This window comes from Acinetobacter sp. SW-226, from assembly GCF_055632855.1.
In genome coordinates, this window is sequence record NZ_CM145752.1 from 1264888 (window position 1) to 1380230 (window position 115343).

The 115343-nt window shown below is 40.0% G+C and carries 102 protein-coding genes and 6 pseudogenes (2 of these 108 only partly in view); 47 read left to right on the forward strand and 61 right to left on the reverse strand.

Features of this window, described 5'->3' with window-relative positions; genetic code table 11:
- From ACZ8ZH_RS06030 to ACZ8ZH_RS06055, 6 genes and pseudogenes are all read left to right on the forward strand, one after another.
- Positions 1-149 carry the final stretch of an MBL fold metallo-hydrolase gene (locus ACZ8ZH_RS06030; RefSeq protein WP_119062949.1) on the forward strand. Its footprint begins 724 nt before the window's first position, so 149 of the gene's 873 nt are visible here — the last part of the coding sequence; its start codon lies off the left edge, out of view; its stop codon occupies positions 147-149.
- Between the two features lie 65 nt (positions 150-214).
- Positions 215-997 (forward strand): sulfite exporter TauE/SafE family protein, encoded by a 783-nt coding sequence (locus ACZ8ZH_RS06035; RefSeq protein ID WP_086209450.1) that lies wholly within the window; start codon positions 215-217, stop codon positions 995-997.
- Positions 998-1097: 100 nt separating this feature from the next.
- Positions 1098-1493: a rhodanese-like domain-containing protein gene (locus ACZ8ZH_RS06040; RefSeq protein ID WP_086209449.1), complete on the forward strand. Its 396-nt coding sequence runs from the start codon at positions 1098-1100 to the stop codon at positions 1491-1493.
- Positions 1494-1548: 55 nt separating this feature from the next.
- Positions 1549-1884 carry a carboxymuconolactone decarboxylase family protein gene (locus ACZ8ZH_RS06045; RefSeq protein WP_004988488.1) on the forward strand — a complete coding sequence of 112 codons (336 nt, stop codon included), beginning with the start codon at positions 1549-1551 and terminating at the stop codon, positions 1882-1884.
- Between the two features lie 24 nt (positions 1885-1908).
- Positions 1909-2529, forward strand: coding sequence for a methyltransferase domain-containing protein (locus ACZ8ZH_RS06050; RefSeq protein ID WP_119062948.1), 621 nt, complete (start codon positions 1909-1911; stop codon positions 2527-2529).
- A gap of 61 nt (positions 2530-2590) precedes the next feature.
- A pseudogene (locus ACZ8ZH_RS06055) lies at positions 2591-3136 on the forward strand (SDR family NAD(P)-dependent oxidoreductase).
- Positions 3137-3324: 188 nt separating this feature from the next.
- Here ACZ8ZH_RS06055 and ACZ8ZH_RS06060 read toward each other — a convergent pair.
- The 3 genes from ACZ8ZH_RS06060 to ACZ8ZH_RS06070 all read right to left on the reverse strand — a co-directional run bounded on the left by ACZ8ZH_RS06060 (position 3325) and on the right by ACZ8ZH_RS06070 (position 4702).
- A complete protein-coding gene (locus ACZ8ZH_RS06060; protein ID WP_119062947.1) occupies positions 3325-3633 on the reverse strand; it encodes a NifB/NifX family molybdenum-iron cluster-binding protein in 309 nt (102 codons plus the stop codon).
- Positions 3634-3727: 94 nt separating this feature from the next.
- Positions 3728-3988, reverse strand: coding sequence for a helix-turn-helix domain-containing protein (locus tag ACZ8ZH_RS06065; RefSeq protein ID WP_228199395.1), 261 nt, complete (start codon positions 3986-3988; stop codon positions 3728-3730).
- A gap of 231 nt (positions 3989-4219) precedes the next feature.
- Positions 4220-4702 (reverse strand): DUF2946 domain-containing protein, encoded by a 483-nt coding sequence (locus ACZ8ZH_RS06070; protein WP_119062945.1) that lies wholly within the window; start codon positions 4700-4702, stop codon positions 4220-4222.
- A 345-nt stretch (positions 4703-5047) separates the two neighbouring features.
- On the opposite strand from ACZ8ZH_RS06070, the gene ACZ8ZH_RS06075 reads away from it, so the two are divergent.
- From ACZ8ZH_RS06075 to ACZ8ZH_RS06110, 8 genes are all read left to right on the forward strand, one after another.
- Entirely contained in the window at positions 5048-5395 is a 348-nt protein-coding gene (locus ACZ8ZH_RS06075) for a rhodanese-like domain-containing protein (protein ID WP_119062944.1), read from the forward strand.
- Positions 5396-5444: 49 nt separating this feature from the next.
- Positions 5445-6317 (forward strand): MBL fold metallo-hydrolase, encoded by an 873-nt coding sequence (locus tag ACZ8ZH_RS06080; RefSeq protein ID WP_119062943.1) that lies wholly within the window; start codon positions 5445-5447, stop codon positions 6315-6317.
- A gap of 251 nt (positions 6318-6568) precedes the next feature.
- A complete protein-coding gene (locus ACZ8ZH_RS06085) occupies positions 6569-6979 on the forward strand; it encodes a DUF2946 domain-containing protein (protein WP_119062942.1) in 411 nt (136 codons plus the stop codon).
- Positions 6980-7252: 273 nt separating this feature from the next.
- A complete protein-coding gene (locus tag ACZ8ZH_RS06090; RefSeq protein ID WP_119062941.1) occupies positions 7253-8698 on the forward strand; it encodes a cytochrome ubiquinol oxidase subunit I in 1446 nt (481 codons plus the stop codon).
- Positions 8695-9699 carry a cytochrome d ubiquinol oxidase subunit II gene (cydB, locus tag ACZ8ZH_RS06095; protein WP_119062940.1) on the forward strand — a complete coding sequence of 335 codons (1005 nt, stop codon included), beginning with the start codon at positions 8695-8697 and terminating at the stop codon, positions 9697-9699. Before ACZ8ZH_RS06090 ends, cydB begins: the two co-directional genes overlap by 4 nt.
- Before the next feature lie 9 nt (positions 9700-9708).
- A complete protein-coding gene (locus tag ACZ8ZH_RS06100; protein ID WP_119062939.1) occupies positions 9709-9816 on the forward strand; it encodes a DUF2474 domain-containing protein in 108 nt (35 codons plus the stop codon).
- Positions 9817-10698: 882 nt separating this feature from the next.
- Positions 10699-11001, forward strand: a complete 303-nt coding sequence (locus ACZ8ZH_RS06105; RefSeq protein ID WP_470247880.1) for a hypothetical protein — start codon at positions 10699-10701, stop codon at positions 10999-11001.
- A 4-nt stretch (positions 11002-11005) separates the two neighbouring features.
- Positions 11006-11995 carry an NAD(P)/FAD-dependent oxidoreductase gene (locus ACZ8ZH_RS06110; RefSeq protein ID WP_470247881.1) on the forward strand — a complete coding sequence of 330 codons (990 nt, stop codon included), beginning with the start codon at positions 11006-11008 and terminating at the stop codon, positions 11993-11995.
- 450 nt (positions 11996-12445) lie between these two features.
- On the opposite strand, the gene tatC is transcribed toward ACZ8ZH_RS06110, so the two are convergent.
- Genes tatC through tatA form a run of 3 tightly spaced genes read right to left on the reverse strand, consistent with a single transcriptional unit; the run spans position 12446 to position 13889 of the window.
- Positions 12446-13198 (reverse strand): twin-arginine translocase subunit TatC, encoded by a 753-nt coding sequence (tatC, locus tag ACZ8ZH_RS06115; protein WP_416332340.1) that lies wholly within the window; start codon positions 13196-13198, stop codon positions 12446-12448.
- Positions 13199-13218: 20 nt separating this feature from the next.
- A complete protein-coding gene (gene tatB / locus ACZ8ZH_RS06120) occupies positions 13219-13650 on the reverse strand; it encodes a Sec-independent protein translocase protein TatB (RefSeq protein ID WP_119062935.1) in 432 nt (143 codons plus the stop codon).
- Between the two features lie 17 nt (positions 13651-13667).
- Entirely contained in the window at positions 13668-13889 is a 222-nt protein-coding gene (gene tatA, locus ACZ8ZH_RS06125) for a twin-arginine translocase TatA/TatE family subunit (protein WP_119062934.1), read from the reverse strand.
- 427 nt (positions 13890-14316) lie between these two features.
- Between tatA and ACZ8ZH_RS06130 the strand changes: the two genes are divergently transcribed.
- Positions 14317-14814 (forward strand): Dps family protein, encoded by a 498-nt coding sequence (locus ACZ8ZH_RS06130; protein ID WP_119062933.1) that lies wholly within the window; start codon positions 14317-14319, stop codon positions 14812-14814.
- 80 nt (positions 14815-14894) lie between these two features.
- Here ACZ8ZH_RS06130 and ACZ8ZH_RS06135 read toward each other — a convergent pair whose 3' ends face one another.
- From ACZ8ZH_RS06135 to ACZ8ZH_RS06145, 3 genes are all read right to left on the reverse strand, one after another.
- Positions 14895-15542, reverse strand: a complete 648-nt coding sequence (locus tag ACZ8ZH_RS06135) for a peroxiredoxin (protein WP_119062932.1) — start codon at positions 15540-15542, stop codon at positions 14895-14897.
- 559 nt (positions 15543-16101) lie between these two features.
- Positions 16102-17472, reverse strand: a complete 1371-nt coding sequence (locus ACZ8ZH_RS06140; RefSeq protein WP_119062931.1) for a sensor histidine kinase — start codon at positions 17470-17472, stop codon at positions 16102-16104.
- On the reverse strand, positions 17469-18140 hold the full coding sequence (locus ACZ8ZH_RS06145) for a response regulator (RefSeq protein ID WP_119062930.1): 672 nt from the start codon (positions 18138-18140) through the stop codon (positions 17469-17471). Before ACZ8ZH_RS06145 ends, ACZ8ZH_RS06140 begins: the two co-directional genes overlap by 4 nt.
- 109 nt (positions 18141-18249) lie before the next feature.
- Between ACZ8ZH_RS06145 and dsbD the strand changes: the two genes are divergently transcribed.
- Genes dsbD through dsbG form a run of 3 tightly spaced genes read left to right on the forward strand, consistent with a single transcriptional unit; the run spans position 18250 to position 21728 of the window.
- On the forward strand, positions 18250-20136 hold the full coding sequence (dsbD, locus tag ACZ8ZH_RS06150) for a protein-disulfide reductase DsbD (protein WP_119062929.1): 1887 nt from the start codon (positions 18250-18252) through the stop codon (positions 20134-20136).
- Positions 20133-20969, forward strand: coding sequence for a TlpA disulfide reductase family protein (locus ACZ8ZH_RS06155; protein ID WP_119062928.1), 837 nt, complete (start codon positions 20133-20135; stop codon positions 20967-20969). Before dsbD ends, ACZ8ZH_RS06155 begins: the two co-directional genes overlap by 4 nt.
- Positions 20970-20981: 12 nt before the next feature.
- Positions 20982-21728: a thiol:disulfide interchange protein DsbG gene (gene dsbG / locus ACZ8ZH_RS06160; protein ID WP_119062927.1), complete on the forward strand. Its 747-nt coding sequence runs from the start codon at positions 20982-20984 to the stop codon at positions 21726-21728.
- Between the two features lie 119 nt (positions 21729-21847).
- Here dsbG and ACZ8ZH_RS06165 read toward each other — a convergent pair whose 3' ends face one another.
- The 5 genes from ACZ8ZH_RS06165 to ACZ8ZH_RS06185 form a co-directional block, all read right to left on the reverse strand.
- A complete protein-coding gene (locus tag ACZ8ZH_RS06165; RefSeq protein ID WP_119063205.1) occupies positions 21848-22780 on the reverse strand; it encodes an IS5 family transposase in 933 nt (310 codons plus the stop codon).
- 229 nt (positions 22781-23009) lie between these two features.
- A complete protein-coding gene (gene hemG / locus ACZ8ZH_RS06170) occupies positions 23010-23540 on the reverse strand; it encodes a menaquinone-dependent protoporphyrinogen IX dehydrogenase (protein WP_119062926.1) in 531 nt (176 codons plus the stop codon).
- A 685-nt stretch (positions 23541-24225) separates the two neighbouring features.
- On the reverse strand, positions 24226-25158 hold the full coding sequence (locus tag ACZ8ZH_RS06175) for an IS5 family transposase (protein ID WP_086207772.1): 933 nt from the start codon (positions 25156-25158) through the stop codon (positions 24226-24228).
- Positions 25159-25347: 189 nt separating this feature from the next.
- Positions 25348-26712 (reverse strand): amidohydrolase, encoded by a 1365-nt coding sequence (locus tag ACZ8ZH_RS06180; RefSeq protein ID WP_213069981.1) that lies wholly within the window; start codon positions 26710-26712, stop codon positions 25348-25350.
- A gap of 587 nt (positions 26713-27299) precedes the next feature.
- A complete protein-coding gene (locus ACZ8ZH_RS06185; protein ID WP_119062924.1) occupies positions 27300-28529 on the reverse strand; it encodes a GGDEF domain-containing protein in 1230 nt (409 codons plus the stop codon).
- Positions 28530-28819: 290 nt separating this feature from the next.
- Between ACZ8ZH_RS06185 and ACZ8ZH_RS06190 the strand changes: the two are divergent.
- From ACZ8ZH_RS06190 to ACZ8ZH_RS06215, 6 genes and pseudogenes are all read left to right on the forward strand, one after another.
- Positions 28820-29340: pseudogene (locus tag ACZ8ZH_RS06190) on the forward strand (hypothetical protein).
- 144 nt (positions 29341-29484) lie between these two features.
- Entirely contained in the window at positions 29485-31182 is a 1698-nt protein-coding gene (kdpA, locus tag ACZ8ZH_RS06195; protein ID WP_119062923.1) for a potassium-transporting ATPase subunit KdpA, read from the forward strand.
- Between the two features lie 16 nt (positions 31183-31198).
- The gene (gene kdpB, locus ACZ8ZH_RS06200) at positions 31199-33211 is read left to right on the forward strand and encodes a potassium-transporting ATPase subunit KdpB (RefSeq protein WP_119062922.1); all 2013 of its coding nucleotides are present in this window, start codon (positions 31199-31201) and stop codon (positions 33209-33211) included.
- 9 nt (positions 33212-33220) lie between these two features.
- The gene (gene kdpC / locus ACZ8ZH_RS06205; RefSeq protein WP_119062921.1) at positions 33221-33856 is read left to right on the forward strand and encodes a potassium-transporting ATPase subunit KdpC; all 636 of its coding nucleotides are present in this window, start codon (positions 33221-33223) and stop codon (positions 33854-33856) included.
- 12 nt (positions 33857-33868) lie between these two features.
- Positions 33869-36517: a sensor histidine kinase gene (locus ACZ8ZH_RS06210; RefSeq protein WP_119062920.1), complete on the forward strand. Its 2649-nt coding sequence runs from the start codon at positions 33869-33871 to the stop codon at positions 36515-36517.
- Positions 36518-36527: 10 nt separating this feature from the next.
- Positions 36528-37229 (forward strand): response regulator, encoded by a 702-nt coding sequence (locus ACZ8ZH_RS06215; RefSeq protein ID WP_119062919.1) that lies wholly within the window; start codon positions 36528-36530, stop codon positions 37227-37229.
- Between the two features lie 58 nt (positions 37230-37287).
- On the opposite strand, the gene ACZ8ZH_RS06220 is transcribed toward ACZ8ZH_RS06215, so the two are convergent.
- The gene (locus ACZ8ZH_RS06220; protein WP_086207764.1) at positions 37288-38184 is read right to left on the reverse strand and encodes a LysR family transcriptional regulator; all 897 of its coding nucleotides are present in this window, start codon (positions 38182-38184) and stop codon (positions 37288-37290) included.
- A 125-nt stretch (positions 38185-38309) separates the two neighbouring features.
- Here ACZ8ZH_RS06220 and ACZ8ZH_RS06225 point away from each other — a divergent pair, with 125 nt between their 5' ends.
- Positions 38310-39062, forward strand: coding sequence for an SDR family oxidoreductase (locus tag ACZ8ZH_RS06225; RefSeq protein WP_110975249.1), 753 nt, complete (start codon positions 38310-38312; stop codon positions 39060-39062).
- Between the two features lie 131 nt (positions 39063-39193).
- Here ACZ8ZH_RS06225 and ACZ8ZH_RS06230 read toward each other — a convergent pair whose 3' ends face one another.
- The 11 genes and pseudogenes from ACZ8ZH_RS06230 to ACZ8ZH_RS06280 form a co-directional block, all read right to left on the reverse strand.
- Positions 39194-41200: an esterase/lipase family protein gene (locus tag ACZ8ZH_RS06230; RefSeq protein WP_086207762.1), complete on the reverse strand. Its 2007-nt coding sequence runs from the start codon at positions 41198-41200 to the stop codon at positions 39194-39196.
- Positions 41201-41331: 131 nt separating this feature from the next.
- Positions 41332-42234, reverse strand: coding sequence for an ABUW_2363 family tetratricopeptide repeat lipoprotein (locus ACZ8ZH_RS06235; protein WP_119062918.1), 903 nt, complete (start codon positions 42232-42234; stop codon positions 41332-41334).
- Positions 42235-42357: 123 nt separating this feature from the next.
- Positions 42358-43168, reverse strand: a pseudogene (gene cysE / locus ACZ8ZH_RS06240) (serine O-acetyltransferase).
- The gene (locus tag ACZ8ZH_RS06245) at positions 43161-44009 is read right to left on the reverse strand and encodes an RNA methyltransferase (RefSeq protein WP_119062916.1); all 849 of its coding nucleotides are present in this window, start codon (positions 44007-44009) and stop codon (positions 43161-43163) included. Before ACZ8ZH_RS06245 ends, cysE begins: the two are co-directional and overlap by 8 nt.
- Positions 44010-44043: 34 nt before the next feature.
- Positions 44044-47613 carry a DNA polymerase III subunit alpha gene (gene dnaE, locus ACZ8ZH_RS06250; protein WP_119062915.1) on the reverse strand — a complete coding sequence of 1190 codons (3570 nt, stop codon included), beginning with the start codon at positions 47611-47613 and terminating at the stop codon, positions 44044-44046.
- 182 nt (positions 47614-47795) lie between these two features.
- On the reverse strand, positions 47796-48425 hold the full coding sequence (locus ACZ8ZH_RS06255) for a hypothetical protein (protein ID WP_119063204.1): 630 nt from the start codon (positions 48423-48425) through the stop codon (positions 47796-47798).
- 98 nt (positions 48426-48523) lie between these two features.
- A complete protein-coding gene (locus ACZ8ZH_RS06260) occupies positions 48524-49219 on the reverse strand; it encodes a methionine ABC transporter permease (RefSeq protein ID WP_086207757.1) in 696 nt (231 codons plus the stop codon).
- Positions 49216-50241 carry a methionine ABC transporter ATP-binding protein gene (locus tag ACZ8ZH_RS06265; RefSeq protein WP_086207756.1) on the reverse strand — a complete coding sequence of 342 codons (1026 nt, stop codon included), beginning with the start codon at positions 50239-50241 and terminating at the stop codon, positions 49216-49218. The genes ACZ8ZH_RS06260 and ACZ8ZH_RS06265 overlap by 4 nt, the downstream gene beginning before the upstream one ends.
- Before the next feature lie 73 nt (positions 50242-50314).
- Positions 50315-51190, reverse strand: a complete 876-nt coding sequence (locus ACZ8ZH_RS06270; RefSeq protein WP_086207755.1) for a MetQ/NlpA family ABC transporter substrate-binding protein — start codon at positions 51188-51190, stop codon at positions 50315-50317.
- A gap of 366 nt (positions 51191-51556) precedes the next feature.
- Positions 51557-52647, reverse strand: a protein-coding gene (locus ACZ8ZH_RS06275) for an IS4 family transposase (protein WP_470247926.1) whose coding sequence is annotated in 2 segments (ribosomal slippage) — positions 51557-52107 and positions 52107-52647 — 1092 coding nt in all. Because the reading frame shifts where the segments join, the coding sequence is not laid out codon by codon here.
- Between the two features lie 406 nt (positions 52648-53053).
- Complete coding sequence (locus tag ACZ8ZH_RS06280; RefSeq protein WP_119062914.1) at positions 53054-53944, reverse strand: 3-hydroxyacyl-CoA dehydrogenase; 891 nt, start codon at positions 53942-53944, stop codon at positions 53054-53056.
- A gap of 200 nt (positions 53945-54144) precedes the next feature.
- On the opposite strand from ACZ8ZH_RS06280, the gene ACZ8ZH_RS06285 reads away from it, so the two are divergent.
- The gene (locus ACZ8ZH_RS06285) at positions 54145-55233 is read left to right on the forward strand and encodes an AraC family transcriptional regulator (RefSeq protein ID WP_119062913.1); all 1089 of its coding nucleotides are present in this window, start codon (positions 54145-54147) and stop codon (positions 55231-55233) included.
- A 50-nt stretch (positions 55234-55283) separates the two neighbouring features.
- Here the strand turns inward: ACZ8ZH_RS06285 and purD are convergent, their stop codons facing one another.
- From purD to ACZ8ZH_RS06325, 8 genes are all read right to left on the reverse strand, one after another.
- On the reverse strand, positions 55284-56567 hold the full coding sequence (gene purD, locus ACZ8ZH_RS06290) for a phosphoribosylamine--glycine ligase (RefSeq protein ID WP_119062912.1): 1284 nt from the start codon (positions 56565-56567) through the stop codon (positions 55284-55286).
- Positions 56568-56716: 149 nt separating this feature from the next.
- Positions 56717-58291, reverse strand: a complete 1575-nt coding sequence (gene purH, locus ACZ8ZH_RS06295) for a bifunctional phosphoribosylaminoimidazolecarboxamide formyltransferase/IMP cyclohydrolase (protein WP_119062911.1) — start codon at positions 58289-58291, stop codon at positions 56717-56719.
- Positions 58292-58383: 92 nt separating this feature from the next.
- The gene (gene fis / locus ACZ8ZH_RS06300) at positions 58384-58653 is read right to left on the reverse strand and encodes a DNA-binding transcriptional regulator Fis (RefSeq protein ID WP_001086304.1); all 270 of its coding nucleotides are present in this window, start codon (positions 58651-58653) and stop codon (positions 58384-58386) included.
- 380 nt (positions 58654-59033) lie between these two features.
- Positions 59034-59933, reverse strand: a complete 900-nt coding sequence (locus ACZ8ZH_RS06305; protein WP_119062910.1) for a DUF3426 domain-containing protein — start codon at positions 59931-59933, stop codon at positions 59034-59036.
- Positions 59934-59951: 18 nt separating this feature from the next.
- Positions 59952-60854 carry a 50S ribosomal protein L11 methyltransferase gene (prmA, locus tag ACZ8ZH_RS06310; RefSeq protein ID WP_086207749.1) on the reverse strand — a complete coding sequence of 301 codons (903 nt, stop codon included), beginning with the start codon at positions 60852-60854 and terminating at the stop codon, positions 59952-59954.
- A 109-nt stretch (positions 60855-60963) separates the two neighbouring features.
- On the reverse strand, positions 60964-61851 hold the full coding sequence (locus ACZ8ZH_RS06315; RefSeq protein WP_086207748.1) for a bile acid:sodium symporter family protein: 888 nt from the start codon (positions 61849-61851) through the stop codon (positions 60964-60966).
- 53 nt (positions 61852-61904) lie between these two features.
- On the reverse strand, positions 61905-62783 hold the full coding sequence (locus ACZ8ZH_RS06320) for a bile acid:sodium symporter family protein (protein WP_119062909.1): 879 nt from the start codon (positions 62781-62783) through the stop codon (positions 61905-61907).
- Positions 62784-62921: 138 nt separating this feature from the next.
- Positions 62922-63272, reverse strand: coding sequence for a hypothetical protein (locus ACZ8ZH_RS06325; protein ID WP_086207746.1), 351 nt, complete (start codon positions 63270-63272; stop codon positions 62922-62924).
- A 253-nt stretch (positions 63273-63525) separates the two neighbouring features.
- Here ACZ8ZH_RS06325 and mnmG point away from each other — a divergent pair.
- The 4 genes and pseudogenes from mnmG to mhpT all read left to right on the forward strand — a co-directional run bounded on the left by mnmG (position 63526) and on the right by mhpT (position 67928).
- Positions 63526-65405: pseudogene (mnmG, locus tag ACZ8ZH_RS06330) on the forward strand (tRNA uridine-5-carboxymethylaminomethyl(34) synthesis enzyme MnmG).
- 209 nt (positions 65406-65614) lie between these two features.
- Positions 65615-66022, forward strand: a complete 408-nt coding sequence (locus ACZ8ZH_RS06335) for a tetratricopeptide repeat protein (protein WP_228199373.1) — start codon at positions 65615-65617, stop codon at positions 66020-66022.
- Between the two features lie 74 nt (positions 66023-66096).
- Positions 66097-66444, forward strand: a complete 348-nt coding sequence (locus tag ACZ8ZH_RS06340; RefSeq protein WP_228199372.1) for an SEL1-like repeat protein — start codon at positions 66097-66099, stop codon at positions 66442-66444.
- A gap of 281 nt (positions 66445-66725) precedes the next feature.
- Complete coding sequence (gene mhpT, locus ACZ8ZH_RS06345; RefSeq protein ID WP_119062908.1) at positions 66726-67928, forward strand: 3-(3-hydroxy-phenyl)propionate transporter MhpT; 1203 nt, start codon at positions 66726-66728, stop codon at positions 67926-67928.
- Positions 67929-68315: 387 nt separating this feature from the next.
- On the opposite strand, the gene ACZ8ZH_RS06350 is transcribed toward mhpT, so the two are convergent.
- Positions 68316-69317 carry a helix-turn-helix transcriptional regulator gene (locus ACZ8ZH_RS06350; protein ID WP_086207743.1) on the reverse strand — a complete coding sequence of 334 codons (1002 nt, stop codon included), beginning with the start codon at positions 69315-69317 and terminating at the stop codon, positions 68316-68318.
- Between the two features lie 239 nt (positions 69318-69556).
- Between ACZ8ZH_RS06350 and ACZ8ZH_RS06355 the strand changes: the two genes are divergently transcribed.
- Genes ACZ8ZH_RS06355 through ACZ8ZH_RS06370 form a run of 4 tightly spaced genes read left to right on the forward strand, consistent with a single transcriptional unit; the run spans position 69557 to position 73268 of the window.
- On the forward strand, positions 69557-71107 hold the full coding sequence (locus ACZ8ZH_RS06355) for a circularly permuted type 2 ATP-grasp protein (RefSeq protein ID WP_086207742.1): 1551 nt from the start codon (positions 69557-69559) through the stop codon (positions 71105-71107).
- A gap of 24 nt (positions 71108-71131) precedes the next feature.
- Positions 71132-71734 carry an alpha-E domain-containing protein gene (locus ACZ8ZH_RS06360; protein ID WP_119062907.1) on the forward strand — a complete coding sequence of 201 codons (603 nt, stop codon included), beginning with the start codon at positions 71132-71134 and terminating at the stop codon, positions 71732-71734.
- Positions 71731-72510 (forward strand): transglutaminase family protein, encoded by a 780-nt coding sequence (locus tag ACZ8ZH_RS06365; protein WP_119062906.1) that lies wholly within the window; start codon positions 71731-71733, stop codon positions 72508-72510. Before ACZ8ZH_RS06360 ends, ACZ8ZH_RS06365 begins: the two co-directional genes overlap by 4 nt.
- Before the next feature lie 23 nt (positions 72511-72533).
- Positions 72534-73268: a proteasome-type protease gene (locus ACZ8ZH_RS06370; protein ID WP_086207739.1), complete on the forward strand. Its 735-nt coding sequence runs from the start codon at positions 72534-72536 to the stop codon at positions 73266-73268.
- A gap of 498 nt (positions 73269-73766) precedes the next feature.
- On the opposite strand, the gene alr is transcribed toward ACZ8ZH_RS06370, so the two are convergent.
- From alr to ppsA, 14 genes and pseudogenes are all read right to left on the reverse strand, one after another.
- Positions 73767-74840, reverse strand: a complete 1074-nt coding sequence (gene alr / locus ACZ8ZH_RS06375; RefSeq protein WP_119062905.1) for an alanine racemase — start codon at positions 74838-74840, stop codon at positions 73767-73769.
- Positions 74841-74887: 47 nt separating this feature from the next.
- Entirely contained in the window at positions 74888-76333 is a 1446-nt protein-coding gene (gene dnaB / locus ACZ8ZH_RS06380; RefSeq protein WP_086207737.1) for a replicative DNA helicase, read from the reverse strand.
- A 263-nt stretch (positions 76334-76596) separates the two neighbouring features.
- Positions 76597-77043, reverse strand: coding sequence for a 50S ribosomal protein L9 (gene rplI / locus ACZ8ZH_RS06385; RefSeq protein WP_086207736.1), 447 nt, complete (start codon positions 77041-77043; stop codon positions 76597-76599).
- Between the two features lie 9 nt (positions 77044-77052).
- Positions 77053-77280, reverse strand: a complete 228-nt coding sequence (gene rpsR, locus ACZ8ZH_RS06390) for a 30S ribosomal protein S18 (RefSeq protein WP_004278792.1) — start codon at positions 77278-77280, stop codon at positions 77053-77055.
- An 11-nt stretch (positions 77281-77291) separates the two neighbouring features.
- Positions 77292-77678 (reverse strand): 30S ribosomal protein S6, encoded by a 387-nt coding sequence (rpsF, locus tag ACZ8ZH_RS06395; protein ID WP_004696436.1) that lies wholly within the window; start codon positions 77676-77678, stop codon positions 77292-77294.
- 141 nt (positions 77679-77819) lie between these two features.
- Entirely contained in the window at positions 77820-78581 is a 762-nt protein-coding gene (locus tag ACZ8ZH_RS06400) for a DUF3142 domain-containing protein (RefSeq protein WP_119062904.1), read from the reverse strand.
- Positions 78582-78586: 5 nt separating this feature from the next.
- Entirely contained in the window at positions 78587-80695 is a 2109-nt protein-coding gene (locus tag ACZ8ZH_RS06405; RefSeq protein WP_119062903.1) for a PA5441 family protein, read from the reverse strand.
- A 111-nt stretch (positions 80696-80806) separates the two neighbouring features.
- Entirely contained in the window at positions 80807-81685 is an 879-nt protein-coding gene (gene cyoE, locus ACZ8ZH_RS06410; RefSeq protein ID WP_086207734.1) for a heme o synthase, read from the reverse strand.
- Between the two features lie 10 nt (positions 81686-81695).
- Positions 81696-82025 (reverse strand): cytochrome o ubiquinol oxidase subunit IV, encoded by a 330-nt coding sequence (locus ACZ8ZH_RS06415; RefSeq protein ID WP_171264398.1) that lies wholly within the window; start codon positions 82023-82025, stop codon positions 81696-81698.
- Positions 82022-82642 carry a cytochrome o ubiquinol oxidase subunit III gene (gene cyoC / locus ACZ8ZH_RS06420; protein ID WP_086207732.1) on the reverse strand — a complete coding sequence of 207 codons (621 nt, stop codon included), beginning with the start codon at positions 82640-82642 and terminating at the stop codon, positions 82022-82024. The genes ACZ8ZH_RS06415 and cyoC overlap by 4 nt, the downstream gene beginning before the upstream one ends.
- Before the next feature lie 4 nt (positions 82643-82646).
- Positions 82647-84636, reverse strand: a pseudogene (gene cyoB, locus ACZ8ZH_RS06425) (cytochrome o ubiquinol oxidase subunit I).
- 3 nt (positions 84637-84639) lie between these two features.
- Positions 84640-85713, reverse strand: a complete 1074-nt coding sequence (cyoA, locus tag ACZ8ZH_RS06430) for a ubiquinol oxidase subunit II (RefSeq protein ID WP_086207730.1) — start codon at positions 85711-85713, stop codon at positions 84640-84642.
- Between the two features lie 302 nt (positions 85714-86015).
- Positions 86016-86783: an RDD family protein gene (locus tag ACZ8ZH_RS06435; RefSeq protein WP_086207729.1), complete on the reverse strand. Its 768-nt coding sequence runs from the start codon at positions 86781-86783 to the stop codon at positions 86016-86018.
- A 345-nt stretch (positions 86784-87128) separates the two neighbouring features.
- On the reverse strand, positions 87129-89507 hold the full coding sequence (gene ppsA, locus ACZ8ZH_RS06440) for a phosphoenolpyruvate synthase (RefSeq protein ID WP_119062902.1): 2379 nt from the start codon (positions 89505-89507) through the stop codon (positions 87129-87131).
- Positions 89508-89663: 156 nt separating this feature from the next.
- Between ppsA and ppsR the strand changes: the two genes are divergently transcribed.
- Both ppsR and ACZ8ZH_RS06450 read left to right on the forward strand, forming a co-directional pair.
- Positions 89664-90500, forward strand: coding sequence for a posphoenolpyruvate synthetase regulatory kinase/phosphorylase PpsR (ppsR, locus tag ACZ8ZH_RS06445; RefSeq protein WP_086207727.1), 837 nt, complete (start codon positions 89664-89666; stop codon positions 90498-90500).
- Between the two features lie 144 nt (positions 90501-90644).
- Positions 90645-91322: a hypothetical protein gene (locus tag ACZ8ZH_RS06450; RefSeq protein ID WP_228199370.1), complete on the forward strand. Its 678-nt coding sequence runs from the start codon at positions 90645-90647 to the stop codon at positions 91320-91322.
- A gap of 34 nt (positions 91323-91356) precedes the next feature.
- Here ACZ8ZH_RS06450 and ACZ8ZH_RS06455 read toward each other — a convergent pair whose 3' ends face one another.
- The 3 genes from ACZ8ZH_RS06455 to ACZ8ZH_RS06465 all read right to left on the reverse strand — a co-directional run bounded on the left by ACZ8ZH_RS06455 (position 91357) and on the right by ACZ8ZH_RS06465 (position 93960).
- Positions 91357-91920, reverse strand: a complete 564-nt coding sequence (locus ACZ8ZH_RS06455; RefSeq protein WP_086207725.1) for an NAD(P)/FAD-dependent oxidoreductase — start codon at positions 91918-91920, stop codon at positions 91357-91359.
- Between the two features lie 230 nt (positions 91921-92150).
- Positions 92151-93152, reverse strand: a complete 1002-nt coding sequence (locus ACZ8ZH_RS06460) for an LLM class flavin-dependent oxidoreductase (protein ID WP_086207724.1) — start codon at positions 93150-93152, stop codon at positions 92151-92153.
- A gap of 280 nt (positions 93153-93432) precedes the next feature.
- On the reverse strand, positions 93433-93960 hold the full coding sequence (locus tag ACZ8ZH_RS06465) for a hypothetical protein (RefSeq protein WP_086207723.1): 528 nt from the start codon (positions 93958-93960) through the stop codon (positions 93433-93435).
- 290 nt (positions 93961-94250) lie between these two features.
- On the opposite strand from ACZ8ZH_RS06465, the gene ACZ8ZH_RS06470 reads away from it, so the two are divergent.
- Positions 94251-95402, forward strand: a complete 1152-nt coding sequence (locus ACZ8ZH_RS06470; protein ID WP_058971770.1) for an IS4-like element ISAbe18 family transposase — start codon at positions 94251-94253, stop codon at positions 95400-95402.
- A 61-nt stretch (positions 95403-95463) separates the two neighbouring features.
- Here ACZ8ZH_RS06470 and ACZ8ZH_RS06475 read toward each other — a convergent pair whose 3' ends face one another.
- Positions 95464-95892 carry a glycine zipper domain-containing protein gene (locus ACZ8ZH_RS06475; RefSeq protein ID WP_086207722.1) on the reverse strand — a complete coding sequence of 143 codons (429 nt, stop codon included), beginning with the start codon at positions 95890-95892 and terminating at the stop codon, positions 95464-95466.
- A 463-nt stretch (positions 95893-96355) separates the two neighbouring features.
- On the opposite strand from ACZ8ZH_RS06475, the gene prfA reads away from it, so the two are divergent.
- Together prfA and prmC are read left to right on the forward strand one after the other, a co-directional pair.
- Entirely contained in the window at positions 96356-97444 is a 1089-nt protein-coding gene (gene prfA, locus ACZ8ZH_RS06480) for a peptide chain release factor 1 (RefSeq protein ID WP_086207721.1), read from the forward strand.
- Positions 97444-98262 (forward strand): peptide chain release factor N(5)-glutamine methyltransferase, encoded by an 819-nt coding sequence (prmC, locus tag ACZ8ZH_RS06485; protein ID WP_086207720.1) that lies wholly within the window; start codon positions 97444-97446, stop codon positions 98260-98262. Before prfA ends, prmC begins: the two co-directional genes overlap by 1 nt.
- Before the next feature lie 55 nt (positions 98263-98317).
- Here the strand turns inward: prmC and ACZ8ZH_RS06490 are convergent, their stop codons facing one another.
- The 6 genes from ACZ8ZH_RS06490 to ACZ8ZH_RS06515 all read right to left on the reverse strand — a co-directional run bounded on the left by ACZ8ZH_RS06490 (position 98318) and on the right by ACZ8ZH_RS06515 (position 104869).
- Positions 98318-99139 carry an ABC transporter permease gene (locus ACZ8ZH_RS06490; RefSeq protein ID WP_119062900.1) on the reverse strand — a complete coding sequence of 274 codons (822 nt, stop codon included), beginning with the start codon at positions 99137-99139 and terminating at the stop codon, positions 98318-98320.
- Positions 99139-100098 carry an aliphatic sulfonate ABC transporter substrate-binding protein gene (locus tag ACZ8ZH_RS06495; protein ID WP_119062899.1) on the reverse strand — a complete coding sequence of 320 codons (960 nt, stop codon included), beginning with the start codon at positions 100096-100098 and terminating at the stop codon, positions 99139-99141. The genes ACZ8ZH_RS06490 and ACZ8ZH_RS06495 overlap by 1 nt, the downstream gene beginning before the upstream one ends.
- A gap of 290 nt (positions 100099-100388) precedes the next feature.
- A complete protein-coding gene (locus ACZ8ZH_RS06500) occupies positions 100389-100742 on the reverse strand; it encodes a hypothetical protein (protein WP_110974163.1) in 354 nt (117 codons plus the stop codon).
- Positions 100743-101221: 479 nt separating this feature from the next.
- Positions 101222-102181, reverse strand: coding sequence for a hypothetical protein (locus ACZ8ZH_RS06505; RefSeq protein ID WP_119062898.1), 960 nt, complete (start codon positions 102179-102181; stop codon positions 101222-101224).
- 9 nt (positions 102182-102190) lie between these two features.
- Positions 102191-103513: a sphingomyelin phosphodiesterase gene (locus ACZ8ZH_RS06510; RefSeq protein ID WP_228199393.1), complete on the reverse strand. Its 1323-nt coding sequence runs from the start codon at positions 103511-103513 to the stop codon at positions 102191-102193.
- A 330-nt stretch (positions 103514-103843) separates the two neighbouring features.
- Entirely contained in the window at positions 103844-104869 is a 1026-nt protein-coding gene (locus tag ACZ8ZH_RS06515) for an AraC family transcriptional regulator (RefSeq protein ID WP_119063201.1), read from the reverse strand.
- A gap of 143 nt (positions 104870-105012) precedes the next feature.
- On the opposite strand from ACZ8ZH_RS06515, the gene ACZ8ZH_RS06520 reads away from it, so the two are divergent.
- From ACZ8ZH_RS06520 to ACZ8ZH_RS06555, 8 genes are all read left to right on the forward strand, one after another.
- On the forward strand, positions 105013-105783 hold the full coding sequence (locus ACZ8ZH_RS06520) for a 3-hydroxyacyl-CoA dehydrogenase (RefSeq protein ID WP_119062896.1): 771 nt from the start codon (positions 105013-105015) through the stop codon (positions 105781-105783).
- Positions 105784-106044: 261 nt separating this feature from the next.
- A complete protein-coding gene (locus ACZ8ZH_RS06525) occupies positions 106045-107181 on the forward strand; it encodes an acyl-CoA dehydrogenase family protein (RefSeq protein WP_119062895.1) in 1137 nt (378 codons plus the stop codon).
- 259 nt (positions 107182-107440) lie between these two features.
- Positions 107441-109087, forward strand: coding sequence for an AMP-binding protein (locus tag ACZ8ZH_RS06530; protein ID WP_119062894.1), 1647 nt, complete (start codon positions 107441-107443; stop codon positions 109085-109087).
- Positions 109088-109652: 565 nt separating this feature from the next.
- Positions 109653-110423: a HesA/MoeB/ThiF family protein gene (locus tag ACZ8ZH_RS06535; RefSeq protein WP_119062893.1), complete on the forward strand. Its 771-nt coding sequence runs from the start codon at positions 109653-109655 to the stop codon at positions 110421-110423.
- 57 nt (positions 110424-110480) lie between these two features.
- A complete protein-coding gene (locus ACZ8ZH_RS06540; protein WP_086207713.1) occupies positions 110481-111779 on the forward strand; it encodes an ABC1 kinase family protein in 1299 nt (432 codons plus the stop codon).
- 144 nt (positions 111780-111923) lie between these two features.
- Positions 111924-112304 (forward strand): dihydroneopterin aldolase, encoded by a 381-nt coding sequence (gene folB, locus ACZ8ZH_RS06545; protein WP_086207712.1) that lies wholly within the window; start codon positions 111924-111926, stop codon positions 112302-112304.
- Positions 112261-112704, forward strand: coding sequence for a 2-amino-4-hydroxy-6-hydroxymethyldihydropteridine diphosphokinase (locus ACZ8ZH_RS06550; protein WP_086207711.1), 444 nt, complete (start codon positions 112261-112263; stop codon positions 112702-112704). Before folB ends, ACZ8ZH_RS06550 begins: the two co-directional genes overlap by 44 nt.
- A 73-nt stretch (positions 112705-112777) precedes the next feature.
- Positions 112778-113335, forward strand: a complete 558-nt coding sequence (locus ACZ8ZH_RS06555; protein ID WP_228199368.1) for a hypothetical protein — start codon at positions 112778-112780, stop codon at positions 113333-113335.
- A 65-nt stretch (positions 113336-113400) separates the two neighbouring features.
- Here ACZ8ZH_RS06555 and coq7 read toward each other — a convergent pair whose 3' ends face one another.
- The gene (coq7, locus tag ACZ8ZH_RS06560) at positions 113401-114036 is read right to left on the reverse strand and encodes a 2-polyprenyl-3-methyl-6-methoxy-1,4-benzoquinone monooxygenase (protein WP_004696505.1); all 636 of its coding nucleotides are present in this window, start codon (positions 114034-114036) and stop codon (positions 113401-113403) included.
- Positions 114037-114040: 4 nt separating this feature from the next.
- Positions 114041-115343, reverse strand: a pseudogene (locus ACZ8ZH_RS06565) (MFS transporter); it runs 18 nt beyond the window's last position.

The window sequence follows — 115343 nt, forward strand, 5'->3', positions numbered from 1 at the left end:
TCGAAATGCGAAATAAGCGTGATGCAGGTTTAAGTATGCCCAAACTGATTCTGCCTTCGATACAGATCAACATGAAAGCAGGACAATTCCCTGAACCAGAAGAGAATGGTGTTCCTTATTTAAAGCTTCCGCTTAATTACTTCAAATAGGCAAATTTTAAGATTAAACAATAAGTTTTGTTTAATTGGTTTGGTAAGAGAGGGTGACAGTAGCGATGTGGATGCTAATACTTGAAGGCTTAGTCATCGGTGGTTTGCTAGGGTTAACAGGTGCCGGTGGTGGCATTCTGGCCGTACCCGCACTGATGGCAAGTCAAGGATGGACGGTCGCACAAGCTGCACCTGTGGGCTTGCTTGCAGTCACTTTATCTGCCTTGGTTGGAACATTTGAAGGCTTATTTAAGAAGATAGTACGTTATCGGGCTGCGCTTTGGATTGCACTGATCAGCATTCCTTCAGCACGTTATGGTGTGCATCTGGGAGGAATCATTTCTCCTGTATGGCTTACCTTGGCATTCAGTTTAGTCATGCTCGTTGTTGCTTACCGGATATTCTTTAATAAAGTCCATGATCATGAAAATGCGCTGTGCAAGGTTAATCAAACTACAGGTCGCCTGATCTGGAATATGAAGACTGCTTTGTCTCTCGGTATTATTGGTATGGTGGCAGGTTTGTTAACTGGCTTGCTTGGAGTGGGTGGTGGTTTCGTGATTGTTCCAGCACTGAGTAAAGTAACTGATCTTGATATGCGAAGTATTGTTGCGACCTCCTTGATGATTATTTTCCTGATAGGTGGTGTCAGTATTTCAGCTCATATTTTAGATGGTTTTCAATACCCCGTTTCGGTCACGCTGACTTTCGTTTTAGCTTGCATGGCCGGCATGTTGCTTGGTCGAAGTTTGATGCCTCTAGTTAAGAATAGTCAAATCCAAAAGATTTTTGCCATAACTGTCATAAGCGTAGCATTTTATTTAATTTCTACAGTCATCATAACTTAATACAAGCAAGAGATTAGAGCCAAATTTAAAAACTGCATTTTAAAGACATGAACGTTTAATCAGAGACCAGATTTCTATAGATCGGAAGAGGTGAAAAGTAATGAAAACAGCAGATCAATTAATTTCAATGGCAAAAAGCCGAATTCAAGAAGTCAGTGTACATGACTTATTTGATGCAATCAAAAACCATAAAACGATCCTGATAGATGTTCGAGAGCCTGAAGAGTTTCAAACAGCATCTATTGATCGCGCTGTGAACTATCCTCGTGGTGTTTTAGAAATGAGAATTCACCAGCATCCTGTGGCGAGCCATCATTGCGATACCTTGCAAGCACTAGAACATCTTAAAGATCAGCCGATTTATTTGATTTGTGGGACGGGTGGACGATCAGCTCTGGCTACAGATACTTTACAGAATATGGGGTTTACTCAGGTGAAATCTGTTCAGGGGGGATTTCAAGCATGGCTAGATCAGGGTTATCCAGTAGAGAAATAACTAGATTCCTATTTTAAGTCTAATCTAAGTTTATAGATATTCAAGTGAGAAAATCATGAAGTACAAAGAATTAACTCAAAATATTTCAGGCAGTTTAAAGACATTAGCGCAGGATTCTCCTGATTTAATGAAAAGTTTTAATCAATTGTCACAAGTTGCAATGCGAGATGGTGTTATTGATCCTAAAACCAAAGAACTGATTGCCTTAGCGATTGGTGTTGCAGCACGATGTGATGGCTGTATCGGTTTTCATGTCAGAACTCTAGTCAAAATGGGGATGACATTACAAGAGTTGGAAGAAGTGCTTGGGGTTGCAGTGTATATGGGAGGCGGGCCTTCATTGATGTATGCCGCTAATGCATTGGAAGCATTTAAAGAGTTTACAGCTTAATTTTTTCAATCATTGGGAAACGATATGAATCAGCACTGGAATAATCTTTATTCGCAAACACAGGATCTGTATGGCATTTCGCCCAATCATTTTATTCAACAGATAGCAGATCAGGTTCCAATTGTGGGAAAAACTCTTGCTATAGCAGAGGGTGAGGGGAGAAATATCCTTTATTTGGCTGATAAAGCGAAACAGCAAAATGATTCATTTTCGGCAGAAATATGGGATTACTCAAAAGTTGCTTTGCAACACTTATCTGCAAAAGCCCAGCAAGCTGGTTTTGACTTCACACTTAGAAATATTGATCTCAATGATGTCGAATGGCCAAGAGAGTGTTATCAAAATGTGATGTGTGTGTATGGTCATTTTGACGAAAATACTCAATTCAATGTTCTCACTGGGATACGTCAAGCATTGACAAACAATGGCTGGTTTATTGGAGAGCTTTATTCTAAAGAGCAGATTGATTATCAAACCGGTGGCCCGAAAGATATTAACTATTTGTACGATCCAATGTCGTTTCTTTCAGTATTTAAAAATGATCATCTTTATCATTTTTATGTGGGAGAACAAGAACGTCATGAAGGCAAGTTACATAACGGAAAATGTCATGTAGTTCAATTTGCAATTCAAGTGCAGAAATAGGGGCTAAAACAGTTCAAGCACGAGTATGGCTCACATGCTCATTTTATAAAAAGAGAAGTTTATGATATCCGCACGTTTTAATAATAAAGTGGCTTTAGTTACAGGTTCGGGTATTGGGCGAAGCACAGCATTGCTTCTTGCTAAGCAAGTGGCAAAAGTTGTTGTTTCAGATATTAATCTTAATGCAGCTGAGCAAGTTGCAGCTGAAATTATAGCTGCTGGCGGTCATGCTGTTGCGAATAAAACAGATACATCTCATCCAGAGTAAATTAAACACGCTGTTAACTTTGCCGTGTACAGCTTTGGGGCTTTATATTTAGCATTTAATGATGCGGGTATCTTAGGTGAAGTCAATCCGATTGCTGAGTTTGGCATAGAGGCTTGGTGCAGAGTCATCGATATTAATTTGAATGCTGTTTTCTATGGGCTGCATTATCAGATTCCATCAATACTTAAGTCAGGTGGTGGAGCGATTGTTAATACCGCATCATTGGAGTACGCTGATCAAAGTATACGCATTAATTCAGTTCATCCTGGTTATATTCAAACCCCATTAATTGGAGAATTTGAGGAATTAGAATTAGTGAAACTTCATTCAGTTGGCTGATTGGGTAAACCAGAAGAAGTTGCTCAAGTGGTGCTTTTCTATTATCTGATGAAGCTTCATTTGTGACTAGTGGTCAATATACTGTTGATGGTTCTTATACTTCACAATAATAAATGAAATAAGAAAACCCTGCAGATGCAGGGTTTTCTTATTTTGTTGATGATAAATTACAGCTTCCATCCAGAATTTTATTTGGCTGAAATTAAACTACCGATAAATTGTTCTGGTTCAATTTCTGCTGTTACCATGACATGAACACCAATATTTCTGAGTTTTTCTCGTAATTGATCGCCCATTCCCGTAGTTACGAATATATCCATAGGCAGCAGTTTTTCGAGCACTTCTCCAGACTGGGAAAAGGATTGCTCCTTTTCAACTTCGATAAGTTGTTTGTCAGTCACTTCTCCATCTTTTAATTCATATTTCCAGAATTTCCGACATTTTCCCGCATGGGGCGTAATATGACGCCGGTTCTGAGATGTGATCACAATAAACATGAAAATTTCTCCAAACCGATACGAACCTCTTTATGGGTATGTATCGATTCATAAGTTAATAATAAAAGCTATTTACAAACATATCTGATTGTCTTCAAGCAAGATTTTCCAAAACAAACTGAGGTGACTTGATAAAGAGTTTTAACAAGGCTTTGGCTGAGCTCGAGGGATGACGGACTCCACGTTCCCAACTTTCTAGGGTGCGGGCAGAAATACACAGTTTCGAGGCTAGTTCTGTCTGTGAAATATTGAGAGCTTGCCGGATCCTTACAATTTGTTGTGCTAAATCCAAACAACAGTTGCTATTAAAATCACTTTTTGGTAAATGTTCCTGATTGTGCTGAAGTAGATTTATCATTGTCTCTTCCTTATCAATATACTAGAAAGTTGTAATAACACTTTGAAAAATCCAAAGGTCATTGAGACTGTTACAGCCGATTTCAAATAAATTTGAATACAAATAATTTAAAAGCCATATTCATTATTACGGATAGCACCACTGCGACTGAAGATGCTAATTGTGAGCTGCTCACATGTTCTGGATAGATGAATATTTTCAGCTATATCGGAAACTGCGACAGACTGCTCAGCAATACCATATCTGCTGATTTAGTGGAGGAGGAGCACGACCCTGAGGAATCAGAAACCATGGAGCAGGTGTGGACAGGGTATATGGGACAACTGTACTGAATAACTGTAGTAAGGTCTGAGTTCTGATCAGTACTAGTCTGAGTTTGGTATCGAGTAGCGGTAGGGTATAGTTGTGCACCAGGCAAAACTGGCAGTCATGACCAGTATGTGCATCATCCCGCTCTTGATGATCATGTCGATCCTGCACATGTATGAAGATACGTGCATTATTTTGGTCTGCTCCGCTGGCTTGATTGTTATGCGGATGGGATGGTGTGAAGCTGTGGTATGGGTGAACGTTAGTAACTTCTAGATGTAATGCTGCGGCAACAGTTTTACATACCGAAAAAACACTGTGTTTTTCTGGTAATAAAGGCTGCAGGAACACAGCGATCTGTAACAAGATTGCTGATAACCCCAGCAATCTTCCCAACATCATGAGCACTTCACTACACTTCTACGGACATTACATAAGTTATAATATAACAAAATATAAAATTTATAATTGAAAAATAGACGATAAAATCGATTTTAATCTGCTACTAAACATAATTTTATTTTTTCTTTATAGAATAGGAAGCGTAAGATCATTCTGAAGCGAATGAGGTCTTTTTAAAGTTGGACTGCATTGTAGGTTTGGTTATTAAAAAGTCATTGTATTTTCTATGCGGATAGATTTGAAGTTTAAGCCAAGATTGGCTTATATTTATTTTACTACTTATTTTTATTTTAAATCCTTATAAATATAAGTCGCGGATAACAACTGTTCTAATAGAGGAAAATCATGTTTAACATTCTGATGTATCTACCTTGGGGCAAGGTGCCTGAAACTACCTGTCAGGAATTATGGCAGAAATGGGAAATTGTACAGATTGTTGATGTCCGAAGTGCTCAAGAGTTTAAACATAGTCATATAGAAGGTGCTGTCAATTTACCTATTACACAGTTGAACGAATCTACAATACAGTCATTAGGGCTTGATCCGGATCAGCCCGTGGTGACCATTTGTCTATCGGCACACCGGAGTATTCCTGCAACACGCAGATTGGCCAAGATGGGTTATTCAGTTACACAGTTAAAAGGTGGCATGAAATCCTGGTGGAAAAACAACCTACCTTGCATCAAAAACTAAGCTTTAAATGTGCTCTGTGAGCTTCTAAATTTTAAAAAGGAGTAAGACTATGTCGACTCAACCAAATGTAAAAGATTTTTTTGATCCTAAAACAAATACATTTAGTTATGTAGTTTCAGATCCGGCCACAAAACAATGTGCGATTATTGACAGTGTTCTCGATTATGACTCTGCTTCAGCAGTGACATCTACCACGCATGCCGATCAAATCATCGCGTATGTCAAAGAGCAGGGCTTACAGGTTGAGTGGATTTTGGAAACGCATGTACATGCAGATCATTTAACAGCAGCACAGTATTTGAAACAGCAGCTCGGTGGCAAAACAGCGATGAGCGAACGGATTTCACTGGTACAGGAAACCTTTAGCTCAATATATAACATTGATATCAAACAGTTTAATGCTTATCAGACATTTGATCATGTGTTTCAGGATCATGAAGAATTTCATATTGGCAACCTGCAAGCCTATAACATTCCTACCCCTGGCCATACACCGGCATGCTTGAGTTATGTGATTGGGGATGCTGCTTTTGTGGGCGATACCTTATTTATGCCGGATTATGGAACCGCACGATGTGATTTTCCTAAGGGTAGTGCTGCGACTTTATTTGACTCTGTACAAACCCTCTATCAGTTGCCTGAAGACACGCGTGTTTTTCTGTGTCATGACTATTTACCGGAATCACGTCATGACTACGTATGTGAAACCAATATCAAAACCCAGAAACAGTCTAATATTCATATTCATACTGGCACAGAAAAATCGCAGTTTGTGGCAATGCGCCAAAAACGTGACGCAACCTTGAGAATGCCTGAACTAATTCTGCCATCCATTCAGATTAATATGAATGCTGGACGCTTTCCCCAGCCAGAACAAAATGGCGTATCTTACTTAAAATTGCCTCTCAATTATTTCAAGTAGGCAAAATCTTCTTCTGAACACTCTTTGTATAATAAACAACCTTTTCCTGCATCAACTGCAGGAGAAGGTTGTTTATTATTTTAAGCATTTAATTTAATTAACTTTTTATTTATTTTTTTTTGCTTTTCAAAACCGAGTATATATTATATATTTGTAGAATGAAAAGTTGAGTAAATACGTAGGAATTTATCCTTAAATTTCATGTTTTTATTTAGCGTATCCCTCTTATTCGATGCCAGTCGAGAGAAAACTTGCTGAAGCAAAGTGGAATCTTTATTGCATTTGCAGCAATACTTTTGCAAATCGCAGTATATTTACAACCTCTGCTGCCGGAAAAATTTCATATTTCTCCGGTCTGTATGTCGATCACCCACAATCTTCTTTCGCCTGCTGATCATCATCATGTCCACTCGGTTCATCATGAGCTGTTACAGGATTTGATGCTTCAACATTCCCACGATCACAATGAACATAACCATCAATGCCAATATTGTAAGGTCTATGGTGATTTGGTGCTGCCATTTAAGTTGGGGATTTATGAAGTTCTGGACCGGATTCAAGTCAGATTAAATTTCTATCAGACTGTTTTCCGGCATGTCTATTTCAGCTTACAGAAGCTGTATTTGCTGCCGCAGGGCAGAGCGCCTCCTTTGGCTTTTTAAAACACGATTTGTCACGTCAAACAGTTGATCTGTTTGTACCACACAACATCTTAAAGAGTTTTAATCATGAAAATTAATACTTTGTTGCTTGTTAGCAGCATTATGAGTTCTCTCAGCCTTAAAAAAGTAATGTGGGCATGTAAACGTAAGGGCTTACGTATTTACAATACTGTAAATACGTGGACACACTTAAATTTAAATATACATAAAACGATATTTCAGAGTGTTTTGCTGAAATCTTTTCACCCATTAATAGAAGGATAAGGTGACAACATGGACTTAGGGTTAACCGCGCTAGAACTGGCGCGTATCCAGTTTGCATTTACCGTATCGTTTCATATTATTTTTCCTGCTATTTCTATTGGTTTGGCCAGTTTTTTGGCTGTTCTGGAGTGGCGTTGGCTTAAAACCAATGATCCAGTATACCGAGACTTATTTAAGTTCTGGATCAAAGTCTTTGCCCTGTCCTTTGGTATGGGCGTGGTCTCCGGCGTAGTGATGAGCTATCAGTTTGGTACCAACTGGAGTGAGTTTTCACGGATTTCCGGCAGTGTGACAGGACCATTATTAGCTTATGAGGTCTTAAGTGCTTTCTTCCTTGAAGCTGGTTTTCTGGGGATTATGCTATTTGGTTGGGGCAGAGTGGGACCCAAAACCCATTTTTTCGCAACGCTGATGGTGGCAGTAGGCACCTGTATTTCAATGTTCTGGATTTTATCTTCAAACAGCTGGATGCAGACGCCACAAGGCTTCACCATTGAAAATGGGATCATCATCCCGCAAGACTGGTTTGCGATTGTCTTTAATCCATCTTTCCCTTATCGATTAGCACATATGGCAATGGCCTCCTTCCTGGTCTCTGCTTTATTAGTAGCTGCCACAGCCGCATTTCATTTATTAAAAGGCCGTCGTGATGCCTTGGTGAAAAAATCATTTTCTATGGCCATGTGGATGATTCTGGCATTGGCACCATTGCAAATGTTTGTCGGAGATCTACATGGCTTGAATACCCTGGAACACCAACCGGCCAAACTGGCAGCTATGGAAGGACACTGGGAAACCAATAAAGATCATGGCATGCCACTGTATTTATTTGGTATTCCAGATATGGAAGCAGAAGAAACCAAGTATGCGATCGGAATTCCGAATCTAGGTAGTCTGATCATGACACATACCTTAGATGGTGAAGTCAAAGGCTTAAAGGAATTTGCACCTGAAGACCGTCCAAACTCGCTGGTCGTGTTCTGGAGTTTCCGGATTATGGTCGGACTTGGTGTACTGATGATTTTAATGGCGGTTCTAGGTGCGTGGTTAAGAAAAACTGACAAGTTCTATGACTCGGTATGGTTGCATAGATTTGCGCTATACATGGGTCCTTCAGGATTTATCGCTTTACTTGCAGGCTGGTTTACAACTGAAGTTGGTCGTCAACCGTGGGTTGTTTATGGTGTATTGCGTACCAAAGATACACTTTCTCCAGTTTCAGCGGAACAGGTGGGTTTAACCCTTATTATTTTTGTAATAGTCTACTTTATTGTGTTTGGAGTCGGCATTTTCTACATGCTAAAACTGATGCGCAAAGGTCCGGAATTTATACATTCGGCACCACATAGTGAGCAGGCAGTTATACAGGCATCAAAACGTCCATTAAGTACGATTGATGATGAGAACGACCTAAATAAAGAAAATCCTAAACAGGATCAGGAGAATCAAAAATGATCGATTTATCATTGATTTGGATTCTAATTATTGGATTAGGTGTGCTGATCTATGTCGTACTAGATGGTTTTGACCTAGGCATCGGTATTCTATTTCCCTTTATTTCTGATCGTCAGGAACGAGATGTCATGATGAATACAGTCGCACCGGTATGGGATGGTAATGAAACCTGGATGGTACTAGGTGGTGCGGGATTATTTGCAGCATTTCCCTTAGTGTATTCCACTGTACTGTCCGCCCTGTATATGCCGATTATTCTGATGGTGATCGCGCTGATCTTCCGTGGTGTTGCGTTCGAATTCCGATTTAAGGCTAATAGAACTAAACATCTATGGGATCAAGCTTTTATATGGGGTTCCATTCTGAGTTCATTTTTACAAGGCGTAATTTTGGGTGCCTATATTCAGGGAATTGAAACCACCAATGGGATATATACTGGCGGTGGTCTTGACTGGTTAACACCTTTTTCCCTGTTTACTGGTGTGAGTGTTGTTGTCCTATACGCAACTCTAGGATGTGGCTGGTTGATCTTTAAAACCGAAAAAATGCTGCAGAATCGCATGTTTGAATTGATGCCGAAACTGCTGATTTCATTACTGATGATTTTTGTTTGTGTCAGCATCTATACGCCTTTGGTCCATCCTCAAATTGCAGAGCGCTGGTTCAGTCAACCGCAACTCTTTTATTTTAGCCCGGTCCCCGTACTGGTTCTGCTGTTTACTTTCCTGGCAATCAAAGCCTGTAAGCAGCGCAAAGAGTTCCTGCCATTCATTTATACTTTAGCTTTGGTAATTCTAGCTTATAGCGGTTTTCTGATTAGTTTATGGCCTTATGTCATTCCACCATCAGTCACCATTTGGGAGGCTGCAGCACCTGCCAGTAGTCAATTGTTCGCCCTCATTGGGGCATTGATCTTAATTCCGATCATTCTTATTTATACAGGATTATCCTATTGGATTTTCCGAGATAAAGTGCGTGTGGGTGATGAGGGTTATCATTAAGGAGACAGAATGAAAATTTCTGAATTGAAATGGTTTATTGGCTTATGGCTGGCTGGTTTTATAAGTTTGGCCTTGGTCGCAGGACTGTTTAGATTTCTGTTAAAATTGGCTTATTAAGTTTTAAATACAGGTCAGTGAGGTTTTCCTTACTGACCTATTTTCTATAGAGGTTCAGTTTTTTAGATGTTAAAAGTTGCTCGATCTGAATAAGTTTGATGAGAGATTTGGACTAAAAATAAATGAGGAGTAAATGATGAAAAACTATCTTTTTGTGTAGTGATTGAATTTAAAAAAGCATCCGATCCATCGGAATCCTATGCGTATGTGACAGCTTATTTAGGCGCAAAAAAAGATTGATGAAGCAATTTAACGGGTGGAAAAAAAGCTGGAGCGAGGAGGAAATGAAATACTGTTTGTCCGCAGTTGTTGGGTCGTCGATTCAGAGTGTGATGATAGTTTCTGCCCAACAGATGAGAGTAGGATGCTAGCAGACAATGATTTGCTTTTTAATAACTAAATCATGTTTGTAAAATTACAAGAATAGTCAATCAGTTATAACTACGAATACTAATTTAGTAAGTGATGCAGCAGTTTGTTTTTTCTTTCTGATGCTGTTGTACTGTTTTCAATTTAATATATTGATCTAAGCTATTAGCACATGGTAACCAAGCATCATAAAAGTGATTTAATGAGATAAATTTGTATATAATTTAATCTTCTTGTAAATAAAAGCATAACACGCTAAAGAATCTATACAAAAAAAAGCAGTATCAGGATTGATCACTTATAGTGCTTTAGTCGGCTATGAAAAATTTTGTTTTTTAAGCAAAATTAACTAGATAATATGATCTCATCTATCCTAATTTTATTAGGATAGATGGCTAAAATAGATTGATGTGAGTGATCTACATATAAACTAATATCAGAAATGAAATAGAAATTCTCAAGCCGGCCATTAAATAACACTTTAACGATAAAAAAGATTCTAAAGGAGAATACATGAGTATTCGTAATAATCGACGGGATTTTCTAAAAATAGCAGCCGGTGTCGGACTCATCACCACAACAGGTCTTCATTTAAGGCATACCACTCAGGCTTCAGCAGAAACAAACGCTGTGACAGTGGTCGTAGTCGGAGCAGGATTGGCTGGGCTGGCAGCAATTAACCGTTTAAACAAACAGTTACCAAATGCCCGACTGATTTTAGTCGACTCCAATACCACGCATCGCTATCAACCTGGTTATACGTTATTGGCTACTGGAGTATGGCCTTCCGCTGATAAAGTACTGGATGGTGCCTAAAAATGTGAACTGGATTCAATCTCAGGTACAAACATTTGAGCCTGATCAAAATCAGCTGATGACCGAGGCTGGTGAAACCATTAAGTATGATTTTCTGGTGGTTGCTACAGGATTACGTTTAGCCTATGAGCAAATACAGGGGCTGTCTGTCAGGGATTTAGGCACAAAGGGTATCGGTAGTGTTTATGCCAGTCCTGAAATCGCCCTGGCCACCTGGCAACAAATGGATCAATTTCGTCAACGTGGCGGACGGGCAGTTATGACTTTGGCGCATACAGATATGAAATGTGCGGGGGCACCTTTAAAAATGACTTTTATGCTGCATGACCGCTTACAGCAAGCCAAAACACTGAGCAATAGCCAAGTTGATTTTTTTAGCCCGAGCCAACGGATTTTTAGTGTACCTAAGGTCAATGAAAATGTCCTCAATCGCTGGAAAGCACTGGAAAATCCTATTGCAGTACATTTTGAACGGAAATTAACGGGAATTGATGTCGCCAAGAAAACGGCTACTTTTACTGATACGCAGGGTAATAATCACACAGAAAACTATGATTTTATTCATGTGGTTCCGCCAATGGAGGCAGTAGAAAGTGTAAAAAACAGCCCGTTAGCGAATGCCGTAGGTTGGCTGGATGTTGATCAATATACCTTGCAACATATCCGTTATCCAAATGTGTTTGGACTTGGTGATATCAATGGGACACCTAAAGGAAAAACGGCAGCTACTGTAAAGTTGTCTGCACCTGTTGTGGTACAAAATTTAATTGATGTAATGAAAGGGAAGCTACCCAGTCAGAAGTTCAATGGCTATACCTCATGCCCACTCTTAGTCGAAGAAGGTAAAGCTATGCTGGTAGAGTTTGATTATGAAAACAATCTAACCCCAACCGTACCATTTGTTGATCCTTTGAAAGAAAGCTATTTTGCCTGGTTTCTAGAGGAAATGATGCTGAAGCCCGCTTATATGGCCGTGGCGAAAGGGCGTGTTTAATTTAGTAATGAGGAAAAGGATACTATAATGATCATTTATCAAATGCTGATGATGTTATGGGAGGCCATACTGGAAAATGGTCTTCTTGTTGCAATACTGCTCACCCTGCTGATCGTGCCATGGTTATACTGGCTGATCAAAAATAGGCAAAAAAATTCAATCATCGACGTAGCACATGGATTGCTTTTAGCATTGCGATACTCGGATTCTTTTTCCTGCCTTTATACTTTTCTGCTACCTTGTTTGATCTCAGCTATTGGGTCGATTGGGCATTTCATCTGGCCATGGTCATCGCATTACTCTTTTATAGCTATTTAGTGTGCCTACCGTTCACCGTTAAAAACAAGACCATCTAAAAGCGAAAGAAGACTCCACCCGACAGACAGGGTAGAGGTGGATTTCGCAAGATTTTTTTTAATTTTATGAAGATATGCTGAATAAAGCGCAAGTTTAGGGCTTAAACTGTGCTTTTTTCTCAATGAACTTACCAAAGAGCAAGCCTGTTTCAAACAGCAACCACATCGGGATAGCCAGCATAATCATGGAGAGTGGATCTGGTGGCGTGACAAACATGGCGATAAAAAAGCAGCCGACAATAATAAATTTACGCTTATCGACCAGTTGATCTGTGCTGACCACTCCAATCAAGATGAGAATCAAGGTTAGAATCGGAATTTCAAAGGTCATCCCAAATACCAAAAACAGCTTTAAACAAAAGCTTAGATAACTGTTGATGTCAGTCATCGGTGCAACCGTGTCCGGGGAAACACTGATAAAAAAGTGCAAAACGGAGGGCAGGGCGATGAAATAGGCGAAAGCAATCCCGGCATAAAACATTCCGATACTGCCGAGCAATAGTGGTAAAGCCAAGTTTTTTTCCCTTTGATACAAGGCAGGTTTTACAAAGGCCCACAATTGATACAGGATGAACGGCATGGCAATCATCAAGGCCATAAAAAAATTCAGTTTAAACGGTGCCATGAAGGTTGCCGTGACATCGGTGGCAATCATCGAGGAACTTACTGGCAACTGGGCGCGTAGCGGTTCAGACAGCCACTGATAACTTTGATTAGCAAAGGGTAACAGGCAGAAAAAAAGGATGATCAGTAAGCCTATGATTTTAATCAGATGCTGGCGCAGGATAATCAAATGCTGGGTGATGGGCATATCCTGTAGCAGCATCTGCTGCTCCGAATCTACCATAGTGGGCGTAGCTTTAGGTTTCATACCATCTCCCTGATCTGTTTTTGAAGCCGAGTAAGTTGTTGAACTTGAGAACCAGTTTGGCTAAGCAAATTTTGTGGCTTGGTTTCAACAAATTGATAGATGGGAAACTTATTTTTTTGATTATTATCGATTTTGATGTGCGTCCGTTGGTCATAATCCATGATTTTATCATGCTGTAACTGCTGCATCTGGCTCTGCATTTGCCGCTCCAGCTCATGCAGACGCCGCATTTCATTCTGCATGTCCTCACGTAGTTCTGACAGTCGAAGTTCACGGTCAATATCCTGCTGGACATTATTGATCAGGCGTTTGATGTGCCCGTACCATTTTCCGGCAAAACGTGCGGCCTCGGGCAGTTTCTCAGGACCTAATACCAATAAGGTAATCACACCGAAGACCAGCAATTCCGTCATGCCTACATTCAGCATTTGATCCCTCCATCCACTTAGTTTTTGCTGGTGGTATTATCGTTATTGTTCTGGTGCTGCTGTTCTACGCTACGTGGTTCATTCAGTTTTGTAGCCGGCTCTTCATCCTGTACCGACTTTTTAAAATCCTTGATGGCGCCACCAACATCTTTACCCAGATTTTTAAGTTTTGATGTGCCAAATAAAAGAATCACGACAATTGCAAAAATGAGTACGTGCCAAATAGATAACCCTGCCATCCCTATTTCTCCTATAATTTTATTTTCTATTGCAATTACTTATCATAATTATATGCCATTCGGCACGGGCTTGAAAGGCAAGCTGAACCTTGGTCGTAGCTTAAACTTGTTTAAGGCTTCCTACTTATTAAGCATAATAATCCTCAACAAGCACTATTCAGGATAATTGAATATTTGAACACATGAGCTTTACATCAAATAATCAGCATCTAGACTTCATTTAACTTGATAATGGCACTGTATTTGAATCAGCAATATTCTAGGGGGTTCATTTTCAATATTGATACTCTTATAAATAGGAGAACTGATCTTGATTGCCTGAAAATGTGAGAGTAAGTACAGATAATTTGCTCTTTTACTATTAATTGTATATCTAACAATGCTATGGTCGTCTAATTACATTTCAAAACATCAGGATGTTAATATTATGGGTAGTTCAAAAAAGCAAGCTAAAATGGTAGAAATTGATATTGGTATCTCTCAAGATAACCGTGAAAAAATTGTCAAAGGTTTATCACGATTACTCGCTGACAGTTACACTTTATATTTGATGACTCATAATTTTCACTGGAATGTCACTGGTCCACAGTTTAACAGCCTGCATAACATGTTCATGGGTCAATATACTGAGCAGTGGAATGCTCTAGATGTGATCGCAGAACGTATTCGTGCGTTAGGTTTTCCTGCTCCGGGCACTTACAAGCAATTTGTAGAATTAGCATCAATCAAAGAAGTAGAAGGTGTTCCAAAAGCGAATGAGATGATTCAATTGCTGGTCAATGCACACGAAGCTGTTGCAAGAACTGCAAGAAGTATATTTGATGTTGTGGATGCAGCGAATGATCAACCTACTGCAGATGTACTCACACAACGATTAGATATTCATGAGAAAACCGCATGGATGTTAAGAAGTATTTTAGAATAAAAATTCATTTCATTATAAAAAAACATGAGGCTAATAGCCTCATGTTTTTTATATTTTAAAGTAAATAATCACTTTAAAAATTATAGCGATTTAGTACTGTAGTACCAATCTACATAATTATATCCTTCAGATTTACGTGTATCTGCAGCTTCCATTGTTGCTGGTGGTGGTACAATTACTTCTTGGCCAGGTTGCCAATTTTCTGGTGTAGCCACTTTGTATTCATCAGAGGTTTGTAACGCTTTAAGTACGCGAAGAAACTCATCAATACTACGTCCATTACTCATTGGGTAATAAACCATTGCACGTAAGATACCTTCAGGATCGATAATAAAAGTGGCACGAACAGCGGCTGTATCACTAGCACCTGGTTGGATCATGCCATAAGCTTTAGCAACTTCCATTGAAAGATCGGCAATAATCGGGAATGGAATTTTAATACCAAAGTTTTCTTCAATACTACGTGCCCAAGCAATATGTGAATGTACACTATCAATTGATAAACCTAATAACTCACAGTTCAATTCCGCGAATTGTTCAGCACGTGTTGCAAAACCCATAAATTCAGTAGTACAAACAGGGGTAAAATCAGCTGGATGTGAAAACAGAACTAACCATTTACCTTTGTAGTCTTCTAAACTTTTCATGCCATGGGTGGTTTTGGCATTAAAATTTGGTGCTGGTTTATTTAATTGAGGGAATGTTACAACTTCATCTAGGTTAGACATATAAAGTCTCCTTAGTGGGGGTATTTCGAATAAAAAAACCTTTGGATAACCTGAATCAATCCAAGATTGCATACTACTTTGAAGAGAAAATAGTTTTGTAAACCCCATATTTTATAGAATTAGATTTGCTAATGATGAGCATCAATCAGCTCGACAAATAATGTAGATATCTTTTTGAGGAGGTTTCTTTAGGACAATCTCTGAATCGAAACTCTGATTAACTATTAAATGATATTGTGCAATTTTCATTTTAAGTATACCTCTTGAAAAATTAATACACTTATCTATTGATGCTTCTTGAGATTCTTCTCGCTCACGATTACCTATAAGAATTAAGTCTTGATCAAAATTTTATAAGAAAACCTGTATGTCGATTTCCTTAATTTTAGTTTTGCTTCTTTGATTAGATTTTTGAAGATCTTCATTTTTGACCTATATTATTTAAATTACACTTTTATAATATATTGTTTTGTGAATTAATCCACTTAACTTTAATTGTTATTTTATTAAATTTTTATTGTTAAAACCGATTATTAATTTTGGATTTACACCTATTAGACTACACTTTTGAAGCTTCTCGAATTAGGGCAACTAATCCTGTGGGTATGTTATGCTTAAAAATTATCGTAAATTCTTGTCTTTGAAGAAGTAGTTTTATTAATGGTAACCCTAAACCATGCCCAGCATTTTGCGAAGATTTACGCCAGAAGCGTTGTGTTAGTAAACCAAGTTCATCATCACTCAAACCATGACCAGTATCCGCAACCACTAAATCCTCTTTGTCCATATACACTTGAATCGGGCTTTTAGATTGTGCATGTAAATAAGCATTTTCAATGAGGTTTTTAAGTACAATCCCCAAAGTAGCGTAAGATAGATTGATTAAAGATAGACTTTTCCAGTCAATATTGAGATTTTTTGAAAGATTAGGATATTTCTGCTCAAGTTCAGAAATGACGTGTCGCAGGGCTTGGGCAACGTCTGTGGATTCCATTGAGATATGTTTAGGTTGTATTTCAGTTTTGCTCAGTAATAGTAGTTGTTCAAGTAACTGCTCATAACGCTGAATACTTGTTTCTGCCTGTTTGAGATTGAAGTCAATTTTGCCTTCTGTTTGTCCTGTCTGGCTCAGTATAAGCTGACTAAGTTGAACATGTGTCTTAATTGCGGTGAGTGGACTACGTAATTCATGAGCGGCAAAGGCACTAAAGCTTTTTTCATTTTCAAGACTTTGATGCAGGTCATATATCAGTTGTAGTAAACCATCGACAAAGGGTTGAATCTCTTTAGGAATATTCTGAGTTTTTAATTCTAGTAAATAGGTCGCTGCATCAGATAAATGCTGTTTCTTGTGGCTCAGGTGTCGTGCAATCTGGTCTAAAGGTTGAAACTCAACCCGAATAATCCATAAAATTAAAAAAATACATAAAATCAAGGTAATGATTAGAGGGATCAATACTGATTGTAAAATTTGTTTGAGCAAGGAGTAGCGTAACTGCAACCTTTCCGCAGCAACCACCTGTATCTGTCCTTTTTGTAAGACATAACTACGCCATTCAACATCATTTTCTGACCATGTACTCAGCCCTATTTTTCGTGTACTTAGACTTTCAGGTGAACCTTGTGTTTTAGCAATCACCTGATGATTGGAGGAAACATTGGAACTGAATAATGAGACCTGACAAGCAATCAAATTTTGAGTGCCATAGTCTTGCTGTATTGCATTTGCTGTATTGGCAATTTCATCAACAGGGAGTTGCTGAATTAAACGGGCAACCATATGGGCAGAAGCGGACAGGCGTTCATCCAATGTATTTTGTAGTTGTTTTTCCAGTTCAAAATAAAGCCAGCAAAATACCAGTGACCACAAGATAATAAAGACCACTAGAATGATGGAAACCAGTCGCCATTTTAAACTATAGCTTCTCATGTACTTTGCTCTGGTACTTTAAGCATATAACCTACACCCCGAATGGTCTGAATTATATCAGGATGAATCTTTTGTCTAAGGTGATGGATATGCACATTCAATGCGTTGCTTTCAATACTGTCCTGATAACCATAAATTTTATCAATCAATTGCTCTGTTTTTAACACTTGATTGGGATAAAGCATAAAGGCTTCCAGCAAACTATATTCCCGTCTGGATAATGTGAGGAGTTGTCCTTGATAATGCGCCTGTTGCGTGTCCTGATGAATCTCTAATTCACCAATATGCAGCACATTTGAGGAGTAACCACGATTTCGTCTTGCCAAAGCATGGACTCTGGCAATCAGTTCCTTTAAGTCAAAGGGCTTGGTCAGATAATCATCTGCCCCGATATTTAAGGCCTCGACACATTGCTGGGTTTGATTACGTGCTGTAAGCACCAGAACAGGTACTTGAATTTGATCTTTACGCCATGTATTTAACAAATCAAGACCATCCTGATCAGGCAAACCCAAATCCAGTAAACATAAATCAACCGCACTGTTGCGAATAAAATAATCCGCAGCTTTAGCAGTATCGACATGCTCAACTGAAACATTCAGGTAATCCAGTGCAGCAAGAATACTCTGGGCAATATAGGGATCATCTTCAACAAGTACGACAAACATGGTATTTCCTCATCTAGCCCACTTATTTTACAAACAAAAACAGCCCTTAATGTTCTGTTAATTTAGCGTCCCTGATAATGCTCTGAATGTTAAGTTTAGATAAGCTCGTATGTTGATTAAACCATTTATAGCGATTGTATTGGGCATAGCCACAACATCGATATATGCAAATCAGGATTTTTTGCCACCAGAACAGGCATTTAAATTTCAGGCAAGTTCTCTATCTGAAAAAACAGCCGAGTTAAAATGGGATATTGCCCCTCATTATTATTTATATCATGACCAATTTAAGGTGAGTCTAGATCAGCAGAATCTGTCTTTAAACTTACCCAAAGGGCAGGAAAAGGATGATCCAACTTTTGGTGTAACCAATGTGCACTACAAACAGGTGCTGACCCAACTGGATGTAAAACCAAACAGCCGATATACAGTCAGTTGGCAGGGTTGTTCGGAAGATGGCCTATGTTATCCCGTACAACGTACCACAATCACGACTGATGCTGCTGGACTGCTTCCACAACAAAATTCAGAAACAAAGTTCTCTAATCTTGCAGCTTTAGTCACTCAGGAAAATACATCAGAAGTAGCGCCAGAATCTGAAGAGCAAACTGTTCAGGAGAAATCGAATCCTGAAACTTCTTCGACCTTACAGGAGGCTGAATCAGCCGTACTTCTTCATGATAAGGTACAAGAGCAGGCGGAAACTCAGCCACAAACAGCATCATTGAGTGATGACTGGAATAATGATCAATTCTTTTTAAACCTTTTGTCCAATCAAGGTATCGTTTTTAACATTATCCTATTTTTAGGACTGGGTATTCTACTTGCCTTTTTACCTTGCTCATTACCTTTGATTCCTATTCTTTCAGGCATTTTGGTGCAGCGCAATAAAGGCTATAAAGCTGCCATCATCGCATTGACCTTTGTACTCAGTATGGCATTGGTCTATGGACTTATGGGTATTGTGGTTTCACAAATTGGTTATGGTATTCAACGCTGGTTTCAAAATCCTGTATTCATTGGCTTATTTGCCCTGATGTTTATTGTATTTGCGTTGAACTTATTTGGTTTATATCAACTGTCCTTACCACAGGGTTTATTACAACGTTTAGACCAGATACAGCAACGCCAAAAAGGTGGAACACTGCTGGGTGCTGGAATTATGGGGGCAGTTTCAGCCCTGATTGTTGGTCCCTGTATGAGTGCACCATTGGCAGGGGCTTTGCTCTATGTCTCTTATCTTGAACATAGTTTACTTGGTGGATTCTACCTATTCTTACTGGGTCTTGGGATTGGGATACCTTTATTTATCGCCAGTGTCTTTGGAGCTAAGTATCTACCCAAACCTGGTTTATGGATGGATCGATTAAAATTTAGTTTTGGCTTTATCATGCTGGCAATGGCGATATATTTTGCTCGTCCTTTATTGCCTTTAACTTTCTACTATGCAGGACTTGCCTTAATTCTGATTACAATGGCGGGATATTTACTGGGTATTTTACGCCATATTGTCCATATCCCTTATAAAGCTGCCATTCTGGTTTTGATCTGTGGCTGTGCTGTGAGTGGGATTTGGCATATCAATCAAGCGATTGCAAATGTCAAGACCACAGAAAGTGAGTCACTTCAATCGTGGATCATTGTTAAAAATCAACAGGAACTGAATCAGGCGTTAGCTACACATACCAAAGATACTATTGTACTGGACGTTTACGCTGACTGGTGTGTTGCCTGCCAGCCTATCGAAAGAGATGTTTTACCAAGAACTGATGTTCAGGATGCGTTGAAAAATGTAACCCGCATTAAACTGGATTTAACCCAGTATGAAGCTTCGCAAGACATCATTTTAAAACAATGGCAGATTCTTGGTCCACCAACGGTATTGTTTCTTGCACCTAACCAGAAAGAGCAGCGTGATCTTCGTCTCACAGGAACTTATACCGCTCCACAACTAATTCAGAATATTCAAAAATTAAATGAGGAGAATCAACCTTGATTTCTTCCCAAGCATTGCATCTGGGTATGTTCATGCTGCCGTGGTCACTATTGATTTTACTGTCTGGACTTGTTGGTGTATGGTTCATTGGGAAATATTTTAAGCAACGTCATCAATGGAGTGATTCAACTTGGAAGTGCTATAAGGATTCCTTATGGACTGCACTATGGATTGGCTTATTTGCCGCAAGACTTGTATTTGTGCTGATTCATGCTGATTTATATTTGGCTCATCCAATAGATATTCTTAAGGTTCAGGATAAAGGATTTAACCTTTATGCAGGCATCATTGCAGGTAGTGGCTGGTTTATCTGGAAAAATCGCTTATTAAAATTGCCTGCATTGGTAAGCAGTTTTCTATTGTTTATCACAATACAGTTTGTGGGAATCAATTTACTCAATCATTGGAATGCACAGCAACACTATCCAGATTTAGCATTTAACGACCTCAAACAGCAACCACAATCCATGACTCAATTTATTGGTAAACCTACTGTCGTGAATTTATGGGCAAGTTGGTGTCCGCCTTGTCATCGTGAAATGCCTGTGTTGTATCAGGCACAGCAAGATTATCCAGATGTTCAATTTGTCATGCTTAACCAAGGTGAAACACCTGAAGCGATTGTGTCCTATCTACATCGTTATCAATTGAATTTTAACAATGTCCTGTTTGATCCTCATGGGGAAATGCCTCAACACATGAATATGTATGGCTTACCCAGTACCTTATTTTTTAATGCACAAGGACAACTTGTGGAACGTCATCTTGGTGAATTAAGCCAAGCCATGCTCAAGCAATACCTGCAAAAAATTACTTATCCATCAAATCAATAGAGGTGTAACCTGATGAACGCTCATTTAAAGTTAATGTCTGGCTTAATATTATCCCTGAGTGCCGCTCAGACATTTGCTGCTGTACCCACAATTAAGCAGCAATTGGAAAAAGAGGGCTTTAGCTTTGTAAAACAGATAGAAGCCCCTGCACAAATGACGGGTTGGGCAGGACATATGCAACAGAACCCTGCAACAGTCTTTATCTCCAATGACCAGAAATATTACATTATTGGTGACTTACATAATGCCAAAGGAGATAACGTTACTGTTGATGCCCTAAATAAGCATGTTAAACAATCCGTATTGGATGATGTCTGGAAAAGTCTGGGTAAATCCGCTTATATTCAGGATGGCAATGTTAATGCACCCCGTATTGTTTATGTGTTTTCTGATCCAAACTGTCCATATTGTCATATGTTTTGGGAAAAAGCCCGTCCTTATGTAAAATCAGGAAAAGTCCAGTTACGTCATATTCAAGTGGCAGTGATTCGTCCAGAAAGTAGAGGACAGGCAGCAACATTACTTGCTGCTACAAATCCAGCAAAGGTTTTTGAAGAATTCAATACGGCTAAAGGGAAGCATAAGTTAAAAGAAATGAAACAAATCCCAGCGAACATTGCTCAAAAAATTGAAAGTAATGAGGAAATGATGACCAAGTATGGTTTTTATGCAACACCTGCAATGATATGGAAAAATAGTAAAGGTCAAATGGAAACTGCTTCTGGCCTGCCAAAAGATTTGAAAGGAATTTTTGAATAACAGTATATCCATTATTAGCTATTTTATTTTCATTTTTGATGGTTTAATCAATTGTATAACTTATAAGGGCTTTGTTGCATAAAGGTTTGAAAGGCTGAGCTCCGCTAAGTGAACCAAGTTTAAGTGGTAACTTGGGTATGAGGGCGACCGAGCTCTGTGAATTTATTCAAGACTGCTATGCGTGCATGAATCTCATTCACCTGACTAGGGAAACTCCTTGCTGTTAATTTGTCGCCTAATAATTTGATGCAATGCATCTTGGTTTCCACCAAACTTCGACGATGATAACCAGACCACTTTTTCCAAAGGGATCTTCCCAGCTGTTTGATTGTTTTCAATAACTCATTCCGCTCTATAGACCTTGCTTGCTGATCTGTCCATGGCTTTGCATTCTTTCTAGGTGGAAGGACCGCATGTGCATCTCGATCTAAAATGACTTGTCGGCAGTGCTTTGTGTCATAAGCACCTTCTGTATAAACAGAGTCAATTCGCTCATCTGGTGGAATTTGATCAAGTAGATCCCCAAGTACTTGTGAATCACTGACATTATTTGTGGTGAGTTGTACAGCACGTATTTGAAGGGTTTCAGCATCTATAGCAATATGGAGCTTACGCCATTGGCGACGATACTCTGATCCATGTTTCTTGCGTTTCCACTCACCTTCACCTAGAAACTTCAAGCCAGTGGAGTCCACGAGTAGATGTAGCCCATCGCTACTTTTTTGATAGCTAATCGCAATATCAATATGCTTTTGTCTGCGACAAAGGGTGGAATAATCTGGCGCTGTCCAATCTAATCCGCAAAGTTTAATCAGGCTCTGAACAAAACCTGTAACCATGCGTAAAGAGAGCCGGAATAGAGATTTAATCATTAAGCAGCATTGAATAGCTGTATTGGAATAGGTTTGATTTCGACCTTGTTTGCCTTGTGATTGTGCATACCACTGAGTCTTTGGATCAAACCAAACGGAAATATTACCTCGGTTAATTAAAGCTCGATTATAGGATGACCAGTTGGTTGTACGATAGATTTTAGGAGTAGGCTTATTCATTTTGAAATTATATTGCCCAATAAGCATTTTATGCTAGGTTTGTGCAACAAAGCCGTTAGGCATTTAGAGATTTGTTTGTGCATCAACGCTGCTAAACTCAAGTTTATATTCTTAAGATATATGCTTCTTTATTAGCCTAGAGATTCTGACAAAAAAGCCGATAACTCATATTCTGGTAATATCGACCTAAACAGGATTTAGATTATTAGAAAATAAATAGAGCTTAAATTTAGATATTTTCAGCAATTTCTTTACTGAAAGAATCAACTTTCGCCCAATTTGTAAATTCATATTTTTTAGAAGTATTTGTTGGTCCGTTTGTAATATACATTATGAACTGTATAATTATTCGGTCGTACCATGTGTACTCAGAATACAATATTGCACCTGCAAAGATTGAACAAACCTTTGGCGTCCATCCAGATTTTTTCATAAAATTGAGAAAATATTTATCACTATTTGGGTTATCTTTACCAGATTTTCTGGCTGTAGCACAAACTGAAAAAAAACCACTATTCATAAATTTTAATGTATCTAGATTTTTGGAAACAAATTGGTACAAAGATTTTTGAAACTTTCCATATCTTATACTTGCACCTACAAGAACAAAGTCATAATTAGTTATATTGATATTTTGAGCCTTATCAATAGAAAGGATATCAATAGTATTATTCTCAGCATCTAAGTTTTCTTTAATTTTTTTTGAGATTTTTAATGTTTGGCCATTGACAGATGAAAAAACGATTAAAATTTTACTCATATTCTAAACTCAATAATTTTATACAAATGTACATTGTTTTTTGTACGAATAAAATATATTTTTATAATATATTTGATTAATTTGAGTTTATTTACGAACTTAATTGCGATGTTTATATTTGAGAATATGCCTTATTATGCTGAGTACAGTTAATGAAATAATTCTATTAAATCAATACTTTATTTTCTTTGGTGGCGTGCTTGCTAAGCAATTGAATAAGTAGAAAACTAGATAGATCTCCTTCTGCCTACTAAGATTCAATTATTTTAATATCTGCTCTATGTTCATTAGATAAAACTATGCTGACTATGTTATTTGACTGATTCATGACAAAATGAAACTTATAATCAAAGAATTACCTTATTGAACTATTATGATGCTGTACTCCAGAAACTTAATTTGAACCAGATATTAATAAGTATAAATATCTTAATTTGGCTTTTGAAATAAATAAAAAATGAGAAAATTATTGAGTAGTAAAAAAAGTAGTAAAAAATAATAAATATAATTTTTTTGTTTTTTATTACAATAACTTAAGATTTAAATTTGACTGTCACCGCTTCCGCCAAATTTTGAAAAAAGCCCTTGTATTTGCAAGGGCTTTTTTCTTGCCTGTAGTTTTACCCCTCAACCGGCTTTGTTGCATAAACATTCAAAAGCTGAGTTTTCCCCAATCCATTCAAATTTAAGTGACAACTTGGGTGTGAGGTCTACCTAATTCCATAAATCTATTCAGAACTGCCACACGCGCATGAATTTCATTGACTTGACTTTGAAAATGTCTTGCCGTCAGCTTATCTCCTAATAATTTGATGCAATGCATCTTGGTTTCCATCAAACTGCGACGGTGATAACCCGACCATTTTTTCCATAGGGTTCTGCCTAAATGTTTAACCGTTTGAAGTAACTCATTTCGTTCTATTGAACTGATTTTAGAATCTTTCCATGGCTTGGCATTCTTTCTGGGTGGAATTACTGCATGTGCTTGACGATCTGAAATCAATTGTCTGCAGCACTTCGTGTTGTACGCCCCATCGGTATAGACAGAATCTATTCGCTCATCTAGTGGGATTTGATCCAGTAAATCACCTAGTACTTGTGAATCACTGACATTATTTGTCGTAAGCTGAACGGCACGTATTTGCAGTGTTTCAGCATCTATAGCAATATGCAGTTTACGCCATTGCCGACGGTATTCAGGCTGATGTTTCTTACGCTTCCATTCGCCTTCACCTAAAAATTTTAAACCCGTAGAGTCGACGAGTAGGTGTAACCCATCACGACTTTTCTGATAGCTTATCGCAATATCAATATGCTTTTGTCGTCTACAGAGGGTGGAGTAATCTGGTGCTGTCCAATTTAAGCCACTGAGTTTAATCAGGCTTTGAGCAAAGCCAGTGACCATACGTAAAGAAAGACGGAATAGAGATTTGATCATTAAACAGCATTGAATCGCTGTATCGGAATAAGTTTGATTTCGTCCGTGCTTGCCTTGTGGTTGTGCATACCATTGGGTCTTCGGATCAAACCAGATTGAAATATTCCCTCGCTTGATTAAAGCTTGGTTATACGAGGACCAATTGGTTGTGCGGTAGATTTTAGGTGCAGGCTTCTTCATCTGGAAATTATATTGCTGAAGAAGCCTTCAAGAATAGCTTTGTGCAAGAAAGCCTAACGAAACTATCACTGTACAATACCGTTGTCGACATTAATCCTCGATACAATTTAGAGTCGTTTTAAGTTCGGAAAACAATTAAATAATAATGAAAAAATCAGTTTTTCTTGATCATTTAAAGAGCAATTTAATTTAAGATTGTGTTGTTTCATTAAAGATAGCTAACATTGATGTAATACCAGCTTTAGTCCCGTATGGAATTGCGGATAGATCAATTTCAAAGTCTCCATTATGTGCATTGAATGGTAGTTTTTTTTGTTTAAAGGCTTCGATAAAGCGTTTAGGCTCGGCAATACCAACATTAATATAACTGTATGCATATTTTGGATTATGAATCACTAAGTGATGAACATCCTCAGAACCCATTACAGATGGGAGAACATTCTCATCTAATAAATATTTGGGATTTTCTATTAGTCCTGAATTTGATAATGCATTTTGAACTACTTTGGTTAGAGCTATGTCATTATTTAAAGGTTGAGCCCAGCCTTTAAATGCAATTGTTGGATACTTGTCATTTGGCATATTATAAGCATAAGCAATACTTTCATTGATTCGCTTAATACCGTCTATCATTAACTTTCGGTCATTTTCATTAAACCAACGTAAATTAATTTTTAGCAATGCGGAAGCAGGGATTACATTATTATTGCTTCCAGCTTGCACAGACCCAACTGTAATTACTGCAGAATTTTTCGGGTCAATTCCTCGACTGATAATGGTTTGGTATTGAGTTATTGCAGTTGCGGCCATGACGATAGGATCTTTGGATAAATTTGGGGTGGAGCCATGTCCCCCAATGCCATGAAATGTCACATCAAATTGATCTGTACCTGCCATGCGGACACCTGTCGCTGCTGCAATTACGCCAACTGCAACTGGTGCAGCGTGAATGCCGAATAGGTAGTCAGGAACTGGAATTTTATGTTTTGTATATAAACCATCATTTACCATTGCCTCTGCACCTAAGATCGGTTCTTCTGCAGGTTGCCCAATAAATATGACCGTTCCTTTCCAGAGGTTTTTATGCTCAGCAAAAAACTTTGCAGTGCCTAGCATCCACGCCACATGAGCGTCATGTCCACATGTATGTGCAACGGGTGTTTCAGATCCATCCTCTAATTTCACTATTTTTGTACTTGCATATGGCAGACCAGTTGTTTCTTTAACTGCATTTGCATCCATATCTGCGCGGTACATGACAACAGGGCCGTCCCCATTTTTCATGACAGCCGCCACACCAGTTTTACCAATTTTCTCAGTGGTTTGATATCCATAGGATTTTAATTCTTTTGCAACGATTGTCGCAGTTCTAGACTCCATAAAGCCCAGTTCAGGGTTTTGATGAATATCCTTGAATATTTTGACAAATTTCTCATTATCTTGGTTGACACTTTTTTCAATGAGGTATTTAGTCTCTTGTGCATAGCTATTGCTAAACAAACTTAATCCGAAACTCAATATCATTAGGGGCTTTATCGTCTTTATACTTAACATGTTCTTATCCATTTTAGGTTTTTGTTTTGATGATTCTTATGTTTAATTTTTAGTTCGAAAAAGTGCAATTTACAATACTTTTTTGAATAAAATATGTTCAATTTTACAGATGTAAATCTAAAGTCCATGAATATAAGTTTATTCTTATGGGAAAAGCAAAGCTTAAAATTCAGTAATTCTAGGTTATTGCAGATCATAAGGTTTAATCCAGACATAAAGACTACATAGGGTTTTACCTAAATGTGTGGCAACCTTTGCTCAGCTCTAATTTTTATCAGTCACTTACTTGACTACTTCAATTTTGAATTCTTTAAGATGATTTTGCAGCGTTATATTCGATTACTTTTCAAAAGAAATTCTAGAGCTCATTGAAAGAGTTACAACTTAATCTAGATGATTAGCTGAATTTCTATAGTACTGACGTAACCTATCAGGATAAGGAGTGCAATGGCAGATGGGCAGTATTGCTGTGCAAGATTGAAACATTAATTGCGAGCAAAGGTTATTGGAATTTAGCTCAAATTTCATTTGATAGTTTTAATCAAATATTGGCAGTTGTTAGCTCAGGTTTGAGCTAATACACCCAGCTACAAAACTTGATGACTTTCTTTGTATGACGTACTCAGGTGAAATTGATTTTTTCCATTGCTTTTAGCGATATATAGGGCGTGATCTGCATGAGCAATAAATTCTGAAAGGCTATTATTCAAGTTAGGAATGATAGTTGCGACCCCAACGCTCACTGTCAGATATTTGGAAATACTGCTCTGTGGATGAATAATTCCAATTTCATGTATGCGTTCCATTAAGTATTTCGCTTTAATCAGAGCTTGATCTTCATTTGTTAAAGTGAAAAGTAATAGAAATTCTTCACCTCCATAGCGAGCAACAAGATCATTATTTTTTGAAGGTACTGAATTTAGTATATTAGCAATCTGCTTTAAGCAATCATCACCATGAAGATGACCTAATGTATCGTTATATTGTTTAAAGCAATCAATATCTACCATCATGATTGTAATGGGTGTTTGGTGAATTATTGAGCGATTCCATTCATTTTCGAGAACTTTGTCTAAATAGCGTCGATTAGCTAAACCTGTTAAGGGGTCATGATTTGATAATATTGAAAGTTGTTCTGTTTGGTGTTTAAGTTCTATTCTGTTTAATTCGATCATACAATTTTGCAAATAATTTTCTCGATGTTGGCGATCAATTGCATAAGCTAAAGCCATACCAAGAAAGCTACTGAATGTATAAGTTCGATTTAAAAAAGTCCAATCAATAGAGATGTTTAGCCATGTAGTTACAATTATACCAATTAAACCACCACACCAACCTGCAATCACAGCAGTATAAAATCTCATCCCGACAAAACCATAAATAATAACAATTGCATACATCATTGCAGCATGAAAAAGTACATTATTTTGACCTTGTTCCAATACATTGATTAATGTGAAAGTAAGAGCGACAGACCCTACAGATCCTAGACAAACATAATGTTCAAACCATTTATTCATTGTTGGAATAAAAGAAAGAAACCATGCGAAAAAAATGATTAAACCGACCCAACCATAAAACATGATCCATTCAGAACGTATTTCGGTTGGCAATATTTGGTAGGTCCCTATACATAGATACAAATATAGTCCTAAAATGATAGGGGCACGATAGCGAAATTCCAAAGCCGCCCCATTTCTGTATAGGTTTTTATAGATCGTCTCTAGCCCTTTAGGGAATCGAACCAAATTTAGTCCGCGAGCAATTAAAAGATCAATTTGCTCTTGTTTGAATAGTGTTGATGCTTCCAGTTTCATTCTATTTTTTATCCCCCCCAATATTTTTATCTTAAACAGGGATTACGCTTATATAAAATTACACTTAATTAATGAAAGTGTGAACTGTATGAAGAAAAATAATAACTTATAGTTAAAATAAGGACCCAAGAAAGCTATTTTTAGTTTTACTGTTTAACAAGAAAAATTAGCGATTTTATGGATAAGTGTACGATATTAGCCTAAATCTAAGCTAAGAAATTAGCTTGAAGCAGAGAAGGGTCAAAGATATTGGTTTCGGTTACTACACTCGATTCATAGCCACAGTCCTGATGTTTGACAGTACCCCATTATTTTGTGTAATGGGTGATGAGTTCCTTACATTTGAAACTATCTATTGGAAATTTTTAAAGCAGAACTCCTCATATTGCAGAATTCGTTGTGCTTAGCTCAGTATTTCCACAATTATCTTTACGGCGCTAAATCCTGACGATAGTTGCCTATTCAAAAGCTTGTTATGTGAGCAGCGTATGTTTCACCTGATGAATACATATCAACTGGCTATATTTAGTGATGAACTTAAATACACTTTAAAGAGCACAAGATAGATTTAATGAGCTATCAGCGTAGCAATATGTAATCTATTTCGTTGATTGAAAGGTGATAAATATGATCTAAGCCAATGCAATAAAATAAAAAATTTATTCAGCGTGCTCAACGGGGCATACACTTTGGTCACGAGCAAAACTTGAAGTTTTTAGGCTATTGGGTAGGAATTTATGCATGTTTATGTGCTTATCAACTCTGTCATAAAAATAAGCCGATGATTCATGCTATGGAGGCATCAGCTTAAACAGGTTGCGAGTTTTGATGTATTTCTTGATGGATTATTTTAAATAAATTTACGCAAAATTTACGCGTCTTACTTTTTTCAATATAGAGAATTTACGCTCTTAATTTCCATACTAAAGCTGACCTATTTTTAATGGCATATGCTATGTGGGAATTTATTTCAGTATTTATCCTTTCATTGCTGCTGGCTTATCCGTTAGGACACTATCTTGCGGATGTCATGCAAACCAAACCAATGAAGAGTGATAGCTTCTTTAAGTGGATTGAACAACCGATTTACGCGGTTCTCAATGTGAAGCAAGTGGGTATGAACTGGCGACAATATCTAGGTGCTTTTGTACTCAGTAATATCTTGTTGTTAGTGGCGAGTGTCACTATTTTAATGACACAGGCATGGCTGCCATTGAATCCTGATCATATTCCAAATATGAATTGGGACTTGGCTTTACATACTACCATTTCATTCCTGACCAATACCAATCAACAGCATTATTCAGGACAGGCACAACTGTCTTATCTATCGCAAATGACGGTAATTGTAGGATTGCAATATTTGTCGCCAATAATGGGGCTTGCTTTATTAGTCGCCATGTTAAGAGCATTATTTTTACAATCAACTCAACAACAAGACCTAGATCAAAACAAATGGAATCGCATTAATCTGGGGAATTATTGGATGGATATCATTCGACCATTATTTAGATTCTTTATTCCACTTGGTTTAATTTTTTCTTTACTGCTCACTTTTCAAGGTGTGCCAGCAACCTTATCTGCAGGGCCAACAGCGCAGGTTTTAGATCAAAGTTCCGAGGTACAAACACAACATATTCCGCTCGGTCCTGTTGCGCCCATGGTTGCAATTAAACAACTGGGCAGTAACGGTGGCGGTTGGTATGGCCCAAACAGTAGTGTGCCTTTAGAAAATCCAACGCCACTATCCAATGTGATTGAGATGATCGCGATTTTACTGATTCCACTTTCTGCGGTGTTTATGGTTGGGCGTTTTATTCAACGTAAGAAACTGATGTGGATGATTTTTGGCAGCATGTTGTTGATGTCACTTTCTGCAACGCTATTGAGCCTATGGGCTGAAAAATCTTCGCTCACTCCAAATACTGCTTTGATGGAAGGGAAGGAAATGCGTTTCGGTGCGGAAGCATCGGCATTGTGGGGAAGTTTGACCACACAAGTGAATAACGGCTCGGTCAATATGATGCATGACTCTGCCTCACCACTGACAGGATTGGTTGAGCTGTGCAATATGCTGATTAATGCCATTTGGGGCGGTATCGGCTGTGGTCTATTACAGTTCTTTATTTACCTATTTCTCGCAGTATTTATCGCAGGTTTGATGACAGGGCGTACCCCTGAATTATTTGGGCGAAAAGTTGAAGTGACTGAAATTAAGTTATTGGCCTTCGTGATTTTATTACAACCCGTGGTAATTCTTGGTCTGACGGCGATTGCCATAGCATTTCCATCCATTACAGGGAATTCAAATCCAGCGTTTCATGGTATTAGCCAAGTGTTTTATGAGTATGTCTCTGCCTACGCCAATAATGGCTCTGGTTTTGAAGGCTTAGGCGATAACACTTTATGGTGGAACCTGAGTGCCAGTGTGGCTTTATTGGCAGGGCGTTATAGCGTGTTGATTATTCCAGTTTTGATCGCAGTGAGTTTAGCAACCAAACCGCAAGCAGCCGAAAGCAAGGGTTCTTTACATATTGAATCTCCAACTTTTGCGTTGACCTTGATTGGGATCGTGCTGATTCTGACCTTGTTGCAATTCATGCCAGTGTTGGTGATTGGGCCAATTGCTGACTATTTGTTGATAAAAGTTTAAGCGTGGAGCAAGCACAATGAAACATTCAAATACGACACAACAGATGGATATCTTGAATAAAGAAATTATTCAGCAAACTTTCCATAAATTGCTGCCTCAACATGCGTTTAAAAATCCAGTAATGGCATGTGTCTGGGTGGGAACAGTTTTAACCCTTGTTGCCACTTTGATGGGAAATACCAGTTTAGGTTTTGGTTTAGTCCTAAGCTTGATTTTATTGGTCACGGTCTTATTTGCCAATTATGCCGAGGCGGTTGCAGAAGCCAAAGGACGTGGACAAGCTGCATCTTTACGTCAGGCACGTGAAAATTTAACCGCAAATCGTATCCTCGATTTAAATGCTGTACCGACAGTGATTTCTGCCAATCTACTTAAAAAAAATGATCTAGTCATCGTTAAGGCAGGTGAAATTGTTCCTGCGGATGGCGAGATTATTCAGGGTTTTGCGACCATCAATGAATCAGCCGTTACAGGTGAGTCTGCACCCGTACTACGTGAAGCCAATACCGACCGTTCAGGTGTGATTGGTGGCACTAAGGTCTTGTCGGATGAAATTATTATTCGAGTCAGTAATGAGGCAGGGCATAGCTTTTTAGACCGCATGATTGCCTTGGTGGAAGGTGCCAACCGTCAAAAGACACCGAATGAGATCGCATTGAGTATTTTACTCAATATTATGACCATCACTTTTATTGTGGTGGTGCTGACCTTACCTGTGATTGGTTCAATGGTCGGGATCAAAATCAGTATGGTCTTGCTGATTGCACTGTTGGTCTGTTTGATTCCAACCACGATCGGTGGTTTGCTGCCTGCAATTGGTATCGCAGGGATGAACCGTGCTTTAAAAGCCAATGTCTTAGCCAAATCAGGTAAAGCCGTTGAAGTTGCGGGTGATATTGATGTGTTATTGTTGGATAAAACAGGCACGATCACCTATGGAGATCGCCAAGCCACCGCTTTTTATCCATTGGCAGGTGTAACCCCAACCGAGTTGCGTCAAGCAGCAATGCTCACTTCTTTTGCCGATCCAACGCCTGAAGGGAAATCGGTCATCAGCCTTGGGAAAGAGTTAGGTGAAAGTATCCAAGAGCCGAAAGATGCTGAGTTCATTCAATTTAGTGCCTCAACTCGTCTTTCAGGAGTAAATCTAGCAACTGGACAAACGATTCGTAAAGGTGCTGTGGACGCGATTCTTAACTTTACCCATCAAGAAATCAAAGACAACATTGAGCTGAAAACCCGTGTAGAGCAAGTGGCTTCTAAAGGTGCAACACCACTTGTGGTGGCTTCAAATCACAGTATTTTAGGGGTGATTGAACTCTCAGATGTAATTAAACAAGGCATTAAAGAACGCTTTGCGCTGTTACGTGAGATGGGTATCAAAACCATTATGGTCACGGGAGACAATCCATTGACTGCGGCTGCGATTGCGGCTGAAGCAGGGGTGGATGACTATATTGCAGAAGCGAGACCTGAGGACAAATTGGCTTGTATTCGTAACGAGCAAGCAGCAGGAAAATTAGTCGCAATGGTCGGTGATGGTACCAACGATGCACCTGCTTTGGCGCAGGCAGATATTGGTTTAGCCATGAATTCGGGTACGCAAGCAGCCAAAGAAGCTGGCAATATGGTGGATTTGGATTCTGATCCAACCAAATTGCTAGATGTGGTTGAAATTGGTAAACAGCAATTGATTACTCGTGGAGCATTAACCACTTTTTCGTTGGCAAATGATGTCTCTAAGTATTTTGTGATTTTACCTGCATTGTTTGCCGTGGCGATTCCACAACTTGGAGTACTGAATATTTTACAGCTTAGTAGTCCAAGCAGTGCCGTGATTTCAGCTTTGATCTTTAATGCTTTGATTATTCCAATGTTGATTCCATTGGCTTTAAGAGGAGTGCAATTCAAACCCGCCAGTGCTTTGCAATTGTTACGCCGTAATATGCTGATTTACGGTGTCGGTGGTGTGATCTTTCCGTTTATTGTGATCAAGCTGATTGACCTTGTTGTGTCATTGTGGATTTAGGAGTTGGAAATGAATACTTTATTGAGTCATGAGCAATTGAATCAACAGGACTTGGCATTATCTAGTCAAGGACATTCAGTCCTACGTCCGAGTCTTGGTTTAATTGCAGTTGGTTTCTTGATTGCAGGCATGTTGTACGCTACAGCAAGTGTCTCGATTGCGCAGTTGATCTTTCCCAAACAAGCCAATGGTAGTGTCATTGAACTGGATGGTAAAATTATTGGTTCAAGTTTGGTAGGACAAAACTTTGTTAGTGAACAATATTTTCATGGACGACCAAGTGCTGTAAGTTACAATGTCGATGGCATGGCAGGCAGTAATTTGGCGGTTTCTAATCCTGATTTACAAACACAAATTAAAGAACGAACAGTGCAATTTGCACAAAATAATCAGATTACTGAGCAACAAGTGCCAAATGAGATGGTGACGGCTTCAGGAAGCGGGATTGACCCAGATATTTCACCTGAAAGTGCTTTATTACAGGTGAAACGTGTGGCACAACAACGTCATTTGCCTGAGCAGCAAGTTCGTGATTTGGTACAACAACAAATTCAGCCTGCACAATTCGGTGTATATGGGCAAGTGCGGGTCAATGTGCTACAGCTAAATTTAGCCTTAGATCAATTGTCATCGACCACACGTTGATAGAGCGTAATTATGCAGATCGACCGTAATAACAAAGCTGATGCATGGTTGGCACATAGTCAACGTGAACAATCTGGACGTTTGACCATTTTCTTGGGTGCAGCACCTGGAGTCGGGAAAACCTATGCCATGTTGACCCGAGCGCATGAACTGATGCAGCAAGGGCAGCATGTGGTGGTCGGTGTGGTGGAAACTCACGGTCGATTTGACACCGAAGCTTTGATTCAAGGGCTCAATGTTATTCCAAGAAAGTCTGTGGAATATCAAGGGCGAATGTTAGACGAGATGGATCTCGACCAAATTCTTAAATTAAAGCCTCAAATTGTACTTGTTGATGAACTTGCCCATCGCAATGTACCCAATAGTCGGCATGAATATCGTTGGCAAGATGTCAATGAGTTGTTGGATGCAGGCATTGATGTCTATAGCACCTTAAATATTCAGCATTTGGAAAGTCTGAATGATGTGGTTTTTCAAATTACGGGGATTCGGGTCACTGAAACCGTCCCCGATGCATTACTGAAACGTTTGAAAGATATTCGACTGGTTGATTTACCTGTTCCTGAATTATTAGAACGGATGAATCATGGCAAGATTTATTTCGCCGATGTTGCACCTCATGCATTACAAGGTTTTTTTAAAGCTGCAAATTTGACAGCGTTACGTGATCTGGCAATTCAAACTGTTGCAGGGCAGGTCGATATTGATTATCGAGAAAAGTTTGTTGCACAAGGGCAGATCATTCCGATTCAAAATCATGTCATGTTGGCGATAGATGGTTCTGAGTTTTCAGAAGATTTGGTGCGCCGTGCTCATCGGATTGCGGAAAGACGCAATGCAACGTGGAGCGTCATTTCGATTCAAAAAAGTAATGTTGAAACGCCCCAAGCCTTTGCAGTGACAAAGGCTTTTAATCTAGCACGTAAGCTCGGTGCAGACACTTATTTACTCTATAGCGATCATATTGCATCGACCATTTTACAGGCAGCTTATGATTATGGTGCATCGAATATTTTGCTTGGCAAGAGCCCTCAAAAATCGTTATGGCAGCGCCTATTCTCAGATCATATTGCCGATCAACTGTTAGAGAAACAGCACCCTTTTGAAATCACCTTTGTTCAGCCTTTAAAAGCCAAAAATAATGAAAAGCGTTTGCAGAAAGATGTGGCTCATTCATCTTGGCTGGAACAAGGTTTAGCGTTTAATCAACGTGAAGTGTTTGAAAGTATTATCATTGTGTTGCTAGGACTGATTGTGGCAGCAATCAGTGATCATTTTATTGGGTATAGTGATTTAGCCTTAATTTTTATTGTGACTGTATTGTTGGTTGCGATACGCGCCCGCATGTTGATCACGATTATCAGCGTATTCATTTGTTTTCTACTCTACAACTACTTTTTTATCGAACCTCGATTTACTTTTATGATTAGCGCTGAACGAGGCGTGATTACCATCATTACGTTTATTGTCTCAGCCTTACTGGTCGGGCGTTTAGCCAACCAATTACGTGCGCAGGTCTTGAGTTTACGTGCTGCAAATTCAGTCTCATTACAGTTGCAAGAATTGGAAAGAAAGCTATCGACCTGCGTGGATATTGAACAGGTATTAACCGTCGCTAAACAACATCTGGAAACCTCATTAAATGCGACGGTCTGGTTAAAAGTTGAAAATCAGTCTTTGGGTGATGTCTCTGCTTTAAATGAAAAAGATCAAATAGCCGCAGATTGGACGCAGAAGAATGCGAAACCCTGTGGACGCTTTACCAACACACTGACCAATTCTGAATGGTGGTTTATTCCACTGAATTTAGTGAAAGAATATGGCGTAATTGCAATTCGCTTTCATCAAAATGCTCAGACCATCAGTTTTGAATTGCAGCGTTTAACTGAGTTGATGATTGAAGATATTGCGCAAACTGTTGCTCGGGTACAACTCTCGTTACAGTTAGAAAATTCTAGAGTAGTGGCTGAAACGGAAAAGCTACGTTCAGCTTTGCTTTCTTCAGTATCGCATGATTTACGTTCACCCTTAGCAGCGATGATTGGTTCAGCAGATACGCTTAAATATTATGGCGAACAGATGCCTGAAAGCGATCGCCATGAATTATTAGACACTATTCACATTGAAGGGGAACGACTGGATCGTTATATACAAAACCTGTTGGATATGACTCGATTAGGTCATCAGGGTTTGACTTTAAGTCGTGCTTGGATCGGTGCAGATGAACTGATTGGCTCGGCAGCTCAACGACTGAAACGCTATCAGCCTGAGGTGAAAATCGAAGTTGCTTTGGCGGAAGAACTTCCGCAATTGTATGTGCATCCTGCTTTGATTGAACAAGCCATTTTTAATGTCTTGGAAAATGCCGCTAAATTTTCACCAAATGATGTTCCGATTGAAGTGAAGATTCAGCAAGAGGAACAATTTCTGCAAATTGACATTATCGATAAAGGGATTGGCATTCCCGAAGATGAACGCGAGCAAATCTTTGATATGTTCTACACCATGCAACGCGGTGATCGAGGTAAAACGGGGACAGGTTTAGGACTAGCGATTGTCAAAGCCATTATTGGCGCACATATGGGCAGTATCGAAGCTTTTGCTGGAACAGATGGTCAAGGCACCTTAATTCGCATACGATTACCGTTACATCAGGGTTAAACGATCTTTTATGCCGCAAACAATTTATCCAAATGCATCAATTCTGATTATTGATGATGAGCCCCAAATTCGAAAATTTTTAGACATTGCTTTACGTGCGCAAGGTTATCAGGTGCATGTTGCTGAAAATGGCATGAAAGGCTTAGAAATTTTGGCAACACGAGGTGCGGATTTACTGATTTTAGATTTGGGTTTACCGGATATGGAAGGACAGCAGGTATTGACCGAGATGAGGCAATGGTCAGATATTCCTGTGATTGTGTTATCTGCCCGTCCTGATGAAAATCAAAAAATTAAATTGCTCGATGCAGGTGCAAACGACTATGTCACCAAACCGTTTAGCATTCAGGAATTATGCGCCCGTATTCGAGTGATGTTTCGTAATAAACCACAACAGTCTGAACAGAATATTGTATTTGATGATGGTCAATTATCTGTGGATGTGGCTGAACACGTAGTGAGGTTCGCGAATGAAGAAATTGTTCTCACAAAAAAGGAATTTCAACTGTTAGCACTATTGATTCGCCATCAGGGTAAGATCGTTACGCAAAAGCAAATTATGACCGAGTTATGGGGCATTAGCCATGAAGACGATACCCATTATCTTCGAATCTTGGTGAAAAAACTCCGTACCAAAATTAGAGATTCTGCGATCACTCCAAAATATATTTTTACCATTGCAGGCGTGGGGCTACGATTTTTGGAAAGATAAGGTATTGGTATTTTCTTGCTTATCTAGGTTGAATATTGATTCATAAAAAGACCCAAGATTATACGATGGGATGATCCTTAAACAATTGTAATATCCATTCAATAAAGACTTTTTGTTTAGGTGAAACCAATCTTTTAGACGGATAGAGCAGAGACACAGGCATAGACGGTACAGTATAGTGTTCTAAAATTCGGCAAAGCAATCCTTGTTCTAGCACTTTGATATGAGCATAGTGAGGCACTTGAATAATCCCAAAATGCTGTTGGGCTGCGGCTGAATAGGTATTTGCTCCGTTGACTTGAATATTGAAAGGCAAGTCATAAAGTTGCGTTTTGTTTTGAATGATAAATTCGAGTGGCAGATGTTTCTGGCGTGCACTTGAATAGAAGCCCACCATAAAATGCTCATGCAGATCATCTAAATGATTTGGAGTACCGTGCTTTTCCAAATACCTTGGACTCGCAAGAGTTATTTGTTGCAAATGACCTAAGTGTCTTACAATTAGTTCACTCTTGTTCAGTTGTCCAATACGAATAACACAATCAATGCCTTCCTTAATCACATCGACATAGCGGTCACTTTCTGTCAGTTGTACCTGAATGCCAGGATATTCACTTTGAAACTTATGCAGATGAGGTAAAATAAAATACGCAGCAAACACTCCATGTACTTCTATCTTTAAGGTTCCTTGAGGTTTTGCATTGAGAAAATCATGATCTGATTCATTGATATAGTCCAAGATATACTTACAACGTTCGTAATAAATTTGACCTTCATCAGTTGTTCTTACCTGACGCGTGGTACGAAATAATAAGCGTGTGTTGAGCTGTACTTCCAGTTGCTTAATGGCATCGGTGAGAGTTGAACGGGGTAAGTTCAGTATCTGTGCAGCCTTGGTAAAGCTTTGTTGCTCTACAACGTGTACAAAAGCAGACAGCGCATTTAACTTATCCATCTTTTTGTAGATCCTTTGTTCGGCTAATTCGGATAAAGATGTCAGAACTGGCTAGATTATCTTGCTATTTATGAACAGTATCATAGAACGTATCCCATGGTAAGTTTCACTCGATGAGGTCATCAATGAATACAGCAGTGCAAGAAAAACAGAAAAAAGTAATTTTAATTACAGGGGCCTCAAGAGGTATAGGGGCATTTACAGCAAGTTTATTGGCCCAGCAAGGACATAGCATCATCATTAATTATGCCAATAATGATCAAGAGGCAAATGCTGTGGTGCAAAAAATTCAAGCGAATGGTGGAACAGCAACAGCATTTAAGGCAAATATTAGCCATTCAGATGAAGTGACTCAGTTATTTGATTATGCAATTCAGACTTATGGCAGACTGGATGTGCTGATGAATAATGCAGGCATTATGCGACTCAATAAAATTGAAGACGTGGATGATGAAACGATTGATCAACTTTTGGCAATCAATCTAAAAGGACCATTATATACCATGCGTGAAGCGGCCAAGCGCTTGGCTCATGGCGGTAAAATTATTAACTTATCCAGCAGTGTTGTGGGTATGAAGCTTGAGACTTATGGTGTTTATACTGCGTCAAAAGCTGCCATAGAGTCTTTAACTGCGATTTTAGCCAAAGAGTTAAGAGGTAAAAATATTACGGTGAATGCGATTGCACCAGGGCCAACAGCAACAGCGCTTTTTCTCGAAGGGAAAAGTGATGAACTGATTGCACGGCTAATTCAGGCGGCGCCTTTAGAGCGTTTAGGTACAGTTGAGGATATTGCTGCTGTATTAGATTTTGCAGTCAATGAAGGAAGTAATTGGGTCAATGCCCAAATACTTCGGGTCAATGGTGGGATTGTTTAAATAAAAATTGTAGTATCCCACAAATACAAGGGTTGAGAAGTATTGTAGTTGGCTGTACCTATTAACGACTCAACTGTTGATATAAACGAACTAAATAAAAAAGCCTAAACAAAAGTTTAGGCTTTTTATGATCAAGGTTTATATAGTCCCAATTCTGTAAGGTGTAGTCGCAGAATACGGCGCAACTCAAGTACCGCTTCAGGGGTTTCCTGAATAGAATGTCCACCTTTAATAATTTTCTCAGACAATGCCCCATCCAGATGGGCACTGGTATAAGGTACGACATCATCAGTAATCACATTGATATCATTACTGTTGGTCATATTCCCCATAATACTGTGAAATTTCATCCCCTTATACGGAACAATATTTTTAGTTAACTGAGTAAATTTAGAGTTTTTACTGAGGTCGCTTGGGCCATTTTGAATTAACCCATTATCTATATCTTTGATAAATGCTTGTAGATCAGGGTCACTACTTTGTAATACATCAGTTAATGCACCTAAAAAAGCACCCGGTAGTTTAATTACTTTACGCGCAGCAAGGGTAAACCAACGGTCAGCAAATTCTGTTCCTCGATGTGGTGCTGCCAAGAAAATGGCACGACTAAAGTTTGGAATTGGCTGAATATCTAAGCGTGATTTAAATAATGGATCATTTTTAAATTGTTTGGCGCGCCAATCTGGAAGTAATTTGATTGCTGCAGATGTTAAGTCTGCATCACTGACTAAAAGCCGTGCAATAATGCCTCCCATGCTATGCCCAATCAGCACTGCGTCTTTTTTTGCAGAAGCTTTGTTATCGACTTGACTAAACGCTTGTTGGATCACTGCATAAATTTGAAAGCGACTCTCCAAAATAGGCATGTTTGTGGAGTAGAAAACCTGCCACACTTGATAATGCTCTCGCAATACAGGGTCACCCATTACATCGTTGGTTAGACGAATCCATGCCTCAGGACTGCTTGCAAGACCGTGAATAAGAACGATGACTTTCTTGTTCGGGTTATAAGGTTCAAGCATATACAAATGAGGCATGGTCAGGCGTTCATCACGATCTATCAGTGACAAATAAGCAGACTTACCTAGATTATTTTGTGCCAGCCATAAGCCATATGGTGCTGAAAAATTTGCTGCCAGTGGATAAGTCTTTCCAGCTATTTCAGCAGTTTCATATTTATATGGATCATAGGCTGTCATCTCAAACTCTGGACTATTTAAGATTTCATCCACACTTGCCGCAGAACGAGGTTGGGCTGTGATGGTCGCTGCTAAATAACGAGCATTATGAATATTGGGATTATGACCATTTGTATACTGATGATGTAATGGATCAACAATATATTTTGTTTTTTCAGGTGAGATGTCGTGAGGTTCTGCAGGCAGTACAATTAAAAACTCAGAACCAAATCCATCTCGACGGGTAATTGAACGCAAACCTGAAAAGTTCAAATTATACGTCGACATGAGTTGTTCAATTTTTTGATTTTTTAAAAGTGAATATTTGTCGAAATTAATGCGATAAATGCTTTTGCCGACTTGGATTTGGGTCGTAACATCTGAAGGCTCATAACGTAAACCATAAGCACTAACTAGTTTGGCAATTGCTTGGTTATAAAAGTCTCGAAGTTGTACTTGACGGTTATCAAAAATTCGATCTTGTGGGCCACGTTTAGTTTTAAACATATAAGCATAACTATAGCGAATACTTTTATCGAGCATGCCGAGTTGTTGATCTAAACAGTTTTGGTAATTTTGTTTTTGAACAGCCTTTTTTTCTTCTGACTGCGTCTTAGCCAAAATACTGATTTTACATGCCGATGATTTTTCTAAAGAAAGTGCTTTGGCAAGATAAAGTTCACTTGCCGTTGATAGTAATTGCTCATCCTGAATTTGGGGAATTTGTTTGAGTTCGTTCACACATTCCTCAGGCTGTTCAGAACAGACTTTGGCTTCTCTGCCTGTCATAGATAACACATTCAGACTTGCTTCACTGAGTTTATCGCGCGTTAAAATACTTTCACGTTCGTTATTAATGGTGACGTTCAGTGATTGATTTTTTACACTGACCACTTGGCAACCACTCAAGATAGAAATCAGAGCAGTGAGCATTAAGGTGCTACGGATGTATTTAGGCATAAACGAGTCTACTGCGATCTATTTTTTTGAATTTTTTAAATCATACGATAATTCTCGGATTTATCAATTCGCTCAAAAAAAATAGACCGAAAAGTTCGGTCTATTTTAGAGTGTGTTACAAAAGTAGCGAATTATTTGCTCGTATTTAATACTTGCCAAACATTCCAACGGCCTTGTTTCTCAATTTCAGTAATCAAGCGATCTGCAACTTCAGCTTCTTGAGGGTATTTCAACTTGTAGTTTTTCAGCGTTTGCACCGCATTCTTCTTCTGTTCCATCGCGATGTAGTTATTTGCACTCGCTAAATAAGCTTCTTGAACACCAGACTTTATGGCTTTATCTAAATACGGCATAGCTTCACGTTGACCACCCCCTTCAGACAGGGCAAAACCAAACCAGAAGTTTGCTTCAGGGTCTTCTTGATTAAGCTTTAAAATACGCTGAGCATAAGTTAAAGATTTGGTGGTATACACGGAACCTAAGTCTAAATTACGAGCCATAACGCTAGCTTTGAATGCACGAATGAGTACATCAAATGATGCATTGTCTTTTGATGCCAACGTATCTAACTGCTGGGTCACTTCTTTTAGTTTTGACTCAAAACCCTTACGTTCTTGGCGCTCTGTAAAACGAGGTGGGTAATGGCGTGCTTTACCTTCAACCAACTGCAAGAAGTCATCAATTTCAGTGATGTCGACTTCGTTGTCACCTGCTAGCACCGCGTATTTCAACTGACGTTCTTTGCTGTTAACAGTTGGAATAATCAACTTATTGGTGTCTAAAACCATTTTCTTCGATGGATCATCAGAACGTGTCACTTCCATCTTGGTTACAGGTTGTGAAGCAGCCTTTTTTAAATTAATTTCAAACGGAGGAGGCGCATCATAGTTAAATGGATTTAATGCGTAAAACGGTGCAGTTAATTCAGGCTCAGTAAACACAATGGTATTGTTATTATTTTTCGGTGGGGTTGTGCTACACGCTGTTAAAAACGACACTGTAAGTACAGCAACCGCTAAGGGTTTAAGCATCATAAGGTTCATCCATTCATTATTTTAAGAAGTGGTGTAAAAGGCATGTCCGTCAGTCTAAGAAAACTCTGAGGAACATGCAAGGCTTGCTATAGGCTGGTTTTCAAAAACTAACACTTTTCATGTTTAATCATTTGATGGAGTGCTTTGAGCTTCACATTCACGGCGAACGTCTTCCAAAATTTTCAGTTCTTCAGCACTAAAGGGTTGTTCATTTTGTTGCTGTTTTTTAAAGGTTGGATCAAGTAACGACAAACGTTGGCACAGGGTGTTCATCCGTTTTTCATTCAATTGTATACGGTCGAGCAGGACGCGCATGCCTTCAAGTATAGGATCGGACTGGTCTTGCGTTGCAGCATAAGCTTGGAAGCCGATACTTTCTGCATAATCACGACGATGTGTTTCAGCCTCATCTTTTGGTTTATCTTTTGATATGAAACGCGCTGGGTTGCCAACGGCAGTGGTATCGGCAGGTACTGCTTTTGTCACAACTGCATTTGAGCCAACTTTCGCATTCTTACCGACCGTAAAGGGGCCTAAAATTTTAGCGCCTGCACCAACAACTACGCCGTTTTCTAAAGTCGGATGGCGTTTGCCTTTATTCCAAGTTGTACCGCCTAAAGTTACGCCGTGATAGAGGGTTACATCATCGCCAATTTCAGCTGTTTCACCAATCACAACGCCCATGCCGTGGTCGATAAAAAAACGACGACCAATTTTAGCACCTGGGTGAATTTCAATACCTGTTGCAAAACGGCTGAAAGAAGACAATAAGCGTGCGGAGCCCTTACATTCCTTTTTTCCATAATTCATGCGCCATACGGTGCATGATCAACGCGTGGATACCTGGGTATGTGGTTAGAACTTCTAAAGTGTTTCGTGCTGCAGGATCGCGCGCGAATACAGCTTGTACATCTTCTTTGAGCTGTTTAAGCATTAGATTGATCCTCTATTTGATCCGTATTTGACTTTTTCCATGTGCCATTATTTAAGGCTTGTACACGACTAAAAATACCACGAAGTAAATGATATTCCATACGATCTAATTGTATACGTCCAAAAAGGCGACGCAAGCGTAAAGGCAATAATCGTGGATTTTTTGGATCTAAAAATTCAATTTCAGCCAACATTTTTTCAATGTGTGGATAGAACTGTTCCATTTGCTCATGTGTGACCAAAGGCTCATCCCACTGCATGGACTCTGTATCTGTCACAGGCATGGTTGCAGTTTCATCTTCACCACTTTCTACAGCAGCCAAAGTTGCCATACGCATTTCATAACAGATGACCTGAATAGCTTGGGCTACATTCAGTACGCCATAGTCTGTATTGACTGGAATAGTAACGTGGTAGTTGGCCATCGCCAGTTCTTCATTGGTCAGTCCGCGGTCTTCACGACCAAAGACCACAGCAACCTCTTGTTGATCATTCACCACTGCTGAAATTGATTTTTCTGCCGCAGGACGTGCGTCTAGCAAAGGCCAAGGAATAGTACGACTACGTGCACTGGTACCAAACACTAAATGGCAGTCTTTGATGGCATCGGCAAGGGTTTCAACAATTTCAATCTGCGCGATTAAATCAGTTGCACCCGCTGCTAAAGCATCAATATCGGGATGTGGATAGGTTTTTGGCGCAACCAAAACTAGCTTTGAGAGTCCCATTGTTTTCATGGCACGTAATGCGCTTCCAATGTTCGCAGGGAGTGTAGTATTGACCATGACAATACGCACATGGGAGAGATGCGCTGAAACAGCGGCATTGTCAAATTGGCTCATGATTTTTCCAATGAATTTTAAAATTTGAAAATATTTAAGAGAACTGACCGACCTCAGCCTGATATAAGTCCATGGCATCATCCATGCTCATATCCGCAGGTGGCGGTGGTACATCTACGGGTTTGGCTTCTTCATAGCTGACCGCTTTGGCAGCTTTAGATTTGACTTGATATTCCACATGAAGATTTTCTTTACCAAAATAGTCACGAAGTTTAGACAGCAGTTCATCTAGCGGTGCCACTTTCCAATTGATCCCTAAGTGCAATTCAGCTGTGGCATACGGGTAGTCCAACAGTAATTGTAGCGGAATGTGATTACACATATCGACATTACAGAAGGGTGCAAGAATATTTTTCAAATCTTGGTTCAGTGCTTTTGTACTATGCGTTGGGTCAAGGCGAATTTGAATACAGTTGGCACGTTTTTGGCGAATTTCATTTAGGGTAAATGCTTTGGTCAAGCGTCCCATTGGACGGTCAAAGCCTTCACGCTCGTAAATTTCACCTTCAATCACCACCACTTTTTCATTTTGAATGATGTCTTTAAAACGCATAAAGCGTTCATGATTCGCAGAGACTTCAATTCGGGAGGTACCATCATCTAAGGTGACCATCATTCGGTTTGGAAAGTTGGCTACATCGACTACAAGACCAGCAAAAACAGTGGTTACCCCACGACGTGTAGGGGTGAGTTCATTGATTTTATTTGGAATAAATGCTTTCAGCTCTGTACGGTATACATCAATTGGGTGACCAGTTAAATACAAACCTAAGGTGTCTTTTTCACCTTTGAGACGGACTTCATCTGACCACGGTTTCACAGGTTTGGCAGGTTTACGCTGTACTTCTTCAACCTCACCAAACAAGTCCATGATGCCTGTTTCACGGTTTGAACGAGCTTGCTCCGCCGCTTGTACTGCTTCTGGAAGTTGCGCCATTAAACTGGAGCGCTCAATGCCGAGGCAGTCTAAAGCACCTGAGCGAATTAATGCTTCTAAAGTCCGTTTATTGATTTTTTTCAGATCAATACGATGGCAGAAATCAAACAAGTCACGATACGGCCCATCTTGGATACGCGAGTCAATGACTGACTGCATCGCGGCTTCACCGACGCCTTTAATTGCACCGAGTCCATAGACGATCGTTTTGTCGTCCGAAGCATGGAATTGATAGATAGACATATTGACCGAAGGTGGCAATACATCTATATCATTGTGTCGACAGTCATCAATCAAGAACACCACGTTATCGGTGTTTTGCATTTCCGATGACATCACTGCTGCTAAGAATTCAGCTGGATAATGCGCTTTGAGCCATGCGGTTTGATAGGCAACCAGTGCATAAGCTGCGGCATGTGATTTGTTAAAGCCATAACCTGCGAACTTTTCCATATAGTCAAAGATATGGTTGGCAGTTGCTTCATCAATGTCTTTTTTGGCTGCACCTTCCGTGAAAATTTGGCGCTGTTTGACCATTTCTTCGGGCTTTTTCTTACCCATCGCACGACGTAGTAAGTCCGCACCACCTAAGCTATAGCCCGCACAATACTGTGCTGCCTGCATCACCTGTTCTTGGTAAACCATAATGCCGTAAGTCGGTTCAAGTACACCTTCAAGTAGGGGATGGAGATATTCAAACTCACCACCATGCATACGGTGGATAAAGTCCGGGATCAGGTCCATCGGACCCGGACGGTAAAGGGATACGAAGGCGATAATTTCTTCAAATTTGCTTGGACGTGCTTCCTTGAGCATTTTTTTCATGCCCACGGATTCAAACTGGAAGACGGCTGTAGTGTTGGCATTGGCAAAGATGAGGTATGCATCTTTGTCGTCAAGCGGAATGAAGGCAATGTCTAAAGGCACATCGAGCTTAATGCGCTTATTGATATTCTTCACGGCATCTTCAATAACCGTTAAGTTACGTAGACCCAAGAAGTCGAACTTTACTAGACCAGCAGATTCAACGTCGTCTTTATCATACTGCGCAACACGGCCTGTACCATCTGCGTCACACAGCACGGCAGAAAAGTCGGTAATTTTAGTCGGGGAAATGACCACGCCACCTGCGTGTTTACCTGTGTTACGGGTAATGCCTTCGAGTTTTAATGCCATTTCCCAAATTTCAGCCGCATCGTCATTGTCTGGGTTGGATGGATTGGTGACAATGTCTTTCAGCTGTGGCTCTGCTTCAATCGACTCTTCGAGGCTTAAACCTAAAGGTTTGGTCGGAATCATTTTTGAGATTCGGTCTGCCAAACCATAGGATTTACCCAAGACACGTGCCACATCACGAATAGCACCTTTGGCTGCCATGGTACCGAAAGTGGCAATTTGTGATACTGCATCGCGTCCATAGGTACGCGCCACATAGTCAATTACACGATCACGACCAGCAATACAGAAATCGACGTCGAAGTCAGGCATTGAAACACGTTCTGGGTTTAAGAAGCGTTCAAAAAGTAGCCCGTATGGGAGAGGGTCGAGATCTGTAATTTTTAAGCTGTAGGCAACCAACGAACCTGCACCTGAACCACGGCCTGGACCAACGGGCACGCCATTACCTTTGGACCATTGGATAAAGTCCATGACAATCAAGAAGTAGCCCGGGAAACCCATTTTAAGAATGGTCCCGATTTCATACTCTAAACGATCATCATATTCTTTACGTTTTTCAGGCCAATATTCATCACGCGTTTCTGGTGGATATAAAAAGTCTAAACGCTCTTCTAAACCTTCTTTGGATAAATGTGCAAAGTAGGTGTCAATGGTATGGCCTTCAGGAATAGGGTAGTCAGGCAGAAAGTATTTACCTAATTGCAGGGTAACGTTACAACGTTTGGCAATCTGATAAGTATTTTCAATTGCAGAGGGAATGTCTGCAAATAATTCCGCCATTTGTTGGCCAGATTTAAAATATTGCTCTGGAGAGTAATTTTTTGGTCGGCGGTTATCCCCTAATACATAACCATCGGCAATACAGACTCGGGCTTCGTGTGCTTCAAAGTCCATTTCTTTCATGAAATGCACATCGTTGTGCGCAACCACACCTATGTTATATTTTTTAGCCAGTTTTAATGCTTCATAGTTGAAGTCATCTTCGCCTGAACGGCCTGTTCGGCATAGAGCCAAATAAACCCGATTGCCAAATTTTGCAATCCATTCTTCGAGTAAAGGTTCGGCTTTTTGCGGATTCGATGTACAGAGCATTTTGCCGACATCAGATTGCATGCCAAGTAGGGCAATCAGGTCATGGTTTTGCTCTAAAATCCAGTCTTTTGCAACGCAAGGAATATCAAGCTGTTGACCGCGGATAAAACCTTCTGAAACCAGTTCGGTTAGATTACGCCAGCCAACATTGCTCATTGCCAATAATGTCACGCGATGTTCAGCATCGTTCAAACGAACTTCTGAACCCATAATTGGTTTGATGCCATTATCTAAGCATTTACCATAAAACTTTACAGCAGCATGTAAGTTAGATAGGTCAGTAATGGCAAGGGCTGGCATACCTTCTGCCTTAGCAGCTTTGACTAAATCAGGTATACGTACAATTGATTCTGTGATTGAAAATTCTGTATGAATACCAAGATGTACAAAGTGCATAAGTGAGTCCCTGCAAAAACCGCTAAATAGTTTAACATGCTCTGCCTTCATTCTGAGTGCGATTCAAATGAATTGGCAAAATTTAATAGCATCTAGCGTTTGGACTGTATATTTTATTGTCAGTAAGTTCAAAACAACTTAGAAAAGGCAATGGCAGTCCTTGTTCTTGGCATAAAAAGATTTTAACAGGCCACCGCTTGCTGAATGGCAAAACTGTTTAGCCGTCCATTTTTAAAACCGAAGTTGAGATAAGCCGTGTAGGGTGGGGCAAAGTCTTGTGGTTCTTTCAAAAAAGCTTTGATTTCACTGGGCTGTAAGAGCAGAACTTGAGCTTCACCTGATGCTGCCATGCCGTGTGCACTGTATTTAAAGTCTTGTTTAAATTGCTGCAAAGTATAATTCGGCGTGATCTGAATATTTTGTACGCGTATGTTTTCGCTCATCCCTTGAGTGCTTTTCCAGTCAAGCCAAACACGGCCTTTGATTTGACCGAGTTGTTTAAAATTCGCTTTGTCTTTATAGAATTTTTCGGCCTGAATCTTGGGATTATCTTCGTTAAAAATTTCAAACTTTAGGGTTTTGGGTTGAGTACTTGTAATATTGTATTCATAGTTGCCTGTACATTCGGCATATTGCTTGCTGACTTTTCCATTCGCTGGATTGAGCAATTGACTGACTTGATGTGCTGTCACAGGGGCATTCAGTTCGACCTGATTCACTTTCACACTGGTGACGTAGTCATACGTATTTGCCACTGCATGACTGAGTATCGGCAAAAGACTTATACTTAGAAATAAAATGGGTGTTTTCATGGTGATGATTTTAAAGTCGTAATTTTGAATTCTTTGTGTTGTCATTATATAAAATTTAAATCTGAAAAAAAGCTCTCAATATTGAGAGCTTAATTTTGTTAACGCAGTTTAGACAGCCAATCTCCAACGGATTGTACAATTTGTACCATGATCAACAGCACAATCACCGTGAGTATTACAACACTAGTATCAAAACGTTGATAACCATAAGAAATAGCAAGGTCACCAATACCACCTGCACCTACTGCACCAGCCATCGCGGTTGCGCCAATTAAGCTAATCGTGGCTGTGGTTAAGTTCAAAATCAGTGAACTACGTGCTTCAGGTAAAATAAACTTAAAAATGATTTGTAGTGGCGTTGCGCCCATGGCTTGAGCAGATTCGATAATTCCTTCATTCACTTCAAGCAATGACGTTTCGACCAAACGACCAATATAGGGTCCAACATAGATCGTAAGAGGAACAATTGCCGCCCACGTGCCAATCGAGGTGCCTACGATCAGTTTAGTTAAAGGTAGAACTGCAATGAGCAAGATAATAAAGGGTAGAGAGCGCAGGGCATTCACAATCGGGTTAAGAATGTGATAAATCGCTTTGTTGGGCAAAATACCATCTGGGCGTGTCACCAATAAAATGATGGCCTGAATAAAGCCCCAAATACAGCCAAATAGCATTGCAAAAAACACCATGTGAAAGGTTTCTTGCAAAGCGGTAATGAACTGATCAATAGATAGTGAACTTTTCCAAAACGGCGCGGTAATTTGAGTTAACCACTGGACAATTAAATCTCTCATGCCAGTTCTCCTGATTGCTCAACAGCCACACCATGCTGTTTTAAAAACTCCACTGCTTCAGTAATTAAAGTTTCATCCCCTAATAACTGAACAAACATTTGGCCAATCACATTGCCATCAATTTCAATCATGTTGGCAAATAGGATATTGAGACTAATATCAAACTGTTTAATTAAATTTTGAATCACGGTTTCATGTGCAGATTGACCAAGGAACTGTAAGCGATAAATACTGTGATGGTGCTTATGTTCCAAATTATTCAGCAGTTTAATCGGTAACTGTTGATGCAAAATGGTTTGAATAAAATTCTGCGTTGTTGCATGTTGTGGACGACTAAACAAGTCCACTGTTTTTCCAGTTTCAACCACTTTGCCGAGTTCCATCACGGCCACATGTGAGCAGATGCTTTGAATTACATCCATCTCATGTGTCACCATGACGATGGTAATGCCTTGCTCTTGATTGATTTTTTTGAGCAAGTCTAAGACCGACTTGGTGGTTTGTGGGTCTAGTGCAGAAGTTGCTTCATCACAAAGTAAAATTTTAGGATGGTTGGCAAGCGCACGAGCAATACCGACACGTTGTTTTTGACCACCCGAGAGCTCGTCTGGATAAGCTTCTTTTTTATGCTTGAGGTCAATAAACTCAAGTAGCTCATTTAAACGTTTTTCACGTTCAGCTTTGCTATAACCTAAAAGTTTCATTGGCATTTCAATATTGGCTGCAACAGTTTTGGTCTGCAGTAAATTGAAATGCTGGAAAATCATGCCAATATTTGCACGTTCTTGACGTAATGCTTTTGCATCTAATGCAGTAAAGTCTTTTTGATTGATAATCACTTGGCCTTGGGTTGGGCGTTCAAGTAAATTGATCAATCGAATGAGGGTACTTTTACCTGCACCACTATAGCCAATAATGCCAAAAATACTGCCTTCTGGAATGTCCAAATTGATTTGGTCCAGTGCAGGAATGGTTTGGCCTTTTAGCTGATAGTGCTTTGAAATGTTTTTAAATTGAATCATATCGTCAAAAACTACACAAAAATGAAAAAACAGGCAAAGAGACTTTGCCTGTTTCGTTGATTTGATTATATTACTATTTAGCTTGAGTAAGGTAGCTTACTGGCTTGTTCACATCAATTTTTGTGCCACCAAAATGCTCTTGAACATATTTGCCTACTGCAGCGACATGGTAAAGCTCACCAACTTTTTTCAGTACAGGGTCGTTTTGACGCGCTTCAGCCACAGCAAGAACGTTGACGTTCATTTTCGTGGTTTGGTCGATTGGCTCATAGTAAATCGCATCTTTCAATACGTTTAGACCACCTTCCATTGCAAGGGTATTCCCCAACACAATTGCATCAACTTCGTCTTTCACACGTACAGCCGTTGCCATTTGAATAGGCTTGATGACAAGTGCTTTGTTATTTTCAACGATGTCTTGAGATGTACCTTTCACAAAGTCAAAGTCATTTTTTAACTTCACAAGACCCGCAGATTGTAATAATAACAATGCACGTGATTCGTTCGCACCGTCATTTGGAATCGCAATCGTTGCACCATTTTTAAATTCAGCCAGTGTTTTTACTTTGCTTGAGTAAATACCCATTGGCTCTAGGTAGGTGGTAGAAAGCGGAGCAATCTTCGCTGTGTTTGCTTCGTTGTAGGCAACCAAATAAGCATAAGATTGGAATGCGTTGACATCGACTTCATTGTTTGCAACAGCAGTGTTCATTGCAACATAGTCAGTGAAGTTTTTAATGTCTAATTTTAAACCTGCTTCTTTGGTTTCTGGCAAAGTTGCAATATAGCGCCAAATGTCCGCATCAGACCCTGTCGATGCGATAGTTACTGTTTGCTCAGCAGTGGTTGCTGTATCCTTTTTAGTTGCATCTGTTGCAGGTGCTTCAGGTTTACTACAACCTGTTAAAACAACAGATAAACCCAGTGCAATTCCTAGAATTTTTTTCATTTTTTCTTCCCGAGTAAGCATCCAAATGAGGTATCACTTACCTGAACTATAGAGAGATTAATTGATTTTAAATCAGACATTCCTGATTTGATGCATAAGACTGTAATGTGTGTTTTGCAAGCTTGCAATGCTATATCAGTCGTATATGTTTCCTTCATATTTAAAAAATGATGCTTTTCAAATAACGAGTAACATATATGCTCAATCGTTAAATTTTGCACATCATATCAACAAAGTAATATTCGATATAGAGCATAAAAATTTAATACTTATCTGATTTTAAGATTAGCAATGGCGCGGTACTTTATATTTTTATAGTGAAAACAATATATTATTTTTAATTAAACTCTCTGTACACGACAAATTTCACAGAACCCTTATCCTATCAGGATTCTGCCTTCTTAAAATTGCCAAAATTTCCTTAAACTCTTCTTTTTTCCCAAAACCAATTAAACGCTGAATCGCCATTTGAACATAGTCTAAACCATAGCGAAATAAACTCATTGAGAGTCGTCCATGCTTCTTTATTTTTATCGCTTTTTTTTGATCATGTTGCCATTCACCTGTTAAATAGCACCAACAGAAACCGATAGCTAGCACTGCTATCAATTTCTTGACTCGTCCAGGGTCTGTTAAACGAGTATTTTCAAGATTGAATCCACGTCCTTTGAGACAACTAAATAAGGTTTCGATTTCCCAGCGTAATGCATAATCACGAATAGCAGAAGCATTAAACATAGGAGAAACAACAAGTAAAAGTTCCCCATCTTCTAATCGTAGCGCACTAATATACAGTTTCACTCGACCAACCCAAATACGTCGTTTACGACATTCAGTTTGACCAACTTGAAGATGACGAAATAAATCACTAATTTTATGATTCCTGGCTAAGTGATTGGTCACAATAAAGTTTTTTTAACACGTATACAGAAGTTGATGTCATTTTCAATTAACCATGTAAACCATTTCTCACCGATAAATTCTCTGTCTGCGAACACATTCACAATACGGTCTTTACCAAAAATAGAGATAAAGCGTTGAATCAAAGCAATACGCTCTTTTGTATCTGAATTTCCACGTTTATTGAGCAATGTCCAAACAATAGGTATCGCTATTCCACGATAGACGATGGCTAACATCAAGATATTGATATCTCGTTTTCCCCATTTCCAATTGGTTCTATCTAAAGTCAGTTGCACTTTGTCGAATGAAAACATATTGAAAATCAACTGAGAAATTTGACGATAATCAAAATACTGACCTGCAAAGAAGCGTTGTATACGTCGATAAAATGATTGTGGTAAGCACTTGATGGGTAAGGCTTTAGATGCAGAAGAAAGATTACAGGTCTGTTTTACAATTAATGCAATCATAATCAGTGTAAAACATTTTACATGTGACTTGTTCCACTTTAGATATTTGTTTAAGATGAGATGTAACTCATTGAAATGTGTCATCATATTCGTCGTCAGAAAACAAGTATTATGCCATTATTTCAATGAGTTATCTATTTTTGTCGTGTACAGAGAATTAAACTATTAAAAAATAATGGTTTGTTTAAATTTTGTTCTTTATAAGATTTTATCTAAACTAAATACAAAAAATAGATATAAGCTGAATAAAGTGTCGGACGAGAATGCGGATATTTCTGCGATTGAAAGGCTGAATCAGATGAAATTATAAAGATGTAAGCAGTTCAATGCTTATGATTAGGTTTGTTTGAGTATTTGAGTCAATGCAAAAACTGAGCCTATCGCTGTTTATTCTTAGATAGTAGTGAAGACAGGAGAATCGAGCATATTCGTTGGTATTGCCTACGACTATCCTAGAATAGCCATAGGCGGTTAAGGCTAAAAACTCAAATTACTGTAAAAAGGTTTTAGATTCATAATTTGGATTCGGATAACTATAAAAACCCTGTCCTGTTGGCATACCGAGGTGACCAGGCTCAATAAATTCTGTTTGCAGTCGATCCATGAGACGTGCCATCAGTGGGTTGGTATCGGCATGCAATTTTGCAACGTTATATACTGTGTTAATGCCAATAATGTCTAAGATTGCAAACGGACCTTTGGGTGAACCAAATGACTTCATCCATGCTTTATCTACGGTTTGTGGATCAGACACTTCATTTATCCAAAGGTCCAGTGCTGAAATTAAAAACGGAACCAGCATTGAGTTGAGGAGATGGCCAGGTTGTTCTTTGTAAATTGGCAATGGTAACATTCCAATCGCTTTGGAAAATTCAACTAACTGGTTGAAGACGCTACGATCTGTAGATGCATGTCCCATAATTTCAGCCATGTTATTCACCCAAATCATATTAGCAAAATGCAAGGCTAAAAACTTTTCTGGGCGTCCAGTCACTTCAGCAAATTCGCTTGGCAATAACGTCGACGTGTTGGTTGCAAAAATAGTTTTTTCAGGTGCAACGTGGCTTAATTTTTCATAAAAATCCCGTTTAATAGCTGGATCCTCTGGTACAGCTTCAATCACAAGGTCTGCATCTTTGACTGCTTCGGCAAGGTTCGAATGATAACTAAGATTGTTAAATGTATTGTCGAGTTGATCTTGGGTTGCATTGAGATCACGTTTATAGCATTCACATAATTCAAAAAATTTGGCTTTGGCTTTGCCAAGCACTTCATCATTGATGTCATAAACGCTGACTTTAAAGCCGTGAAATGCGGTTTGAAATGCAATTTGATAGCCGAGTACACCACTACCTGCAACAGTGACATTTTTAAAATTCATTCTATTTTCCTTTTTTGTCTTTAACGATGAATGTAGTTTTCATATCCATGAGCTACATTTTAGGACATCATTTTATTTGCTTGATATACAGTATCAATGAAGCAATAAAATGTTCATTGGAGCTATTCTGCCGAGACATTTATATGTTAACTTGACAGAATGAGTCTATTTTTTGACTTGTTGAGACAGGAATTGTTGGAATGAATCAGGAAGATTCGCTCGCGGTTTTACGCCATAAAAATATCCATGATGACATGGTGCATAGTTCCGGTTTACGGGGATACTTGGATCTTATGCAACAATTGGGAATAGACCCAATACCGTTATTGGCAAAATATGGTATTCAACTTGGGCAATTACAAGATGATAATGCGTGGATATCACACGCTGCAATGATTCAGCTTTTAGAGGATAGTGCACAGCAGACCCATTGTCCTGATTTTGGCTTACGTATTTCCCAGTATCAAGACATTGGTATTTTAGGTGTGCTCGGGCTAATTTTACAGAGTGCTTCTACACTGCGAGAAGTGATTAAGTACAGTTCAGATTTATTGTTTCTTCATGGTTCGGCATTGCGACTATATATTAATGAAGCCATTGCCGCCGATTTATTTGAGCCACATGCGGATATTGTTGCAATCGTTTTTGATATACAGCTAAATGATTCGACTCCTATTTTGAGTAAACGCCAGTCTATGGATCTTGGGCTTGCCGTATGTCATCGTGTTATGCGCTATTTAAGTGGTGAACAATATCAGCCACTGAAGGTGACATTACCACATAGTCCAATCGCGCCTTTAAGTACGTATAAGCGTTTTTTTCATACAGATGTGCTTGAAAACCAACAACATGCAGCCTTATTTTTACATAAAGATATGTTGAATATTACTTTGGCTAGTATTGATCATGGTCTACGTGAAATTGTGGATAGTTATCTTGAGCGGAGCTTTCGCAGTCATCAGGGGTCATTGAGTGATCGCGTACAACATGCGATACGTATTCATTTGTCTGGACCTAAAGCCAATAAAACGGATATTGCATGTATGCTTGCGATGCACCCGCGAAGCTTACAACGTAAATTAGATGAAGAGGGCACAAGTTTCGAACAGATCCGAGATAAACTTAGACAGCAATTATTACTGCAATATTTAGCCGACTCAAAAGCATCAATGAGCCAAATTGCTTCAGTATTGGGTTTTTCTGAACAATCTGCTTTAAGTCGTGCTTGTAAAAATTGGTTTGGTGTGGCACCGCGCCAGTTGAAAAAGCTGAGAAATCAAGATCAATAAAAAAACCCGCATTATTATGCGGGTTTTTAACTTAACTGACTCAGTTGAAATTAAGCATTTTCACGAGCAATCGCGCGGTAACCAATATCTTTACGATATTGAACACCCTCAAAAGTTACTTTTTGGCAAAGTTCTAAAGCTTTGGCTTGTGCTTCACCGATTGTATTCCCTAGTGCAGTTACGCAGAGTACACGACCACCAGCAGTCACGATCTCGCCATTTTCATTGGCCTTCGTGCCAGCATGGAACACTTTAGCATCGGTCATTTGTGTATCTAAACCTGAAATCACATCATCATTGCTTGATGTTTCAGGGTAGCCTTTAGATGCCAGTACGATACCGACCGTTTTACGGTCATCCCACTGTGCTTCTTCTGGAAGCTTTCCTGCAATACCTGCTTCTACTAATTCAACCAAAGATGATTGTAAACGCATCATAATCGGTTGAGTTTCAGGGTCACCAAAACGGCAGTTGAATTCGATCACACGTGGTTGACCCGCATCATCAATCATCAAGCCTGCGTATAAGAAGCCTGTATAGACATGACCATCGGCTTTCATACCATCAACTGTCGGACGCATCACTTCCTTCATGACTTTGTCAAAGACATCGGCAGTCACCACAGGAGCAGGAGAGTAAGCTCCCATACCGCCTGTGTTTGGACCTTGGTCACCTTCAAAAATGCGTTTATGATCTTGCGACGTTGCCATTGGTAAAATGTTGTCGCCATCAATCATACAAATGAAAGAGGCTTCTTCACCTGCAAGGAATTGCTCGATTACGACACGTGAACCTGCATCACCAAATTTGTTGCCTGCCAACATGTCATCAATTGCATCAAAAGCTTCTTGATTGGTCATGGCTACAATCACGCCTTTACCTGCAGCAAGACCATCTGCCTTGATTACGATAGGCGCACCATTTTTTTCAACAAAAGCTTTCGCTTCATCGACTTCAGTAAATACATCATAGAATGCTGTAGGAATGTTGTGGCGCTTTAAGAAGTGCTTAGCAAAAGCTTTCGAGCCTTCTAACTGAGCAGCAAATTGAGTTGGTCCCCAAATTTTAAGCTCTGCCGCGCGGCAGGCATCCACTACACCATTTACAAGCGGTGCTTCTGGGCCAACAATAATTAAATCTACCGCATTATTTTTTGCAAAGTCGATAATTGCAGGGTTGTCTAAAATGTTAAGCGCAACATTTTCACATTTATTTTCTGTCGCTGTACCTGCATTACCAGGAGCTACAAATACTTTTGCAACTTTCTCATCTTGTGCGATTTTCCATGCCAATGCATGTTCACGACCGCCATTACCCAAAACTAAAATGTTCATCTAAAAATCCCTCAAAGAAAAGAATCCCTCCCGACCTCCCTTTAAAAAAGGGAAGGGATCACGCATGAAAACCAAGGTTTCTTACGTGAAAAGTCCCCCTTTTTACAAAGGGGGATTTAGGGGGATTAATAAATATGACTTCTAATCAATTAATGACGGAAGTGACGCATACCAGTAAAGACCATCGCAATGCCTGCTTCATCCGCAGCAGCAATGGTTTCTTCGTCACGCATAGAACCGCCCGGTTGGATAATACATTTAATGCCTGCTTTCGCTGCATTATCAATACCATCACGGAACGGGAAGAATGCATCCGATGCCATAACCGCACCTTCAACCACTAAACCGGCATGTTCCGCTTTAATCGCAGCAATACGCGCTGAGTTAACACGGCTCATTTGACCTGCGCCTACACCAATGGTTTGACGACCTTTAGCATAAACAATGGCATTTGATTTCACGTATTTCGCAACTTTCCAAGCGAAGATCAAATCATCAATTTCAGCTTCAGTTGGTGCGCGTTTGGTCACAACTTTTAGGTCATCTTTGGTGATCATACCTAAGTCTTGGTCTTGAACCAATAAGCCACCATTGACGCGTTTATAGTCAAGTTGAGCTTGGCGTGCGTCAATTGCTGGTAATTCACCACAAACGAGTACACGAACATTTTTCTTTGCACCAGTGACTTCAAGCACGCCTTCAGCGATGCTCGGTGCAATGATAACTTCAACAAACTGACGATCTACAATGGCTTGTGCAGTTGCAACGTCTAATTCACGGTTGAATGCAATGATGCCGCCAAAAGCTGATTCAGGGTCAGTTGCATAAGCCAAGTCGTATGCTGCTTGAATACCATCTAAAGACACCGCAACGCCACAAGGGTTTGCGTGTTTAACAATAACACAAGCAGGTTTTGCAAATGATTTCACACATTCAAGTGCGGCATCTGTATCTGCAATGTTGTTATAAGAAAGTTCTTTACCTTGCAGTTGTTTCGCTGTTGAAACAGAAGCTTCAGTTGCTGTGCTTTCTATATAGAATGCTGCTGACTGATGCGGGTTTTCACCATAACGCAAGTCTTGAGCTTTATTTAACTGTGTATTAAAAGTACGTGCAAACTTGTCTGCTTGACCTTCTTCCTTACCTACACGAGCGCCTAGGTAAGAAGCAATCATGCCGTCATATTGTGCTGTATGCTCAAATGCCTTAACGGCTAAATCAAAACGAGTTTCATAAGACAAAGCACCATTTGCTTTTAGCTCAGCAACAACGGTGTCGTAGTCTGTAGCATTAACTACAATCCCCACAGATGCATGGTTTTTTGCCGCAGCGCGAACCATAGTTGGGCCACCAATGTCGATATTTTCAATCGCATCTGCAAGTGAGCAATTTGGTTTAGCTACAGTTGCAGCAAATGGATAAAGGTTCACAACCACAAGATCAATCGCATCAATGTTGTGTTCAGCCATCACAGCTTCGTCTAGACCGCGACGAGCTAAGATACCACCATGAATTTTCGGGTGTAGCGTTTTTACACGACCATCCATCATTTCTGGGAAACCCGTATGCTCTGAAACTTCGACTACAGCGATATTGTTGTCTTTTAACAACTTATATGTACCGCCAGTAGATAAAATTTCTACCCCAAGAGCTACAAGGTTTTGAGCGAACTCAACAATGCCAGTTTTATCGGAAACAGAGATTAAAGCGCGTTTAATGGTCATGATCTTCGTCACAGTTATCAAGAATTAAAACAAAAAAAGCCAAAAATAGCAGGTAAAAAAAATGCCCGCGGAAGCCGCAAGCATTTTATCATTTATTCACTCATTAAACCGTGAGCTTTCAACTTTTTACGCAAAGTGCCACGGTTAAGACCTAGAATCTCCGCAGCACGTGTTTGGTTACCGCGGGTATATTCTAAAACTACAGATAGAAGAGGTTTCTCCATTTCTGCTAGCACCATGTCGTAGACCTGAGATGGTTGCTCGCCTTGCAATTGTGCAAAATAGTGGCGAACTGCGCGATCTACGTGAATACGAAGAGCGACATCAGACTGTGCAGTAAAAATAGGAGATTTGCTATTCATGCGAATTAATCCGAAAAATCTAAATATCACTTGGGTAAAGTGACATATATAAAGTGGTCTAAAATTAAAATGAACTTCGTTTTAGATCCTAAAACGAGTAGTTCTAAAACTGTACATTTAGCATGCCACAATATCGCTAAGTTGGTCGAAATATAAGCGTAACAATAGTTAAATATTTGTTACTGACCTTTTTTAAACAAAAAAATCTGCTCGATACGCGATATTTGGATAACGCGTATTTTAGCTGATGTTCTATTTGTATTAAAAGACTGAGGAGATTGCAGCACTAAGCTTTCGTGGCGCGTATCATACCATTGTCTAAGAAAAAGTGAGCAAGAAAACTGCATTTTTTTTCACTTTTTTTACATTTTTTTTAAATTTTAGGGCTGGACTATTTCTAAACTGTAATGATTGAAGCTTTTACGGCTTACTGGCAGGGTAAATTTGAATTTGAATGGACTATTTTTAGGAATCCGCTTAATTCCAACTAGACTGTCGATCAAATAGTCATTGGAATGCAATTGATAAGTTGAATCTATTTCACCATCTTCTTTTAAGATCACTTTGATGATCGGCAAAGGTAAGCTCGTTTCATGGTAGTTGATGAGCTCCCCTGAAAACTGGGTTTCCTGTGAGCCTGTACTTTTAACTTTTAACTTATTAATACTGATGAGACTGTAGCGTTCCTGAAGGCTACTACAATTCAGTACAAGACAAACTTTGTTATATGTTGCACCCAATGCTGGGCTGTTATTAATGATATGTGGGTTAAACCATAAATATTGAAAGCACAATAGTGCCAATAAACCAAAATTGATCATTCCCCAAAGCACATAATACATGGGACGTTTTGGCGGTTTAGCTGGACTATGCTCAGCTAAGTTCATCGCAGGATAGTTACCAATTGGATCGGTACTAAAGTAATTTAAATTATTTAAATAGGTTTTGAGATCAATGTTGGAATGTTCAATTTTCAAATTGAAAATATCGAGCAAGTTCGCTGTGGTCATCGAAAGAGCAGCAGATTGTGATAGATCAAAATGGATACTGTCGATATGAGTGGATGAAAGCGCTGGATTTGAAGGCTCTAAATAGTTATTCAAATTCGACGCTTTTTCCTCATTTTCATTAACTGCATGACCCGTCGTCAAATGTGAAAGGGCATTAAAGGTCATTGAGCACTTTGGGCAACAAACCATACCTTGTGCAACGGTCAGTTGTGCAACACTTACTTTATAGATAGTTAAGCATTTTGGGCAAGATGTTTGTTTGTCGCTCATAGTGTTTTAGTGGTTCATTTAAAGGGTGTGGCGTTTACCCGAAATTCGGCACCAGTTTTCATCGCGTTTTTCGACCTCTAATATATCAAAAAATTCAGAATAAACACTAGAAACATCAGAAACTTGCTCTTCAATTACACCTGCAAGTGCGAACTCTCCCTCAGATTTAATTAAAGTTGCGAACTGTGGCGCTAACATCATGAGAGGCCCTGCTAAAATGTTGGCAACAAAAACATCTGCTTTTTGGTCAGCTAGCTCTAAATTGAACTCATCTGGTAAGCCGACATATAGGTTTTCAGAAACACCATTCAATAGTGCATTTTGTTCCGTAGCTAAAACAGCTTGCGGATCAATATCGGTTGCGTAGACTTTCTTTGCGCCTAACAATAAAGCGGCAACACCCAAAATACCTGAACCACAGCCGTAGTCGATCACGATTTTGTCTTTAACATCGGTTTTACCTAGCCATTGAAGGCAAAGGAATGTAGAGGCATGGTTACCTGTACCAAACGCTAAACCTGGATCGAGTTTAATGTTGACCGCATCAGGCTCTGGTGCGTCCATCCATTCAGGAACGATCCAGTACTTGTCAGCAATTTGAATTGGTTCGTAGGCATCCATCCATGTGCGTTCCCATTCTTGATCTTCAAGAAATTCGCTACGCATCGGTGCATCAGGCATTTGAGTACGAATAAAAGTTTCTAATGCGTTTACATCAATTTCTTCGTCGTCTTCTTGCGCATATATACCCGTTACAATAACTTTATTCCAAAGTGGTGTTTCACCAGGAAGTGGTTCAAGTAAGTCTTGGTTTTCTGCATCATCTAGTGTGACACTGACTGCACCCAACGATTCTAAAAGGGTTTCAGTAAAATCGACTTGCGCTTGATCAACCGTAATATGAATTTGTAACCATTTCACAGGAATAACCTAATATTTATGTATAAATAAATATTGTAGCGGAACGGTGCACAGTTCGACAGCATTCCTCAAAATAAAAAAGGATGCCGAAGCATCCTTATGCACAACATTAATTTGGGGCTTGTTCTATACTGGGTTGAACGGAAGGAGCATAACGGTTAAGCAATGTTCCAAAGATAGCAGCAAAGATATACATAAATATAGAATAAACAGCTGCGGGCATTGCAATGGTCGTACTCGCCATTACCGTCAGTGCAATCGTCATGGCAAGAGTACTGTTATGAATACCAATTTCAAAGGCACAAGCACGTGCTTGAGTACTACTGATACCAAAAAGACGAGGAACAAAATAACCGATAACTAAACTACAGATGCAGAACAGAACAGTAGCTAGGCCTACATCACCAATATATTGCATGATATTGCTTCGCTCTTTAGCCACCGCGCCAATAATGATGATGATTAAAAATACTACAGCAAATATTCGAACGGGTTTATTTAGTTTATCGGCGAGTTCAGGTCTGAAATACCGAACCAGCATCCCTAAGCACACGGGGATAATAATGATAAGAAAGACTTGTATGACTTTAGAGAACTGTAAGCCCACATGTTGACCATCATTCATAAAATGTTGAATTGCAAAGTTGACAATTAAAGGTAAGGTGAATGCAGCAATAATTGAGTTAACTGCGGTGAGGGTGATATTGAGAGCAATGTCTCCTTTATATAAATAGCTAAATAAGTTTGCTGTTGGTCCACCTGGAGAAGCTGCGAGTAGCATGAGTCCAACTGCGAGTAATGGTGGTAATGTCAAAACTTTACAAATGACAAACGCGATACTGGTCAAAATGACGAGCTGACAGAACAATGCCAAAAGAACAGCCTTAGGATGTTTGCTGACTCGCTTAAAGTCATTTGGGGTTAACTCTAAACCTAAACCTGCCATAACAATAGCAAGTGCAATAGGTAAAAAAATGGTAATAATACTAGAATCCATTCGCTTATTTTCTCCTTAAAATCATTATTAATAACGGCTGTGAAATTAGTCTATTAAGTTTTGCCTTTTGAAAAATAAACGGTCTTTTTTTGTGATACCAATAAGCCAAAGAGGGTGGCAAAAACAAACATGAAAATAGAATAAATTCCCGCAGGAATTGCCATGGCTGTATTACCCAATACTGATAGTGCAACAGTAATCGCAAGCGCTGTATTATGAATGGTGATCTCAAATGAGCAGGTTAATGCTTGTTTTTCTGTAATATTGGCAATGTGAGGTATAAAAAAACCAATGAACATGCTACTGAAACAAAATAACGCAATTGCTGGTCCAACTTCAAAAATATATTGAATCAGATTGTGTCGTTCTAGATATAAAGCAATGAAAAAAATAAAAAATAAGCAGCTAAGCGATAATATTCGCATAGGGTGGTGTAGTCGTATGGCAAATTTTGGAAGAAAATAACGTAAACACATCCCAGTACTGACTGGAACTAAAGTCAGGAAAAAGACTTTTGCGATTTTTGTTGCAGGTATATCAATGGGTTGAGCTGTTTGCAAAAAATATATCATGGAGAGATTAAGAATAAACGGCAGGGTAAATGTCGCGATGACTGAGTTAGCCGCAGTTAAGGTGATATTGAGTGCAATATCTCCTTTAAATAAATAGGTCATGATAGTTGATGTTGGTCCACCGGGTGACGCTGCAACAAGCATTAAGCCAATAGAAAAAATAGGAGATAAATTTAAAAAATTACAAATGAGGAATGCAATGCCCACCAGTAGCACTAACTGTGAAAATAAGGCAATAAAAATCACTTTGGGGTATTGTGCGAGGCGATAAAAATCAACGGGTCGTAGGTGTAAACCCAATCCCATCATCATCAATGCCAAGGTCAAAGGCAAAAAAACAGTAAATAATTCCGAATCCATGGAATCCCTTTTTTATTGGTTTTTATTTTTCATCTTTGCTTGAGTGTATACCGAATCCAATAATTTACAAGACGCAAAAAAAGGGTAAAAAAGACGATTTTTTACCCTAGTGAAACAACTTGATTTTAGTGGCTTAATCTACATTTTAGGTTTTGGTGCGCTAAATCCGAGTGCACATTTACCTTTAATTTCTTTACCTTCAATATTAATGGACATTGCTTTAGGATCACCGTGGCAGATGCTGGTTAATTCAGCCTCATCACCATGAATGTTGGCGTTTTTTGAGCTCGGGAAAAATTGAGGTTCACAAGTACCATTCCAAATAATGCCACGGTAAGCAAAACTGACGGCTGTTCCTTGAGATTTACCTTTACATACTTGTTGATAGCGTTGGCTATCATAAACTTTTTCGACCTTGTCATTGGCAGATACAAAAGGTGAAAATAATAAACCGCAGAGAATGGATGAAAAAAGAATCTTCTTATTCATAATGTTTACCTTTGGTTGTTGTATGATCAATTTATAGAATAAAAAATGATCAAATTAATACAAGGCTTTTCAGGTAACAAAACGATTCATTTGTTGATTTTTTGCTATTGTACTGCAAGTCAACTTACATAAAATTAGCTTTGAACGGTCTAATACGTTGATGGCATATACAATAAATTCTACGGAAGCAGTCAACTTACAATTGAAAATTTGCTATAATCTTTCGTTATCATTTTTTAATCTCCTTACCACTATGCATTATCCTAAAGTTTACGATGTCATTGTTATCGGCGGCGGTCACGCAGGTACAGAAGCAGCATTGGCTGCGGCACGTATGGGGCGACAGACTTTACTCTTAACTCACAATATTGAGACTTTAGGGCAGATGAGCTGTAATCCAGCGATTGGTGGTATTGGTAAATCGCATTTAGTACGTGAGATTGATGCCTTGGGCGGTGCAATGGCATTGGCTGCCGACAAAGGGGGGATTCAGTTCCGCATCCTAAACTCACGTAAAGGTGCAGCCGTTCGTGCAACGCGTGCACAGGCAGACCGTATTCGCTATAAAGCTGCAATTCGTGACACCTTAGAAAACCAAGCTAATCTCGATATTTTCCAACAAGCGGCAGATGACCTGATTGTTGATGGTGATACCGTAAAAGGTGTTGTGACCCAAATGGGGATTCGCTTTGATGCGAAAACAGTGGTACTCACAGCAGGAACCTTCTTGGGGGGGTAATTCACGTAGGGCTTGAAAAATCAAGCGGTGGCCGTGCAGGCGATCCACCTTCAATTTCATTGGCTCACCGTTTACGTGAATTGAATTTGCCAGTGGGACGTTTAAAGACAGGTACGCCACCACGTATTGATGCGCGTTCAGTTGATTTTTCTGTGATGATTCCGCAGCCAGGTGATTTCCCATCACCGACCATGTCTTTCATGGGTGATGCATCTATGCACCCTGAACAAGTCAACTGCTATATCACACACACCAATGAAAAAACCCATGACATCATCCGTGGCGGTTTAGATCGTTCACCGATGTATACTGGTGTTATTGAAGGCGTGGGTCCACGTTACTGTCCATCTATTGAAGACAAAATTCACCGCTTTGCTGATAAAGACTCACACCAAGTATTCTTAGAGCCTGAAGGCCTAGATACACATGAGCTTTATCCAAATGGTATTTCAACTTCATTGCCATTTGATGTGCAGTTTGAGTTGGTTCGTTCAATTCGCGGGATGGAAAATGCGCACATTTTACGTCCGGGCTATGCCATCGAGTACGATTACTTCAACCCACAAGCGTTAAAGTTTACTTTAGAAACCAAAGCCATCAATAACTTGTACTTTGCGGGTCAGATTAATGGTACAACGGGTTATGAAGAAGCGGGTGCGCAAGGCTTGCTTGCAGGCTTAAATGCTGCGCGTCGTGCGTGGGATCAAGAGCAGTGGACACCAAAACGTGATGAAGCCTATATGGGTGTGTTGGTGGATGACTTGATTACGCTAGGCACGAAAGAACCATACCGTATGTTTACTTCACGTGCCGAATATCGTTTGATGCTACGTGAAGACAATGCGGATCAACGTTTAACGCCAGTGGGTCGTAAAATGGGCTTGGTAGATGACGAGCGTTGGGCTGCTTACTGTGAAAAAATGGAAGCAGTTGAATTGGAAACAGGCCGTTTACAACACCTTTGGGCGGCACCAAACAACCCGATGGGCAAGAAATTTGTCGAAATGACGGGTGCGGATTTATCGAAAGAATGCTCTGCGATTGATTTGTTAAAACGTCCGAATATTTCATTTGCTCAAATTGCAGAACTCACAGGTTCAGAAGTGTCTGCACAAGTGGGCGATCAAATTGAAATCGCGGTGAAATACGCAGGTTATATTAACCGTCAGCATGAAGACGTTGCACAAATGAAGCGTTTGGAAGAAACTAAAATTCCTGCCGATTTTAATTATGATGTCGTTTCAGGCTTATCCCGTGAAATTACTTTAAAATTGAAAGATGTACGTCCTGAAACATTAGCTCAAGCAAATCGTATTCCAGGGGTAACACCTGCAGCAGTGCAATTGATCATGATTACGATCCGTAAAAATGCACAAGCGAAAAAATCTGCTTAATCTTTGAAAGTTATTGAAAAAGTCCGCTTTATGCGGGCTTTTTTTTGGGTAAAAACTGCGCAGGGGCAATATACAATAAAAAATAAGGTGAATTATGTCATTACAGTATAAAAGCGGAGAAGAGATTCGCGCGGGTGATGTGGTTATCTGGCTCAATCAAAGTGGTGAGTTTTATCAATTTGATTGAGCCATTATGAAAGTTTGGGAGCTTGCTAAAACCAAAATCTGTCGGTTTGGGGAATCTAGTCGCGATCAATAATTTAGCAGATAAGTATGAGTATGGTTTAGATGTACCGCTGGATTTAGATATGGCAATTGAACTATATCAACAAGTAGCAGGTCAGGTCATAGTGGCAGATTTAAGTTTAGGCCGTATGTATTTAGAGGGACGAGGGGTTGAGCGCGATTTAGCATCTGCCCGAAAACATTTAAATGTGGTACTGGATGCCCGGATTAGTAGGACAGATGAGATGCGGGTAGAAGCAATGCAATTAATCGCGTCCTTTACAGAAGACAACCCATTGCAGCAGGCACAATATTTTCTTAAAAACGCAAGGGATTACTCAATTGATCAGATTAATGATCAGATCCGAAAAATTGATTCCTTTTACATTTAGATGAAGCCAAACAATTATTTTTTAAACTGTTCTTACTGAATGCGCAAAAGGGTGAAGCTTCCACACAGTATCAAGTGGGTTATTGGTATTTAAATGGTTTCTATACCGAAAAAAATTTAGAGGAAACGGCGTATTGGATTCATAAAGCGGCGGATCAGAAAGACCCGTATGTAGAATGCAAGATTGGATATATATATGAAAAAGGGCTCTATTTTAATGCAGATTTAGACGTTGCAGAAAAATGGTATGAGCGTTCATTACGAAAACTTTGTACAGCGTATACGCCTGAATATGTCGGAGAGCCGCTGAATCCTGAGTATTTAAAAATGTATGACAGCATCAATAATGAAGCACTCAAGGGATTGGTGTGTATTGAAGAAAAGCGACCGAAACGTAGCAGGTGGCAATTTTGGAAGAAATAAAAAGTAAATTTTTTGCGACGATTGCTATTTGCTATGGTTGTATCGTTAATAGCTTTTTATAAATCTAAATATATGTATTTAATAAACTATTTGTATGTGAAATAGCTTTGAACTATAGGTTTATTATGATTTAGGTCTAAATAATGAAGCTATTTATACATTGTAGAGAGTGAATCCCGACCATTGTCGTGGTGTTTATTGATTATGTTTGAGCTGACAATTTAGTCACGTGCTTATGCGTGTTTTGCCATAAGGATGTTTACTATGGATGGAGATCAATCATGGCGTTAACACAACGTGAAAAATTACAAAAATTTCTGGTGGTTTTTTTATGCTTTTGGGTCGCTTTCTTTGAAGGTTTTGACCTGCAAGCCCCAGGAATTGCGGCAAAGGGAATTGCGCAAAGCTTTGCTTTAGATCAAGTGCAAATGGGTTATGTATTTAGCCTTGGTGTGTTTGGTATGTTGTTTGGAGCTTTTTTTGGTGGACGCATTGCAGACTACTTGGGACAAAAGAAAGTTTTGATGTTGTCTATTGGTATTTTTGGGGTATTTTTTGCAATCACAGCCATCGCACCGAATCTTGAAGTTCTATATCTTGCTCGTTTCCTGACTGGACTCGGTTTAGGGGCAGCTATGCCAACCATGATTTCGGTGGTTGGAGATGAAGCTACGGAAGCCAACCGCGGTAAGCTCAATAGCTTGATGTACTGTGGTTTGCCTGTAGGAGCAATTTTTGTTGCAGGCTTAGCGATTTATTTTAAAGACATTCAGTGGCAAACTTTGTTCTTAGTCGGTGGATTGACTCCACTACTTTTGTTGCCGTTTATGGCGATGATTTTGAAAGATAAGCCTAGAACTGTACAGATCGAAACTGAATTTAATCAAGCTGTTCCGAAAATGGCAGATGTTCTGTTTAAAGCACAGCAATATCAACGAACAGTGCCTTTATGGTTAGGTTTCTTTTTTACCCTTATGATCAACTATATTTTAATTAGTTGGTTACCGAATTTATTGATGGAACAAGGTTTAACGAAGCAACAAGCTTTCAGTATTATGCTGATTTTTCAAGTCGGGGCTGTAGTCGGTACTTTGGGTTTGGGCTATTTGTTAGATCGTTTGAAACTTTGGCAAATGGCTAGCATTATTTATGTCGGGCTTGCTGTAGCACTTGTTTTGTTGTTCACAACCGCATCAATTCCGCTATTGGTTTTTGCTGGTGTAATGGGTGGAATATTTTCAACGGGTGGACAGTCGATTTTATATGGTATTTCACCTATCTTTTACTCTGGTGCGGGCAAGGTTACAGGGGTGGGAAGTGCTATTTCTCTAGGCCGCCTGGGTGCAATGACTGGACCATTGTTAACGGGAAAAATTTTAGCACTTGGCCTTGGAGCTACAGGAATTTTAGTCGCAAGCCTACCAGCAGTAATGATTTCAGCGGCAGCTGTGACAGTCTTGTCTCGTTATAAAACGAAAGCATAAGTAACTTTTTGGTGTAAATGGGTATTTAAGAAGCAGACGAGATTGTCTGCTTTTTGTTTTGACAGATAAACTAAGCTTAAGAGTTGTTTAATAGAAAAATAGATAAAAATTGCCAATTATGTTATTTCACAAAATCGTCGCTGTATCTTAAATTGATTTTACGTTCTTAATATGAGGTCAATAACATGACGATGAAATGTATCCGTTTTAACAGTGGAGAACTTGCATGCCAATGCTAGTTTGTATGAATCACCAAAAACAGCGCACTCGTCTTGGTTTAGGGGAGGTATCAAATCAAGATGAGCAATGAAAATGACAACCACAAGCAATTCAAATATCTAATGCCAAAAAAACTGTAAAGCCCCTGAGATTGGGGCTTTTTTTATTTTAATCTGTAACTGTTTGATTCACAGCATCACGCACTTCTTTGGGTTCAATATGGCTAATTTTATTGCCAAAGCTACGTAACCACCACACCAGTTGCGAGGTGAAAGGTACGGTAGCATGAACCAAAATATGTCCATTTCCAAGCGGTTCTAATACTTGATTGGTGCTGAGTTTGGTTTCTTCCAAATACAACGCATCAATTTCAGTCATGGTCAGAGTGAGTGCAACATTCTCTGTGGGTTTAGAGAAGTCAACACGGAAACCCAAAGCACCTGATTCGATATATTCATCAATATCGAAATTAACAGGATGTAAAGCACGAGAGTTCAAAACTGTGGCTGACTTGAAACGGTGCAGCGCGAAAGTTTGGATATCCGTTTTATCGTGGCGGGTACAAATCAGATAAATAATTGCACCTTTTTGGACCAATGCCAGTGGGTTTAATGTATAAGTTTTTGCTTCAATAGCTTGATTTAAGCCTTGATATACACATTCAAGTTGTTTGTCTTGTAGTAGTCCTTCGTAGATTGCTTGTTGTGCTGATTTTTCAACAATCGGAGGAATCAAAGGTTGAGTTGCAGGCACGATGCGTACACGGTTAATCCATTGACGCACATTGTTTTGTGTGGATAGACTTCGGCGAGCCAAGTCAAACCAAGGATTCATTTCTTCAATTAAACTTGGTGGCAGCAGATGTTTTAAGTGTTCCTCAACCATCATAAAAGTGACCGCCTGCGAACTGGTCATGTGCGGTAAACTCTGAATAGGTGCATCGGAGCGCCAGCGCCAACCTTGAGGAACCGTACCATTATTTTCAATAGGAAAACGTTGCGAAATTTGGTTTAAATCACGTTGAATGGTACGTAAAGTAATGTCGATGCCTTCGCGTTGCAAAATCTCTTGCAACTCGCGTGTCCCCATCCATTTTCCAGTAGAAAGGCGGGATAAAATTTGCCACTGACGGTAGAGGCTATTGGACGTTTCTTTTTCTTGTGCAGACATAATGGAATAAAATATAGAAGTCGAAATTACTTACTTGAATGAGAACACAATAAAAAAACTCACTCGTTTAAGCAAGCTTTGCTTTAATTTTTTCAGTTATATTTTTTGACACAACTTAATGCGAAATAGAATTGAAGTGTTTGGCTTTTTATCAATTAATGAAAGAAAGCAATCACCATACCTATGGCATAGTTATTGCTTCATAAGTATTACATACCGATAATAATTGAGAGGTTTGTATGTTTAAAGAAGATAAAGATACAAATGTGAATACGATGTTGGAAGGCTACAACCTAGACCAACCTGTATTGAACCCGATCGACTCTCAAGATCGCTTATCGAGCCAATCTGTTGGATTATTCCATCAAATGACGTCAAATTTCTTTAACGAAATGACGGACGATAACGCGATGTCAGGCGATGCCTGTGTACGGATTGAGCAATGGTTGTCACAGTACAACTTAAAAGAACTTGAAGGATTAAACCAAGTCGCAAAGCAACATTTTTTATATGAAGGTATTACTTTTACTGTTTATGGAGAATCTGAGGGCATTGAACGCACTATTCCTTACGATTTGATTCCGCGAGTAATTGCGAAACAGCAATGGAATAAAATTTCATCGGGTTCCGCACAGCGTGTAAGGGCTTTAAATTTATTTTTACACGATATTTATCATCAACAAGAGATTCTCAAAGCTAAGATTATTCCAGAACTTCAAGTGCTAACACATGAAGCGTATCAGCCACATATGTATGAACATAGCTTAAAAGGTAAAATTTACAGTCAAATCAGTGGTATAGATATTATACGTGATGGTCAGGGTGAGTTTTATGTACTTGAAGATAATTTAAGAACACCATCAGGCGTCTCTTATATGCTGGAGAGTCGCAAAATTAGTGAAAAATTAATGCCCGATTTAATGCAAAAAAGCAATATTTTAGGCATAGAACAATATCCACAATTACTCAAAGAAATTTTGGCTGAAAATGCCTATGTCGATCAGCCCTTTATTGTGGTGTTAACACCGGGACGTTTTAACAGTGCTTATTATGAACATGCCTTTTTAGCCCGTGAAATGGATGTGCCTTTAGTGACATCACGTGATCTTTTTGTTGAGCATGATAAAGTCTATGTGAAAACGATTCGTGGACGTCAGCGTGTTGATGTCATTTACCGCCGTTTGGATGATGCTTATCTTGATCCTTTATGTTTTATGCCAGACAGTACTTTAGGTGTAGCTGGATTAATGTCGGCTTATCTCAGCCATAACGTGGTGATTGCAAATGCGCCTGGCACAGGAGTCGCAGATGATAAGGCGATTTATCCTTATGTCGATAAAATGATCCAATTCTATTTAGGTGAAAAACCTATCTTAAAAAATGTTCCAACATATCAATGCCGTAACAAGCAAGATCTGGCTTATGTACTGGATAACCTTGAGCAATTAGTGGTTAAAGAGGCACAAGGTTCAGGTGGCTATGGTATGCTGATTGGACCGCAAGCTTGCAAAAGCCAAATTGAGCAGTTCAGAGACAAGCTCATGGCTACGCCACATTTATATATTGCTCAGCCTACATTAGAGCTTTCCGTTAGCCCAACGATGACTGAATTGGGTGTTTCAGAGCGCCATATTGATCTAAGACCTTTTGTACTTAGTTCCCCATATCGTACCGAAATCGTCCCTGGTGGATTAACCCGTGTTGCGATGAAAGAAGGTTCACTGGTGGTCAACTCATCCCAAGGAGGAGGAATTAAAGATACTTGGGTTGTAGAAAATTTACATTCATAAATAACTAAATATGAGGGTAGAAGAATGATTTTATTAAGCACCAATGCAGAAAATATTTTTTGGTTAGGACGCTATTTAACTCGTACTCAATATTTGTGTTCACAGTTTCCGTTTACACAAGATCAATCTGCAATGGACTATGCACATGCGTTTTGCCTACCTGCTTTTGATGCTTGTTCGTTGAATGAACTGATTTTAGACCAAAGCAATCCTGCATCATTTAATCAACAATTTCAAAATGCTAAATCCAATGTGCAAGACTTGCGTGGTATTTTATCGGCAAAAGCTTATGCGGAACTAAATCAATTTATCAAAAATGCTACAGAAAATGCAGCTTATATTTGTGATGTTGTTGGTGAATGTCAGGATGTGCTCGAAGCAGAAGCAAGTGATGTATTCTTATTTTTTAGTTTAGGACAAATGATTGAACAGCTTGATAGGCAAATTCGTCTGAAGCAAGAGAAGCATCGTACATTGGTTGAGATTGATAATATTGTTGATGTGTTAAAAGGAATGGGGTGGATTGCTCTCGCTCAAGCGTGGACACAACTTAAAGCACAGCCAGATGCAATGAGTTTTTATCATTTTAGTGATTATATCCAACAACTGTTTGAGGTAGATGTATGAGACTTATGATCAACCATCAGACGCATTATCAATACAGTGAAGTTGCATGCAATAGCATCCAATATATTAAAATGACACCATCGGATAATTCGCATCAGGAAGTTTGCCACTGGCACGTGAGTGTGCCAGGAGTACGTGAAGAGAAACGAGATGCCTTTCAAAATATTTGGATCACGAGTTCACAGCGTGAAGCTTATCAACAATTGACCATTATGGCACAAGGTATTGTTGAGATTAACACGCAGGCCGAGCATGGTATTCAAGATCATCTTAACCCAAATTTATTTTTACAGCCTACGCCGAATACTCAATGTAATGCTGAAATGAAGGCTTTTGCACATCAGTATGTGCCGACAGTTAATCGTGAAAATTTAATGCAACTATCCAATGCAATTTTGGGGCATATTCCTTATGTAGCTGCAGAAACGTCGGTACATACATCTGCAATTGATGCATTTAATGGTCAGCAAGGCGTATGTCAGGACCATAGTCATGTTTTTATTGCGATGTGTAAGCATTTAGGCTTGCCAGTACGTTATGTTTCGGGTTATTTACATGTACCTGAAACTTCGCACCTCGCCAGTCACGCATGGGCAGAGGTGTATATTGATGATGTATGGTATTGTTTTGACACCAGTAATCAATTATTTAGACCGCAGTCGCATATTTATGTAGCTATTGGACGTGATTACTGGGATGTTGCACCCGTTCGCGGTGTACGTGAAAAAGGTGGAGTGGAATCTATGCATTCCATTGTACAAGTTTTAAGTTGTTAAGGTTTAGCTGAAAAGGATGTTCTATGACCTATTGTTGTGCTCTTCGTCTTCAAGATGGTTTGGTTTTTATTAGTGATACACGTACCAATGCGGGCGTAGACCATATATCAGTGTTTAGAAAGCTGTATACCTTTGGGATTGAGGGTGAACGATTTATTGCCATTCAGACCTCTGGAAACTTAGCCACAACCCAAGCTGTGATAGGACATCTAAAAAATCATTTGGAGTTAAGCCAAGAACCCAATTTATATAGTGTCAACACTATGTTTGAGGCCGCAGAGCTGGTTGGGCACACCTTAAAAAAGGTCTTGGCAGATGTGACCTCAGACACGCAGGAACAAAGTAATTATTACTGTAGTTTATTGGTCGGCGGGCAAATTAAAGGTGCAGAAATGCAACTTTATAATATTTACCCACAAGGTAACTTTATTTGTGCAACGAAAGATACCCCTTATTTTCAAATTGGTGAAAGTAAGTATGGCAAACCAATTTTAGACCGCGCGCTACGTTATGACATGCCTTTAGATGAGGCCGTACGATGTAGTCTCATTTCGTTTGATTCGACCTTACGCTCTAACGTCTCTGTTGGCTTACCCTTAGACGCATTGGTATATAAAAAAGATAGTCTGCATGTTCCTGTAGGTAAAAGGATTTACGAAGAGGATCCGTACTTTTCAAGTATCAGTAAGCAATGGTCAGACACTTTAAGAAAAGGGTTGCAAGAACTGGCAAAACCTACAGATGACTATTTAGAATAATAGTCCTCGGTATTAAAAATAGAAACTTGTAGAAGTTTATGCGGCAAATTTTCTATGCAAGTATTTCAACTTCAAGTCATGTACAGCTGTTTTAAGATGTTTGAGATATTTTAAAGCAAGCGCGCAATTTTAATGCGTTGTTGGATGTTTTGGTTGTTCTTTACGATATAGATCAGCATTATTTTTTAATACTTAGTAGGTGATGACGTTGTTTTATGATGATTAATGTCAAAATTATTAAAAGCACCCCAGACATAAAGATATCAAGGTCTTTGAGGTGAAAACCATACGGGCAAGACATTTTCAGGCTTGAGGCATGAAGTATTTGTAACACCTGAAGCGTGTACATCACAAAATGTATGAGATGAGTTTTACTAAATTTGACCCACAGACCATGCACCAACAGTAAATTGTTTAGTTGTTGCAAGATCTTGATGATGCTCAGGTTGATGATGGTTCGCACTGAAAAAAGCCCAAGTTTTAACTTGGGCTTTTTTGTTAGATTTGCTTGCGGGTAGGGCGGTTACTTAAACGGCAAAGCAACTCATAACCAATGGTTCCATTGGCTTCAGCGACTTCATCGACTAAACGGGTATTACCCCAAAGTTCAACTTTTGCGCCTAATTGAGCATTGAGTCCAGTCACGTCAATTGCAATCATGTCCATTGCCACACGTCCAACCACTGGGACAGTTTGTCCTTTAATGGCAACATAGTTTTGCTTTGGAAATGCACGTGGGTAGCCATCACCATAACCAATAGACACAATAGCCAGCTCAGTTTTGTTGTTTGCGACAAAATGTGAACCATAACCAACTGCTTCACCTGCTTGAATGGTATTCAACGCAATGATTTCTGCTGTGAAAGTCATAACAGGTTTTAAGTCCAAGTCATGTGCATTTTTATCGGCAAAAGGCGATGCGCCATAAAGCATGATGCCCGGACGGACAAAATCAAAATTAAGTTCTGGCCATTTAAAAATAGCAGCCGAATTACAACAAGATGCGAGGATCGGAGCACAGGCATTTTTAACCTGTAGGAATTGTTCTCGCTGTTGGTCATTCAGTGGGTGCTGCTCGCTATCAGCATTCGCAAAGTGCATAGCCAGTACACATGTAAAGCCTTCGGCTTTCAGTGTGTTGATGACATCTATAATTTCAGCAACTTTAAAACCTAAACGGTTCATACCGCTGTTGAGTTTGACCCATACTTTAAGCTTGTTTTCGATATATGCAGTTTTATGCGCGAGTAACCAATCGACTTGCTGTGGATGGTGAATTACGCATTCAAGCTTTTGTTCGATGACACTCGACATTTCATCGGCCGTGAAAACCCCTTCAATCAGGGTAATCGGTTGCTCAAAACCGAGTGCACGAATTTCCAGTGCTTCTTCTAAACAGGCGACTCCAAAGGCGTCTGTTTCACTTAAGGCTGCTAAACAGTCTTTGACTCCGTGTCCATAAGCGTTGGCTTTGACCATGCTGACGATTTTCGCGTTTGGGGCAAGTTGTTTGACACGGTTTAAATTATATTGCAGTGCTGTACTGTCAATATAAACTGTTGCTTGACGCACCCTCATTACTCCTACAGGGTCATGGAAAGGCGATGATGAAGCATTAACTATTCTTCATCATCGTACTGAGCATAAAACTCAGGGGATAGATTACTAAAGCGGGTATATTGGCCTTCAAAGGCAAGTCGCACGGTACCAATAGGTCCGTTACGCTGTTTACCAATAATGATTTCCGCTGTGCCTGCTTCTTTGGACTCTTTGTTATAGACTTCGTCACGGTAAATGAACATGATTAAGTCGGCATCCTGCTCGATCGCACCAGATTCACGTAAATCCGACATTACGGGGCGCTTGTTGGGACGGTTCTCAAGAGAACGGTTAAGCTGAGATAGTGCGATCACAGGGCACATCATTTCTTTGGCTAGAGCTTTTAAGCTTCGTGAAATTTCCGAAATCTCGCCTACGCGGTTATCACCCATGCCAGGCACTTTCATCAACTGTAAATAGTCGACCATGATACAGCCCAATTTACCATCGTGCTGTTTCGCAATACGACGTGCACGCGCACGAACTTCTGTTGGGGGAAGTGCAGAGGAGTCATCAATATAGAGCTTTTTTTCTTGCAGTTGCAAAATGGTGCCCGTAACTTTAGACCATTCATCCCCATCGAGTTTGCCCGCACGCAAATGCCCTTGATGCACTTTCCCATAAGAAGAAATCAAACGCATAGCAATCGAATCTGCTGGCATTTCCATGGAATAAACCAGAGCAGGTAAGTCATTATTAAATAGCACACTTTCCACTAAATTCATTGCAAAGGTGGTTTTACCCATTGAGGGACGTGCTGCGACAATGATCAAGTCTCCTGCTTGCATACCTGATGTTTTATTGTCTAGTTCAACAAAACCTGTGGTTAAACCAGTGATGCTACCTTCCATCTGAGACAGTTCATTCAACTTATCAAAAACATCTGCTACAACGGTGTTGATAGCTTTCGGGCCTTGTGCCTTCGCATTGTTATTGTGTTGTTCAGCCAATGAGAAAATATTGGTTTCTGCCAAATCTAAAATTTCACTGACACTACGACCTTTGGTGTCATAGGCATTTTGTAGAATCTCAGAGCTGACTTTAATCATGCTGCGTAAAGTTGAAAACTCTTTAATCTTGGTGGCATAAGTCTCCATGTTATAGAAGCTAGAAGGGGAGTCTGCCATCAGTTGCATTAGATATTCTTCACCGCCTACAGCATCGAGTAGGTTTTGTGTGGTGAGCCAATCATGCACTAAAACAGCGTCATAGGGGGAGCTGTCTTTAGAAAGTTGTGCAATTGCACGGAAAATATACTTGTGGCGTGTTGCATAGAAGTCATTTTCAGTAAGTACATCGCCGACTTGTTCAAAGGACTCAGCAACCGTCATTAGCGCGGCAAGAACAGCTTGCTCTAATGCTAAATTGTGCGGAGGCGTGCGGAATTCTTTCAGTTGCCCTGACTCATTCGGTTTATTGTCTTGTTTCGATGAGCTCTTTTGAGCAGTGGCAGTCGCCTGTGACATATAACGCCCTGATTTTTAATGCAGTAAATGTTGAAACAAAAGTCAATTTCACTGAAATTTTTTTTAAAACTTTCAGTTGATCAGCAATATGCACTTTACCAAAAAATGTGCGTGCTGTGTGTTGAATTGAAAAACTGTGTTATGGATAAAAACCATCATGTTAAAAATGGATTTTGGAAGCCTAAATAGGACTGTGTAAAAAATGGCTTTTTGATAGAGATAAAAAAGAGCATGCCAAGGCATGCTCTTTTTTTTGCAAGAAATTACTCAGATACGATAGTAACGAGAACTTCAGCAACAACATCATGGTGCAATTGGATTGCGATGTTGAATTCGCCAGTGTGACGAAGTGCACCGTTCGGTAAACGAACTTCTGCACGGTCAACTGTAAGACCAGCATTTGTTAACGCGTCAGCGATGTCACGAGTACCGATAGAGCCGAATAGTTTACCTTCGTCACCAGCTTTAGCAGTGATCACGATGTTAACTTCGTTCAATTGGTCAGCACGTGCTTGAGCAGCAGCTAAAATTTCAGCTTCTTGTTTCTCAAGTTCAGCACGACGAGCTTCAAAAGCAGCAGTGTTAGCTTCAGTAGCTGCAACTGCTTGACCTTGAGGGATAAGGTAGTTACGGCCGTAACCAGCTTTAACTGAAACTTTATCGCCTAATTTACCAAGGTTTTTAATGCGTTGTAATAAGATAATATCCACAGCTCAACCTCACTTATGATTGTCAGTGTAAGGGATCAAAGACAAGTAGCGAGCTTGTTTAATAGCAAGCGCTAATTGACGTTGGTAACGAGCTTTAGTACCTGTAATACGGCTAGGAACAATCTTGCCGTTTTCAGTGATGTACTGTTTTAAAGTGTCGATATCTTTGTAGTCGATGTACGTAACGTTCTCAGCTGTAAAGCGGCAGAACTTGCGACGACGGTAAAAACGTGCCATTGATGTTCTCCTTATGCTTCAGCAGAGTCTTGAGCTTGTTGTGCTTCTTCACGTTGAGCTTTACGCGCACGTTTTTCTTCAGCACTCTTAGCCAATAGTGACTCTTCAGTGATAGCGTTTTCACGACGGATGATTAAGCTACGAATAATTGCATCGTTGTAACGGAACAATTCTTCCAACTCATCAAGAGTAGTTTGACCACACTCAACATTCATAAGAATGTAGTGAGCTTTGTGGATCTTGTTGATTGGGTAAGCCAATTGACGACGGCCCCAGTCTTCAAGACGGTGGATTTGACCTTCAGCTTCTTTGATGTGAGTTAGGTAACGTTCTACCATACCCACAACTTGATCGCTTTGATCTGGGTGTACCAGAAGTACGATTTCGTAGTGACGCATTGTCAGCTCCTTACGGATTATACAGCCCCTAACATAATTGTTAGAAGCAAGGAGTCACAACCAAGGTTGTGTCGCATTAGATGCGAAGGGGGAATTTTAGAGACTTTGCTCGCCAAATTCAAGGACTTCTCTTAAAAAGCCCTAATTATTTTGAGGTTTTGAGCGTAAAAGGAAGACCACATAACCTTCAAAGTTTGTATCATTCGCAAGCTTTGGCGGGCTTCGCCACTCACCGTGTTGAACGATGCCAATTTTATAAGGAAGTTTCAGTGCTGAAACTTTCTTTAGATAAGCTGCATAATTGGGTATGGTCGTTGAGCCTTGATAAGTTTGGATAACCAACTCATTGATGGTGTTATTGAGGAGCTTTAACGTCTCCTGATTTGTGACATTGGTCCAGTCCATTAAACCTGTGATACTGAGTTGATAGTGTTGAGGCAATTGTTTTCTTAATTGGCTTAAAAATAGGGCATATTGGTGAATGTGTTTGGTTTTGGCATCGAAATCAATTTGTATGCCTTGAATATGATTCCCTGCATTTTCCCATTGCTGAACGCGTTTTAAAATTTGTGTAAGCTCATGGCCTTGCCAGTTTAAATGATAATTACGAAAAACCAGCCACACCTTTTGTTGAGGAATATTTAAAACCTGCACCCCTTGTGGAATGAGGTATGAATGATGAGTTTGCGGATGTAGACGAACTTCACCCTGTAATATATAAATTTCTTTGGCTGTTTTGAGATAAGGGGCTGATGAAATGTTGCCCCAAACCCAAAATGAATCATAGTCTTCGGCATTTACTTGACCAGATGTTAATGTTGAAGCTGACTGACTTGGCTGACAAGCCATGATGCCCAACATACAGATCAACATTAGGCCAAATGAAAAAAACTGCTTTATCATGAATCTTACCAGTAATACTTTAAAGATTGTGCCCAAGAGGTATTTGGATAGTCTTGTTTCATTTGATCGAACCATTGTTTACGGGTGGATTTAGCAACTTCTGCATCCTGACAGTCATTCATTCCGCTTGGTGAATAACACATGATTGAGCGATAAAGTGCATAAGCTTTTAAATCGGGTATAGAACTGGATTTGATAATGTCTTTATACACTTGGCCACGGGTAAAAATTGTACCTTGGAAGCGAGCGGTTTCTTTTTCTAAAGCGGTGACATAAGTGATGTTGTAGCCTTGAGGCGAGCGTGCATATTCACCCAGACACAGTTGGAGTTTTAAATCTTGAGGTGAATTTTCCAGTTTTTGAGTCAGGTTGAATAAGTCAGGGCATTGAATCTGCGCAGTGATTTTTGTTCCTGTCCAAATGAAATCACTGAAGGGTGGCTGATTTTTATAGTTCGTATATGTTTCCGAATCATATTTATACTTTGCTGCGTCTTGTGGTAGCAGTACAAAGCCTTGATTAAACAGCTTATAGTTTTGATGAATTAATGAATTTTGCAAAGCTTTATACAAGGCTAAATTTTTTTGGTCAGTACTTGATGTTTTAGTCTGAATGATGTGCATTAAGCTTTTTTCATTGGCTTCATTTTCAATAAAGCTTTTTTGCAATGAAGCTTGTTTGATTTTAGCATCTGCGCTGATAAAAGCGCTGGCATTTTGCTGTTGGGCATAATGTGGATACAACATCAGCTCAAATAAACCACGCTGTTCGATTGTTTTAGCTCGGTCTAACCAATTTTCCCAATATTGCTGGGCATTTTGAGTTTGTCCGAGTTTTTCTAAAATACGACCTTTTAACAGTATTTGACTGAGTTGCAGGTAACTATTGGTTGAATTTGAGGAATGTTCTGGCAAATATTTTAAAGCTTCGGCTGGCTTATTCTGTACAAAGAATAAGTGATTGGCTTGTAGGTATTGGAACAGTTCTGGCTGACTCTTAAATCGTGTTTTTTGGTTGTTGAGTTCAGACCAGCTCAAGATTTTAGCTTCTGCCGATGTTGCCTGACGCATTTGCATTAAATCTGAAATGGCTAGAAAGAAGGGATCTTTTAAATTTTTTGCATTGAATGAGCGGCTTTGAAAAACATGGCGATCCATTTCGAAAACTAGATTATCGAGTTCTAAATTATAGTATTTCGACTCTGGATGATTGATTTGCCATGCGAGCTCGTTGGTTAAGAGTTCGGTATTGCCACTTAGCCAATAACAACGACGCAGCAAACCACGTGCGCTGGCTGCATATTTTCCATTGGGAAAACGCTTGAAATATGTAGCGATATGCTCATAGGTATTTTTGAGTAAAGTCTGATCTACTTTATCTATTTTTAAGTCACCATATTTACCAACTCCAGATTGGTAGCTTTCATTGAGGCTGCTACGAATCAACATATATTGAGAGGTTTCTTGGATCCAAGGATGATCAACCGTAGTTAATACTGAGTAAATTTTAGTTGCTATGGAAAAGTTACTATTGTAAAAGGCAATGGTTGCATTTAGATAAGACGCATATTGACGTGCTTGAATTGACCAGTTCGGATTAACTTGAATGAGGGCTAGATCACGGTCGCAGGCCGAGATATTTTGTCTTTTTTGAATCAGTAAATCTTTTTCCGCTTTGCTGAGATTTTTGTCGGCTTTTACCTGCTGTGTAAATTGATCCGAACCATTGTCTAAACTAGAGCAATGTTCTTGGTAGGGTGTCTTTTCATTACTTGGTTTTAAGCGAGCATTGGGGCGTTTATTGGTTACACTTTCAAACAGTGTTTTAGCCGCAAATGGTACGTTGCTATATTCGGTTTCCCAAAGCGGGCTATTTGGTTGATTAAAATTCAATTTGGCCAACCCCATGTCGCTCAGGAGTAGAAGCATATTGGTTTGGTTGTCATTAGCAGGCGTGAGTGCTGGTAAATTGTCACAGGCTGTATAGGCATTGGTTTGGATGTTGGTCGATGGGTAGCAAGAAACATCAAAACCAGAAAAACTGTGCGTGCTATAAGCAAGACTGATAGGAAACAAACCAATAAAAATAGATTTTTTTAAGAATTGTGATGGCATTTTGATTGCAGTGCATGAGTTATTGTTGTGCCTGCTATAGTAACAATTTAAAGATTAGACTTAAATATTAAATAAGTTGAAATAAAAAAGATAGAGAGAACTCTATCTTTTTTAAAACAGTGGCAAATGTGGAGCAGGTGAGACGTAGCTAAAACTAAAACTAAAACTTAATGCGGTAATTAAAATCACTGAATATAAGAAATAGCGTTTCGCCCATAATTGATCATCTTCGGCTTTAAAACCAATCAGTGATAAATACACCCAATAAGCACAAAGTGCATTAAAAGTGATGAGGAAAAACACATTGGTATAGCCAAAACAATACAAACCATTTAACACCGCAGCAAACAGCAAGACATAAATCAAGCTTTCAACTTTTGTACGAAAAATTGAACGTGCGACAGGTAAAATTGGAATGCCTGCATTTTTATAGTCATTAAAGCGGTATACCGCAATTCCCCATGAATGAGGCATTTGCCAAAGTGCATATGCTAAGAAAATTAGTAATGCGGCAACATCAAATTCATTGGTCACAGCTGTATAACCGATCACTGGTGGACTAGCACCAGAAATACTTCCAATCACGGTTTGGTGAATAGATGTACGTTTGCTCCATAGACTATAAAAAATCACATAAACCACGAAACCAAGTACAGCAAAGCCAAAGGCATAGGCATTTACAAAGAACCAGAGTAGGGCAAAGCCCAATATTCCGAGCGCAGCAGAAAATGCTAGAGCAACGGAAGGACTGATGGTTTTTTTAACTAATGCACGGTTCATCGTCCGTTCCATCTTTTGATCAATATCTTGATCAATGACGTTATTGACGACACAGCCAGAAGCAACAACTAATGTTGTACCAAGTAGTGTGATGATAAGAAGAAGGAAATCTACAGACCCCTGAGCGGCTAAAAAGAAGCCGCCCAGAGTGGTAACGAAGTTACCAAAGAGAATTCCTGGTTTAGTCAGGAATAAATACTTTTTCAGCATGACAACCAGTTTAGATCATCATGTTGTAGTGTAAGTAGTTCATAATCCATACAGAGCCAACCAGAAGTACGGCAATACAAAGTACTGTATAGATAAATGCAATCACGTTCCAACGTTGCTCTGAAGATGAGTTCATGTGCAAGAAGTAAACTAATTGAACAAGAACCTGAGCAGCCGCTGTAATTGCAATAACAGTCATCAAAATACCACGGCCAAAACCGCCAGTCATAACCATACCGAATGGAATTACGGTGAGGATAACTGAAAGGATGAAACCAATCGTATATTGCTTCGTGTTACCGTGTGAAGCACCAGCAGAGTTATGATCGTGACTCATTATAGAACTCCCATCAAGTAAACTACGCTGAATACACAGATCCAAACGATGTCAAGGAAGTGCCAGAACAAGCTTAGGCAAGCAAGGCGGCGCGTGTTTGGAAGAGTCAAACCATTTTTCTTGATTTGAATCATTAACACGATCATCCAGACTAAGCCAGAAGTTACGTGAATACCGTGCGTACCTACTAAAGTAAAGAACGACGATAAGAACGCACTCACGCTTGGACCATGGCCAGCATGAACTAAGTGATGAAACTCATATAGTTCCATACCGATGAATGAAGCACCGAATAACCAAGTGATCGCTAACCAAGCTAACACTTGGTTGACGTTCTTTTTGTATGCAGCAAGAACCGCAAAACCAAAAGTCACAGAAGAGATCAAGAGAGCAAAAGTTTCAGTTAAAACGAAACCTAAAGACTCACCAAATAGTTCTTTTGCACTTGGTGTACCCATAGGTACATGGCTACTTAATACAGCGAATGCAATGAAGAGTGTACCGAATAAGATCAAGTCACTCATCAAATAAGTCCAAAAACCAAAGACGGTGATATCCGTATCATCGTGGTGATGATGCTCATCGTGTCCGTGGTTTTCGTGATGAAGTACGTCAGCCATTGTCTTAGTCCTTCTTCAAGTGTTTTTTCAAGAATCGCGTAACGTTCATTCTCAATACGCTCAACTTCAGCAGCAGGAACATAGTAGTCCACCTTCTTCGTGAATGAAGAAGTGATGAAGCTGATAATAGCAGCGATGAAAGTCACAGCAACCAACCACCAGATATGCCAGATTAAGCCAAAGCCCATCACAGTAATGAACATTGCAATAACAAAGCCGGCAGCACGATTCGTTGGCATGTGGATGTCTTCATGCGACGTTGGTTTCGCATAAGCCACACCGTTTTCTTTGTCATTCCAGAAGGTATCAATACCATTGATCTTTGGAACATGAGCAAAGTTATAGAACGGAGCAGGAGACGAAGTCGCCCATTCAAGCGTACGAGAATCCCATGGATCGCCTGTAAGGTCGAGATGGTCGTTGCGTTGTAGGAAACCAACAACAATTTGCATAATGAAACATGCAATACCAAGCGCGACTAAAATTGAACCGAAGAATGCAATAGCGATGTACGGGTCCCATTCTGGGTTGTCATAAGTGTTCAAACGACGAGTCATACCCATGAAACCAAGGATATAAAGCGGCATGAACGCAAAATAGAAACCAAAGAACCAGAACCAGAACGCAGCTTTACCCCAAGCTTCATTGAGCTTCCAACCAAACATTTTTGGCCAGTAGAAAATGATACCTGCGAACATTGCGAATACTACACCACCAATAATTACGTTATGGAAGTGAGCGATAAGGAATAACGAGTTATGTACCAAGAAGTCCGCTGGTGGAACTGCCATTAATACACCTGTTAAACCACCGATACCGAAAGTCACAAGGAAGCCAAGTGTCCATAGCATTGGTGTTGTGAAGCTGATACGACCCTTATACATGGTGAATAACCAAGAGAAGATCTTCACACCAGTAGGAATCGCAATCACCATGGTCATGATACCAAAGAACGCGTTCACGTTGGCACCAGCACCCATAGTAAAGAAGTGGTGAACCCATACCACGAACGCAAGTACTGTGATCGCGATAGTTGCATACACCATTGATTTGTAACCGAACAACGTTTTACGAGAGAACGTCGCTACAACTTCTGAGTAAATACCAAATGCTGGTAATACTAAGATGTAAACTTCTGGGTGACCCCATGTCCAAATCAAGTTTACGTACAACATTGGGCTACCACCCATGTCGTTTGTAAAGAAGTGGAAACCGAAGTAACGGTCAAGCGTTAACATTGCAATGGTTGCTGTTAACACTGGGAATGACGCAATGATCAATACTGCTGTACACAAAGATGTCCAAGTAAAGATCGGCATGTCCATAAGAGACATACCAGGCGCACGCATTTTAATGATGGTAACGAAGAAGTTAACACCTGTTAAGAGCGTACCTAAACCGGAAATCTGAAGTGCCCAGATATAGTAATCCACACCCACACCTGGAGAGTATTCGATACCTGAAAGAGGAGGGTATGCCATCCAACCTGTAGCAGCGAATTCACCAATTGCAAGAGATGCCATCATCAAACCAACAGCACCAGCAAATAACCAGAAGCTGAGTGAGTTCAATAATGGGAAGGCAACGTCACGTGCACCAATTTGAAGAGGTACAGAGATGTTCATTAAGCCTACAACAAGACCCATTGCTACGAAGAAGATCATGATCACACCGTGAGCGGTGAAGATCTGATCGTAGTGTTCTGGGTGTAAATAACCTTCACCGCCACCACGAGCGAGGAAAAGTTGTAAACGCATCATAAATGCATCAGCAAAACCACGCACAAGCATGATGATTGATACAATTAGATACATAATACCAATTTTTTTATGGTCTACCGATGTGAACCATTCGTTCCACAAGTAGCTCCATTTTTTAAAGTAGGTAACACCAGCAACAACTGCGATGCCACCTAAGATCATCATTGCAACTGTTACCAGTACAATTGGATCATACGGAATAGCGTCCGGACCTAACTTACCTAAGAAGCTCATGTCTTATTCCCCTACAACTGATGAAGCAGGTTCAACTGCGGCATGTGCTTCAGAAGCAGCAGCCCCGTGAGCACCCGCAGTTGCTGAATGATCAGCACCGTGATAGTTGCTCATGTATTTGTTGATCACTGATTCAAACAAGCCTTGCTCTACAGAAGAGTAGTAAGTCACTGGATGTGGCTTAGTTGGGTAAGGCTTCATTGCTTCAGCAGCAGCCTTCTCTTCAGGAGTTTTTGCTTTTGCAATTAAAGCTTCAATTTGATGCTTACCACGGTTACCGTCACGTAAAGATGCAAATTCAGACTGATCTAAAATTGTTTTTTGTACAGCTTTTGGATTAATGCTTGTACCGTTACCTGCTTTAATAGCAGCAACCCATTCAGCGAATTGAGCGTCTGTTAAAGAGTGAGCACGGAAGCGCATTTGCGAGAAGCCATAACCTGAATAGTTTGAAGAGAAACCGCGGTAGCCTTCAGCTGGGCTAGTTCCATCTGCTAACAAATTCAAGTGAGTCTGCATACCTGCCATTGCGTAAATTTGACCGCCTAACGAAGGGATGAAGAATGAGTTCATCGTAAAGTTAGAAGTTAATTTAAGTGCAATTGGAGTCTTTTCAGGGAAACGAATTTCGTTAACCGTAGCAATATTAAGATCAGGATAAATGAAGATCCATTTAAACTGTTCTGCAATGACTTGAACATTTACAGGTGCTTTATCGGATTCGATAGGGCGGTAAGGGTCATACTTGTGTGAACCCCACCAAGTTAACCACGCCAGAATACCAATAATAATGACAGGAATACCCCAAACTACAATTTCAATTGTAGTAGAGTGTGCCCATGTAGGTTTATAGTCTGCATCTTTATTCGACGCGCGATATTTCCAACCAAACCATAATGCCATAATGATTGATGGAATAACCACCAACAGCATTAAATAGATCGCAGTCATCATTAAGTCAGATTGACCTTGTGCAACTGGACCTTTCGAGTTTAGAAGTACCATATCACCGCCACACCCAGTCAAGAGCGCGGCAATCGTAGATAAAGACAATACAGCTAAAATCGTTTGTCTCATTTTACAACCTCGGTGAAGAGTCCCATTCCCTAATAAAATTGGGATAGCGATTAAAGTGTCGCATGATTGAAAAGTTTCTTTTTAAGACTAAAAACACTTCTCAATCATAAGACACCGCTACGTTGTAGGGCATTATGCCTCATATCGACAAACTAAGCTATACGTAAAGATGCTTTAAATGACTGTTATAAAAACCGATTTTTTTACTCGGAATTGGGTGTTTTTCCTTAGAGATTTATATTGAATATCAATATACTGCGGAAAATAGAGGTGTGCTAAACCTCAGTCCGAATATGCCCAAATTATTGCTTAATAACCTTGGTTTTAGCCAGCTTATCGTGCAAAGTTTGACGCTTTGCGCTTAAACCAAAGACGTGATCGACGATCGTGATGAATGGCATAAATAGCATGTTGAGCACAATAAAGACAACACTGCGTAATGTGAATACACGCATTAAACTAACTTTTTCGTTGGTTTCAATATCTACAATTTTAATTTTGGTGATTTTTTTGCCAATACTTTGACCGTTTTTTGCCAAGAAAAAGGCTTGAATACCAAGCATGATCAGCAAGTAAATCCCCATGCTTGTCCAAGCTTCAGTGGGAATCAATTGAAATAGTTGCGCTTGCAGTTCACTGGCTTGAGTTGCCGTTGTAGCTGCTTGCATTTTCTGCTGAATTTCGGTGAGTTCACCGAACTGATCGGCTTGCAAGAAAAACGAGGGAATGGCAGCTGCAGGTAACCATAATAATAAATCAATGACTTTCGCCAAAACGCGAGTACCAATAGAGGCAAGTTCAGGTTGAACCGCTTTTGCAGTCGTACGGTTCTGCTGTGCGAATTGGTTTGTCAGCTGTACTGGTTCAGGAATAGGAGGCTGAGCTTGATAGCCTGCAGGTTCATAGGCCAGTTTTCCTTGGGTGAGTTCACCTAAAGCTTTCCATTCAGGCATACCTTGATGCCAAACTAAATCCGTTAATAAAACTTGTTGGCTTGCGAGCATCTGATTCAGTTGCTCTAAGGTATATGGACCGGCTTGTTGATTATTTCGTGCCAAGTAAATCTGCATATAAACTTAATCTCAAAATATAAATTGGGATGTCAAAATAATAGATGTATTTGTTTTCAAATTAAAAACAAATAGAAAAATCTTATGTTAAAACTTGTGGATAGTCTGGGAAAATTCAAGATGAAATTAACCAAAGATACACAAAACTTATGACAGTGTAGCAAGGAATGAGCCGCTTCTTCTAGTTTTATCGCAATACGATCTTTGCTAAATCAAGATGTTGATATATGAATGCTGAATTTAGCTGAAGCTTTGTATAAAGGGGCTTATTTTAATGACGACACCTAAAAGTAGTCGGCATAAAAAAAGACCCGTGAAAGGGTCTTTTTTTATCGCATCAAAAAATTAAGATTTTTGAACTTTTTCTGCTGCAAGGAAGAACCATGTGTCTAATACTGAGTCAGGATTTAGTGATACAGATTCGATGCCTTGTTCCATGAGCCATTGCGCAAGATCTGGGTGATCTGAAGGACCTTGGCCACAGATACCCACATATTTACCTGCTTTGCGACATGCATGAATTGCCATAGATAGAAGCGCTTTAACAGCTGGATCACGTTCATCAAATAGGTGAGATACGATACCAGAGTCACGATCTAGACCGAGTGTTAACTGGGTTAAGTCGTTAGAACCGATAGAGAAGCCATCGAAGTGTTCAAGGAACTGTTCAGCCAATAATGCGTTCGTTGGTAACTCACACATCATGATTACTTTCAGACCATTTTCACCACGTTTCAAACCATTTAAAGCCAATAATTCGATGACACGTTTTGCTTCGTGTACAGTACGGACGAAAGGAATCATGATTTGAATGTTGGTTAAGCCCATTTCGTCACGTGCTTTTTTCAACGCGCGACATTCTAACTCGAAGCAGTCACGGAAGTTGTCAGACACATAACGGCTTGCACCACGGAAGCCCAACATTGGGTTTTCTTCTTCAGGCTCGTATAATTTACCACCGATCAAGTTTGCATATTCATTTGACTTAAAGTCAGACATACGAACAATCACAGGCTTGTCTGCAAATGCAGCAGCGAGGGTAGAAATACCTTCAACTAGTTTTTCAACATAGAATTCGATTGGCGATGCATAACCCGCAGTGCGCGCCATTACCGCAGCACGTGTTTCACGTGGCAAGCTGTCAATGTTCAACAATGCTTTAGGGTGGACACCGATCATACGGTTAATGATGAACTCAAGACGCGCAAGACCAATCCCTTCATTTGGAATTTGTGCAAAGTCAAATGCACGGTCAGGGTTACCAACGTTCATCATTACTTTGAATGGAAGTGCTGGCATAGATTCAATTGAATTGGTTTGAATCTCGAAGTCTAGTGAACCTTCATAGATGAAACCTGTATCACCTTCAGCGCATGAAACAGTCACTTCTTGACCGTCTACTAGAACTTCAGTTGCATTACCACAGCCAACGATTGCTGGAACACCCAGTTCACGCGCAATAATTGCAGCGTGACAAGTACGACCACCACGGTTAGTGACAATTGCAGCAGCACGTTTCATTACTGGTTCCCAGTCTGGGTCAGTCATGTCTGATACAAGAACGTCACCGTCTTGTACTTTGTCCATTTCTTTAATAGACGTAACAATACGTACTTTACCAGAACCGATACGTTGACCAATTGAACGACCTTCACAAATTACTGTACCTTTTTGTTTCAAAAGGTAGCGTTCCATTGTGCCGACGTTTTCACGGCTCTTCACTGTTTCAGGGCGTGCTTGAACGATATAAATTTGACCATCATCACCATCTTTTGCCCATTCGATGTCCATTGGAGAACCGTAATGGTTTTCAATGATGAGCGCTTGTTTTGCAAGTTCTTGAAGTTCGTGGTCGTTCAATGCAAATTGTTGACGCTCTTGCTTTTCAACATCAACCACAACAACTGATTTACCCGCAGATGCTTCTTCGCCATAAATCATTTTTTGGTGTTTAGAACCCAAATTACGACGTAATACAGCGTGTTTGCCTGCATTTAAAAGTGGTTTAGAGAGGTAGAATTCGTCAGGGTTGACAGCACCTTGAACAACCATTTCACCCAAACCATAAGATGCAGTGATGAAGACGACATCACGGAAACCAGATTCAGTATCAAGAGTGAACATTACACCTGCTGCACCCGTTTCAGAACGAACCATACGTTGAATGCCAGCAGATAAAGCCACCACATCATGCGCAAAGTTTTGGTGTACGCGATAAGAGATTGCACGGTCGTTATATAGTGATGCAAACACTTCCTTGATCGCGATCAAAACGTTGTCGATACCGCGAATGTTTAAGAAAGTTTCTTGTTGGCCTGCGAAAGACGCATCTGGTAAATCTTCTGCTGTTGCAGAAGAACGAACGGCAACCGCGATGTCAGGGTTGCCGTTTGAAAGTTCTTCAAATGCTTTACGAACTTCTTTTTCTAGTTCTGTTGTAAGTGGAGTGTCAACAATCCATTGGCGAATTTTAGCACCTGTTTCAGCCAAAGCATTTACATCATCAACATTGAGTGTTTTTAGCTCTGCATTGATTTTAGCGTTTAGGCCGCTTTGCTCGAGAAATTCACGATATGCCTGAGCTGTAGTAGCAAAGCCACCTGGTACAGATACACCTGCATTTGATAGGTGGCTGATCATTTCACCTAGAGATGAGTTTTTCCCACCTACGAGTTCAACGTCGTGTTTCCCTAATTTTTCTAGACCAATTACGCGCGCTTCCAAAGTTGTTACTCCACTTTTGCAGTATTTAATCACTATCTTGGCATCAGATTATAACAAATCTACTTAGCTTTTTGATTTTACTAAGCGACAGTCATGTAAGATCGGTTTACTATAAAGATTATATAGCACTAAGACAAATGTTTAAGGAGAATTTTAATGTCAGAAAGTAAACAGTTTAAGCGGAGTGTTTTTTTTATTTCAGATGGCACTGCAATTACCGCAGAAACCCTTGGGCACTCTCTATTGGCGCAGTTTCCAAATGTTGACTTTGACATTCATATTATTCCTTATATTAGTTCAGAAGAAGCTGCGACCAATGTTGTAGCTGAGATTAATCAAAGAGCATTACAAGATGGTCAAAAACCATTGGTGTTTGACACATTGGTTGACCCGTATGTGCGGGATATTATTAATACTGCAAATGCAGTAAATCTTGATGTTTTTGAGGGGCTTATAAGTAAGTTGTCTGAAGAGTTAGGCACTCCACCTACAACTTTAGTCGGACAGACCCATGCTGTGACTGATTCTGAGTCTTATAAAGCGCGTATTGATGCGGTGCATTTTGCCTTAGATAACGATGATGGCGCACGTACACGTCACTATGACAAGGCCGATTTGATTTTGATTGGGGTTTCACGTTCGGGGAAAACACCGACTTCGATTTACTTGTCATTACAGTTTGGAATTCGTGTTGCTAATTACCCACTGACTGAAGAAGACTTGGATGATAACCGCTTACCTGCAGTACTTCGAGCGCATAAGCATAAGCTGTTTGGTTTAATGATTGATGCTGAACGTTTGGTTGCCATTCGCTCTGAACGTAAGGCGAATAGTCGCTATGCAAGCTTTAGTCAATGCCAAATGGAACTACGCGCCATTGAAGGGATCTATATTTCTGAGGGGATTAAATATTTAAATGTCTCTGAAATGTCAATTGAGGAAATTTCTACTCGTGTACTCCAAATGACGGGTCTAAAACGTCGCATTGGTTGATATCGAGATGACAGTATAAAGGGTCATCGTGGTGATGCTTTATACTGTTTATTAATTTCGCTATAAATAGAAAAATATAGATCAGATTATATGAAAATAATATCAAAATGCATTTTTAGTCTTATTTTGTTCAGTTCTTTTAATATGACACTTTATGCAGAAAATATATCCATTCAGCAGTCCGAACAAGTGATTATTTTAAAATATGCGGCACTGGATTTTTATGAAGTCAATCAAAAAATCGAACAGGATATTGTCGATTTAATCCAGAAAAATACTGCAAGCTATGCTTATTCTTTCCCCAAATTAACTGAAGATCTTAGACTAAAGATTAATAGCTCACCTGATCGACTGCTTAAATTCTATACCTTTGATGTGGGCGGTGGTGGCACTATGGGTGAATTTTCATCCTATGTACAGATGAAATCGAGACCGTCTAGCAAGCTTCAAGCGATCAATACGGGCTATATTTTAAATATTGATCAAGTGAAAATGGGGACGCAACCGATTTACTTGGTGCAAAGCTATTACAAAGGGGATAGTTGCCACGGTCTATATCAAATTCAAGCCTTTAAAATGCATGCTCAAGCTTTGACACCAGCCCCAATTTTTCAAACGAAAAATAAGAAGCAGTTGAGTTCGATAGAAGTGGATTATGACTGTCATTATGATGAAGCGCGTCAGGGTTCGTATATTCGGGTTTCGAAAGATTTAAAGTATGTTGATATCAAATTACTGAATCAAAATAGTCAGCCAACAGGTCAGTATTTGCGCTATACACGTGGAAAGTCAGCTTATCAATATCAAGGTGTAGTGAATTAAAGAGGGCAAGCTAAAATGCTTACCCACGTGATGTCTAGTGCGTATAGGTGGTAATAATCACATCAACTGGATGTTCTGCACCATCAAGACTCTGGATATCATGTTCTCGAATTTTCACAATTGGCCAAGTCACCAATTTACAGTTTTCACGCTGTAAAGCATGGTAGTAGAAATCGGACTTAAAGAATTTGAGTTTATTGGCAGCAGTATTAGGCTTAAGTTGGTGTCTGAGCCACGGGTCAGCAACTTGGGTTTCTAAAAAACGTAAAGCCAATAGGCATTTAATACGGGTACTAAATAATCGGCGGTTTTTAATGACTAATGGATGCTGGATTAAGCGCTGAACCCCGCGTTCTGTTTTGGGTAAAATGAAGTGAGGTTCATTTTGAAAAACACGAACAGATTGTGCCACCTGGCAGATTGACTCAAGTCCACTTACCGTGTGCTGATTGGTGCCAATAATCGCAACACGTTGTTGGTTAAAATCATGCTGTTTAATGTCTGATGATGCAATCAGTTGACCTCTGAAATGCTGAAAATATTCGGGATGGTTTTGAAATAAACCCGATAGGCTATCTGTTGGATGTAAATTAACCATGCTCGATCCTTAATTGTTTTTTTAGTTTTTCCTTAATCTTTTATTTTTAGTGTTTTTACTCTAAAAAGGCAAAATGATTAACTGTCTGAGCAGTCACGTTAACTTTAGTCTAAGGAGATAACATATTTTGATTATGCTTTTAAGGATGGACAGAGATGCAAAGGGTTCGTATTCATTTTGCCCAATGAATGTCGATAGAACAGTCATTGGGCAAATAGGTTCACGTCCGCTTAGCTATTTTTGATCTGCATTAAACGTTCAAAGTTTTCTAAACGTTTCTCTGTATCATAGATGTCACAAGTGAAAATAAACTCATCGACATCATATTCTAAAAGAAGTTGTTTCAAGCCTTCTTTTACGGTGCCATTTGAACCAATTTGTGCCATAGCATAGAAACTGTCTACGGACATTTTTTCCGCAGCTGACCAAAGGCCGTCCATGCTTTCAATAGGTGCTTTTAACTTTAAGCTTTGACCGCGCATCAGACCTAAAACACGTTGATAGGCACTTGTTGCCAAGAACTCCGCTTCAGCATCAGTTTCAGCAACGACCGTAGGGACACCCATCGACACATAAGGTTTCGATAAGTATTCAGAAGGTTCAAAGTTTTCACGATACAGCTGAATCGCTTGTTTCAGCATGCGCGGTGCAAAGTGTGATGCGAATGAGTAGGGAAGACCGAGTTTTGCTGCGAGTTGTGCGCTAAATAAACTTGAACCGAGTAACCATACGGGCACATGAGTCCCTTGTCCCGGCGTTGCAACAATACGTTGATTCGGCTCAGCATCTTTAAAGTAATGCAGAATTTCTAAGACATCTTGTGGGAATTGTTCTTCAGTTTCTTGACGACCACGACGAAGTGCGCGCATGGTGACTTGGTCTGTACCGGGTGCGCGACCTAAACCTAACTCAACACGATGCGGGTAGAGTGTAGCAAGTGTACCGAATTGTTCTGCTACCACAAGTGGCGCATGGTTTGGGAGCATAATGCCACCTGAGCCGACTTTTAAAGTTGAGGTATTCGCGAGTAAATAGCCGAGTAGCACCGCAGTAGCAGAGCTGGCAATACCATCCATATTATGATGTTCTGCAAGCCAAAGTCGGCTATAGCCTAAACGTTCAGCTTGTTGGGCCAATTTTAAGCTATGCTGTAGGGTGAGTTGTACAGTTTGATCTTCGCGGACAGGAGCTAATTCTAAAATAGAAAATTGAGTTTCGGACAATGTGCGCATTCGGCTTCTCAAATTTGCGGTGTATATCGAAATAATACGATATAAGCAGGGTTTTGTATATCGTTTTTATTCGATGTATTTTGTCTGCACGATAAATCAGTCGCTAATATGTTGAATTGCAACAGTGATAAATTTAATACAACCATTAAAAATGAATGAGAAGATCATATTCAAATTGTGCTGCTGATCGGTTGTACTTTAGCTTTTTGAGACAGAGATTATTTCTTAAATAAAAAAACACCCGAAGGTGCTTTTTTATTTGGAAACTTTTATAGATGACTTAACGTTTGCCGTTTTTGTACCAGCCTAAGTGCCGACCATTGTCACCACGGTAGTCGCGATCATTGTATTTATAGTTATTGTAACGGTAACCACGGTTGTTATCACGACGGTCATAACGATCATTGTAGCGACGGTCATCTTCATCATCGTAACGGCGGTCTTCTGAGACTTTTTTACCGAGAACGGCACCACCAGCTGAACCTAAGCCCGCACCAATATAACCACCATTGGTGCCACCCATGTTTTTACCTACTGTATAACCACCTGCACCGCCAAGTGCTGCACCAATGATTGCGCCATTACGGTCACGTTTGTTGGCTGAAGCGGCTGCACCTGCACCACCGCCAATGGCAGAACCAATCATAGCACCAGTTTGTCCACCCATTTGGTTACCAATTGCGGCACCGACTACACCACCAAGCGCAGAAGTCAGTGCTGTATTCGTACTATTGCCTGCGTATGTAGTCGTCATTGTTAATGCAGAAGTTGCAATTACAGTACTCATTAAAATTGATTTGATTTTCATTTTTAGACTCCTAAGAGTATGTTCATTTCGTCTTGATTTCACTTTAGCGAAACATATAGGAAGAATAATGAAGAGAAACTTTATCAAAATTGTTGCTTTGGTAAATGCTATGTAACGACTCTTCGTATTTTCTACCAGTTTAGCTCTGTGGAATTACGTCTTGATCTCTGTGCCATAAAAAAGCACCCGAAGGCACTGCTGTCCCATAGTTTGCTTTAAATAAAAAAACCTGAGTCCTAACAGTTAAAATATGAGTGTAAACAAACACTTTAACGACCAGGATTCAGGTTTTGTCACATCAGAATACCGTATTTTATGAGCTAATTAAACCTGTTGTGCGACAGGATTTTGAACAACTTGCTAAAGTACACCATGTTGGACAGAAATTTAGAGCGACTTCCCGTTGGGATCAGTTTATTGCCATATTGATGTCTCAATTCTCTTGTAGGCAAAGTCTGAGAGATATTCAATCCAATTTGGAGTGCCAACAGGAAAAGCTAAGTCATCTCGGAGCAAAATCTATTCCCCGAAGCACGCTGGCACGAATCAATGAGCAGCAGCCTGCTGCCTTGTATCAACAGCTATTTTACAAGTTGCTTAAATACTATGAACACTCAAAAGTAGCTCATAAATTTCGCTTTAAAAATCCCTTGTATTCCTTGGATGCCAGTCATATTGACCTGTCGCTTTCCTTATGTGAATGGGCCAAAGTTCATGACTCAAAAGCCAGCATGAAACTCAGCATAGGATTGAATCACAGCAATGATATTCCTGAGTTTGTTGCAGTTGAAAATGGCAAAGAAAATGACATGGTACAAGGTCGCAAATTCCAGTTTCCTGCTGGCAGCATTGTAGTTTTTGATAAAGGCTATGTCGATTACCAATGGTATGCAAATCTGACTGCTCAAAACATTGGATTTGTCACACGTTTTAGGCCTAAATCTGTGTATCAGGTGATCCAGCAACATCCAGTGCTTGAATCCAAAGGTATTCTAAAAGATGAAACCATTCAGCTGAATAGCGCACATGCCCTAAAAAGAAAAGCCCCAGTGTTAAGAAGAATTGAATATAGAGATCAGCAAAGTGGCAAGCACTTTAGCTTTCTCAGCAATAACTTTCATTTAGCCGCCTCCACCATTGCGGCGATTTATAAAGATCGTTGGAAAGTTGAGCTGTTCTTTAAGGCGATTAAGCAGAATCTCAAATTAAAAGCGTTTCTAGGCCGCAGCAGGAACGCAATTCAGACACAAATCTGGATTGCGATGATCGCCTATTTATTGGTGAGTTTCGCTCAACATTTAGGGAAAACAGGTTGGACAGTTCAACGTTTACTCAGAATAATTCAAGTGAATTTGTTTGAAAGAAGAACTTTAAAAGCTTTATTTTCACCCGATAAAATACCCATAAAACAAGAGGAAGCTCAAATGAGCTTCCTCTTGTGAAAAATTGTGGGACAGCAATGACCCGAAGGTGCTTTCTATGACATCTTTACAATGCTGTAAATTAATGGTGTTTACGATGTTTCTTTTTCCATTTTTTTCCATGGTAAGAGCTGGTTTGTTTGTCTTTTGAGATTTTATTCCCTAGTGCTGCACCACCTGCTGCACCTAATGCCGAACCGACATAACCACCGTTGGTACCACCCATGCTTTTACCTACGGTATAACCCGCACCACCACCGATGGCACCGCCAATAGCAGATTCTGTACGATTACGTTTGTCACTTGCAACAGCTGCACCACCTGCGCCACCCAGTGCTGCACCAATGGTTGCACCAGTGTTACCGCCCATGTTTTTCCCAATTGCAGTCCCTGCAACACTACCTAAAGCACTTGCAGCAGCAACGCGGGTTGTATTATCTGCATACGCAGTTGCAGTAAACATGGATGCTGTCGCTAATGTTGCTGACATTAAGAGTGTATTTAGTTTCATGTGTTTCTCCATGTCCAACATTGGTTGAACTGTCGTATTTATTTCGATGGCGCTAATGTAACAAAAAGATTCTAGTTAATTGTGAAGAGTTGAAACCAAATTGAAACCCGTTGGTTTCTTGTTTGTATCAGTTTTATTACAAATGTGAATAATGCGAATGAAATTTATCCAGACTCGTGCAAATGTGGATAAACCTAGGAGTGATGTAATTCACACTCTGCGTCATAGACGAATGAAGTGCTATTAAAAGTAGTTGGAGTGGGTGTAGATCATTATTTTAATTTTTAACGTCAATGGCTGAACCTATTTTCAAAAATATACAAATTCGATTTAGCTTATATGGAGTAAAAATCAGTCCATATTGAATAAAGATGTTCTTTGAGCGATAGAGTCGTTAAACTAAGCGCAAATTTTTTGGTGCTGTGAAACTGTATTGCAGCCTTTATATTGAGATATTTTCCTAATGAAAGAATCGTTACGTTTACGATTAGATCAACTTTCTGACCGTCACGAAGAATTAACAGCATTACTTGCAGATGTAGAAGTGATTTCAGATAACAAGCGTTTCCGCCAACTGTCACGTGAACATAGTGATTTGACTGAAATTACAGAAGTTTGGACCAAGTACAAACAAGCGGAAGCAGACATTGAAACGGCCGAAGCGATGTTGTCAGATCCTGACTTTAAGGAAATGGCGCAGGAAGAGATTAAAGAAAATAAAGCCATTATTGAGTCTCTAGAAGCTGATTTAAATATTTTAATGATTCCGAAAGATCCAAATGATGCCAATTCTGCCTATTTGGAAATTCGAGCGGGAACAGGCGGTGATGAAGCTGCTATTTTCTCGGGTGACTTATATCGCATGTATACTAAGTACGCTGAATCACAAGGCTGGCGTATTGAGGTGTTGTCTGAAAATGAAGGCGAACACGGTGGTTATAAAGAAATCATTTGCTTGGTGAATGGTGAGGGCGTTTACGGCCGCTTGAAGTTTGAAAGTGGCGCGCACCGTGTACAACGCGTACCTGCAACGGAGTCTCAAGGACGCGTGCATACTTCGGCGTGTACCGTTGCGATTTTGCCTGAAATTGATGTCGATACAACGGTCGAGATTAATGCATCAGACTTACGTATTGATACCTACCGTGCCTCAGGTGCGGGTGGTCAGCACATCAACAAAACCGATTCGGCTGTGCGTATTACCCATATTCCAACAGGAACGGTGGTGGAATGTCAGGAGGAGCGTTCACAGCATAAAAACAAAGCTAAAGCCATGGCTTTACTTGCTTCACGTTTGGAAAATGCAAAACGTGCAGCAGCTGATGCAGCAACGTCTGAAATGCGCCGTGACTTGGTCGGCTCGGGTGATCGTTCAGAGCGTATCCGTACCTATAACTATCCGCAAGGTCGTATGACCGATCACCGTATTAACTTAACTTTATACAAGTTAGATGCGGTTATGGAAGGCGATTTAACTGAACTATTAGATAGCTTACACCGCGAATACCAAGCAGATCAGCTTGCGATGCTTGCACAGCAGAATGGTGGATAATGAATATTGCCCAGGCTTTGGCTTTACGTGGTGAAGCTGAGAGTTACGAACGTCAAGAAAATGCATGGTTGCTGGAACACATTACCAAAATTGATTCTTTTGATTTGGTTATGAAAAAAGACCAAGTGCTGACCGATGAGCAAGAGCAAGCCTATGTTGCAGCACTTGCGCGAATCGAAGCAGGAGAGCCTTTGGCTTATGTGACAGGTTCACAGCCATTTTGGACGTTAGATCTGATTGTCACTCCTGATACCTTAGTGCCACGTCCAGATACCGAGGTACTGGTTGAAACTGTACTACGTTTAGACTTACCTGAAGATGCGCGCATTGTCGACTTAGGCACGGGGACGGGTGCGGTTGCGCTTTCATTGGCCAGTGAACGGGACACGTGGGACATTACGGCGACCGATATTTATGAGCCGACTTTAGCGGTTGCCCAGCAAAATGCAGAAAAGCATGACTTAAATGATGTGACTTTTGTGTGTGGTAGTTGGTTTGCACCGCTGAATCGAAAGTTTTTTGATGTGATTGTATCGAACCCGCCATATATTGATGCTGATGATACACACATGCAAGACTTAGCAACTGAACCTGAACGTGCCTTGGTTGCTGCGGATCATGGTTTGGCTGATTTAAAAGTCATTATCCAGCAAGGCAAAAAGCATTTAACCCTCGATGGCTGGGTGGTGCTTGAACATGGTTATGATCAAGCTGACGCTGTACAGAAAATCTTTAAAGAAGCGGGCTATAAGCAAGTCCGTACGGTAAAAGATTATGGTGGGAATGACCGCGTCACTTTAGGGCAGTGGACACAATAATTTCATTGTTCCCTTCAAAATAAAAGCGCAGTTGATGCGCTTTTATTTTTCTACCTTATGTTCCAAATACGTCACGCCAACGCAGTAGCCAAGTCTCGATGGCTTTCATGATGCCATCGCTGAATTTTCCAAGTACGGCTAAAAGAATAATTGCTAAAATCACAATATCGGGACGTGAAGTTTCTCGTCCATCACTCAGTAAGTAACCAATGCCTTGTGTCGCTGCAATCAGTTCTGCGGCAATCATAAACATCCATGCCAAACTTAAACTGTTGCGTAGTCCCGTTAAAATTCCCGGAGATGCCGCAGGTAAAATAATCTGTTGCACTTGCTGCCAGTATTTCAGTCGATAGACTTGCGCGACTTCGATGAGTTTTCGGTCAACACCTTTAATCGCTGCGACCGTGTTGGTATAGGTCGGAAAAAATGCACCAATTGCAATCAGGGTAATTTTCGATGCTTCATCAATCCCTAACCACAGTAAAAGTAGAGGAATCCACGCTAAGCTTGGGATGGATTTAATCGCTGAAAAACTGGGTTCTAAAAATGCTTCAACCTGTTTGTTGAGTCCGACCAAAATCGCACAAATTAATGCCAGAACACTGCCAATAAAAAAGCCTAAGAATACCCGCCATGTACTGGTCCAGACATGCATCCATAAATCTGCCTGCCATAAATCTAGAAAGGTTTGCCATAAACTACTGGGTGCAGGCAATAAATAAGGTTCAATAAAACCTGCACGGACCAGATATTCACAAGCAATCAGTAAGAGCACTGGAAGGGTGATCGCTTTGAGAACACGCTTCAATTTCAACTGAAATGAGGAACCCTTTTTCACTTCAATAGGGGTGAAAGAGCTCGCGACTGACTTGGTCATTATTTGCTTACAACCTTTTGTGCATATTGTGGCTTAAACAACTGAGTCACGACTTGATTGACATTTGTTCCTTTACGGACTAAGTCTTCTTCATTCAAAATACTGCCAGACTTTTGTAATGCGGCAATCTGTTTGGCTGACGGAATGTTTTGATCAAAGTTGGTACGGCTTAATTGTAATTTTGCGACATTCAACGGAAGTTTGGACTCGCGTGCCAATAACTCCGCCAGTTTCTCTGGATTAGCTTTGGCCCACTTACGTGCTTGTTCATAGGCTTTAATCACCGCTTCAATGGCTTCGGGGCTTTGCTGAGTAAAAGACTCTTTGACACTGAGCACGCTATAACTATTAAACCCAATATTTCGATACAGTAGTTTTGCGCCAGATTGCACTTGTGCCGAAGCCATCAATGGATCTAGGCCTGCCCAAGCATCGACTTGACCACGTTCTAAAGCTGTTTTGCCATCTGGATGTTGTAAATGGACCAGTTGCACGTCACGTTTATTTAGACCCACTGTATCCAATGCTTGTAGGGTAAACAGAAATGGATCTGTGCCTTTAGTTGCTGCAATTTTCTTTCCTTTTAAGTCTTTTAAACTTTTAATCTGGGAGTTTTTAGCAACCACCAAAGCGGTCCATTCAGGTTGGCTCTGGATATATACGGTATTAATTGGACTGCCGTTGGCACGACTGAGTACGGCTGCAAGCCCTGCGGTTGAAGCAAAATCGACACTGCCGCTATTTAAATACTCCAGTGAACGGTTACTGCCTTGGCTAAACACCCATTTAATTTCAGTCTTAGGTAGGGCTTTTTCTAACAATTTCTGCTCTTTCACCACAAGACTGGTTGGCGCGTAATAGGCATAATCGAGTTTGAGTGTGTTTGGAATAGCGGCATGGGCATAAGAGCCGATCAGACCTAAAATCAGTGAAGTGCTCAGTAGTTTAAAGTTTTTCATGTTGCATCATTTAAATAAGTTCATTTGTGGATTCTTTTAACCTGATGGATGCGAAAAATAAAAAAAGAAAAATGGATAACAAAATATTAAATTGAAATAAACGGGTGGTCTTAGTTTAACTATCTGAATTTTAATAACTTGATTGAGCTATGTGTAGTTTTTGGAGTATAGAATAACTTCCAAAAAGCATAGAATAATTTCTTCTTATATGAAAATTACATAACTAAATCATTCATTTTGAATGTAAAAAAGCGACTGTAAAAGTCGCTTTTTTTTGAGGGATTGCAAGCTTACATAGGATAGTCTTGTAAGCTGTCAGACACTTCAACTTGCTCTAAAGCATCAGTTTCAAGTGCAAGGCAAAGCGTCACAATTTTCTTTAGATCAGCTAGATATTGTTCATCTTTAAACGATGCACCTAACTGCAGGGCTTGAATACGGTCAGCGCTAATATCCAACGCTTGAGCAGCTTCAATTGCATCAACTTCATTAAAAAATGCAGTAACAGCATGATTTAATTCGAGGTCTGATGCATTGAGAATGCCTTGATCCAGTTGCTCTTCAAATTGTGGGGTAGGAGACTGCAAAGCTTGAGTAAAGTTTTGCACCAGACGTTGATCGAGAACATCAATCATTTTAAGCATGTCATAACCTTTAAAAGAAATAAGGTGATTAAACAGGGGGAGTACAGCCAGAAAGTAAGCATTAAAGAATGCTTTAAAATTGGTTGAAAAATAATCCATTTTGGAGCTTTTTGCAAATAGATTCCGATAAATGAAAGATGGATTTGTTAAGTGAATGAAAAGCTTAAATTTATTAAATTGAGTGCCTGTGTGCATTTCATACGACTGTTGCAAGGGGCTCGGATAGATCAAAAAGAAGCAATTTAATATGGAATATTGTGAAATTTTAATTAAAAATTTATTTGAGTTTATTTTAAGCTATTGAAATATATTACTTATGTTGTCAGTGCTGTTGCAAATTACTTTATTTTGAGATTACAGATGCAGATTCAAAAGATTGTGGAATTTCAATTTATAAATACAAGCTAAAGCAAGATGAGGTACATCACCTTGCTTTAGCTGTCTTTGTTTGGGGTGGAGAATGATGAACGTTTAAGCCACTAGTTAAAGTGCTTTTGCCTCAGTTGTTCTAGGCGGAGTTGGTACTGCTGTTGCCATGTACTTTCAGCTAAGTTTTGTTTTTGCTGGTTCATTTCTTGGTTTAGAGCAGTAAGCTCAGATTGGTAACTGGCGATCTGTTGTTGCTGACGAGCGACTTGTTGTTCGCGTTCAGCCATTTGTGCTGCTTCTTTGCCTGAAAAGTAGCTGTTACGAATTTGTTGGGTAATTTCTTGCTGTTGTATTGGATCGGTGACGCCAATTAAAGCCAATTTAAGGGCTTTATCATAACCACCACTTTGACCATCAATGTTTTTGCTCGGGTTTTTATATTGTTGCTGTAATTGCGAGAGTTCACTCAGACGTTGTTGTAGCGTCATTTGCGGTGCTCGGCCCAAGAGTTCACCATAAGCAAACTGATAGCTGGCAAATTCTTTTTCTTCAGCAAAGCCGAGTTGTGTTTCTTGCTTACCTAAAGTCTGTTCACGTAAGTTCCAAATTTCCTGATAACGCTGTTGTGGAGTCATTTGTGTGGACATAGTTCTAGCTTGCATTTCTTTTTCATACAGTGGCAGGCGTTCTATCAATTGTTTTAAAGTCTGGGCAAACTGCTGATCTGGATATTTGTCCAATACCTGTTTTAATAATGCCTGACAGTTGGTATCGGGGCAGTTTAGCTGTAACTGGTTTAATAATTGTGTGATATTGCCCGGATTTTTTTGAAAGTGTTGAATAATTTGTTGGATGGATTCTTGTTGCTGTTGTTGCTGCATTTTTGACTCGTCGTTGTTTGCAGCAGCAAGCTTCTCTTGCAAACTGCTGGGTTGAGCAGTCTCTGTAAGGGACGGTGAGGATGCCTGAGTTTGACCCGATGTGGCATAGGATGGGCCAAGGCCCAACCATATCACCACACCGATCACCAATACACTCAGCACCAAAGCGATAAGCCGTAAGCGCTTCATTATTCTTCCTCATGGGTTGTATTGGAATTGGCCCATGACAGGGAAGTGGTCAGATAAGTCCCAAGTCATAAACAAGGGATCGGTAGCCGAGCGAAGAATACGGACATCATTACGTGCTTGTATAGGCTGACGGTGGTTATTGGATGACACCACATAGTCTAAATACTCTACGGTAGAGCCGCCCGTGAGTCCTGCACCCGCGAGTTTATTCACCCGTGGATCGAAGGTTGATTCGGTATATCCTGTGCTGACTGGTACCGTACCATTCAAGTTAATTTGCATTTGTGCATAATCTTGCGGCCACAGTAGCTTGTTGACATTAAAGTCACCGCCCATAAGTACTGCATCAAATGACGGGATATTTTGCTTATCGACCAAAGCGCGGATTTGCTTAAATTGTTGCTGGCGCATATCACGTGCCGCGTCGGTATCAAACGATGCGGTATGCGTGGAGGTCACATGATAGGCTTTGCCATTCTTGAGAATTTCAGCATAAATCACGCCTTTATCGGCAAAACAGTCAATCCCTGTACAGCTTGGGTAAATAAAATGATCCGTTTGTACAATCGGGTGGCGACTGGCAACCAATATACCGCTGTCATAAATGTTGTAGCCTGAACCGATTGGAATATAGGTTTGGTACGGATATTCCTGAGCTAATTTGGCCAACATGGCGGTACGACCAGAAGCAAAGGTCTCTTGGAATAAAATCGCGTCGTAGCCTTTTAGGTTTTGTGGTAGTTGTTCTAAGCGTTCATCAATTTTACTTGCCACCAAAGGAAGGGCATAAATATTGTAGGTTAAAACTTTAAACTCATCGGCACTGCTGGCAACAGGTTCTGGCACGGTATTTTGATGGATGGTGTAGTGGAAGTCGTCATAACCACCAGTGTATTCAGCTTTAAAAGCAGTCTGCGCCGTTTTTCCTGCATAATTGGTGTTGAAACGCTGAATGTTACGGTCGTTGAACCATGGTGCAGAGAAATCACTGTCAGATGCAGAATGTTTAATATTACTTCCAGACCAAGTGCCAGTCATAGATTGTTTCAGGGTGACGCTTGAACCACCGCCTGTAATCACGGTATCAAAATTATAGGTTTGGCCTGACTTTAGCCCAGTATAACGGTTATAACGCAGTACACGTTTGGTTTCATAAGGGGCAATTTGAGTGGCTTCTTGAGCCCATTGACTCCCTTGCGTTAAGGTGCGTGTACCGTGATGATTAATATTGACAGAGACTGTTTCAGGGGTGGTATTGGTCACATAAACGTATGAGTCGGCTATCACTGGCTGACTGCACACTAATAATGATAACCATCCGATATTTTTCATTAAGTTTTTATTTAATTGGCTACTCATGTTTTCCCTCCATGATGTTTTTATTCAACATTGTGTCAAGAACAATATGACGAGATCACTATGGCAGTTAATTTTTTGAAGTCAGTGACAAAGTGCGACAGCACCTTGATTTTCCGATGAATGAGCATCAAAAATTCAATTTAATGTATAAGCTCTGTTGACATTTCATTTGGCAAATCAAAACCCAAGTCAGAACAATAGAATGTTAAGGTTTTACTTGAACGAGAGAATTTTATTGGCTAGTGATTTGTGATGTAGAAAGAGCAAGAGCATCTCGTAGTTGCTTATACCAATCGACCTCAGTTAAGCGTCCTTATTTTGACGATAAGCACCGGGACTGACCCCAGTCCACTTTTTAAAAGCACGGTGGAACGCACTCGGATCATGAAAATTGAGTTCAGTGCTAATGTCTTGTAATGATACTTGGCTGTTACTGAGCAGCTCAATCGCCATATCACGGCGTATATCATTTTTCAGTTGCTGATAACTGAAACCTTCGCTTTTCAGTCGCCGCTGAATAGTCGCCTCAGACATATTGAAATGATGGGCAATTTCAGACAGTTCAAGCCATTGTATAGGTGGCTCTTGCATTAAGTAGCGACGAATCTGGGCACTGGTTGAATGTGGGTTTTTATAACGGGTCAGTAAAATATGTGGAGTTTGCTGAATAAATTGATACCACGATTTACTGTCCTGTTTTATTGGCATTTTTAAATAATTGGCATCGAACTGAATGTAGTTTTCAGCCATTTGATACTGGATATTTTCACAAAAACGAACTTTATAGTCGATGTCATCTGTAGGTGCATCACATTTGAGTTGAATTTGATTCAAAATCACCCGTTGACCCACTAGCCAACACATAAGCGCATGAATCAGCATGATATAAGTCGCGTAACTAAACATGCGTTTGGGCTGTTGTCGTTCATAAATCACAATATAGGCATAATGCTCTTGCACCATGAGTTGACTGCTAAAGTCATCTAGCACCAGATTCATAAACTGCAAAATATGCTGAATGGCTTGGTCCAGCTGGGTGGTGTGTAATAGTGATTTAGACAAAAACTGAAAACTGCCACGGCGCATAGCATGACGATCCATCCCAAAAAACTCATCATTCATGACATTGGCCAGTTCAGTCCAGAGCTGTGCATATTGATTGACTGAGACTCGTGCTTTTGTCGCACTTAACAGTTCGTTATTGATGCCTGCATTTTTCAAAATATCAGCAACTGCATATCCCTGCTTTTCAGCTTCAAACAATGCTTCGTGTACCAAAGCAATTGAAATGGAATCTTTCTGGGCGTTTGCATGTTCCGACGCAGTCATAGTGGCTTCCATATTTTTATTGTGCATTTTGAGCATTGTCCAAAACCATCATGGAAGATGCAATATTTGGAAATTGTACTTAAAGGGTTCTGTGTTTACATTTCTTCTTAAGTCGTAGCATTCAATCATACAAGGAAAAATAAATGAAGATTCAAGGGAAGGTTTTTGTGGTCACGGGTGGTGCATCAGGGTTAGGTGCAGCGACTACCCGTCATTTGATTGAGCAAGGCGCGAAAGTCATTTTGGTAGATATGAACCAAGCTTTAGGTGAAGAGCTACAGCGTGAGTTGGGTGAAAATGCTCAGTTTAAAAGCCTTGATGTTACTGATGAGCACGCCGTGCAAAGTTTCTTCCAAGAAGTCGAGGCGGAATATGCACAATTGAATGGTTTGGTGAACTGTGCAGGTGTAGCGCCTTCAGCCAAAGTGTTGGGTCGTGAGGGTATTCATGAGCTGGCTTTATTCCAAAAAGTATTAAACATCAATGTCTCAGGTACTTTTAATTTGCTGCGTTTTGCTGCGCAGTTAATCGCGAAATATGAACCTCAAGCCGGTGAAGAAGAACGTGGCGTGATTGTGAATACAGCTTCAGTTGCAGCCTATGACGGACAAATTGGCCAGACCGCTTATGCAGCATCGAAAGGCGCGGTTGTCTCAATGACTTTGCCGCTGGCACGCGAGCTAGCACGTGAAAAAATTCGAGTGATGACCATTGCTCCAGGCATTATGGAAACGCCAATGTTGAAGGCGATGCCGCAAAATGTACAAGATGCGCTAGGTGAAATGGTGCCATTTCCGAAGCGTTTGGCAAAACCGCAGGAGTTTGCTCAGCTTGTGGGGCATATTTTTGAAAATAGTTATTTGAATGGTGAAGTGATTCGTTTAGATGGCGCGATTCGTATGCAGCCTAAATAATTTATTTTGACTTGTGATCTTTGAATTTATAACGGAGTCTTGCGTCGATAAGTAAAGGCTTCTTATAACCTTCGGTTCGACCTACTTTTCTTTCGGGAAAAGTAGGCAAAACCATCTCCATTCGCAAAACCTGTTTTATTAAATTTACAGAGTACTTTCTCGCAGAAACATTATCTTTTGAAAGGCTTTCAGGTTGCGAATGGGTCGCCGTGTATCAAATATTTATTAAATTTAATAACCTGAACAGAGAAGGGACACTCCATGCTTTTAAATGAAGAACAAAAAATGGTTCAGGATATGCTTCGTAGTTATTCGCAAGAAAAACTGAAGCCAACCGCAGCTGCACGTGACAAAACGGCACAGTTTCCTGCGCAAGAACTTAAAGAGTTGGGTGAGTTAGGTGCTTTGGGTATGACTGTTTCACCTGAGTGGGGTGGTGCGGGCCTAGATTATATTTCACTGGTGGTGGCACTTGAGGAAATTGCAGCAGGTGATGGTGCTATTTCGACTATTGTCAGTGTGCAAAACTCACTGCCGTGTGGCATTACCCAGCGTTATGGCACTGATGCGCAAAAGCAGAAATATTTAAGTAAGCTTGCCACAGGTGAGTGGTTAGGATGTTTTTGTCTCACTGAACCACAAGCAGGCTCAGATGCAGGAGCATTGGAGTGTAAAGCCGTTCGTGAGGGCGATGAATGGGTGCTGAATGGAACCAAACAATTTATTACCACAGGAAAGCATGCTCAAGTCGCTTTGGTTTTTGCAGTCACAGACAAGGCTGCGGATAAGAAAGGTATTTCTTGCTTTTTAGTCCCAACCGATACCGAAGGCTATATCGTCTCTCGTATAGAAGAAAAGATGGGGCAGCACTGTTCAGATACGGCAACCATTGTTTTAGAGAACTGCCGCATTCCAGCAGATCATTTGCTAGGCGCGGAAGGTGAGGGCTATAAAATTGCACTCTCAAATTTGGAGTCAGGACGTATTGGTATTGCAGCGCAATCAGTGGGCATGGCGCGCGCCGCTTTAGATGCTGCGGTTGAATATGCCAATGACCGTAAAGCCTTCGGTATTGAAATTGTACAACATCAGGCGGTTGCTTTTCGTTTAGCTGATATGGCGACACAAATTGAAGCGGCACGGCAGTTAATTTTCCATGCAGCCGCTTTGAAGGACGCAGGATTGCCGTGTTTAAAAGAAGCGTCTATGGCCAAACTGTTTGCCTCAACTATGGCGGAGCGTGTTTGTTCTGATGCGATTCAAATTCATGGTGGTTATGGCTATGTCTCAGATTTTCCAGTTGAGCGAATTTATCGGGATGTTCGTGTGAGCCAGATTTATGAAGGAGCATCTGATATTCAACGTCTGGTCATTGTACGTGAAGTCACCAAGGTTTAAGTTGACTCAGTTTTAGACCTTGGTCGATGTTCAAAGCTTGCATTTTCATTGAGGGATTTGGAAATTGTAGGTGCATTTAAAACATGGTTATCTAGGTACAGCGGTTAATTACGGTCACTAAGTCGGGCAGTTAAGCTGCTTTAGGTTTTCAAACAATATAGGACTGACAATGAGGTCAGTTCAACGCTTAAAACGATAAAGAACATGGACGGCCAAAGTGGATTTGGCCTTTTAAAATGGATAATACGAGGTTGTCGTGATGAAGACATTAGAACAAGCCCATCAAGAATTTAACTATGAGCAATTGATTCGGGAACAATTGGTCGGCCAACCCAATGCAATGAATGCCTATATTGAGTGCTGTCAGCGCTATGTCGGGCAGCAAAAAATAGCACTCATTTGGGAAGGAAAAAATGGTGAGTCTGAGCAATGGAGTTTTGAACAGCTCGATGTGGCCTCAGCACAGTTGGCAAATTATTTTAAAAGTATCGGGATTCAAGTAGGTGATTGCATCGCAGGGCTGTTACCGCGTACGCCAGAACTATTGATTACGATTTTAGCAACATGGCGAATCGGCGCGATTTACCAGCCTTTGTTTACCGCTTTTGAGTCGAAGGCGATTGAGCATCGAGTTTTAACTGCGAATACTAAATTGATTGTGACCAATGCAGAACAACGCCCAAAGTTAAATCATGTTGAAGTCAAACATATCCTGACTGTAAATGCGGGAACAAACTTAGCTAGTAACGAAGCTGATTTTTGGCAAGAGGTCAAACAACAGTCCGATCAATGTGAAGCTGTTTTGTGTAGCTTTAATGATGATTTTCTGATGATGTTTACCTCGGGCACCACAGGTTTGGCGAAATCAGTGCCTGTCCCTTTAAAAGCAGTTTTGGCTTTTAAGGGCTATATGCAATATGCGGTAGATTTAAGAGATGATGATTCATTCTGGAATTTAGCCGATCCGGGCTGGGCTTATGGGTTGTACTATGGAATCACAGGCCCGCTCAGCTTGGGGCATAGCATCATTATGGATGAACGTGCATTTAGCGTGGATTATGCGGTTGAGGTTATTAAAAAGTATCGTGTCAGTAACTTAACGGGTTCGCCTACAGCTTTTCGGATGTTCTTTGGTTTCAAAGAAAAGTTTGATCCTTCCATTAAAACCCACTTACGCGCCGTCAGTAGTGCGGGTGAGCCTTTGACCCCAGAAGTGATTCATTGGTTCAATAATGATCTGAACGTCAACATTTATGACCAATATGGACAAACTGAGTTGGGCATGGTGATTGCCAACCATCATGCACTGGAGCATGATAAAAAAGTCGGGTCGGCAGGCTTTGCCAATCCTGGGCACCGCTTTGCTGTACTGGATGCGAACCACCAAGAAGTGAAGCGCGGAGAGATTGGAACGTTGGCGATAGACTTTAGTCAGTCACCACTGACATGGTTTAAGGGTTATGGTGGCAATAATCGAAAGTCCTTTGTGGGACAGTATTATTTAACTGGTGATACGGTCAAACTGAATGAAATTGGCGGTGTCGATTTTGTTGGACGTGCTGACGATGTCATTACAACGTCAGGCTATCGAGTTGGGCCTTTTGATGTCGAAAGTACCTTGCTTGAGTGTGAAGAGGTTTTAGAGTCGGCTGTGATTGGTAAGCCTGACCCAGAACGCACTGAAGTGGTGAAAGCTTTTGTGGTGCTGAAACCTCAGTACCAAGCCTCTAAAGAGTTGGATAGCAAACTCCAATCCTATGTGCGTTCACGTTTATCTAAACATGCGTATCCGAAAGAGATTGAGTTTGTTGAAAGCTTGCCGAAAACGTCGAGTGGCAAAATTCAACGTAATTTACTGAAACAGCAAGAAGTGGCAAAGATACAAACCTTACAAGCTGCAATTTAATTTAAAGATAAAAGGGTCTTAGTGGTAAGTCGAATTCGCAGTAATTGTTGATCTAACCGATTGAAAAAAAATTATCTTGGCGGAGTTTTATCGAATTTTCATCCAATTTTGTCATTAGCCTGCTGCTCGCCCTACTTTTGTTTCGGCAAAAGTAGGCAAAACCATTGTCACCTGCAAAACCTGTTCTTTTCTTGGATTTATTAAAAGATATCGAAGAAACATTATCTTGCTTAGACCATGCAGGTTGCAGATGACATTTTCGCGTATCATATTTTTTGTTGAACTCTAATTAGAATTAAAGCCAGTCAGTTCTAAATAGGCTGGCTTTTCTTTGCTCCATTTATAGTGATATGTGACCTGTGGGAACACCGCCTGAAATATAGCTAGATGTATAAATAGCCTAAGTAAATTTAACTAGGCAACTACTATGATTCAATATCCGTAATTTAAAAATGAAAAGATGAGCCATTTAAAGCACATCGCATTTATTGAATTTGTGCATAGCCAATCTTAGTTTCATAGTTATAATTCGACATCAATATTTTCTTTAGCAAAAGGCTGAATCATGGACGAGTTAGATGAAAGTCTAGAACTCAGTAATGCTGAAATGCATCTCTATAGCCGCCAAATTTTATTGGACGGATGGGATATAGAGGCGCAAGAAAAACTCAAGTTAGCCAATGTACTCATCGTGGGTTGTGGAGGCATCGGTTGTTTGACTGCGGAGTTACTGGCACGTGCTGGCGTAGGGCAAATCACTCTGATTGATGCAGATACGATCGAAGTAAGCAATCTGCAAAGACAGATTGCCTATGTAGAAAACAATGTCGGTTTCTATAAAGCAGAGGTTTTGGCCCAGCGTTTAAAGCAGATCAATCCCTATATCCAAGTCCATGCGCATACTGTAAAGCTTGATACATCTAATGCAGCTCGCTTAATTGTTGGTCAAGACCTAGTTCTTGATGGTTGTGATAATTTTACGACGCGGTATTTGGTCAATCAGCAGTGTAAAGCGGCCAATATTCCACTCATCAGTGCATCAGCTATTGGTTTTCAAGGGCAACTCTTTATGGTGGAAGGTGAGTCCGCTTGCTATGAATGTCTGTTCCCGAAAGAAGAACATGAAAATGAAAGCCTACGCTGTGCAGATTCGGGCGTTCTTGCCACCACTCCGAACGTAATGGCTAGTCTTCAAGCGCATCATGCACTTTTATACTTAGGTTTAAATGTCTCCGCACTCAAACAACGCCTGTTGCTTTGGGATGGCTTAAGTATGAAACAACGTTTGCTTGCTTTCGAAAAAGATACAGATTGTCCAGTTTGTCAGGCAAGATAAGCCTGCAATTTTTTCATTCTTTGATACACTCAATACAATTTATTTTTGACCGATATTATGAAAAACAATATCTTTTTAGATGGACTGCGCTCTGTTGCCCGTGTTGGGGAAACAGCAGTCATTGCAGCGCGTGCAGGTATTAAGTACGCAACTGAAAAACCAAGTAATGCCAAACTGATGCGTGAAACCTTTGAGTCTTTGGGTTCAACCTATATCAAGCTGGGTCAGTTTATTGCCAGTACACCTTCACTTTTTCCACGTGAATACGTTGAAGAATTCCAAGGCTGTTTAGACCAAACCCCATCTTTACCGTTTAGTTATGTACAAGGGGTTTTGGCGTCTGAGTTTGAAGGTCGAAATCTGTCTGAGATTTTTGCATCAATTGATGAAACACCGTTAGCTTCGGCATCTATTGCCCAAGTCCATGCCGCAAAACTGGTAACGGGCGAAGATGTAGTGATTAAAGTGCAAAAGCCAGGTGTAGAAACAATTCTCTATACTGACTTAAATGTGCTGCACTGGGCAACCAAGGTCTTGGAAAAAGCGGTGCCTAAAGTCAAATTTGCATCTCTTGCAGACATTGTGGAAGAAATCAAAACCCGCATGGTTCGTGAAGTCGATTTTATTGAAGAAGCCAGTAATCTGGATGACTTTGTGAACTATCTCAATATCACACAAAACCATAAAGCCATGGCACCGAAGGTCTATCACCAATATTCGACTCGCCGTGTGCTGACCATGCAACGGTTATATGGTGTACCATTAACCGATTTTAATGTGGTGAAACAGCGTTGCAAAGATCCATCACAAGTCCTGATTACTGCCATGAATACATGGTTTGGTAGTCTGATGATGTGTAATAGCTTCCATGCTGACTTACACGCTGGAAACTTGATGTTGCTTGATGATGGTCGTGTCGGTTTTATTGACTTTGGAATTGTGGGCCAGTTGAAACCTGAAGTATGGACAGCTTGTATCGCCTTTATGGATGCCTTACAAAAAACCGATTATGCACTCATGGCGGAAAATATGCTGAAAATGGGCATGACCGCAGTGCAGATTGATACGCAAGTGTTGGCCGCAGATCTTGAGCGTTTATTTAGTGGTGTGCTGTTGGCAGATCCGCAAGAATTACTGAGTTCAAACCCAGCAGATTTGAATGACATTATGATGGATATGGTAGCAGTGGGCGAGCGTCACGGCATTCGCTTCCCACGTGATTTTGCCTTGTTATTTAAACAGATGCTGTATTTCGATCGTTTCATGCGCATCCTTGCACCGTATACCGATATCTATGCTGACCAGCGTTTGCAAATGGTGCAAACTATGGACCCAAATGTGTTGTTAAAAAACTAAATTCTTTTGAAGCACATTCTCCAAAAAATCCCTTTCAGTCCTTCTTTTGAAAAGAGGGACTGAAAACGCTTTCCTGTTAAACGGATGAGAAACATGGTTTCGCAAGGCAGGGATTAAAAGTCAAAATCTGTTAAAGGTAATAATGTGGACGCAATTATCATTGAAGGCTTAAAAGTTGAAACAGTGATTGGCTGTTTTAACTGGGAACGTCAGATTATTCAGCCTTTAATGTTGGATATGATTATTCAAACAGATTTGGAGCAAGCATCAAACTCAGATGACTTAGACCATACCTTAAATTATGCTGAAATTTGTGAAATCGCGGCAAAGGTTATTCAAGAAGCCAAGCCTGAACTGATTGAACATGCGGCAAAGTTGGTCATCAACGCACTTTTTTCTACCTTTCATGCGATTGAATCAATTAATATTACCATCCGTAAGCCTGCCATTATCGCGCAAGCAAATTCTGTAGGAATTCGTCTTGAACGCCACCGAAACGATTTTCGCCCTAGCTCTGGCGAGTAATAATAACCCTCAGCAACATTTTTTATATGCCTCTGATGAGTTATCTAAAATTGGGCAGCTGCAATTTTCGAACATTTATTTAATTCCATGTCGTGATGGTGTCGGAGCAGATTATTGGAATGCAGCGTGTTTGCTGAAATCAGCTTTGTCTGCTTCTGAGATTTCAGTCTTGCTGAAAAAAATGGAAAATGCCTCTGGACGAATTCGTCCATCGCATCAAATTGCTTTGGATGTTGATTTGATTGCATGGGGTGACAACCTAGAGCATATGCAATTTAATCCTAAGAAACTGCCTTTGGCTTTAGATGTTAAAATTCCAATGTTTGATGTGTGGAAGGATGCTGCCTTTCAACATGCAGAGCATACATTTCCAACGGTCAGTTGTTTAGAAACCAATTAACATATTGAAGTGTGATTGCATTTATAACTGCTTTAAGATGTATATAAAAATACAATTCAAAGCGAGTTATTTCATGAAAATACAAATTTTGAGTGCGCTTTTTTTAGCAATGCTTGTAGCGGGTTGTCAATCAAATCCATCAAACATGGTTGAAGCGGAATCAGATCTGACTTCAGTAGTGACAAGTACAGTTGGGAATGAAGTCTCAGCATCGAAATCTGCTGAAAATAAAGCGCTAGAGCAGGCGGTGCATGCCTATACGCAAGATCAGTCAAATTATCAAACTAATACTTTTGATTTGAATCAGGATGGTCTGGCTGATGCAGTGGTACTGCTGGATGGTTCAGAATGGTGTGGTTCTGGTGGATGTACTTTATTGGTCTTTAAAGGACTTGCTAATGGACGCTTCCAACCACATAGCAAAATGACCGTATCATCTACCCCAATTTATGCTTTAAGTACACAGACGCAAGGTTGGCATGATTTGTCGGTTTACACACGTGGTTTAGGACAGGTCATACTCAAGTTCAACGGAAAAAGTTATCCATCCAACCCTTCATTGGCAACTAAATATACAGCGAATTTGAAACAAGTAAGCAATACCTTATTGTTGCCGATCGTTGTGGAATAACTCAGCACTAAGTCAATAAAAAAGCAGTGGTGATTCCACTGCTTTTTTATTTAAACCCTTGTTGTTTAAATAAAATAACTGGTCTTGGTCATGAGTTTTGATATAGCCGTCATGGTGATTTTGACAGGAATAGGTAAATCGACACCGCCAGCATTTAGTGCTGTATCACGGTGATGTAATTCATCTTCATTCATTTGTACAAGGATATTGCGTGAACGATCATCTTGAGCAGGGAGTTGGCTGATGTGGTGTTGTAAATGCAGACTGACTTGGCGCTCCGTTTCTGCAACAAAACCTAAGCTATATTTATCGCCTGCAATGCCTGCGATTGCGCCCATACCAAAAGACAAACCATACCAAATTGGATTGAGCAGACTGGTATGGCTATCCAGTTCTTTTAAGCGGTCTTCACACCATGCGAGATGGTCTTGTTCTTCAATCGCGGCTTGTTCCATTTCACGGCGTACATTTGGCAGTTTTGCAGTTAAGGCCTGACCATGATAGAGCGCTTGAGCACAGACTTCGCCACTATGGTTGACTCGCATTAAACCAGCAACATGACGCGCTTCACTGACGGCCAGTTGGGTTTCTACCGCCTTACCTGGGTTCTCGCGTTGAGCAGACGTTGTGCCAGGAACTAAGCTGCGCAGGGCTTGATCAAAAGAATTGATAAATTTATCTATGCCAGTGTAATGACGCATAACTTTAGTCCTCTAACTCAGGTTGTACAGTTTTTAGCATAGGTTTAAGTTGATATAACAACCATACTGTAAAAACTGCACTCAATATAGCGGTAATGCTGAAAAGTATTTTAATATCAATCTTTAAAACACTTAAAATGATAATCGAAAATACAGCGAGATGACACCATAAACACCGCATTTAAAATGTTGTTTGCGGCAACAACACGTGCACGGTGTGACCGCGGAGAATACGCTTGCATCATGGCATACAAGGGTACGATATAAAAACCACCACTGATGCCAAGCAAAGTCACTGCGAGCATGACATGATAGTAAACCATACCGTGGTTGAACATATCGCTAACATTGAGCATTGCCTCTGTGCGTTCTGGGACATAAGCGAGACTCAAGGCCAAATAAAAGGCAAATAGAGTCAGTCCAATAGCACCCACAGGCACCATTTTTATATTTACTTCTGAACCACCAATCTTACGGCATAACAGCGAACCGACCCCAATGCCGACAGAGAAAAAGGTCAAGAGTAGACTTACGACATTTTCTGAAGCGTGTAAATTTTGCAAGGTCAACTGTGGAATTTGAGTGAGGTAGGTCGCCCCATAAAACCAATACCATGAATTCCCCAGTAAAACCATAAAAATGAGGGGCAGGCTTTTGGCATATTGAAGTGTTTGAAAACTCGTTCTAAAGAAATTCCAGTCAATCTTTAAATCGGGTGCGCTGACTTTTTGTTTTAAAATATAGCGGCTAGAGAAATAACCCAAAATAGCAATCGTAACCACAGTCAGGCTAATCCAAAACAAATTGCCATTTGACGCTGAAATGACCGCACCACCTAAAATCATGCCCACCAATATGGCAATAGATGTACCTGATTGGAACAATGCGTTGCCAGACATGAGTTCATTTGGCTTGAGAATCTCAGGTAAAATGGCGTATTTGATTGGGCCAAAGAAGGTGGAGTGTGTGCCCATCATAAATAAAGCCAACAACAGCAACCATAGATTTCCCAATAAGAATCCTGCTGAGCCAATCAGCATAATCACAATTTCTAAAATTTTAATGCTGCGAATCAACTGTGAGCGTTCAAATTTGTCAGCAATTTGTCCTGCTGTTGCGGAGAAAATAAAGTAAGGTAGGATAAATAAAAGTGCAGCTAGATTATTGAGTGTACTTACACTGGCTGCTTGTTGATTAATCCATCCATAAGTAATGACTAAAAGCAAAGCTTGTTTATAAACATTGTCGTTTAATGCACCAAAGAATTGGGTAATAAACATGGGAAGAAAGCGACGGGTACTTAATAG

What these genes read in the sequence shown, in the direction of transcription:
- ACZ8ZH_RS06135 (WP_119062932.1), bottom strand. Translation starts at nt 15,542, where the DNA reads ATGTCTAACCTAGATGAAGTTGTAACATTCCCTCAATTAAATAAACCA.
- mhpT (WP_119062908.1), top strand. Translation starts at nt 66,726, where the DNA reads ATGGCGTTAACACAACGTGAAAAATTACAAAAATTTCTGGTGGTTTTT.
- cyoC (WP_086207732.1), bottom strand. Translation starts at nt 82,642, where the DNA reads ATGGCTGACGTACTTCATCACGAAAACCACGGACACGATGAGCATCAT.
- ACZ8ZH_RS06370 (WP_086207739.1), top strand. Translation starts at nt 72,534, where the DNA reads ATGACCTATTGTTGTGCTCTTCGTCTTCAAGATGGTTTGGTTTTTATT.
- ACZ8ZH_RS06045 (WP_004988488.1), top strand. Translation starts at nt 1,549, where the DNA reads ATGAAGTACAAAGAATTAACTCAAAATATTTCAGGCAGTTTAAAGACA.
- ACZ8ZH_RS06040 (WP_086209449.1), top strand. Translation starts at nt 1,098, where the DNA reads ATGAAAACAGCAGATCAATTAATTTCAATGGCAAAAAGCCGAATTCAA.
- ACZ8ZH_RS06400 (WP_119062904.1), bottom strand. Translation starts at nt 78,581, where the DNA reads ATGATAAAGCAGTTTTTTTCATTTGGCCTAATGTTGATCTGTATGTTG.
- rpsR (WP_004278792.1), bottom strand. Translation starts at nt 77,280, where the DNA reads ATGGCACGTTTTTACCGTCGTCGCAAGTTCTGCCGCTTTACAGCTGAG.
- ACZ8ZH_RS06465 (WP_086207723.1), bottom strand. Translation starts at nt 93,960, where the DNA reads ATGAAAATCAAATCAATTTTAATGAGTACTGTAATTGCAACTTCTGCA.
- ACZ8ZH_RS06355 (WP_086207742.1), top strand. Translation starts at nt 69,557, where the DNA reads ATGTTTAAAGAAGATAAAGATACAAATGTGAATACGATGTTGGAAGGC.
- ACZ8ZH_RS06305 (WP_119062910.1), bottom strand. Translation starts at nt 59,933, where the DNA reads ATGAGCGACAAACAAACATCTTGCCCAAAATGCTTAACTATCTATAAA.
- ACZ8ZH_RS06555 (WP_228199368.1), top strand. Translation starts at nt 112,778, where the DNA reads ATGAAAATACAAATTTTGAGTGCGCTTTTTTTAGCAATGCTTGTAGCG.
- ACZ8ZH_RS06060 (WP_119062947.1), bottom strand. Translation starts at nt 3,633, where the DNA reads ATGTTTATTGTGATCACATCTCAGAACCGGCGTCATATTACGCCCCAT.
- ACZ8ZH_RS06520 (WP_119062896.1), top strand. Translation starts at nt 105,013, where the DNA reads ATGAAGATTCAAGGGAAGGTTTTTGTGGTCACGGGTGGTGCATCAGGG.
- purH (WP_119062911.1), bottom strand. Translation starts at nt 58,291, where the DNA reads ATGACCATTAAACGCGCTTTAATCTCTGTTTCCGATAAAACTGGCATT.
- ACZ8ZH_RS06210 (WP_119062920.1), top strand. Translation starts at nt 33,869, where the DNA reads ATGCAGATCGACCGTAATAACAAAGCTGATGCATGGTTGGCACATAGT.
- prmC (WP_086207720.1), top strand. Translation starts at nt 97,444, where the DNA reads ATGAATATTGCCCAGGCTTTGGCTTTACGTGGTGAAGCTGAGAGTTAC.
- ACZ8ZH_RS06500 (WP_110974163.1), bottom strand. Translation starts at nt 100,742, where the DNA reads ATGCTTAAAATGATTGATGTTCTCGATCAACGTCTGGTGCAAAACTTT.
- ACZ8ZH_RS06075 (WP_119062944.1), top strand. Translation starts at nt 5,048, where the DNA reads ATGTTTAACATTCTGATGTATCTACCTTGGGGCAAGGTGCCTGAAACT.
- ACZ8ZH_RS06315 (WP_086207748.1), bottom strand. Translation starts at nt 61,851, where the DNA reads ATGGATTCTAGTATTATTACCATTTTTTTACCTATTGCACTTGCTATT.
- ACZ8ZH_RS06360 (WP_119062907.1), top strand. Translation starts at nt 71,132, where the DNA reads ATGATTTTATTAAGCACCAATGCAGAAAATATTTTTTGGTTAGGACGC.
- ACZ8ZH_RS06515 (WP_119063201.1), bottom strand. Translation starts at nt 104,869, where the DNA reads ATGACTGCGTCGGAACATGCAAACGCCCAGAAAGATTCCATTTCAATT.
- ACZ8ZH_RS06050 (WP_119062948.1), top strand. Translation starts at nt 1,909, where the DNA reads ATGAATCAGCACTGGAATAATCTTTATTCGCAAACACAGGATCTGTAT.
- rpsF (WP_004696436.1), bottom strand. Translation starts at nt 77,678, where the DNA reads ATGCGTCACTACGAAATCGTACTTCTGGTACACCCAGATCAAAGCGAT.
- ACZ8ZH_RS06535 (WP_119062893.1), top strand. Translation starts at nt 109,653, where the DNA reads ATGGACGAGTTAGATGAAAGTCTAGAACTCAGTAATGCTGAAATGCAT.
- ppsR (WP_086207727.1), top strand. Translation starts at nt 89,664, where the DNA reads ATGTCAGAAAGTAAACAGTTTAAGCGGAGTGTTTTTTTTATTTCAGAT.
- ACZ8ZH_RS06510 (WP_228199393.1), bottom strand. Translation starts at nt 103,513, where the DNA reads ATGAAAAATATCGGATGGTTATCATTATTAGTGTGCAGTCAGCCAGTG.
- cydB (WP_119062940.1), top strand. Translation starts at nt 8,695, where the DNA reads ATGATCGATTTATCATTGATTTGGATTCTAATTATTGGATTAGGTGTG.
- ACZ8ZH_RS06270 (WP_086207755.1), bottom strand. Translation starts at nt 51,190, where the DNA reads ATGAAAAAAATTCTAGGAATTGCACTGGGTTTATCTGTTGTTTTAACA.
- ACZ8ZH_RS06245 (WP_119062916.1), bottom strand. Translation starts at nt 44,009, where the DNA reads ATGAGCCAATTTGACAATGCCGCTGTTTCAGCGCATCTCTCCCATGTG.
- ACZ8ZH_RS06490 (WP_119062900.1), bottom strand. Translation starts at nt 99,139, where the DNA reads ATGACCAAGTCAGTCGCGAGCTCTTTCACCCCTATTGAAGTGAAAAAG.
- prfA (WP_086207721.1), top strand. Translation starts at nt 96,356, where the DNA reads ATGAAAGAATCGTTACGTTTACGATTAGATCAACTTTCTGACCGTCAC.
- ACZ8ZH_RS06215 (WP_119062919.1), top strand. Translation starts at nt 36,528, where the DNA reads ATGCCGCAAACAATTTATCCAAATGCATCAATTCTGATTATTGATGAT.
- coq7 (WP_004696505.1), bottom strand. Translation starts at nt 114,036, where the DNA reads ATGCGTCATTACACTGGCATAGATAAATTTATCAATTCTTTTGATCAA.
- ACZ8ZH_RS06140 (WP_119062931.1), bottom strand. Translation starts at nt 17,472, where the DNA reads ATGAGAAGCTATAGTTTAAAATGGCGACTGGTTTCCATCATTCTAGTG.
- kdpA (WP_119062923.1), top strand. Translation starts at nt 29,485, where the DNA reads ATGTGGGAATTTATTTCAGTATTTATCCTTTCATTGCTGCTGGCTTAT.
- tatB (WP_119062935.1), bottom strand. Translation starts at nt 13,650, where the DNA reads ATGCTGAATGTAGGCATGACGGAATTGCTGGTCTTCGGTGTGATTACC.
- ACZ8ZH_RS06235 (WP_119062918.1), bottom strand. Translation starts at nt 42,234, where the DNA reads ATGATGCTTAAACCCTTAGCGGTTGCTGTACTTACAGTGTCGTTTTTA.
- ACZ8ZH_RS06505 (WP_119062898.1), bottom strand. Translation starts at nt 102,181, where the DNA reads ATGAAGCGCTTACGGCTTATCGCTTTGGTGCTGAGTGTATTGGTGATC.
- ACZ8ZH_RS06495 (WP_119062899.1), bottom strand. Translation starts at nt 100,098, where the DNA reads ATGAAAAACTTTAAACTACTGAGCACTTCACTGATTTTAGGTCTGATC.
- ACZ8ZH_RS06285 (WP_119062913.1), top strand. Translation starts at nt 54,145, where the DNA reads ATGAATCAGGAAGATTCGCTCGCGGTTTTACGCCATAAAAATATCCAT.
- ACZ8ZH_RS06165 (WP_119063205.1), bottom strand. Translation starts at nt 22,780, where the DNA reads ATGAATAAGCCTACTCCTAAAATCTATCGTACAACCAACTGGTCATCC.
- ACZ8ZH_RS06175 (WP_086207772.1), bottom strand. Translation starts at nt 25,158, where the DNA reads ATGAAGAAGCCTGCACCTAAAATCTACCGCACAACCAATTGGTCCTCG.
- ACZ8ZH_RS06090 (WP_119062941.1), top strand. Translation starts at nt 7,253, where the DNA reads ATGGACTTAGGGTTAACCGCGCTAGAACTGGCGCGTATCCAGTTTGCA.
- ACZ8ZH_RS06325 (WP_086207746.1), bottom strand. Translation starts at nt 63,272, where the DNA reads ATGAATAAGAAGATTCTTTTTTCATCCATTCTCTGCGGTTTATTATTT.
- ACZ8ZH_RS06080 (WP_119062943.1), top strand. Translation starts at nt 5,445, where the DNA reads ATGTCGACTCAACCAAATGTAAAAGATTTTTTTGATCCTAAAACAAAT.
- hemG (WP_119062926.1), bottom strand. Translation starts at nt 23,540, where the DNA reads ATGAGTAAAATTTTAATCGTTTTTTCATCTGTCAATGGCCAAACATTA.
- ACZ8ZH_RS06225 (WP_110975249.1), top strand. Translation starts at nt 38,310, where the DNA reads ATGAATACAGCAGTGCAAGAAAAACAGAAAAAAGTAATTTTAATTACA.
- ACZ8ZH_RS06475 (WP_086207722.1), bottom strand. Translation starts at nt 95,892, where the DNA reads ATGAAACTAAATACACTCTTAATGTCAGCAACATTAGCGACAGCATCC.
- ACZ8ZH_RS06145 (WP_119062930.1), bottom strand. Translation starts at nt 18,140, where the DNA reads ATGTTTGTCGTACTTGTTGAAGATGATCCCTATATTGCCCAGAGTATT.
- ACZ8ZH_RS06255 (WP_119063204.1), bottom strand. Translation starts at nt 48,425, where the DNA reads ATGAAAACACCCATTTTATTTCTAAGTATAAGTCTTTTGCCGATACTC.
- dsbG (WP_119062927.1), top strand. Translation starts at nt 20,982, where the DNA reads ATGAACGCTCATTTAAAGTTAATGTCTGGCTTAATATTATCCCTGAGT.
- ACZ8ZH_RS06450 (WP_228199370.1), top strand. Translation starts at nt 90,645, where the DNA reads ATGACACTTTATGCAGAAAATATATCCATTCAGCAGTCCGAACAAGTG.
- ACZ8ZH_RS06460 (WP_086207724.1), bottom strand. Translation starts at nt 93,152, where the DNA reads ATGCGCACATTGTCCGAAACTCAATTTTCTATTTTAGAATTAGCTCCT.
- dsbD (WP_119062929.1), top strand. Translation starts at nt 18,250, where the DNA reads ATGTTGATTAAACCATTTATAGCGATTGTATTGGGCATAGCCACAACA.
- ACZ8ZH_RS06220 (WP_086207764.1), bottom strand. Translation starts at nt 38,184, where the DNA reads ATGGATAAGTTAAATGCGCTGTCTGCTTTTGTACACGTTGTAGAGCAA.
- ACZ8ZH_RS06350 (WP_086207743.1), bottom strand. Translation starts at nt 69,317, where the DNA reads ATGTCTGCACAAGAAAAAGAAACGTCCAATAGCCTCTACCGTCAGTGG.
- cyoA (WP_086207730.1), bottom strand. Translation starts at nt 85,713, where the DNA reads ATGAGACAAACGATTTTAGCTGTATTGTCTTTATCTACGATTGCCGCG.
- tatA (WP_119062934.1), bottom strand. Translation starts at nt 13,889, where the DNA reads ATGGCAGGGTTATCTATTTGGCACGTACTCATTTTTGCAATTGTCGTG.
- kdpC (WP_119062921.1), top strand. Translation starts at nt 33,221, where the DNA reads ATGAATACTTTATTGAGTCATGAGCAATTGAATCAACAGGACTTGGCA.
- ACZ8ZH_RS06230 (WP_086207762.1), bottom strand. Translation starts at nt 41,200, where the DNA reads ATGCCTAAATACATCCGTAGCACCTTAATGCTCACTGCTCTGATTTCT.
- ACZ8ZH_RS06280 (WP_119062914.1), bottom strand. Translation starts at nt 53,944, where the DNA reads ATGAATTTTAAAAATGTCACTGTTGCAGGTAGTGGTGTACTCGGCTAT.
- ACZ8ZH_RS06185 (WP_119062924.1), bottom strand. Translation starts at nt 28,529, where the DNA reads ATGAAACTGGAAGCATCAACACTATTCAAACAAGAGCAAATTGATCTT.
- ACZ8ZH_RS06455 (WP_086207725.1), bottom strand. Translation starts at nt 91,920, where the DNA reads ATGGTTAATTTACATCCAACAGATAGCCTATCGGGTTTATTTCAAAAC.
- kdpB (WP_119062922.1), top strand. Translation starts at nt 31,199, where the DNA reads ATGAAACATTCAAATACGACACAACAGATGGATATCTTGAATAAAGAA.
- ACZ8ZH_RS06035 (WP_086209450.1), top strand. Translation starts at nt 215, where the DNA reads ATGTGGATGCTAATACTTGAAGGCTTAGTCATCGGTGGTTTGCTAGGG.
- ACZ8ZH_RS06320 (WP_119062909.1), bottom strand. Translation starts at nt 62,783, where the DNA reads ATGGATTCGGAATTATTTACTGTTTTTTTGCCTTTGACCTTGGCATTG.
- ACZ8ZH_RS06070 (WP_119062945.1), bottom strand. Translation starts at nt 4,702, where the DNA reads ATGATGTTGGGAAGATTGCTGGGGTTATCAGCAATCTTGTTACAGATC.
- ACZ8ZH_RS06265 (WP_086207756.1), bottom strand. Translation starts at nt 50,241, where the DNA reads ATGATTCAATTTAAAAACATTTCAAAGCACTATCAGCTAAAAGGCCAA.
- ACZ8ZH_RS06540 (WP_086207713.1), top strand. Translation starts at nt 110,481, where the DNA reads ATGAAAAACAATATCTTTTTAGATGGACTGCGCTCTGTTGCCCGTGTT.
- ACZ8ZH_RS06260 (WP_086207757.1), bottom strand. Translation starts at nt 49,219, where the DNA reads ATGAGAGATTTAATTGTCCAGTGGTTAACTCAAATTACCGCGCCGTTT.
- ACZ8ZH_RS06105 (WP_470247880.1), top strand. Translation starts at nt 10,699, where the DNA reads ATGAGTATTCGTAATAATCGACGGGATTTTCTAAAAATAGCAGCCGGT.
- dnaB (WP_086207737.1), bottom strand. Translation starts at nt 76,333, where the DNA reads ATGTCACAGGCGACTGCCACTGCTCAAAAGAGCTCATCGAAACAAGAC.
- ACZ8ZH_RS06525 (WP_119062895.1), top strand. Translation starts at nt 106,045, where the DNA reads ATGCTTTTAAATGAAGAACAAAAAATGGTTCAGGATATGCTTCGTAGT.
- ACZ8ZH_RS06530 (WP_119062894.1), top strand. Translation starts at nt 107,441, where the DNA reads ATGAAGACATTAGAACAAGCCCATCAAGAATTTAACTATGAGCAATTG.
- ACZ8ZH_RS06405 (WP_119062903.1), bottom strand. Translation starts at nt 80,695, where the DNA reads ATGCCATCACAATTCTTAAAAAAATCTATTTTTATTGGTTTGTTTCCT.
- dnaE (WP_119062915.1), bottom strand. Translation starts at nt 47,613, where the DNA reads ATGCACTTTGTACATCTTGGTATTCATACAGAATTTTCAATCACAGAA.
- purD (WP_119062912.1), bottom strand. Translation starts at nt 56,567, where the DNA reads ATGAACATTTTAGTTTTGGGTAATGGCGGTCGTGAACATGCATTGGCA.
- tatC (WP_416332340.1), bottom strand. Translation starts at nt 13,198, where the DNA reads ATGGTAGATTCGGAGCAGCAGATGCTGCTACAGGATATGCCCATCACC.
- ACZ8ZH_RS06435 (WP_086207729.1), bottom strand. Translation starts at nt 86,783, where the DNA reads ATGCAGATTTACTTGGCACGAAATAATCAACAAGCCGGTCCATATACC.
- ACZ8ZH_RS06100 (WP_119062939.1), top strand. Translation starts at nt 9,709, where the DNA reads ATGAAAATTTCTGAATTGAAATGGTTTATTGGCTTATGGCTGGCTGGT.
- ACZ8ZH_RS06365 (WP_119062906.1), top strand. Translation starts at nt 71,731, where the DNA reads ATGAGACTTATGATCAACCATCAGACGCATTATCAATACAGTGAAGTT.
- ACZ8ZH_RS06130 (WP_119062933.1), top strand. Translation starts at nt 14,317, where the DNA reads ATGGGTAGTTCAAAAAAGCAAGCTAAAATGGTAGAAATTGATATTGGT.
- ACZ8ZH_RS06180 (WP_213069981.1), bottom strand. Translation starts at nt 26,712, where the DNA reads ATGTTAAGTATAAAGACGATAAAGCCCCTAATGATATTGAGTTTCGGA.
- fis (WP_001086304.1), bottom strand. Translation starts at nt 58,653, where the DNA reads ATGAATAGCAAATCTCCTATTTTTACTGCACAGTCTGATGTCGCTCTT.
- cyoE (WP_086207734.1), bottom strand. Translation starts at nt 81,685, where the DNA reads ATGCTGAAAAAGTATTTATTCCTGACTAAACCAGGAATTCTCTTTGGT.